Raw genomic sequence first — 115,343 nt, forward strand, 5'->3', positions numbered from 1 at the left:
CGTTGCCGCTTCATGCATGACTTCGAATGCCTGCTGGCGTATTGCTGGGTCTGGGTTGGTGAAGGCACCGCGAGAAAAGCGGCGCAGATAGATTTCAGGCGTCACGCCAATGGCTTTAAGTCCTGCCTGGTCTAAGGCTTCTTTTACCTGAGCAACGGTGACACCTTCAGTAAAGGGATAGGGCACATCAACATACGATAAGTCTTCAACACTGCCAGCAAGCTTGATCTGGTCTAGCGTGCTAAGCGCCGGACCATAACCATCGACGGCATAACGATCAATATAGTTAGCAAAATGCCACAAACCGGCACCAAATTTCGGGTAAGTGTAACCACTCATAAGACATTCTCCTTTGGGATTAGGGTAATTCGATGCGTCACGATGATGATTTGAATATATATTCAATGATGGTTATATATTCCATTCTGCGCCTTGAACTTCTTGCTTAACCAGCATTGATTGAAGGAATTGCAGGTGGCCTCACACAAAATTTGCGAGTTCAACAGTGAGCAATAAACCGGGCATGACATTATCCGCGCACAATTAAAATCAACAGGTGCTACCTTGCTTGAACATGTGGCAGCCTGAGCAAATGAAAGGCACATTTTTCACGCATCCAATACGTTAACCTGAGGTAATTCATCATGATGTCTCCGTCAATTCAGCTTGGCCCGACTACACCACCGATAAAATTTACCCAGGTTGAACCCGTTTTTCTTACAGACGAAACCCTACGGGAACGAAAAAACAAGGTTCTGCAGGGGATGGTCAAAGACGGTTTTGATGCTCTGGTGATTTACGCAGACAAAGAACACGGCGGGAATTTTGAGTATTTAACCGGTTTCATCCCGCGCTTTGAAGAAGGGCTGCTGGTTATTGATGCCAGCGGAGACTGCACCGTCATTCTGGGTAATGAGAACCTCAAACTTGCTCGCTTTTCACGCGTGCCCGTCACGTTGCTTCATTGCCCCTTGTTTTCGCTCCCCAATCAGCCGATGGACCACGAGACACCACTCGAAAGCTTACTGGCATCTGCCGGCCTGAGTGTTAAGAGTAAAGTTGGCCTGGTGGGATGGAAAATGTTTACCCCAGCAGCGGGCAATGGCTCCTCCTATTTCGATTTACCTTTTTTTATTGTTGATGCGTTGCAGCGCACGCTGAAAACTGAGGCCGAGATGCTCAATGCGGCACACTTGTTCATTGGCGGAGAAACCGGTGCAAGAGTGACCAATAACGCTAATGAAATTGCACATTATGAATATGGAGCCAATCTGGCATCCAATTGTATTCTTGAGGCGATAGACGCGGTGGAAGTGGGTGTGAGAGAAGTTGATTTAGGTGCGTTTCTGGCTGCGGAAGGCCAATACAATACCGTGGTATCGATTGCGGCCACAGGCGCTCGCTTCGAACATGCTCACCTCTATCCAACCTACAAAAGGGTGCAGCAGGGCGATCCTTTGTCGCTCACCACGGGATTCAAAGGCGGCCTGTCCAGTCGAGCGGCTTTCGTTATCGCCCATTCATCCGAGCTGCCTGACGCCCAGAAAGATTGGCTAGATAGAATCGCTAAACCTTACTTCTCTGCGCAGGTGGCCTGGCTTGAAAATATTCATGTTGGCATGACCGGCGGTGAGCTTTATGACTTGATCGAAGATGTGATGCCCAAAGCCCGTTATGGCTGGCATCTGAATCCCGGCCATCTGGTTGCTGATGAAGAGTGGATGTCATCACCGGTTTACCCTCAGTCTGGCGAGACATTGAAAAGCGGCATGATGCTGCAAATCGATATTATTCCCTCTGTACCGGGTTACAACGGTGTGAGTGCAGAAGAGTGTGTAGCGTTGGCCGATGCCTCACTGCAAGCGGCGATCGCTGAAGCATATCCGATGCTTTGGCACCGAATCGAGACTCGACGCCGTTACTTGCGTGATGAAATCGGCATTAAACTCAATGCCGATGTTCTACCGTTGTCCAATGCTGTCGGGTATTTAAGGCCGTTTTTGCTCGCTAAAAACGAGTCTTTCAGCGTTGGGAAATAGCGCGCATCAGGGCTTAATTTGATTACGCCCGCTGCGCTTTGCCAGGTACAACGCTTTATCGGCGTCCTGTTTCAGCTGATCCGCTTCGCCGGTTTTACCGGTTGACGTCAGCGTGCTGTAGCCGGCGCTGATGGTCACCACGCCCGCAGAGACCTCCGAGCTTTCATGCGCAATGCCCGTTTCTGCAACAAATCTCACCGCGCGTTCAGCCACTTTTTGGCATCAAAGGCTGAAGTGTTGGGCAGGATAATCGCGAACTCTTCACCACCGTAGCGTGCCACGATATCGCCCTGATAATGCACGCTATCCTTTAACGCCAGGCCAACATCCTGCAAGCACTCGTCACCCGCAACGTGCCCATAGGTATCGTTGTATCGCTTGAAGTAATCGATATCGATCATCACCAGCGATAACGGCTCGTCATTCTTTTCTGAACGCAGCAGCGCCTGCTCCAGCAGAGCATCAAACTGGCGGCGATTAGCCAGCCCAGTCAGGCCATCAACCAGTGCCAGCGATTGTAGCGTGTGATTGATCGTGGTCAGTTCATCGCGAACATGGGTGAGTTCAACTTGATTACGCACGTTGGTGCCGACCTGACGCAATACAAAGATGCCCATGCCGGTAATGGTTAATAGCAGCACGATGTTAAGCAACACGTTGGTCAGGTTGGCTGCCATCCACTCCATACGAATTCGGTCACGGTCATATCCTGCCGTCACAATCAGTGGGTAGCGCTCCAGTCGTGCGTAACCAAATATACGTTCGACACCATCAAGTGTTGACCGCCAGGTTGCACTGCCGCTCGAAGCCGATTTCAACTCGGTTTTAAACAGCGGACTGGAGGAAAGGGTTCGGCCAATAAAAGTATCAGGGAAAGGGCGAATATAAAGCGCCGTGGCATCCGCCAGAATCAAGCCTAACGCGTCTTTATCTCCAAGCGTGTAGTAGCTGTAGTACTGGCGGAAATAATCCACTTTGACGGTGGCTAACGCCACGCCGGCAAAATTCCCTGCATTGTCGTTGAGACGAACCGAAACAGGGATCACCAGGTCACCGGTAGAACGACTGCGGATAACATGGCTGATATGAATATCAAGGCTGGGATGCGTTCGATGCCAGACAAAATAATCTCGGTCGGCGTTACTGGCATTGGTAGGGGTAAAGTTGCCGGACGAGGCGATCCAATGCCCCTCGGTGTCGTAAACAAAAAGACCGTGCAGTTGAGGAAGTTTACTCTGCTGGTCTTTTATCTGATGAAGGAACTGTGGTGTGGCGGCAAAATTATTGCCGTTTTGTCTCAGTTGCCTTACGGCATCCGCAAGCGTGATATCGACCTGTAAAAAGGCATCTTCGGCCTGTTTTGCCAACGAGAGCGAGAGGTTACGCGCATCTTCTTCTTTCTCAGTGACATGCTGCTGCCAGGAATGCCACAGTGACCACGCATTAATCGCGATAACCAGCAGACTGATTAGCAATAAAAAAACGGCCATGCTTCTGCCAAGGGATGTTTTTAACAGGCGTGGGGCACTATCAGAGAGAACATTTTTGCGCATTGATACTCTTTATGCATGCTGAAAATGTGGGCAAAAGTGGGCCTAATATTACAGGATTCATGCAATTGTCATAAGCGGAGTCGTGGAAAAAAACCTTCGCGGCTTAACAGAACCCCAACTTCTCCCGCTATAAATTGGCCGTAATAAAAAAATCCGCCTCAAAAAGCGGCAAACGTTGTCAAAATGTGACTTGCAACGTTAATCATAATGATTATCATTTTCAATGTTGTAGTCGGATTGTTCCATTACGCTGCCTGTTTAAACCTAATAAGAACTGGCGGTGTGTGGGGCATTTACACTCATCATTATGGCTGGAGTGATTATGCATAAGAATTGGTATCAGGCAGGGGGTCACGCTGCACAGCGGCTTCCTGCACCTGAAGAGATTGCTTCATTAGCCGCTTTCCATGCGGAGAGCGAGTCGCTGGCCCCACTGATGATTTGGCAAGTGCTACATGAACTGGCGATTGTCTCCGCTGAGGGATGGATAATTACAGAGGCGTGCAAACAGGCGGGAATAGATGCCGTCTTTCATCGTCTGCTGGAGCGATGGCATTTGATTCTGGAAGAGGAGGGGATCGTAGAACAGCGTGACCATCGCTGGTTCGCCGGTGACTGCGCGCCTGCGCTGACTTCCGTTGAACAACGTATCGACGATGGCAAAATTCGCCTGCGCCGTTGCCTGGACTGGCACTCCGCAGGGGAAGCCTACCTTAACCAGTTATTTGCCTGTCACCACTCTCTATGCGAGGTGATGCGTGCCCCGCATCGGGCGCATCAACTGCAGTCCCATAATGGCGAACCTATTGCTTCTTTGGCGGTTGAACGTCGCAACATTATAAATGATTACTTCGGCGAAATAGTCACCTCGCTGCTGCAAACGGTAATGCAGGGGCATGATCGGCCGCAGGTTTTGGAAATTGGCTCAGTCGGCCTTACCGCAGATGGAAGTGAGACAGACCACGTTTCTGTCACACCCCAATGCTCCCAACACGCTGAACCCTGTTTCGCGCACACTTCCACATTACCAACCGGCCACTGTGACGCTCATCAGCCTCTGGACCAGAAAAATCCCGAACAATTCCATGTCGTATTGGCGATCAATTCGCGGCGTATTGCCTCTAACCTCGATGTCTATCTCACCTGCATCTGGCGTTTGCTGAAACCGGGCGGTGCATTGATTGTGCTGGAAGTCACTCAGGATAGGGCGCTGGATTGGATAAGCGCGCCTGCGATTCAGCAGGCGGCGTTGGGGCGACATCATCAGCAAGATTCCTCGATACTTTCGCGTGAATGCTGGCAGCAGGCATTTTTGCGCACGGGTTTCCGCATGGTGGGTGAATGGCCAGAGCCAGACATGCCACTTGCTTTTGTCGGTCAGCAAATTTATATCGTGCAGCGGCCAGCTTAGTCGATGAACATCATGGAAATATTTTCCTGGTGCTAAAACACATTCATACCACTGAATAATACGATGTAGTTATGAATACGCCGCAGCTTAATCAACCAATCATTTTAATAACGGGCCTGGTACGGGGAAGGGAATTGAATATGCAGCGAATGAAGAAGGGGGATGAAGTCAGTCAGAGAGCAAGTGACATTTTGGTGGGCATTCACCCACCAAACATGTTCGATAACTCAAATTAACTGGACCAGGCCCAATTAAATCAGGAAGTCGTCGAGAGATTTGCCAGCGTCGACGGCGGCTTTAATCACTGCCGGGGTACGACCCTGTCCGGTCCAGTGTTTCTCAACGCCATCTTCTGTGTACTTATATTTAGCCGGACGCGGTGCACGTTTAGCGCGCGCCTTACCGGTCGGCGTTAATGCGCCCAGCAGTTCATTCGGGTCGATACCATCCTGCAGCAGCAGGTCACGGTATTTAGCCAGCTTCTCTTCTTTCTCGCGCACAGCGGCTGCGCTGGCATTGTTTTCTTCACGACGCTCGGACACCACGACAGTAAATTTTTCCAGCATCTCTTCCAAATCGGACAGCTGGACTTCACGTGCCTGTGCGCGAAGCGTACGGATATTGTTTAACGCCTTAATTGACTCACTCATGAACTTCTCCTGAATATTTTGTCGCTGAACGAAATAAATTAAATGGTGCAGTAGGTAACTAATTTAAGGGCGAGTATATAGATGCCGTCCTCTTAAAAGAAGTACAACACATCAGATATCAATAATAAAGCCTGCAAGGTGTCAATTTTTAGATATTTCTCAACGCGTCCAAAGGTGCCTCAGCTTTCTCTAACTTCCATCTTCAAACGCCGACCTTACCGCTGCAACAATCCTATCCGCTTTTACAGCATCCTCCAGCTGCGGATATTCTTTCCTCAGCTTGCCCGATATCTGCCATCCATTCTCTTTTAATGCCCGTATAATGCGGTTCGCATCCTGGTCTGGCATTTCCAGTACTTCTTTTAACCGCTCTTGCGCCCGCTGGAATATTGTTAACACTCTGGCTTCATCGGCCATTTCGACTCGCACGGTATGTTCAATGACCTTCGCGGTATAAAGCACGTGGGACGTGAGATCCGGATAGCGCCATGCGAAGCGGGCGTCCTGGTAGTCAGAGAAATAGAAGTTGCTCGGTGTGCCGTCCTCATAGGTTACGATTTCGCCAAAGTGGCAGGAGGAAGCGTATCGGCGCATCAGACGTTTAGAAAAGACTTCAAGCGTGCGGTCATAGCCAACACGGAAATCCAGAGAGCTGGTGATACTGGCAGAAACGGGCAAAATGACACCTTCAGGGATCGCGCCATCGCGTATTAATGTGTCATTGATCAAGAAGCGGTGAATACGACCATTCCCATCGCGCATCGGATGAATATAGACAAAGCCAAAGGCGATAACGCCCGCTCGAGCCAAAGATTCAGCGCCACGTGTGGCAGATTCAAATTCCTGTAATCCGTGCATAAATAGCGGGAGGTCTTCAAATTGCGGTGCCACATAATGAACAATGTCTTCACGCAGCGTGGCCTGCCCGACAAACACCGGGGATCGACGAAGTCCTAAACCTAATGCATCGTGACCGAGAATCCCTTTTTGCAGAATATGCAGGCTTTCGTCACTAAGAGGGAACTCAATCTGGCCGCAATATTGTGCGATCACATGGGCGAATCGCTGTATCCGATCGGCCTGTTCAGCTTCTTTCTCAATCAAAAAGCTGGCTCGAGATTCTTTGAAAGTCAGCCAACTGGCGGTACGCAATAATATATCTGCGCCGAAGGTATCATCCAGGTCGTGCAAGGCTGCGGTGACATCAAATGAAATCGCCTGCTCAATTTCAGCTGTGCGGCGAACAACAGGGCAGAAGTCAGGCGAGCCGGGTAAATTATCATTGATACGCCAGCGTTTATTTTTATGGCTGACGTCCGCGCCAGATAATCCTTCGCGGAGATCGCCGCAATATAGCCGCCATTAGTGACATCGGGCACATTATGAAGCGTGTTGCCCGTCAGCCATTCATAGAGAAATCCCGTCCGGCGAGCGTATTGGCCAAAGGGTTCACGCAGGCACCAGTTTTCGATCGGTTCAGGGCCGATGGCGGCAAAGAGTCGGGCAAAGAACTCCAGATGGATCTCTTCATATTTAAGCCCAAAGGCAAAGTGCCCTGAGAAGCTATCGTCAGGTTGATAGCTTGGTGGGTAACGTTTTTCAATCTGTCCCTGATTCTCGTGGGTGGTGCGAACCGTGCCAATTGAAGACTCCACCCGTAATGGCTGAACCAGTTCAATGTGATGAAGCTTGCAGAGCGCCTTAAATCCCACCAGCATCGGCTGAATCCTTTAACATCTGAGTGAAAACGATAATTTCTCAGAACTATAGCGCGAAAATAGTAACAAGGCGATGTGGCCTTGATAATTCGCGCGCTAAAATGCTAATAGATTCTTATTATCGACCGAAAATGATAACGCGCTACGTCATTAGCCCACGTCTTTTCAATACGGGTATCACGCCATCACCAAACCACAGGGCTTCTTCAACATGCGGGTAGCCAGACAAGATAAACTCGTCCACTCCCGCCTGATGATACTCCTCGATTCTCTCAGCGACCTGCTCATAGCTACCGACCAGCGTGGTGCCCGCACCTCCGCGTAATAAACCGACACCCGCCCAGACATTGGGATAAATCTCCAGATTATTATCCCGCTTCTCCAAAAGCGCTGTCATACGCTGCTGCCCAACACCGGTTGCTGTTTTGAAGGTCTTTTGCACGGCAGCGATAGCGTCTGGCGTAGCATCGGCCAATAAGGCTTCTGCGGCTTGCCACGCTTCTTCCGCTGTAGGGCGGGCAATCACATGCATCCTAACCCCGAAGCGTAAAATCCGGTTTTGCTCAGCCGCCAGTGACTGCACGCGATCGAAATGCGCTTTCAGCTCCGGCGGCGTTTCCCCCCAGCTGAGATAGACGTCAGCATGACGAGCGGCAACCTTTAAAGCGGCATCAGAGGATCCACCGAAATAGATTTCAGGCGGCTGATTGACACCCGGCGCATAAGCCCCTTCGCTCCACAAATGCTTCCCCTCAAAGTGATAGGGCGCTTGCCAGGCATTACGCAGGATGGTGAGGAACTCATCTGTACGCTCATAACGTTGTTCTTTATCCAGCGGATCGCCAAAGCGCCGCTGCTCGGCACTTTCTGAACCGGTCACAATATTCAACAGCAGTCTGTTGCCTGACAACCGCTGGAAGGTCGCCGCTTGCTGTGCCGCAAGCGCTGGAGAAAGGGTGCCCGGCCTGACGGCAACCAGAAATCGCAAAGTCGTGGTTTGCGATAACAGGCTGGCGCAGGTTATCCAGGCGTCCTCACACCAGGTGCCGGTAGGCGTTAATACCGCATCAAACCCTGCATACTCGGCGGTTTGGGCCACCTGTCGAATATACGACTGCGTGGCGGCGCGCACCCCAGCGGGGGCAACATCGGTTTCTGAATCCGCCTGTGCTGGCTGTGAATTATCACCCATGTAGAGTGACTGCACTGCCGCGCCAGCCTGCGTCAACGTGCGGCCATCACCGTGGGTGGGTAGATACCAGTGCAAAGCAATTTTGGCCATTTATCACCTCAGAAGTAGGACGTACGCGGCGGTTGAATATGATTAACTTCCCAGTTCGCGACAGCCCAACGTTTATAGTCCAGCGGGTTATGTGCCACTACCGTCTGCGCATTGCGCCAATGACGGTGTAAATTCAGCTCGTCACGCACCGCAGAAGCCCCGCCTGCATTGAAAATACGCGTGGTCGCGGGTAAAACCAGATCGGCCACCGCGACTTGTGCGCGGGCGACATCAATAGCCGCAGAGAGTGCGGCCGCTTCATTTTCTGGCTGACGCGCTGCGACATCCAGGCTGTCTGCTGCGGCCAGAACCACCGCACGTGACGCCCAGGCCGCGCTGCTCACGTCGCCCGCGGTGCGCAAGAAGAACGGATCATCACTGGCTTTTGCCGTCAATCCATGTGCACTGGGCCGCGCTTTTCCACTGAGATATTGATTGATATCCGATGATGCGTTGAGCGCAATTCCGGCCAGTACCGCAGATAAAAATAACTGCCGTTGACCACCGATATGTGTAAAGCGATCATCCAGAGCATGGAAGGAAAGTAACTCAGACGCCTCAACCCGAACGTCATTGAAATAAGACGTTCCGCTGGCGGTAAGCCGCTGACCCATACCGTCCCAATCATCATTGAGAGTGACACCGTCACGATTTGCCGGAATCAGGGCCGTGCGACGAACACCGTCTGCATCCTGACCCGCAACATAAAGCAACGTGGCAAACAGGCTGCCGGTGGAATAGGCTTTTACTCCGTTGAGTTGCCAGCTGCCATCAGCCTGATGGATAAGTGTTGAGGTAATGTCACCGACGCGCGAAGTTGATGCTTCGCTTAAGGCATTACCGATTAAAGCGCCTTCAACAATAGTCGGCCACCAGGCTGTAGCCGTGGAGCCCAAGCCATGCACGCGCAGTTCCTCAATAAAAAAGAAGTGTGGCCGTATGGCCTGCGCCAGATTGGAGTCCACTGAAGCGATAGCCGTAATGGCAGCCATCTGTTGATGCAAAGTCCCGCCTGCGCCACCCTGTTCCTCCGGTACGCGCAGCGTGAAAATCCCCGTTGGGCGGAGTAAACCGATGCCGTCATAAGGCAGCTTTCGCTGGCGCTCATAAGTGGCAGCTTTGTCACCCAGTTGTGGAAGGATTGCCGTTAACGCGGCGAGGACATTTTCAGCCTGCTGGCTCATTGATTTTTCTCCAAATGACGAACGCGAGGCAGAACTTCCTGCGCAAAGATTTCCATCCCTTGCTCAAAAGGCTGGAAGGCAAGCATAAAGGTTTCAATTCCCAGTAGGTTCCAGTTAAGAATACGCTGTGCCACCGTGTCATAACTGCCGACCAATCCCGCGGCGGTTCCGCCGTTAGGCCCAATATGCGGGCGGTCACGCAGGTTTTTCCACATCACCGATTGCTGATCGGTTTGCTCCAGAAAACGATCGATCATATTTCCCGCGCGGGCTTTATCTTGCGCATCAAGGTGCCACTGCCACTGCAGAATCTCCTCTGCCGCTGCATCACTTTCTGCGGCAATAACAAACGCCGCCATGCCAAAGCGAATCGGCGCTAATGCAGCTGGGCGCGGACGACTTCTCACATCCGCAATCAATGCTTTAGCACTCGCCTCAGGTTGGGCATTCAGAAAAAGCACATCTGCCTCTTGTGCCGCCAGTGCACGAGCCGGCTCAGATTCCCCGCCCATATAAATCTGGGGACGCTGACGCCAGTTGTTCGCCGGGCGCAGAACAAAATCATCAATGTTGAAGAAATCACCACGAAACGTGGTTCTTTGTCCCTGCATCAATTGGCTCACCACTTTTAGCCATTCGGTACCAAAGGCATAACGCTGTTCATGCGGCAACATGCCGATACCAGAACGTTCAAGATCAGGTTTCCACCACGCATTCACCACATTAATGGCGAATCTGCCCCGGCTAATCTCCTCAATGCCCAATGCCTGCTTCGCCAGAATCGTGGGGTGGATGATTGAAGGCTTAATCGCCGCGATAATTTCAATGTTATCCGTCAACGCGGCTGCTGCAGCCGCAGCCGTCCAGGCATCAAGCTGATCCAGATCTTCACCAAGCGGGTTCATGGTGTGCTGCGCAATTAAGGTGCTGTCGAAACCCAGCTTTTCGGCTAATAAAATCTGTGCACGCACGCGCTGCCAACTGGCATCGACTTTCTCTTCCGGATGGCTAAGCGAGGCAAACGTGCCGTGGACATTAGCCCATATGCCGAAACGGGGTGAATTTGTCATCGGGTCTGTCCTCACTTGATGATGTTTTGCAGGCTTTGGCGATCGATAGTGGTTAATACCGCCAGCACAATGATGAAACCTTTAACGATTTCCTGCGTGAAGGGGGAAACACCGGAAACGTTCAGGCCATTGCTCAAAATGGTAATCATGGCAACGCCGGAGAAGGTGCGTGCTGCGCCGCCGACCCCTCCGCTCAGCGCAGTGCCGCCGACCACAATGGCCGCGACGCTATCGAGCACATAACCTTCGCCAATGGAAGGTGTGGCGGAACCCAAGCGAGAGAGTAAAAAGAACCCTCCCACGGCGGCCAGCGAGCCAGACAACACAAAGGCGTAAGTTTTGAACCGTTTAACAGGAATACCGCTGAGTTGGGCAATGCGCTCACCGGCACCAATCGCCACGATGTAGCGACCAAAGCGGGTATAGGACGTACTGAAACTGAGCACCAGCCATAACGCCAGTCCAAGCAACAACACGTTGGGCACATTGGGGATCAGCTGCCCATTGGCCAATGAGGAGAAGTCGTCGTTATCGACAAACAGCGCGGACCCGTTCAATACATGCAACATGACGCCGGTAAAGATTGAGCCGGAGGCTAGCGTGGCAATAAAGGAGGGAATGCGCATCAGGGTAGAGAAACTGGCATTGATTAATCCAGCAATGATTCCCGTCGCCAATGCCGCCACAAACGTGAGCCCAAAGCTCAAGCCAAAATGCTGAAGTAAAACGGCGCTGAGAGCTGAGGAGAGCCCTGCAACGGCCCCCACGGAGAGATCAATGCCGCCCATTAACACCACAAAGGTTGCGCCGAGTGAGAGCAACAGCAGCGGGCCTGCTTGCGCGCCCATCACTACAAGATTCAAGGGTGAGAGAAACGCGGGCTGATTCACGCCAAACCACACAACCAAAATAAACAGAGCGGCGACAGGAAGGATAATGGCACGCTGTTCGCGGCGCAGCAGCTGCTGAATATGCCAGCGCGGTAGCGTTTCTACGGGTTTAAGCGAGTCGATACTCATCAGTATCTCCTGAATGAAAAGAAGAGGGGGACTCAGCAGATCCAATCATGTCAGCAACCAGATCGTGTTCAGTCGCTTGCTCACTCTGGGCTGAGATATCCGTTACCAGTTGCCCATCGCGCATGATCAAAATGCGATGGCTTAAACTGAGCAACTCCGGAAGGTCATCGCTGACATACAAAATGGTGGTGCCGGCCGCCGCCAGTTGGCGGAGCAGGGCGTAGATATCGGCTTTGGCGCCGACATCCACGCCTGCCGTTGGATTTTCAATCAACAACAACGCGGGTTGTCGATGGATCCAACGCGCCAGTGAAACCTTTTGCTGGTTCCCTCCACTCAAGGAACCCACGGTTTGCCCGGCACGGGTTTTAATGTTGAGCGCATCGATCATCTCGCGGGTAACCTGCCGTTCATACCGCGTGCGCCATAAACCCAACCAATTAGTAAAACCTCGAGGTGAATTCTGCCCGCCAGGTAACGAGATATTGCTGGTGACGCTTTGGCTTAAAATCAGGGCTTCGTGGGGGCGATCACCAGAAATAAACGCGACGCCTTGCTGCAGACGCTGACGAAAACTGCCGCGTAATGCGCGCTGATTCAGGGCAACATCGCCGCTCTCAGCCGGTTCAATGCCCGCCAGGATGCGTAACAGTTGCCCCTTTCCCGAGCCGAGCAGTCCACCAATTCCCACGATTTCGCCTTTCTGGAGCGAAAACGACACCATGTGCAGGGCACCGCGACGGGTTCCTGCTCGCAGGCGGCTGCTCGCAGAAAGGGCCGTTACCGAAAGTGCGATGTGGTCAGAAGAGGGTGCCGCCGGCGGTTGCGTCTCACGAGTGACGGCTCGACCGACCATTAACTTGTGGATACGCGTTTCGCTATATTCGCTGACCTTGCCTTCACTGACCTGTTCACCGTCTTTGAGAATCACCAACCGATCGCAAACCTCAAACACTTCCTGCAATCGATGGGAAACGAACACCACACCGACACCTTGCTGACGCAGTGAAGACATCAGATTCAGCAGGCGTGAAACTTCAGCGCGACTCAAACCGGTGGTGGGTTCATCGAACAGTACAAAACCAGCGGGCAAATTAAGGACTTTAGGCAGCATCACAGCACGAGCGACTTCCAATGCCTGACGCGTGGCAAAGTCATAGCTGAGCATCGCGGCTTTGACATCCACGTCCAATCCCATGTGCGAAACGATATGCCGGGCTTCCGTCATCATGGCGCGTTTCTGCAACACGCCATAACGACTGAATTTCTGCTCATGCCCGAGAAACAAGCTTTCATAAACCGGTAAATTACCAATCAGCGCGGGATCCTGAAAAATACGCCAGATCCCTTGCAGATTCGCTTGCCGATAGTTATCCAGCGTGAGGGTTCGGTCGTTCAGCTGGACGGTTCCGGTGGTGGGTCGCAGCGTGCCGGAAAGGATATTAAGCAGCGTTGATTTTCCCGCACCGTTTTCGCCCAGAATACCGACCACCTCACCGGAGGCGATTTGCACATTGATGTTCGCCAGCACGCGGTTCCGTCCGTAACTGTGGCCGATGCGATCAAGGCTGAGCTGCGCCATCAGACACTGATGCCTTTGTAATCGAAGTTATTTAACTTCAGGCGGTAAGCTTGCTGGTAACGTTGCGTGACCTTCTCAAACTCACCGGATGCCACCGCTTCAGCATAAGCGGCAGGGGGCTGCCAACCTGCAGGTTTGGGGGTGCCCGATGCCGCGTAATACTCTTTGATATTGATCGGCACCAGTGGCGTCTGCGGATCCCATTTGTCACCACTGATAACATGTGACAGCAAGCGAGGGTCAAAGGGCAGGTTAGGGTTATCAACAAAGCGAGCCAGCACGCCATCTACGTTATCTTTGGTCACCAGCAAGCCAGCAAAACCGACGAAACGTTCCGGCACTGAGGGTTTATAACCATTTAAAGCATCAAACAGACGCACCACGGCCTGGATTCCGTGATAAGCCGGAGACTGGAATACTGTTGCCGCCACACGCCCACTTTTTACCGCGCGCAGAATATCCGTGGCACCATCAGTACCGACAGTCAGGACATCTTTACCCGGTTTAATATTCAGCCCGCGCAGTGCGGCCAGCACACCCGTCAGTGAGCCGTCGTTTTGCGCGATAATCACATCCGGCGCGCCATAACGGGATATCAAATCTTCTGCAGCTTTTTGTCCATCTTCTGCGCTCCAGTTGCCCGGCAGGCTGCCCAAAATTTTGACCTGCGGGAATTCAGAGAGTGCATGGTAAACGGAAGCGCTGCGCAGATTATCGACAAACGCCCCTTTTGGTCCCGTCACATGCAGGACTTTTAATGCCGGCCCCGATTTCTTGACGGCTTCTCCGAGGGTGAATTTTACAGCCTGGTAAAAACCGACATCTTCCCGTGTGACAAAGGCCTGCACATAGCCATCACCGGCATCAAGAGGATGGCTCCACGGCAAATTGCTGCCGAAGTTGACCAGAAAGCCTCCGTTCTGGGCGACAGCACGCGCAATGCTTTTATTAGCACTGCCATCGACGCTGTTGGTGAGGATCAATTTTTTCCCGGCAGCGATGGCAGACTGTGCCTGAGTGAGCGCAGTGGCGTCATTCAAATTGAAGTTGGTCGAGGAATAAGGCAGTCCCAGCACTTTTGCGGCTCGCTGTGCAGCATCATTCACAATAGTGTTCCATTCGTTATTAAGCAGCAGCAGTTGTTGTATCGGTGCTGTAAGCAGGTTCTGCGCCAGAACATTGCGCGCAGTGAGTAACTGGCCACCGACGAGCGCAGCCCCTGCGCTAAACTGTAAAAAACGACGACGTGAAAAAGACAATGATTCCATTATGCTCTCCGGCAATTGCCTGCAAATTAACTGGTGAAGTTGAATGAGGAATTATTTTTTACTGCCAGACAGTAATATCTAAATTTCCCTGCAAAGAGAAATACCGAAAAAAACATTCCATTGACCTTAAAGGAATAAGCTTGGTTATTTTTATTAAGATATGAGTGAGCCTCACTCTCGATACAGAGCGAAGTTAAGTAGCACCAGCTTTAAAATGTGATTTTCAGTAAATTATTTATGCGATAATTAATCCTGATTTTCTATCAAGTATTTCGGGTATTAACAATAAGCTCACCAATACGTATTAGGTGCGCACGTGTGACATTGCGCGTCAACCCTAACAGGTTAGCGGTATGAACCTGATTTTGATGGCAATATTGATACGCCATCCTGACCACTATATCCTCGATACGTTGGTGGACGCTGCCTGAACACTCTTCAAACAGACGCTCCAGTGCCTGGAGCAACAACGTTTCCCCGGTGACTTCAGATTGTTCATGCGTTTGATCTTGAACCAGTCGCGTATTGTTTAAGGCAATGTTCCTGGCCTGAATTTCATTGCTGTGGCTAATCAGTAATGCGTGATGAATAACATTCTCAAGCTCGCGAATATTCCCTGGCCAGCTGTAATGGGTTAGTTTATGAATGGCTTCATCACTTAGTGTGGCATACGAATAGCCAAGGCGACTGCTGTACTCCTCGATAAAGTGTCGAGCCAGTGGGATAATATCGCCAACTCTCTCACGGAGTGGTAACAGTCTTAAACTCACGACATTCAGTCGATAGAAAAGATCTTCACGAAACTGCCCTTGGAGAATAGCCTGTTCAAGATGAATATTGGTCGCGGCTAATACGCGCACATCAATTGGAATAGATTTTCGTGAGCCTAAACGCACGACTTCACGCTCCTGTAACACACGAAGAATTTTCACCTGGATCGCCAGCGGTAAATCACCGATCTCATCAAGAAAAAGTGTGCCGCCATTCGCTTCTTCAAACCAACCCGCTCGTGCAGACAGTGCCCCGGTAAAAGCGCCTTTCTCATGGCCAAACAGTTCTGCTTCGACCAGCGATTCCGCAAAAGCGCCACAGTTCACCGCAATAAAGGGACCGTCACGCCGATGGCTAAGGTTGTGCACGTGTCGCGCAACCAACTCTTTGCCCGTTCCGGTTGCACCTATTATCAAAATGCTGGCTTCACTTGGCGCAATTTGTTGTATGTGCGCCAACAGCTCCAGCGATCGCGGATCTTCAAATACCTGCGCGCTGGCCTTTTTCTGGCAGGCGTTGGGATAGGAAGCGTCAGTAGATTCATGGCTGCACCTTATGAGTAATACGAGGGTTCGGGGGCTTGGTGGTTAAGCGCCCATTTCCCCAGCTCTTGAATACGATAATCCACCGGATCGTGCAGCGTTTGAGTGCGCATATTGCGCCAGTGTCGGTCAAAGCGAAGCGATGCATGCGTGGCGCGGGCACCCGTCACATCAAACAGGCGATTGCAAATATCCAGTCCATGCTGTGTGGCAGCAACTTTAGCGGTGCCGACAGATAAGGCTAGCTGCGCGCGTTCCGCATAGTCTAACGTCAGCGCTTTAGACCATGCCGCATCAAGCTGTTGTGCCGCCCGGTCAACCAGCAGTCGCACACTTTCAAGACCGACCCAAAATTCGCCGTAATGGTGCAGTACATAATGATCTTCCGTTGCGACCCGCGCGACGGATTGCAGCCAGGGGCGTTTTTCCCGCCGCGTGTAGTCACGTGCTTCATTAAAAGCACCTTCAGCGATACCCAGAAACATACTGGCGAAATGCAGTTGCGAAATCAGAGGGCGCAAGCTGGCAAACGCTGAACTACTGGGGCCCGGTTCCAACAACATCTCATCAGGCTCAACGCGGACACGTTCGAAAGTAACATTGCCGCTATCAGTCTGGCGCTGACCAATATTGTCCCAATCATCATGGATAGTGATTCCCGTGCGGCCGCTAGGCACCATTGCCATGACAAATCGATTGTCATTACTGGTCTCAAAGCCAGATGCCAGCAGGATCTCTGAGTCGGCGGCACCGGAGCTGAAACTCTTCTGACCGGAAAACTCATACCATCCTATCTGTTGCTGTACGGTCATCCGCTCATCAAGCACATTAAGCGCATTACCCCAAAACCAGTTGCGCGAAGCGGTTTGGTCAAACCAAGGCTGCCATTGGTCAGCACGTGCAAACATGCGCACGGTCGCCAACTGCAACTGGTGAAAACCGAAAATATGCGCGATAGAGCTGTCTACGCGAGCAAAGAGCTGCGTGGTGGCCATGATCTCGCGCCAGCTGGAGCCCAATCCGCCAAACTGTTGCGGAATCAACATGGCTAACAGCCCACTTTGACGAATCGCATCGCGCTGTGCTTTCGGTGTTCCTCCTTGTTGGTCGCGTTCCACTGCATCAATCGCAAAAAATTCAGCGAGTTGTTCCGCGCGTTGCCATGACGTAGCCATTATCCCTCTCACATACAATGTTGGTGAGCAAACAGTGTCTCGCTGAGTGAACGACTTCCTTTCAGTGAGGTGTACTGCAGACAACAGTTTTATAACTAAACCACTGAGCTAGCCCAACCAAAAAAAATCGCTAGTGATATGCGATGAACGGGATAGGTCGCCGCGTCAGGCGTCTGTTGAACACGAATATTAATTAAAAGCCTGATGCCACTGCCGTGCGGGATGTCGTGCAGGTAAAGTAGGGGCTTCACCGAACATTTTCTGCCGCAAGGTGCCCGCGCCATACTCTCGCTGCGCCAGACCGCGCTGTTGCAATACCGGCAGAATATGATCGATAAACTCAATGAACGAACCCGGCGTGGTTTCATACATCAGATTGATGCCATCCACGCCGGCTGCTTGCCAGCGCTCCAGCTCATCAGCAATCTGTTCGGGTGTTCCTACAATGCGTGTATTGAGTGCATATGCACTGGCCAGGTCGGCAACCGTCGGCGATCGTCCAAAAGACTCGCTGAAAACCTCAATGATGCCCTGAACGCCTTCGATTTTAACGTCGGACAGCAACTGGTCGGGTGCCAGCACCCCAAGGTCAACGCCCAAATCACGACTGATATGCGCAAGTAATCCATCAACACTCAAAAATTCGTCCAGCGCTGCAGCTTTCCTTCTGGCCTCTTCTTCAGTGCTGCCCACAACAAACGACAAGCCCTGCAGGAATTTAAGATCCTGCGGATCACGACCTGCCTGGCGCAATTGCTCACGCATGGTGCTGGTGAGGACGTGCGCACCTTCAGGATTGCGGCAAACAATGAAAGTACACTCAGCATGACGCGTAGCAAAAGCCCGTCCCGCTTGCGATGATCCCGCCTGATACAGCACCGGGGTGCGTTGAGGTGAAGGTAATGCCAGATGCGGTCCGGCAACCCGATAGCGTTGGCCCTGATGATGAATACGGTGAACGTGAGCAGGATCGGCGTATCGGTTGTTGCGCGCGTCATTGAGCAGCGCTTGGTCATCCCATGACCCTTCCCACAATTTATAGACCACCTCCATATATTCTTCCGCCCAGCGATAGCGTTCATCGTGCGCCGTAATGCCCGGTAAACCAAAGTTGTGTGACGCGTTCTCACTGACGCTGGTGACGATATTCCAACCGACGCGCCCTTTACTCAGATGATCGAGTGTCGAAACCCGGCGCGCAAAATTGAACGGATGATCCTGAAGAATAGAGCTGGTGAATACCAACCCAAGTTGCTGTGTGACCGCCACCAGTGCTGTGGCAATGGTGGATGCATCATGGATGGGTATCTGCACCGCCTGCTCAATATAGGTATCAGCCGAGCCTTTGTAGATGGCATCAACGCCGAGCACATCGGCCAGGAAAAGCGCATCAAAATGCGCTGATTCTAAACGTTTCGCCAGTTCCACCCACACTTCAAGTTCATGAAAACGCGTGGCTTGAGTGGCGGGGTTACGCCAGAATCCGTGATAGATATGTGATACTGCCGCCATTGAAAAGGCATTAAGAATAAGTCGTTTAGTCATCTTCTTCTTCTCCTGTTTATTTCACGACAAACTGCGCGGACTGGCGCCCCGTGAGCACCGCAGCAATCACCACCGCCCCTTTAATCACCATCTGCATAAACTCGGATACGCCCAGCAGATTGAGCCCGTTATCCATCAACGCGATGATCAACACACCGACTAAGGTGCGCTGCGGCCCGCCACGGCCGCCGGCTAATGAGGTCCCTCCAACGACAATGGCGGCGAGACTGTTCAGCAGCAGATCGCTGCCAAGCGACGGACCTGCCGCGCCCAGCCGCGCTACCGACAGGATCCCCGCCAGGCCTGCAAATAAGCCCGAGGCACAAAAGGCGTAAATTTTATAACGGCTCACGGGGATTCCAGCGGTGTGAGCAACCCGTTCCCCGCCGCCAATCAAGTAGCTATAGCGACCAAAACGCGTTCGTAGCGCGACAAAAACGCTGATTAGCCAGGCAAGTAACGCCCACAGCGCGATATTGGGTACATGTGGAATGAGTTGGCCAATGGCGACGGTTTCAAACTGAAGTGCCTGGTAAGCCACCGCGCGCCCCTGAAGAAGGGTTAAGGCCAAACCACTAAAAATCGACAGTGAACCCAGCGTCACCACAAATGACGGCACACGTCCCAGGGTATAAATTGTGCCATTCAGCGCGCCCAGGGCGGTGCCCAGTAGCAAGGCCAACGGCAGGGCTGAAAAGACCAGGCCGAAGCTATTCATAAATGTCACGGTGGCAGCGGACACTAACAGCACCGTGGCCCCAACTGACAAATCGATACAGCCCATCAGAATGACGAAGGTTAGCCCGATACAGGCAATCAGCAGTGCACTGGCCTGACCGGCGATAGCGCTAAAATTGCGCACGGTGGCGAAGGAATCGGTGGTCAGGCTGAAGAAAATCATTAACGCCACCACCACTAACAGCGGAAGCGCTTGTTTCCAGGCGAAAGGAAAGGCGCGTTCGCTCACCCGTGTGGATAAGGTTTCCTGAGTCATTGTGGGCTCCGGACTGAAGGTGAAGAGGGAGTGTTGAGCATCATCGCAACCAGCGTTTGCTCGTCGGGTTTACCGTCGGCAGGCGCCGGGATTTCGCCAATTTGTTCACCGTGTTGCAGGATCACAATGCGGTGTGACAAACCGATCAATTCCAGCAACTCATCGCTGAGCAGCAGAATGGCGACACCTTGCGCGCTGAGCTGGCGCAGCTCGCGGTAAATCTCCTCTTTGGCACCCGCATCAACACCGCGTGTTGGATTATCCAGCACCAGTACCCGCGGCTGACGATACAGCCAGCGCGCCAGCACGACTTTCTGCTGGTTGCCGCCCGAAAGCTGATCGCAGCGCTTTAGCGCGCTGCCATTGCGGATGCGCAGACGTGTGACAAAATCAGAGGCCACCTGGCGTTCACGCCGTGAATACCAGTACCCGGAAATATGACTGAAACGATCGGCACCGCTGGCCAAAGAGAGGTTCCAGCTAATGCTAAAGGGGGGAATAATGCCCTCCTCCAGACGTTCAGCAGGGATATAACCCAGACCTTGTTGCACCAGTTTACGGATTCGCGGTTTCTGACCAGGCGCGTTCGCCAGGGACACTTCACCACGGGTCGGCGGCACCACACCCGCAATGCCTTTTGCCAGCGCCTCCTTGCCACTGTTGAGCAACCCTCCTAATCCGAGAATTTCGCCCTGACGAATCTCCAGGTTCACGTTGTGGTAACGACCAGTATGCGACAGACCCGCTACCGTAAAGGCCACGGGCTGCTCATCAATCGGGTGTTGCAGCTGTTGATAGTAGTGATCCGCTGCCCGTTCGCGACCCACCATCCACTGCTGCAATTGCGCCTCAGTGGTTTCATCTGGCCTGGCGTGTGCAACCTGCAAACCATCTTTAAGGACGTAAATCGCATCGGAGAGCTTTAGCACTTCCTGTAATCGATGTGACACCAACAAGAAACTGGCCTGCTGGCGGAGTTTTGCTACCAGAGACAAGAACCACTGTTCATCAGCCAGATCGAGCGTGGCTGTCGGTTCATCCAGTAAGATAAGTGGATGGGCAATATCTTCCACCAGGCTCGGTGCCAGGCAAGCGCGGGTGATTTCGAGCGTCTGACGCTGTGAAAATGAGAGTCGATTGACAGGCTGGCGCACATCAAAGGCTAACCCCGCAACATCAGCGAGTTGCTGCGCTTGCTGGATCATGGCGCGACGCTGTAAAAAACCCGCGCGATAGAAGTAGCGGTCTCGCCCCAGCAGCAGATTTTCATATACCGCCAAATCGCTGACCAGCGCTTGCTCCTGAAATACCCGCGAGATGCCCGCAGCCTGAGCCTGTTGCAGAGAGGTGGGCGCATATGGTGTGCCACGTAATAGCAGCTCACCGCTGTCACAACGGGTGAGCCCAGAGAGAACGTCGAACAGGGTGGTTTTCCCTGCACCGTTTTCACCCACCAGGCTCACAACACTGCGCTCAGCCACCTCCAGCGACAAGCCGTGCAATACCGTGTTTTCGCCATAGCGCTTCTTCACGCCATGGATACCGAGCAAGGTGCTCATGCTTTGGCCTTAAACGGGGAGGGGCCAAAGAAAGGAATTTTGTAATGGTCGCGATATTCCTCTGTTACGCGCTGCCATTCACCGTTGTTTTTGGCATCAAGATAAGCCGGTGGATACTGCCATCCAGCGGGTTTGGGCAATCCGGCCCACTCAACATCAATATCTAACGGCGTGATTTGCCCTTGAGGATCCCAGTCATTGGGATGGGCGACTTTAGACATTAACTTGTAGTCAAACGGCGGCACGTCTCCGTTATCAACATAGCGCTGTAGATAGATATCAACGTTCTCACGTGTCATGGTTACGGAGTGCCAGTTAAGCATGCGTTCTGCCGCGCGCGGCTGCCATCCGTTCAACACGTCATACAATCGTGCGGTGAAAAAGCCGGCCTGGAACGCAGGGCAGTTAGCGCTGGTTGCCAGTTGTTGCCCACTTTTGATCGCCCGTGCGCCTTTGGTCGTGCCATCGGCACCCACCACCAGCACATCTTCGCCGGGCTTCAAGCCATTGGCACGCAGAGCGGCGATGACGCCTTGCGCAACGTCATCATTCTGCGCCACGACACCGACTACATTTTTATGGCGCGACAGCAGATCCTGAGTGGCTTTCAATGAGTCCTCCCGATTGAATAGACCGGGAAGCTGGTCAACAAGTTTGGTTTTGGGGAACGACGCAAAGGCTGCATCACGACCGCGGCTGCGCACGGAGTCCGTCGAAAATCCCGGAACACCTGTGACGCCAATAATATCTCCACCGCCAAACTTTTCGGTAACGGCTTTCAGCAACACTTCCGTTACGCCGCGGTGTGCACTGAACTCTTCTGGCACTGCATAAAGCGTGTAGTAGTCACTGGCGTCAAACGGGGTATACCAGGGGAGCGTGGCCCAGACGTTCGCGAAGTAGGCTTTATTTTGTTGCGCCAACTGCGCGATACGGCGCACGGCACTGCCATCCGGAGCATGCAGGATCAGTGCATTGGCACCATCCGCAAACTGTTGTTCAGCCTGGTTCAATTGCCGTTGGCTATCGATTTGCCCATCAAGATAGCTGTATCCGAGACCGAACAGTTGGGAAGCGGCCTGGGTTGCATGGCTCGCTTGCGCCATAAACTCTACGCGGCTGGTCCACGCCAGATAGGCAAGCTTGCCCAAAGGCGCAACCACTGCCACCGCAGGGCTGCTCCATAAGCTGGCGGTGGCCGCTGCGGCAGCTCCGGCAGTGGCAAGGGCGATAAACTCCCGACGACTGACGCCATGGGCATCAAGACGGTCAAGATGCGCATCAATAGCGCGAGAATTATTCAGATGAAACAGCGTCGAACGGACATTTTTAAACATGAGATTTCCCTGATGAAGACGACAAAATTAGCGCAGATATTCGTGCAAAGAGACTTCGGGTAAACCGAGGTGATCGCGTAGTCGCGTGCTCTCATAGCGCTGACGCACTCGACCACGGCGTTGCAGCTCAGGCACGACAAAATCACTGAATTCATCGAATGTGCCGGGCAGGTATGCAGCCGAAACGATGAAACCATCGGCTTCCCCATTGTCAAAGCTGGCTTCCAGTTGATCGGCGATTTGCTGCGGCGTACCGACCAGTTGTGGCAACAAAACGCCTTGTGCGTAGAGTTTGCCTAAGTCGCGTAGCGTCAGATTGTCCTGCGCGGTAATACGACGGGCCACATCGAACAGACCGGTATTGCCACCGACATCGACGTTTTGCAGTTGTTCATCCAACGCATAGCCTGAGAAGTCATGATCAACATGGGCCGAGAGGGTAATCAGCCCGGCAATGGGGTCGGCTAATTCGTTGTGATAGCGCTGCTTCTCTCGCGCAATGCTTTCGGTCTCTCCAACGAAAGGAATAAAGGAAGGGAAGATCTTGAGACTATTCGGATCGCGCCCGACAGCCGCCGTGCGTGCTTTAACATCCTGATAATAGGCTTTGCGGCCTTCAGGGGTGGGATCGATTTCAAAAATAATTTCAGCCCAGCGAGCAGCGAAATCCTTGCCTCGCGCGGAAGATCCGGCCTGCATAATCGCTGGACGGCGCTGTGGTGACGCGGGCACCGTCAATGGACCACGCGTGTTAAACCACTCTCCCTGATGATTCACCACATGCACTTTATCAGGGTCGGCAAAACGTCCCTGTTTATCCAGAATCAGCGCATCGGGTTCCCAACTCCCCCAAAGTTTACAGGTCGCTTCCAGAAACTCATCTGCGCGGTTGTAACGTTGAGCATGCTCAAGGTGATGAGCAAAACCAAAATTCTGTGCTTCCGCATCGGCATTAGACGTCACCACATTCCAGGCAATACGGCCCTCAGTAAGATGGTCCAGCGTGGCAAAAGCGCGGGCAATGTCATAAGGATTGTAATAGGTGGTAGAGCGGGTAATGCCGAACCCTAAATGGCGTGTTACCGCTGCCATCGCCATGACGACGTAGGACGGATCGAGCGTGGCGACAGATTGCACTCCCTGCTCAACGGCCTGGCGAATCTCGCTGTTATAGCGGCCGGGAACGGCCAACACATCGGCAAAAAGACGAAGTCAAAGAAGCCGCGTTCCGCTGCGCGCGCGACGTCCTGATAGTAGCGCGCGCTGAGAAAGTCGGTGTTGCTGCGCGGATGACGCCACATTGCGTGGCTATGGGTCACGGCGGATGCCATCATGAAACCGGCTAAATGAAATTGTTGGCTCATGCTTGCTCTCCCTGGCGTTCATCAGCCACACCAATGCGCCACTGGAAGGGCGGCAAGGCACCGTTAACCGCAAATCGCCGACGATGCGGTCTTTATAGATTCGTGGATTATGTGAGGAGAGCGTGCGAACGTTTCGCCAGAAGCGATCCAGCGCCAGTGGTTTTAACGTGGCGGATGCGCCTAATGCATCAAACAAAATACTCGAACTGTTCAATAGCAGATCGGTGACGACATTCAATGATTGCGACACTTCCAATTCCGCAATGCTATTAACCTGTGCTTTTACCGCTTCATCACTGTATCGGGCATCAAAAGCGCGTTGCAGGGCATCCGCACTCTTAAGCACAATAGCGCCGCTGCAGTAGGCCGCACTGCGTAACTTGCCAACCACCTGCAATACTTGCGCATCCTGAGAGGCACGAGGCGCATTACCGTTGCTGTAGGTGCGAGTCCGTTGAGCAACCTGCTGCGCCACCTCGTGACTTTGTGCGCGGCCAATGCCTGCCAGTGTGGCCAGATGCACCAACTGATAAAAGCCGGTGGCGTAGCGGAAATTATTTTCCTGGTAGACATCACTTGCAGCAACGGCGACGTTTTCAAAAATAGCCGTGCCGCTGGCGGTGAGGGTTTGGCCAAAACCGTTCCAGTCATCCACCACCGTGACGCCAGTCGCATGGCGGGAGAGGGTGATGGCCTGTAAGTTGCCTTGCTCATCCTGCAGGCCGATATCAATCCAGTCAGCATAAAGCGAACCAGTGGTGTAGAACTTTTTACCGTTAAGTGACCAGACGCCATTATGTTCAGAGAGTTGCGTGCTGAAGGCTTGCTGACGTGCCTCTCCGGTTTCGCTCCATGCCGGTCCAACAAGGTCACCTTTACCAAGCAGGGGTAACCAATGCGCGCGTCTCTGCTGATTTTCGCTGTTGAGAATACTTTCAACAAAGCCGAAATGTCCGCGCAGCGCTTGCACCAGGTTAGAGTCCGCTTCACCTAACTCAATTAGCAGGTTAAATAACGCAGGCAGCGTAATGCCGCTGCCGCCATATTCCGTTGGAACGCGCAGCGCAGTGAAACCAGCATCTTTGAGCCATGCTAACTGTTCTGTTGGTAATTGCCGGTTGAGTTCACGTTCAATAGCCCCATCACGGATGCGTGAAAACAAAGGTCTGAAGCGCTCTGCCAGGTTTTCATAGTCAACGGATGGACCGTCTCCCCAGGCTTTATCTATTTGGCTCATGCTTTCTCCTAATTAATCATCAGGAGGATGAGGCAAATAACGTGCCATAATATAACTCTATAATAATCATCACATTTTATTTTGATGACATTTTTAAACTGCGCTGAAAACAACACTGGCACCATCAAGTGTTGTGCCAGATTCAGCTGAATTATGAGAAAGTAAATATCATATTTGAAGTAAGCGTTAGAAATTAAAGCGGTGATCAGGAATTCACGAATCCTTTGATAACATTAAGCCGTCATACCAATCAGCTAATTAAAGCTTGGTATCACTGTTTTAAATTTCTTTCAAAGCTAAAAAGACTGCTGTCCGAATGCCATCTTTAATGCATCAATCGTCACCCTTAATCGCTGTGGCATGGCTGCAGTTTTTAGCCACACAGCGTAAATCGGCAGGCTATGACTGCGCGTGGCGGGCAAAATCTCAACCAGTCTATTATTTTCAATGTCCTGACTGATTAACCAGCGCGGCAACTGCGCAATGCCGTACCCCGCCAGAGCAGCAGCGTACACTGCACTCATAGTACTCAACTTCAACCGCTGGTGCGGTGGATAAAACACCGTTTCGCCCTGTGGATTTTTAAGTGACCACGACTGTGACTTGCCTTGTTCCAACAATGTGAGGTGAGGGTAAAGCGCGAGATCGGTTTCATTGTTCAATACGGTATTCGGTGACAATAGCGCAGGAGCGGCACATAACAACAAGGGCTGCTGGCCAATCAGGCACGCCGTGAGGTCACTATGGTGTCCCGGATCGCCAATGCGTATCGCCAAATCCACGCCATCCGCCGCCAAATCAACACGCTGCGCTGAAAGCCTCAAATCAAGAGAAAGGCCGGTCCATTGCTGAGTGAGATCAAGCAATACCGGCATCACCCATTTTTCACCTAATAACGGCGGTGCCGAAACGCGCAGCTGGCCGGTGGGTGCGTTGGCATGATGGGTTAATCGGTTTTCAGCCTCGTCGAGGCTTGCCAAAATGAGCAGACAATCCTGATAAAACTGCCGCCCTTCGCTGGTCAGGGAGAGCGAGCGGGTAGTGCGCTGAAACAGTTTCACATTGAGGCGAGATTCCAGCCGGGCGATAGCTTTACCCACGGTGGAGCGAGACAGGCCCAATTGCTCAGCGGCCTGGCTAAAACCCCCTGACTGAGCGGCCTGCACAAACGCCTTGATGCTGTTTAATCTGTCGATGTTGATCATAAAGGCACCTGCAAATGGCGAATCATTTTCGCCAGTGTAACGATCAAATGGCGCAACTGGCGAATATAAATCGTGTCAGTCTGACGTTTTAATTGAACGAGCTATCTGATGATCTCCTCTAAAACACAATACCCGGTGAAGCTAATCCGATTACAAATTGGAATATGCCTCGCCAGCTTTTTAGGCTGCCTGGATTTCACCATCGTGAATACCGCGCTTCCTGCCATTCAACGTGACTTTTCCAGCAATATTGAATCTTCGCAGTGGGCCATGACGTTGTTTGTCATGGCCCTTTGCTGCTGCATGGTGATGTCGGCGAGGCTGGCAGAACGCTTTGGTGCTCGGAGAGTGCTTTACAGCGGGATGCTGTTGTTTGGTATCGCCTCTTTGGGGTCGGGATTAGCGACCCAACTCATCGTGTTGAACCTGTTCAGGCTACTACAGGGCGCGGGATGTGCGGTGCTCTATACCGTGAGTGCCACTATTTTGGTTCAGGCGATACCGGCCTCAAATCATGGCCGCGCTCTGGGATTACTGTTTGCGGCCAATGGATTGGGTCTGGCGCTCGGCCCGGTTTTAGGCGGGATTCTGGTGAGTGACCCGGGATGGCGCGCGGTGTTCCTGCTCAATGTCCCCCTTATTCTGCTCAGCTTCTATTTCTGCAGTCGCAGTGTACCGGCCTCTGTTAAACGCGCAGATACCTCCCTTGATATACCCGGCTGGCTGCTGATGTGTGGTGGATTAATTCTGCTGCTGATCTGGACCCGTTATGTCACGCCATGGGGTGCGTTGTCTTCCTGGTCTTTACTCACGCTGCTACTGTCTTTCATCGTGCTATCGGCATTCTTCATGAGAGAAAGACGAACCGCGCAACCGGTGATTGATTTTGACATGCTGCGCAGCAAAACTTTTGCGGCAGCCTGCCTGCTTTCAGTATTACTCGCGGTGTTTTACTGCAGTGCTTTTATGTTGCTCCCGTTCCGGCTGAGTGCGCTTTACCATCTTAACGATGCCAGCCTGGGCTTAATGCTGTTGCCTGTGACGTTGGTCATGGCGCTAACATCCCCTTTGGCCGGCGTCTTTCTGACAGATTCAGTCCCTGGCCGGTAATGGCGACAGGCTTTGGTCTGTTAATGATGTCAGCTTTACTCTTCAGTCTTGTTGATTCAAAGATAATGGCGTTACTCATCGCACTGGTGCTGATGGGCGCGGGTTGGGCCGCCATTCTGGGACCTTCGGTTGCTGCGGCGTTGGCAGCGATAAACATATCCAGACATGCACAGGGCATTGGTATCTCTTGGACACTGCATAATCTGGGCGGGGCCATGGGGTTGGCCGTGGCGACGCAAATCTATCAGGCCGGAGGATCATCCACGGGTTTTCAACACGTGATGTTTGGTCTGGCAGGCAGCGCAGGCATCGGCATGGTAGTGGCATGGTTGACTGTGAGCAGATTAAGAGAGCTTCAAATCGGGAATCGTGATCAAAAAGGATGATGCAGCTATGAGTGGAACAATCATTTAATTCCAGCATAGTTAGACAGTGTTTTTCATCAGCAACAAAACGGTAAACGTTGGGAGATAGAAATATAATTTTTCATCACCCAACGGCTTTTCTGTTTTGTTGCTAAGTTCTCCCGGTATCCGTATTTCTCCAACAGCAAACCGTTTGCCTATCCTATGGGGTTTTTTCACCTAACAGGATGACAGCATGGAAATTTACTGGTATCTCACCGCGCCTGATGGGCCACAACCCTGGACCGCCTCCGGCAGTCGTCAGGTCAACTATGCCTATTTTCAGCAGGTGGCCAAGGCGGTCGATCACCTTGGTTTTACCGGCGCGCTGCTGGCAACGGGCGCGCACGATCCCTGGATATTGGGCGCCTCATTGATTCCTCATACAGAGCGAATGAAATTCCTTATTGCCATTCAGCCCGGACTGATTTCGCCCACGTTGCTGGCAAAGATGGCGGTGACTTTTAACCAGTTCTCGAAAGGCCGCGTACTGTTAAACGTGGTGAGTGGCGACAAAAACACCCTTGGCGCATATGGATTACATCTCGATCATGACGCCCGCTATGATCTGAGCGATGAGTTCCTGCAGGTGCTGCGACCATTATTAGCAGAGCAGCCGGTGAACTTTGAAGGCGAACATATCCACATTGATAACGCCCGGCTGGCGTTAGGCAATGGCGGGTATCCGCCACCACAGCTTTGGTTTGGTGGTTCTTCAGATGCCGCGCAAGAAGTGGCCGCCAAACATATCGATACCTATCTCTCATGGGGTGAGACGCCACCGCAGGCCGCGGAAAAAATCGCGCAGGTAAAAGCGCGTGCGGAAAAGCATGGGCGGCAACTGCGTTTTGGCATTCGTTTATACGTGATTGTGCGCGAAACCGATGAGCTGGCGTGGCAGGCCGTCGATGCGCTTTACCAAACCATGGATGAGAAAGCGATTGGCGCACGCCAGACGCTGGAAAAGGGATCTGATTCCGTTGGTCAGTCTCGTATGAGCGCGTTACACCACAACCAAAAGCCGGCGGATCCCCGTGATTTAGAAATTTATCCTGGCCTGTGGGCGGGAATTGGCCTGGTGCGCCCGGGGCCTGGCACTGCCATTGTTGGCAGCCCGGAAACCGTTGAGCGCACCCTGCGAGCCTATCAGGATGCGGGAGTTGAGGTGTTTATCCTCTCGGGCTTCCCGTTGCTTGAAGAAGCCTATCGCTTCAGTGAACTGGTGATGCCGCGCCTGAAGCTTAACGTTGAAACCGAACAACCGGACAACAGTTTCACCTGGGGTAATTTGTGGGATCGTCCGTTCGGAGAGAAAGCGTAATGCAGATTCGTATTGGCAGTCATCCCAGTAATCTTTCGCTGTTTATTTTACGGCATCGCGGTGTGCTGGAACGCGCTGCCGCTCAGCAAAACTGGTCGGTGAATTGGATTGATTATACCCAGGGCGCCCGCAGTGGAGACTGGCTGGCGAGCAACGCGTTAGATGTGGTGGGTACCGGTTCAACACCGCCGATTAATGCTCAGGCAGAAGGTCTGGGCGTGGGCTATCTCGCCAGCTCACCCTCTCGTGATGCGAGCTGCGCGTTACTCGCTCACCAGAGCCGCGAACTTCGCACACTAAAAGGGGCCCGGTTGTCGGCGATGATCGGTTCATTTACCGATCACTTCCTGGCGAAATTGCTGCGGAAACAGCAATTGCGACGCCGGGATGTGCAGTTGGTAGATATTCAGGGTGAGGCGGCGCTGCATGCCTTGATCTCGGGTGAGATCGACGGTTGGCTGGCGATTGATCCCTGGCTGACGCGTGCCAAGCAGAATCCGGAGATTGTCACTGTCGCCCGTGTTGGTGATGAAATTATCAACCGTTCACTGTTCTGGACCCGTGCCGCCTGGTCCGAAGGCCATCCGCAGGCAGCCGCGTGGGTGGTGGAGCAATTGCAGCTCAATGATGCGTGGATTGCCTCGCATATTACACAAGCAGCGCAACTGCTTTCAGCGCATCTGACGTCATCGATCACCCACCAGGAGTGGGAGAAAACGTTACGTGCCCGTCCATGGGGGATTACGCCCGCGAATCCGGGTCTGATTGCTGAACAACAACAACAGGCCGACGACCTTTTTGCGGTGGGGTTTATTCCCGCCGCGGTTAATCTTTCACACCGGAGAACCGCATGAAGACCACCTTGATTCGCGGCGTGGTTGCCGCACTGCTGATTTGTGCCGGCACTGCACAGGCGGCAGAAGACATCACATTACGTATTGGATTTTTACGCGGCCCCACGGATTTAGCGCTGGCAAAAGAGAAGGGCACGCTGGAAAAAGCGCTGGCCGCACATCATGTGAAAGTCGAGTGGGCCGGGCCTTTTTCCGCGGCTGCGCCAGCCTATGAAGCGCTGAATGCTGGCGCCATCGATCTCACCACAGGTAGCTCTACCGCGTTTGTTACCGCCATTGCTGCCGGTTTGCCCCTGCAGTTTTTTGCCTATCAAGCCATGCCGGCGAACGGCGAGGGGATTGTGGTTCGAAACGAGAGCCATATCGCGTCATTGAACGATTTGCGCGGTAAAAAAGTGGCGGTGAATAAAGGGGGAACCGGTGAATACCTGCTGTCACGGGCGCTCAGCAGCGCAGGTATTCCGGAGGATGCCGTACAAAAATCTATCTCAGCCCGTCAGATACCGGAACGGCCTTTGTCGGCGGTCATGTTGATGCCTGGGCCATCTGGGATCCTTTCCTGTCACTGGCTAAACAAAGCTACGATGCGCGTCTGCTTGCCAGCGGTAAGCAGGTCGGCTCAGAAAATGCGGCAGGTTACTTTGTCAGTGATGCCTTCGCGCATGCCCATCCGGAGGTGCTGACCTGGTTCTATGGCGTATTACAGCAGGAGAATGCCTGGGCTAAAGCCATCAACTTGAGGCTGGGAAGATTTGGGCCAAACAGATGGGGCAAACCGGGGATGGACTGGCAGAACAGCTGGGAACGGTGAACACGGTTCCGGTCACTCCGGTTGATGCCAGCGCTATCGCACATATTCAGCACATCGCTGACTGGTATTTGCAGCAAGGGATTATCAAAAGTAAACCCGATATTGCGGCTCACGTGATCACACTGGCTCCGTAATCAGAATGCGTCTCCGAATCGGAGACGCATTTTCATGCGTCGTCCGGGTCAAGTAAGGATAATTCATCCAGGAACTTCACGGCAAAACTGCCTGTGCCACGGGCGTCGGAGGCTCTTTCGCTGGCCTCGGCATAGAATACGTGCGCAGCGGCGACCGCAGTGAGTTTATCGACAGACGTTGTCAGTAATGCGGCCGTCAGCGCGCCCAGACTACAACCCGCGCCAGTCACCTGCGTCAAGCGAATATCACCGCCTTCGACGGCCAGCGTCCTTTGACCGTCAGTAATAAAATCAATCGGACCACTTACCGCTGTGATGGTATTTTGGCTGCGTGAAAACGCTTCAATGAAAGGGATCGCGTCCTGTGACGTCAGCGTGGTCTCGACACCTTTTCCACCGCCATTTCCCCCCGCAAGGGCGATAAGTTCAGAGGCATTCCCGCGTATCGCGGTTGGTTTAAAATCCAGCAGGCCCTGTACTACACGATCGTACTCTGCGGCACCGGCTCCGACGGCCACTGGGTCGAGCACCCACGGCACACCCGCTTCATGGGCTGCCCGCGCGGCCTGCCGCACCTCGTGGGGAGAATTACTCATTAAACAGGCCGCATTGATCCACAAGGCATTTGCATGGCGGCCAAAGGCGGTTTGCCAGTCAAGGGCGGCGCCAATCGCCGGACCCGCACCGACTGCCAGCAAGACATTGGCTGAAAGATTGGCCGCAATGTAGTTGGTCAGACCGTAGCAAAAAGGTTTGTTCAGTTTGATATGGCGAAGTGCGTCACGAACAGTGCGATCCTGCCAGTTTAGGGTTTGCATTTTATTTTCCTCTCATCACGGGTGAGTCACCTGGCCGCTGGAGACTGGGCGATGCTTATCGCTCAACCAGCCGTTAAGTGAATCGTCATAAAGTAAAAGGGCATCAATGGGGTAACCTGCCGAAACCAACGCCAGCGCAAGACCTGCCGCGTTAATACCGCCACCGCAATAGAGCAGCAGTTCTTCAGGTGGTGTGATTTTGGCGTTGCGCAAAGCTTCAGCCACCCGCAGGGTATCGATCAGGCCGTCAGGATTAAGCAGTTCGGGGTAGGGAAGATTAATGCTGCCGGGAATATGGGCCTGTTGAAAAGGCTCGCGACGCAGTGCGCATACCAATGGGCGCTGCTTTTCCTGTTCAACCTGTTCGGTAGAACGCAATAATGGACGTGCCGCACTAAGCTGGATATCACCACAGGCAACAGAATGAGCAGGGCCCGTTTCAATCGTGCCCTGTGTTCCCACCCAACGGGCATAGCCGCCATCCAGCACCCGCACGTTGCGCCAGCCAAATACCCCCGCCAGTAAGTACCAGACGCGAGCAGCATAAGCGCCATTCAGCTGATCGTAAGTGACAACCAAGCTGTGCTGATTAACACCCAGTGACCTGAGTGCATCGGACAACTGGCTGCCGTCCGGCGCGGTAAAAGGAAATCTGCTCTGCGGTGCGGAGAAAGCACCAAACAGATCTGCGAACTGCGCATTAGGGAGGTGCTGCTGTAAGAAGGAGTGGTATCCGGAGGAAAATGCCGTTTTGCCACTTGATTCGACTGACCGCGCAACCGAACAATCGAGCACCACCACGTGTTGTGCGTGTTCTGCCAGCCATTGGGCAGAAACGACCGGTGAAGAAGGCAATGACACGCTCATCTTCGCCCCGTAACGCACGATGTTGCCACGCATCCCGCGCCGGACGCGGCAGGCCAAAGTGTTCACGGGCCGTTGCGCCCTGATATTCCGTTTTGTGCAAACCGCGTCGCTGTAGCTCGGGTACGACATAGCGGGCGAACTCTTCAAAAGCACCGGGAAGATGGGTGGCCTGAATCATAAAACCGTCTGCGGCTCCGCGATCCAGCCACTGTTCCATGGTATCCACCACGCTATCCACTGAACCCACCATGTTGCCTTCGGTACGCGCCCCATACCAGCGGCCAATCTCGCGGATGCTCAGCTTCTCGCGCTGCGCAAACTCACGCACTTCATCGTAATGGCCCTGTACACCCACTTCGCCGAGATCCGGTAGCGGGCCATCCAGATCGTATTGGGTGAGGTCGACATTCACGTGGTAGGCGAGACGCGACAGACCCGCTAACGGATGCACCCGATCGGCGAAGTCTTGATGCTTGCGCTGCGCATCGCCATCACTTTCTCCCACCACGACAGTCGCTGCAGGGAGAATGCGCACCTGGTGCGGGTCACGTCCGTGGTCCGCTACACGCTTTTTCATCTCCTGATAAAACGTGATGGCAGAATCCAGTGATTCATGGCTGCAAAAATGACGTCTGCCCAGCGTGCGGCAAAATCACGTCCGCTGGGTGAGGCTCCCGCCTGAATTAACAAGGGGTAACCCTGCGGCGATCGCGGCACATTCAGCGGGCCCTGCGTACTGACATATTCACCGCGATAATCTACAGAGCGCACCTTTTCTGGCGAACCAAACTCGCCCGTTTCTTTATTTTGTAGCAGTACCCCATCATCCCAACTGTCCCACAGCTGGGTCGCAGCACTGAGCACTTCTTCGGCTCTGGCATAGCGGGCATCGCGAGGAGGTAATGACGGCTGGCCAAAATTCTGCGCTTCCGCATTCTGGAAAGAGGTCACAATATTCCAGCCCGCACGGCCATCCGAAATATGATCAAATGTCGCCAGCGCACGTGCCAGATGAAAAGGTTCGTGGTAACCCGTTGAGAGCGTCGCAGCCAGTCCGATATGTTCAGTGACACCCGCCATGACGCCGAGAATGACCAGCGGATCCAGACGCGGTGTGCCTGAACCCCATTGCACTGCGGGTGCAAAAGAGCCCCCCAGTGAACGGGGTACCGAAAGTGCATCAGGAATAAAGGCCAGATCAAAACGCGCGGCTTCAAGCAGTTTTGCTACATGACGATAATAACCTGCGGTTAGAAACCCGGGATTCGCATCAGGGTGTCGCCATCCTGAAGTCCCCATCGGACCAGCATTAAGAAATGCGGCAAGATGCATAGTGATTCATTCTCCTGAAAAACGAACGAGGAGAACAACATAGACGAGATGTACCCGCATTAATTAGATGGATTTTCGCAAAGCTTAGCTTGCTAATGAATATAGATAAGGAAACCGCCGCAGCGGCTTCCCTAACCGTTACTTTTTATCCAGCCATACCTGTGACAGGTTGCCCTCGATGCCGTCGGCAGTCACTGAATGGTCGTGCACTTTGTGATTATAAATGGTGATAAATTGCGGGGAGATGAGATTAATATCGGGCAAATCTTGCTCGACAATTTTCTGAAACTCCTTGAATTCTTCCACGCGCTTTTGCGGATCATTTTCGGTCTGCGCGGCTTCCAGCAGGCGATCGACTTCAGGATTGTGATAATCCGACGCGTTGGAGAACGGCACCCCTTTACGGAAGTTTTTCGACCAATAAATACGCTGTACGCCAACAGTAGGATCATAGAGGTTACTGTGGCCATTTACGGTGAATGAGAAATCGCGATCGGTATAAATACGGCGTACAAAGCTGGAAAGATCCTGAGCACGCAGCGTCACTTTGATACCGATTTTTGCCAGCGCCGAGCGGGTATACTCGGCCGTTTTACGCAGATCTTCTGAGATGGGATTGTAATCCAGCGTCACCTCAAATCGGGTGCCGTCACTGCCTTTTGGGTAGCCTGCCTGATCCAGCAGTTGGTTAGCCACTTTTACATCGAAGGCATAGGGTGACGGAGAGGGGTCATTATAGGCTTTGATGCCCGGTGCGATAGGTGACGCTGTCACCTGGCCAAGGCCAAAGTAAGCCACCTGTAAAATGACATTCCGGTTAATGGCATGGGCCACTGCCTGCCGGACCCGCAAGTCTTTAAAGTGCGGATCGTCAAGATTGAACTGTAGCGAGCTGACGTTATAAGAATAGCTGTTGCCCTTGGTCTCAAAACCCAGCTGGGGCAGAGACTTAAGGCGCGCCACATCATTCAACGCGACCGGTGTACGGTAGCCAAGATCGGCATCACCGGTTTCAAAAGCGACTGATCGTGCCGCTGCATCCGGAATAAACTTCACCACTAACTGATCGAGATACGGGCGATTTTGGTCCCAATAGTGGGGATTGCGCTTATACAGGATGTAGCTGCCGCGTACCCACTTATCAAAAATATAGGGCCCAGTACCGATTGGCGCATTGTTATGCGGGTTGGTCAGTGGATCTGTGCCTTCATAGATATGCTTGGGCACAATCGGCGATTCTGCCGCCGCGAAGGCTTTGATCAAGTAAGGGGCCGGTTTGGACAACACCAGGATTGCTGTTAGTGCATCAGGCGTTTCAACCTTGGTCACGTTAGCAAAGGTGCTCGAAGCACGCGGATGCACCTTTTTCAGCAGTTCAATGGAAAACGCCACATCTGCCGAGGTGAAATCTTGCCCATCATGCCACTTCACACCTGGCCTAAGGTGGAATGTGTAACGCAAGCCATCCGGGCTAATTTCCCACTGAGTCGCCAGCTGCGGCTGGGGTTTGAGATCAAAATCATAGCTCAGCAGGCCTTCCGTAACCTTAGCGCTGACGCTCAGCGCGGGCGTGGCGACGGTAGTCAGCGCAATCAGGGCAGGCGGCTCATAGTTGAGCACCAGATTAAGCGTGCCGCCGTGTTGAGGATCCGCTGCCTGCGCAGCCCCTCCCAACAGAGAAGCCCCTAAGGCCACCGCTAACAGGGTGCGGCGAAAAACTGTAATCATGCGTTACTCCGTTTTATCTGTTAAGTGGGCGTCGTGCCCATAAAGCCCTTTTGCCGCTTCAGCACCGATCAGCTGATTAGCGACATCACGGGCAATTTGCGTGGCAACTCTTTGCTGTGGGTCGCCCAGTCCGCCGCCACCTGGCGTCTCTACGATCAAATGACTTCCCGGTGGGATGACTTGTCTGCCTTTTCCTGACAACGTCTCGCCCGTTGAGAGCGTGACGCGGCCCGGCGCACCCGCTAATCCCCCTTCGGCACCCTGCGCAGGGAAATGAATGCGATCCCAGGCCGCGCCCAGTTCCATCGGCAGATCCTGACCGTGGGAAAGTTCAATCACCTGACCCAAACCGCCACGCTGAGTGCCCGCGCCGCCTGAATCCTGGCGATACTCCTTACGCCAGAACACCACTGGACTGATCGACTCCAAAATTTCAAGCGAGACATTGCGCACCCCGCTGGGGAAGGAGGTGGTAGACAGGCCATCCAAATGCGGACGTGCCCCCGTGCCGCCGGTTGAAAAACTGGTAATGGAGAAACGAGGCTGCGTCAGGGTATTTTTAGCATCGTACTCTGGCAGAATGTGACCGCCAGACAGTTGGATATTCCACAAGCAAGAAGCCCCTTCAGCAGGAACTTCACCTGGCCGCGCCTGACGCAGGCAGTTGAACACCACATCTGGCAACATCTGCCCAATGATGTGGCGCGAGGTCACGGCGGCAGGATAGGGTGCGTTGAGAATGGAACCTTCCGGAGCATCAATGGTTATCACGCCAAGCGAACCGGCATTATTGGGAATATCAGCACCTATCAGGCAGCGAATACCAAACGAGGTATAGGCATCGGTGTAGGCCTTCACCACATTGATCCCTTTGGCGACAAATCCTGCGCTGCCAGCGAAATCAACGTGAATGCCGTTATGGCCCAGCGTCAGTCTGGCCTGAAGGCGTAAGGGTTGGTCATATCCATCCACCCACAACTCGCTCTCCCAACTGCCTGCTGGCCAGCGGCGCACCGCCTCCAGCATTGCCTGCTCTGAACGCTGTAAAATAAATTCGCCAACCTCAAGCAGATCGGGTAAGGCAAACTCATCCAACAGTGATAACAATCGGCGTGCGCGACGTCGTTACAGGCCACCAGCGCCAAAAATCACCCTCAACCTGAGCCGGTTCGCGCACGTTGGCTTTCACGATATTCAGTACGGTTTGGTCGAGTTCACCCGCGTGGATGAATTTAATGATCGGCAGGAACAATCCTTCATGCCAGATTTGCTGGCCATCCGGGCCGGGGCCAAGACCGCCTATATCAATCACATGCAGGGTTGAGGCGAATAGGGCGACCGGGCGACCTTGATGAAATACTGGTGTCACCATCGTAATGTCATACAGGTGGCCGGTGCCTTTCCAGGGATCGTTGGTGAGCAGCACATCACCGGGCGCTAACGTGTCGAGCGGGAAGGCGCGGAGAAAATGTTTAACCGATTCCGCCATAGAGTTGACGTGGCCTGGAGTGCCAGTAACAGCCTGTGCCACCATGCGCCCGTCCGGTAAGAACACACCCGCGGAAAGATCGCCGGCTTCGCGCGTCGCCGTGCCAAATGCGGTCCGAATCAGCGCCTGGGCCTGCTCTTCAACCACAGAGATAAGACGATTCCAGATGACCTGATAATGAATAGTGGCCTGACTCATTGCGTACCTCCAGCAAGAGAGTGACGTTCCAGCACCAAATGCCTTCGGGGGTGCTGCTGACAGCAAACAGTTCATCAACCAGCGTGGTCGTCTCTTCATCGACGACTAACAGTGGGCCAGCTTGTTTGCCCGCGAGGTTAATCGCCGCGCGCGAGTAAACCGGTACCTCAATACGACGCTGTTGTTGAAGTGAATAAAGTTCGCGTGGAGTTGTACTCGGCGAGGTCTGGGCCTCATGGGCAGGCGCAGGGAAAGCGATCGCTGGAGCCGGCGTGGAGGCGGTCACCGTCCAGCTGATCGCTTCCACTGCCACATGGTCGAGACTACGTCCATACAGCTGGCGGTAGGTCTCGGTGAAACGCTGGTGCAGCGTGGACACTCCGTGCTGATCAAAGATGTCATGCTCAATTGCAATCGGCACTTCATGGCCCTGACCGGCATAGCGCAGATAGACATGGCGCTCAAGTAACACTTCAGCGGATGTGTCTGCCTGGTGAACGATGCGCTGTGCCTGCTCGCTCAATGCAGCCAGCAGCGCGTTGATGACGGTAAAATTGGGATTATCCAGCCGTTGATAGAAACTGCGTACTGCTTGATAGGAGACCGGCGCCCATAAGAAGCCGAGTGCGGAGCCAACGCCAGCGGCATGCGGGATGACCACGCGATCGATACCCAGTTTGCTGGCAAGACGGGCAGCGTGCAGTGGCGCAGCACCGCCAAAAGCAACCAGAGTATAGCTGTCGACCTGTTTTCCCAGTTCACTGGCGTGCACTCGCGCCGCATTCGCCATGTTTTCGGCAATAATTTCGGTCACCGCCAGCGCAGCCTCATCCGTGCCCAGCCCAAGAGGCTGGCCCACCTGCTGGGCAAGTGCCAACGCGGCTTTGTCCACATTCAACTCGACTTTACCGCCAGCAAAACTGGCCGGGTCCAGTAATCCCAGTTGCGCATTGGCATCAGTGATAGTGACGAGTTCACCACCGAGGTTATAGCTCACCGGGCCTGGCGCAGAACCGGCGCTGTCCGGCCCGACCTGCAAACGTTGCAAATTATCGATACGCGCAATCGAACCGCCGCCGGCACCAATCTCTACCAGATCAATAACCGGAATACGGATCGGTAAACCCGATCCTTTTTGGTGGCGATGCACGCGGCCAAACTCGAAGCTGCGGGAAATTTGCGGCTGGAAGTGGTCGATAAAGCAGATTTTGGCGGTGGTGCCGCCCATATCAAAGGATAAAACTTTCGGCAACTTCAGCTGACTGGCGATATTACTGGCGAGAATCGCGCCACCTGCCGGGCCTGACTCCACCAATCGTACCGGTTCGTCAATGCCCTGTTGCAGCGTGGTTATCCCGCCGCCGGATGTCATCAGGTAAGGCTGCACACGTAAGCCGCGGGCACTGAGCTGCTGTTGCAAACGTTGAAGATAGCCCGCCACCAGCGGTTGAACGTAGGCATTCGCGCAGACCGTTGACAGGCGCTCATACTCACGGATTTCCGGGCAAACATCGCTGGAGAGCGAAATCGTTACGCCGGGCAATAAATCACGCAGGATTTCTGCCGTACGCTGCTCGTGCTGGGGATTGATAAAACTTTGCAGGTAGCCAATCGCCAAACTCTCAATCTTCAGCGTTTTTAACTCACTGGCTAATGCCACCACTTGCGCTTCGTTGAGGGGGATGCGGATCGTGCCCTGAGCATCAATCCGTTCCTCCACGATAAAGCGCCATTGCCGTTCCACCAGGGGGCGCGGCTTCTGCAGAAACACGTCGTATTGCGCGAAACGATCTTCCTGCCCGATTTCAACCAGGTCCCGAAAACCAGCGGTGGTAATCAGCGCGGTGCGTGCTCCTTTGCGCTCGATTAAGGCATTCGTCGCCAGCGTGGTGCCGAGGATCAACAGATCAATGGCGGAAAAGTCTAATGCTGCCTGGCTGAGCACTTCATCGATGCCCGCAATGACGGCGCGTTCAGGCGCTTCAGCGCTGGTCAGCACTTTTGCCGAATATTGCTGGTTGCCTTGTAACAACACAATATCGGTAAACGTGCCGCCCACATCCACGGCGACCCGATTAACGGGGGGATATTACGTCTTTCTGACATGCCTTTGCCTGTTAAATAATTGAAAATGGTGGGCATCATTAACAGACATCGAATAGATGATGACTACTGAGTATTTCGGGTTAACTCATGCGCAATGTGCATAAGCTGGCTTAATTCCTGGATATCATTTTAACAGCAATACTTTTGCGGAATTATTATTAAGCCAAAAAACATCGCCTGTTAGTTTCCCTGTTTCTTAAAACCTTGATGCAAGGACGTTGGTTATGCAGCAAGCGCGCCATTGGCTGCCCTCACTATTGGTGAAAACCCTGTTTCAGGTCGTACCAACATTTGTGGGTATTTTGCTGATCATGTTTGTGATCCTGAAAGCCATTCCCGGCGATGCGGTGGACGTGCTGGCGGGAGAATCTGGCGGTGCCAGTGCGGCGAGCATGGCATTGATGCGCGAACAGTATGGCCTTAACTTACCGGCCTGGCAGCAGTTTCTTCATTGGGGAGGCCATATTCTGCAGGGTAACCTGGGCTATTCTCCCCGATTTAACACGCCGGTCAACACATTAATATTATCCCGCTTGCCCGCCACGCTAATGTTGATGCTGGCGGCTCAATTTTTCGCATTAATCATTGGTGTTCTGTTTGGCGTGATAATGGCGCTGTTTGTTGGTCGCTGGCCTGACCGATTATTATCTCTCACCAGCTTACTGCTTTATTCATTACCTGGGTTTTGGATCGGATTAATGTTGCTGGTGCTGTTCTCCGTTCATTTAGGTTGGCTGCCTAGCAGTGGGAATATGACTATCGGATCCGATCTCCATGGCTGGGCATATATCAGCGATCGTATTTCTCACGCGATATTACCGGTGTTCTCCCTGGCGAGTTTTTTCCTCGCAATATATGCGCGTTTAACCCGTGCCGCGATGCTGGAGATCACCCATCAGGATTTTGTTCGCACTGCGCACGCCAAGGGATTGTCGCCACTAAGGGTGACCCTTGTTCATGTGCTGCGCTGTGCATTAATTCCCCTGGTCACGGTAAGCGGTATGCATATCGCCACGCTGTTGAGCGGGGCAGCGGTGGTGGAGACGGTATTCTCATGGCCGGGCCTTGGCAGGCTGGCACTTGATGCGGTGATGGCACGCGATGTCAATATCCTGCTCGGTATCCTGCTCTTCTCATCGCTGCTCGTGTTGATCGCCAATTTTGTGGTGGATCTTATTCACGCCTGGCTCGATCCCCGTGTTGCGAGACATTAAATGAGCACATTATCGTCAGTCACCGTAACGCATGACGTTCATCATCGCGCGTTACGTCAATTTTTCCGTAATCCTGCCGGTCTGCTTGGGCTGGTGATTCTTCTGATCGTCGTTGCCATGGCGTTGATCGCTCCCTGGCTCTATCCCGGAGACCCGCTGGATATGGTCGCCACGCCGCTGCTGCAACCCGCTAACGACTGGGACTGGCCGTTAGGAACGGACGCGATGGGACGCGACCTGGCTGCCGGCATTTTTCACGGTGCACGTATTTCGCTGATGATTGGTTTAGGTGCCACGCTGATTGGTCTTTGCGCCGGTACACTGATTGGCAGCCTGAGCGGCTATTACGGCGGTGTTATCGATAATCTGTTAATGCGAGTGACGACACTGTTTCAGACCATGCCCGCCTTTTTATTAGTGATCATTATCTTAGCGGTCTCCACTCCTTCAGTGAACCTGATCATCTTCAGCATCGGCATTACCAGTTGGCCAACTATTGCGCGACTGGTGCGGGCAGAATTTCGTACTCTGCGCGAGTCCGATTTTGTGCTGGCTGCCCGTTGCCAGGGTTACTCGTCGGGGCACATCATTTTTCGTGAAATGCTGCCCAATGCGCTGCCTGCCATTATCGTCACCGCCTCGGTGATGGTCGCCTCCGCCATTCTCATGGAAGCGGCGCTCTCCTTCCTCGGATTAGGCGATCCTAACGTGGTTAGCTGGGGATTTTTGATTGGCAGCGGGCGTGAAATGCTGCGTACCGCCTGGTATCTGACTGCCGTTCCAGGTCTTGCCCTGGTGATAACGTTACTTGGCCTGAACCTGTTGGGTGATGCGTTAAACGATGCCTTTAATCCCAGACTGAGTGAGCAATGATGTCAGCACTATTGTCGGTAGAGAATCTGCAGGTCCGTTTTGGTCAACATGCCGCCGTTGAACGGGTGAGTTTTAATCTGGCGCAAGGTGAAATGCTCGCTCTGGTTGGGGAGTCCGGTAGCGGAAAATCTGCCACAGCGCTATCGATAATGGGCCTGCTAGCCCGACAGGCTGAGGTGAAAGGGCGTATCCTGTTTGAAGGTCAAGATTTGCTCAGTTTGCCGAAACCAGTATTACGCGGAATACGTGGCGATAAAATCTCCATGATATTTCAGGAGCCGATGACCTCATTAAACCCTGTCTATAGCGTGGGGGCGCAGATTGCAGAGAGTCTGCGCTTGCATCAACATCTCAATCGCAAACAAGCTCGTGCCCGCGCTATCGAACTGTTGAACCTGGTCAACATTCCCGATCCTACCCGGCGGGTCGATGATTTCCCGCACCAACTTTCAGGCGGGCAGCGCCAGCGGGTGATGATCGCCATGGCGGTCGCGTGCGAACCTAAACTCCTTATTGCCGATGAGCCCACCACCGCGCTAGATGTTACGGTACAGGCGAACATCATGCTGCTGCTCGATAGACTGCGCCGCGAGCTTTCATTGAGCATTCTGATGATCTCCCATGATCTCGGCGTTGTGTCACAGTGGGCAGATAACGTGGCAGTAATGCACCACGGCACGGTTGTCGAGCAGGGTAGCGCAGAGGCGCTCTTCCGCCATCCAAAACACGATTACACGCGTGGGCTGATGGAAGCTTCATTGAGCGGCGACAACGACCTGCACTACCGCCAGCGTCTTCTTACCGAGATTCGCTATGATGGTCAGGAGCAGTTCCACCTGCATCAACCCGCTATGCTGCCTTTCGAGGATCTCAAGAGTGATGCCCCGTTGCTGTCAGTGAATGATTTGACGGTGAGTTATAAGCAGGGGCGCAAGCGTATTCCGGCACTGCAGAACGTTAGCTTCGATCTGCATGCCGGTGAAACACTGGGTCTGGTAGGGGAGTCTGGCTGTGGCAAATCCACTTTATCCCGCACGCTTTTACGGTTGATCAACGCCGATAGCGGCAACATATTCCTCGATGGTGCAGAGATTACACATCAGCCTGAATCGGCATTAAAAAAGCTGCGCCAGAGTGTGCAGATGATTTTCCAAGATCCTTACGCTTCACTGAATCCACGTCAGTCCATTTTCACGATTCTTGACTCAGTCCTTCATCTGCACGACCCTGCGCCTGCCGCACAACGCTTGCAGCGTATTCATCGCATGCTGGATCGTGTAGGACTGCCTAAACAGGCACTGCATCGTTATGCCCATGAGTTTTCCGGCGGTCAGCGCCAGCGTATTGGCATTGCGCGTGCGCTCATCGTAAAACCGAGGCTGGTCATTTGCGATGAGGCCGTTTCCGCGCTCGATGTGTCGGTTCAGGCACAAATCCTGAACCTGCTGCTGGAAATGAAGCAGGAGTTCGGGCTGAGCTATCTGTTTATTTCGCACAACCTTGCTGTGGTGCGTTATATGTCAGACAACGTGCTGGTAATGAATCAAGGCGAGATCGTGGAATCGGGAGACGTCGGGCAGATTTGGCGCCATCCGCAGCATCCTTATACACAGCAGTTGCTATCGGCGGTGAAAGCCGACGCACCTATGGCTCACGAGCGAAGATCTGCCTGACGGTATGACTCGCCAATCAAATGTGCTTTCCCAGCAGGAGAATAGTGATGTCAGACATAACGAATGAAGCAGTGATCAAAACCTTTTTCAATGTGGCGGCCACCGCACAGGACACGTCGGAAATCGGAAAGCTAGTGAGCCCTGATATTGATTGGTTTATTGCTGGTGACACTGAAAACGTCCCGTGGATTGGTAGAAAAAGTGGACAGACAGGTGCCGCGGAATTTTACTCACAGATTCGTGAGCAGATTAAATCCGAAGATTTTTCCGTTGATGGCTTTTTCAGCCATGGCGATCGCGTGTTAGTGCCCGGCAGGCTCAGTTCACGGGTCATCAAGACCGGCAAGTTGATTGAGACTGATTTCATTTTTGATTTTATCGTCAAGGATGGATTGATTACCCGTTTCAGACTGTTCGAAGACAGCTTCGCCGTTTCTCAGGCTAGCATCGTATAATCACGCTCGAATATGAGGCCAACGGCGGGAGATGTTGCTTTAAAGGCTAAAGTGCGTTGGGCATTACGATAGGGAGAGAGTGATGGAAATTCGAAGGTTTAAGGACGGTGATGCGAGCGCTTTATTTGATGTTTTTTCATCATCGATCCGTGATCTCGCATCGCGCGACTACACTCCGCAACAGATTGAGGTGTGGGCATCGAAAGATATTGACCCGCAACAGTGGGCAAGCCATATGAAGGCGCTGAACCCCTTTGTAGTAGAAGTGAAAGGAAGGATTGCTGGATATGCCGATGTTCAATCTAATGGGTATATTGACCATTTTTACGTATCCGGGGCCTATGCTAAGCAAGGTGTCGGCTCACTGCTGATGAAAGGTCTTCATGAAGAAGCCGAACGTTTGGGACTTAACGAACTGACGTCAAATGTAAGCAAGACCGCAGAATCATTCTTTGAACGGCAGGGCTTCACTGTGGTGAAAAGAAATTTACCTGTTCGACAGGGTGTGACACTGCAAAATGCATTGATGCGGAAGGGGTTAGTCAATTAAGAACCTGGGCGAGGCTGAGGTGTGCGTTGAACATCTGGCTGAGGCTGCCATCGAGTTGTGTATAGCGTCGTGATAGGAAATTTCCACGGCGATGACTTTCCTTCACTCTGGAGCAATACTTAAATCTTTCTGCAATGAAAGAGCGGGGAGCGTTGCCCTTCCTGGATTTAAGATTTTGATAATGGAATATAGCAGCCGAAACTATTTCCGGCTGCTATCAGCTACGTCGAAAGAGAATTGCGCTCGTCGATGCTACAAAGCGCATTCAGCCGCTGGCAACTTAATCGCGTACGAGGTTGCCAAAGTTTTGAAACGACTCTTCTACGATAATATTGACGTGACAAAAGACTTCATGCTCCGACTGTCGATCGTAGCGGAAGTAGCGCGAAACCACGACGCCCCGAAATGAGGAGAGCCTGTTGTCCTCATCTGGATTCCCGCCGATTTCGACAAAATCACCCACTGAAGGAATGAACATGACTGGGGTTTCTTCACCGGAGGTGCTGATAACACTTCCTTCGGGAATTGGTGTTTCTTCACCGCGTCGTTTGTACTGAAAGTCAATGCTGTACGTTATTTCCAATGTTACCTCTGGATGTCATCCGTTCGAATCGTCCATACAGACTTTATAGTCCTGGGTAGACAATAATATCAGAGATAATACCCAGGAATAAACAGGGAGCTGCGCAGAAAATTCTTATATAAGCACTTCTGAAGGTTGCCATTAAAGTATGTGCATCTCCTTCGAGAAGTTTGGAAGCCACAGAAGGTAGCCACTGGCGATTGCTGTTATCGCTTATTAGGCAGGTTCGAAAACTTAAGTAACCATTACCGCTTCGCTTATTTTTCTCATGACTTAAACACCGTATCATGCGGCCTTAACGACCGAGAAGTTGTACCGTTAAATTATTATTTCATTAGAGGTACGATGTTTACCGTTAGCTATATGAGCTGTGTAACGGCTTGCAGGGAACAACGAAGATGAGATTGATGCTATGATGCATTGCTTAATTTTCGCACTGAATCAGTGCTTGTAAACAGGGAAGAAAGGAATGTTTCATCTGATTTTTAGCATACCGAGCTGGTATGTCATTGCGCGATTTGTTATTCCATTAGCCATGCCATTGGTGCTTAAAATCCTCTTATCCCTGGTGGTTTTACTGGCTTCACAGTACCTGTTAATCAGCCGTTTTACGCCGGGCGGTATCTTCTCACCTGAAATGCCGCGTGTGGTTATTATCCTGTTTAACTGGGCATTCGGAACGGTGTTATTCCTGGCGATGACCCAATTACTGATAGATATCGTGGCGGTGATTGCCCTGGCGTTACGCCATCCGTTTGAGATCGCACCCGGCGCACGTTATCTGGCAGCGATCCTGGCGATGGTGCTGGCAACGGTGGGCGTCCATCAGGCAATACGGGTACCGCCTGTGAAAGATGTGACCATTAAAATTAAGGACCTTCCTCGTGAGTTCGAGGGATATCAACTGCTTCAACTGACGGACTTACACATCACAAAACTCTTTAACGCCGCCTGGACGACGAAGATGGTGGAAAGGGCGATGACGCTTGATGTTGACCTCATCCTGGTCACGGGCGATGTCATCGACGGCACGCTGGAAAATCGCCGAAATGATGTTGAACCGCTTAAAGGTTTGCATGCGCCCGACGGCGTTTTTGCCATTACCGGTAATCACGAGTATTTCTTTGAACAGCAACGCTGGACAGAACACCTTGCGACACTGGGCCTGCAACCTCTGCTGAATAGCCACACGATTATCAAACGCGGTGAAGCAGAGTTGGTTATTGCGGGCCTGCCCGATGCATCAGCATCACGGAGAGATGCGATTGGCCCAGATATAGAGAAAGCGTTGGAGGGGATACCTGATGACGCACCTGTGGTGCTCATGGATCACCAACCGCGTAATGCGCGGAACAATGCGCAACATAATGTAGATTTACAGCTTTCTGGCCATACTCATGGCGGGCTGATTCTTGGATTCGATCGTCTATTTGTTAAACCTAATGCGGGCTTTGTTTCAGGACATTATGACGTGGAAAACATGCAACTCTACGTGAATAACGGAACAGCGCTGTGGCCGGGAATGGCAGTCAGATTGGGTCGTCCTTCGGAATTAACACGAATTACCCTACAGCGGAAAGACTGACTGACCAATCGCCGCAGGAAGCAAACATGCCTCCTGCGGCGATTGGATTACGCTTTTGCTGGCTTATCAGGATACATGATTACACCAGTTCCGATATTTATTGATACCGCCGTCTGGCGATGTAAATCCTGAACAACCTAAAATACTATCAAAAAGTTTTTCATGGAAAACCGGCGTCTTTTTGTCCTGCAGCTCACGCAGGCGGTCAAACGATAACTGGTTATCTTTATTACTTAAAAATTTATCCGATGCCCAGACCATAATGGGGATTGTACGCTGTGCCATTGGGGCGTGATCGCGAGGCGTTCCATGAAAATGCAGATTATCTGAAATGGACTCACCATGATCCGACGCATAAAAGACAATCGCATTCTTGTCTTTTAAACTGTCGAACGTTTTCTTCAAAAAATAATCCGTGTAGAGCAGGCTATTATCATAGGAGTTAACCATCTCTTCTGTACTACAGGCATCGTCAATACCCTGACATTCAGGTTTATACCTGGCAAATGCACGTGGATAACGTTCCGTGTACATGTAATGAGAACCTTTGGTATGCAGGATGACGATATGCTTTCCTTGAGGATGACGATCTATAGAATCTTTGAGTTCATCAATAAGTGCCATATCGTCAACGGGTTGACCGGCATGACGTTTTTCCGCCTGAATAGACTCTCGCACAGAATAACTGTCAGCAAGTACCTTATTGTAGAACCATGCCTCACTCTGCATAGAGAACAGTTCAGACGAAAAACCTTGTTTCTTCATTACCGTGAACACGTTCATTTCTTTAAGCGTTCGTTCTGGGGCCTCTGAAGCACCGCCTTCTCTGACAAACATGCAACGAAGGGAAAGCTTTGTCGATGTATCGCACGAGTAACCTTGCAGGTGAATAAGGTTTTTCTCTTGATCAAGATAAGGGGTGTTATCACGCGCATAGCCATATAAACCCATATGATCTCTTCGCGCACTTTCTCCAATCACAAATACAATGTAGAGGTCATCTGCACTTTTCGGCGCAACGTATTTAAAATGCTCTGCAGGATCATAAAGATTGCGGTCATCTTCTGCCTGACTGAAGGTGCTGTAAGCTAACAATCCAACCCCGGAAAGCCAATTAGAGGGGGAGTATGTCCCGGCCACAACACCGCCGTAGCTTGCCATCATGCGGTTATTTACTTTGTCCTGTTCCGCTTGAACCTTACCCATTAAGTTCAGGGGAAGCCAGCAGCCCAGACCGGCAATAATCATGACGAGCGTCTTGTAAGACCATGCAAATTTAGGTTGCATTGAAGAATGTTTTTGGCGGTCGTGATATTTCCAGATCACAAAGAGTGGAACACTATTGATGGCTATCAACCACACGAAGAAGTGCCATCCAACAGACTCTTTTGAAAGGTCGAATGAGTCAGCGGCCATTACTGCTGCAACGATACCGTAGCCAATATCGATGTTATAAAAAATCATATAGTAGCTTGCTGCACTTGACACCAAAACTAGCGCTGACATGCCTATGCGGGAAACGTACTTACCTAACAGACTTAATAGCATGCAAAGAAATAATACGAGGCAAAAGGCGGCAAATACTTCAACTATCAGAGATAGTGTCCTGTCAAAACTTATTTTTTCAAAGCGCCGAAAGAATATGGGTAAATTGAGCAGTATCCCTACAAACAGTGCAATAAAAATCGGCACATATAATTGCCTTAAAAAACTTCGTTTGAACATCCCTAGCCTCGCAAGTGAAAAAATTATAACTAATTTTTATTAAGAAACAGTGAACGTTATGACGCTGTCAGCTTGAAAGGGTTCAGCAAGCAGGAGGTTACCGCTACGTTATAATGTAACGGCATGTATTTGAAGGCGAGTAAGATTTTTTAAGTAATTGATTATGTGGGCTTTTATTTTCACTGCATAGTTGTCGGGGCTCTGGCTTCGTAAAGGGAATAATGCTTTCAACCGTTGATGAGCATCTGTGCTCTCTGGTGTGGGACACACTTTGGGGACGTGTGCTTCGCTCACAATTGATGCTGAGCGAAACAACGGATACAAATTGCCGCTAACTACACGCCATTCGCCACATAATTGATACGGTAGTTATCAAATCCCGCTTTAGGCCCACTGCCAAAATCCACCTGTAACAACTGCCAGCGGCTGACATCCCATGCACAAAGTTGACCTTCCAGCGCCAGAGCCGACAGTGCGCTGTGCGCGGCAATGGGTCGCTTTCTCATCGACAACCATGTGGCATCATTAATCACTTCAATATTGGGCAAACGCAGTGCCAGCCAGTTATCAATCAGCGGCCAGCCAAAATCCTGCGTCAGCTTTTCAAAGGCTGGACTCTGTAAAAAATTTGCCATCGCGTCAGCATTTTTCCAGAGATAGAGGGGCGCATAACGGTTCTCATCGCAATGTGCATCACCGATCCGGGAAACGAGATATGCCTTAAAAAGTAGGCCTGGGAAGCCATCCAATTTCGCACCATTTTGCTTGATACGCGTATCAATGATCGACATGTCGTAGTCAGCGGGTAGGGTAAATCGATATTGCATGACAATCATAATGTGTCCTCCGACAGCATCTGATCGCGGTTGGAGCATAATTCATGACACCGATCGGACAGCGTTGGCGTAAAGCCGATCAGAGTTTCACAATCAAAGTTTTTCAGCATGGCGTTTCTTCTCCGCATTGACAGTGAAATGATTCTGGTACGATCGTTTCATCCCGAATATCAAATTCTTCACTCACAACCATCCTGATTTACAGGATAATATTAGTTTTTTTTAGAGGCTGTTAAGATATGAGCAAGTCACAGCATCATGAAGTGTTCTGTGCGTTTCAGATATGTCATTTAACATAATATACATTATGCGCATTAAATTGGGGTTTCAATTATGTTAAATTGCCAGCCACCTAAAGTATCTTAAAGCGCTTTAGATGGCGGTTGAAATATTTATCTGGGGAAGTTTTCCAGCACTGAGATCAACGCGTGACGTTCGCTAATCCGTTATCGGCCTTGGGCGTGACTGTCATAAGGACTCAACTTGGTGTTGAGACTCTAGCGTGTTCGTTGAACTCCCTAAACGATGAGACATCCTGTGAAGTCACATTCCCCTCTAAAAGAGTGTTTGGAACGTTTTTGTCATGATGCCAACTCACGTCGGATATATTTACCGGAAAAGGTTTTAGGTAGCGTATCGTAAAAACGAATGTACCGTGGAATTGCATGTCGACCGCAACGCTCCACCAGTTTCTCTCGAATTTGTCGCTTCAGTACCCTCTGCTGTAATGAGGTCAGCGCCTCAGTAACCACATATAAAGCAACCATTTCTCCAAGCAAAGCGTGTGGCGTTCTGGTGGCCACCACTTCCAGGATCTCATTAAGGCCGCCCAACGCATTTTCCACCTCAGTGGTTGCCAGCCTCTTACCACCGATATTGATCACATCATCCATGCGTCCCTGAATGACAATTTTATCACCCTTTCTTACCGCACAGTCGTGGGTGGCATAACACCACTGACCGTTGCGTTTTAACCAGTAGCGTTGGTCATGCTGAGTGTCGTCCTGCCACACGGTCAGCATTGCGCCGGGTCCCAGCGTAGAGTTGAATATCAGCATACCGGTTTCACCTTCGGCGCAGGCTTCACCGTTTAACGGATTGACCACTTCCGGCGCGCGTGGAAATACAGGACTGAGCGCCGTACCCTGGCCTGCCAGCAACGGCCAGCCAGACTCCGTTTGCCAGTAATGATTTTCACAGTTCACCGCCATCACTTGTCTAACCCACGCTTCCGTTGCGTCATCCAGTGGTTCTCCCGCCAGATACATCGCGCGCAGTGAGGCCAGAGTGGCACGAGGCGGGCCCTGCCTGCGCGCCAACCGAATAGCACCGGCGATTGTCAGCATACGGGTTATACCCAGTTCTTCAATCATCTGCCACCAGTTCTGGCCAGGCGCATTACGCGGGCTGCTTTCGCACATTACCGTGGTTAATCCGGCCAGCAGTGGTGCATAAATCCCGTAACTGTGCCCGGTCACCCAGCCAATATCAGCCGAGGTAAAGAAGACCTCGTCATCATCCAGTTTAAACAGGTGATGCAGGCTGGCTAACAACGCCACGGCATACCCACCAGTATCGCGCACTATCCCTTTTGGCGTGCCGCTGGTGCCTGAGGTGAACAACAAATGTGAAGGCTCACTGGAGGCTAACCACACACAGGGGATCTGCATCGCTGCGTGAGTCGACAGTTGCCCCATGAAGTCAGCTGACGCAGTATCAACAACGCGCATGCTTATTGATGTCATCGGGATATTGGGAAGTAATTCCCTGCCACGGCTTTCACTATGGTGCAGGATCAATGCGGGCGTACAGGCCTGAGTCCGCTGTAAAAGCGCTTCGCTGGTGATGGAGGAGTAAACCACCACATGAACCGCACCTAGACGTGCGCAGGCCAGCATCGCCACCGCAGCCAGCGGCGACACCGGCAGCGCAATGAGCACACGATCGCCCGGCCGGATCCCCCATTCCATCATTAAACTGCTAAGCACGTTGACCTGCTGCCATAACTCACGATAGCTCCCGCGATGCGTCTGGCCGCGATAGTCACGATGAATAATGGCGCAGCGATCGGCGCGCTGTGCAAGATGACGGTCCAGTGCGTTGAAGCAGAGGTTGGTCTTTCCTTCCGGGAACCAGCGGCTGCGGGGCCCCGGCTCAATCCGTTCAACCACCTGCTCAAAGGGATGCTGCCAGTGAATTCGCCGGGCCTCCTGCCGCCAGAATTCACTGTTAAACCCTGTATTATCCACGTCGGATCCCAACATTCATCGCCTCCGGCTGAGCCATGTCCCGGGTGTACTGCTCAATGACATTCGCGATCCATGTCGCATCCTCTCCTACCCCCTCAAACCGCCCCGAGCCCCAGGTCCACAACCATGGCAACCCCCAGAAAATAAAGCCCGGGCTGCACAGACACGCCCCGCGTATGGCGGGGATACCCTTTTTCATCGAAAACTGGCGCTTCAATCCAGCTAAAATCAGTATGAAATCCAACCGCCCAGACGATGGCGCTGATGCTGGCGAGATCGATAGCAGCTGGATGCTGTTCCGGCTCCCAGAGCGGCTGGTAAGTCGGTTCCTCCGGTGCCTCAATGCCCTTTTGATCAATCCAGGCATCAATGCTGTCCTTTATTTTTTTGAGGTCGCATCCGCGCCGTCAAGGTTAGCGCGCAGATCCCCAGCAGTGAGTAACTGGCCATCCTGATACTTCAATAAACGTCCATAAAGCTGCATGCCCTGCAGCGCAAACGCGCGTAAATCAATATCCCGACCGCCGTCGCGCCCGGTGACATAGTGGTTGGTTTTACGGCGCGCATCCTCGCCCAGCGGATGATTATCCACGGTTAATCGGTAGTGCCCCATATCATCAAGCCAATCAACCACATCGCGTCCACGGTAGAAACGCGCCACGCGCGGTGCGCTGCCCACACACAGATGCACACGGCGCCCCGCAAGGTGCAGATCCTCGGCGATCTGCGCGCCGGATTGTGCCGAACCCACCACCAACACATCACCCTGTGGCAGTTGATCTGAAGATTTGTACTCTGCGGAGTGCAACTGCACGATACGTGGCGGCAACTGTGTGGCGATGTCAGGGAAACGCGGCCTGTGGTAGTTGCCCACGGCGATCACCACCTGTTCAGCCTGAATCGTTCCCATCGAGGTGCGTAACACAAACCCGTCAGCGTGGCGCGTAACGCGCTCCACGTTCACCCCTTCATAGAGCGGCGCATCAAAACTCCGTGCATAGCGCTCAATGTAAGCCACGATTTCATCGCGCAGCATAAATCCGTGCGGATCCTCACCGTCATAAGGAAATCCCGGCAGCTTACATTGCCAGTTTGGTGTTACCAGGCAGAAATTGTCCCAGCGCTGATGGCGCCACGCCCAGGCAAGTTGATGGCGCTCAAGGACAATGTGCCGGATTTTTTTTGCGTCAGACTCCAGCTCATGGCGAGTCCTGCCTGCCCGCCGCCAATAATGACCACAGGATAGTGATGATTCATGGTTTTCTCGCTTGTTGTCAGACCGGGATAGGTGTAATGGTTTCGACAATGACCCGCTGCCCGGCACTGAACTGCTGTGCTTTGAGCGAGATAGCGGCCGACTGATCCATGGCGCTGGAGCAGAAATAGCCAAACTTTGCTTTTACCCGCTCGCTGGCTTCATCAAGTGCGCGTACGGTGAGTGTGACAAACTCTTCAAGCATGTAGGGGTGATTGACCTGCAGGTGTTTCTCAATCGCCGTGGAAGGCGAATAGCAGGTATCTTTGCTGCCATCGGGCCAGCAAACAACAAAGTGCATCGCAGGCATTGCTCGCTCCTTTAGTGATTCGTCATACCGGTTAACGGCTGTTGGTTAAGATCCCAGTAGCAGGCATGCTGCTGCCGGAGTTGCATCATCAGTTGCTGACTGGCGGTAAAGTGCCCCACCACCGCACAGGCAATACCGCACTCGCTGAAGCGGTGCTGCACGGCAGCACAGTGCTCAGCGTCCAGCGCCAGCAGAAATCCAAAACTTGGAAATGCACACAACCATTGCTCCAGATCCACGCTATCCGGTCGCGGAACCTGCTCAAGATCGATTTCGGCTCCCAGCCCCGCGCTTTCCAACAGCATCACCAGCGTGCCTGCCAGTCCAGCCTGACTGATATCTTTTGCCGCATGAACCTGGCCCGTTGCGGCCAGCTCGGGCAACAATGCCAGTGCCTGCCTTAAGGCTGTGGGATCAGCGTCGGTGGCGGCATCCCAGTTCAGACCGGGAGGATGCCAGCGCCCGAGCAGGTTGATGGCCACCATCAGCGTCTGACCGGGACGCACGGCAAAGCTGCTCAATGGGTGAGTGGTTTCCCCCAATACCGCCACTGCCAGTTGCGGGTGATCGCTGCGCAGATTGGTGTGCCCTCCGACAATCGGTACCTGGTAAGCGCGTGAAGCTGCCGCCAGACCCTCCAGGATGCGTTCTGCATGGGGTAAATCGTCATCCCAGAGTGCATTGACGATGGCCAGCGGACGCCCCCCCATAGCAGCAATATCACTGAGATTCACCATGACGCCGCACCAGCCCGCAAACCAGGGGTCGGCCGCAACAAAACGATTGATAAACCCTTCTATAGCGAGCAACTTGAAGCTCGCACCATCCGGGATCAGCGCACAGTCATCCCCGTTAGCACAGGGTGCAGGCCATGCTTCGTGTAACTGCCGCGCCACCGTCTGAATATCTTGTTTATGCGCGAGGCCGCTAAAACTGTGCAGCTGCGTAATTAGCGCGGTTAAGTCTTCATTCATTACGCTGCTCCTGTCAGAAAGGTAGGGATTTCCGCGATGCGCTGCCGGGTCGCGGTCTGAATGACCATGCCGCTTAGCGGATCGTGACAGGGTGGGTAAAACGCCAGATCGGCCTGCATCCGCGCATGGCGTACCCCACGCAGATCGAGCCAGTCAAGCGTTTGCCAGTGCATGCGCCGGAACAGCGGTTCGTTCTGATGCTGCACCTGGGCATAAAAGGCCTGACACCCCAGCGCATGCGCGCTGCATACCGCCAGACGGATAAGGGTCGGCCCGAGCTGTCCTTGCCGCCGATAGGCGCTGTCCACCGCCAGCCGCGATCCCACCCATATACCCGGTTCAGGTTCATGGATGCGTACCGTGCCGACCACTTCATCGTGCCAGCCAGCCACGCTACCGAGTGCGACCAGCAGCCGCGCATCGTTATCAATCTCGTCACGATCGTTATCCACGAAAAGCCCCTGCTCCTGACAGAACACGCGCTGGCGCAGTGCATACGCCTGCTGCCGCTCCCAGGGCAGAGTGACCCATTTGATGGTGTATCCCGCGTAATGATTCATCGGCGCTCCTCAGGCAGTCGCCTGCTCAAAGCTGGAAAGCGAGGAACAGGCGCCACAGCGGCCGCAACCTGCTTTGATATCGCTGGAACGCAGATTCGCCGCATTAAGCATCTGCCCCAGCGGTTGCAGAATCGATGTCATAAAGGTGCTGTCTGGCGCGGCATGATGCTCCAGCGGCGTGCCGCTGATGGGAACGAACGGCACGACGAACGGGTAAACACCCAGATCAATCAGCGTTTCGGACAGCGACAATATGGCTCCGGGGGTATCACCGAGTCCGGCCAGGATGTAGGTGCTGACCTGGCCACGGCCAAACACAGCAACCGCGTCTGCAAAGGCAATCAGATACTGCTCAACGCTCACCTGTGCCTTCCCCGGCATGATGCGTGCGCGAACCGCCGGTGTAACCGCTTCCAGATGCATACCCAGTGCATCAATGCCCGCATCTTTCATACGCTGAAACCAGACAGCATCCCCCGGCGGTTCACACTGGCCCTGTAATGGCAGATCCACCGCTGCTTTAATCGCCGCTGCACTTTCCACCAGAATACGCGCCCCACGATCGCTGCCAGAGGGTGTGCCGGTGGTCATCACCATGTGTTTCACACTATCCAACTCCACGGCGGCTTTGGCCACTTCCGCGAGTTGCTGCGGCGTTTTCCGCGCAATGGTGCTGCCTGCTGCCAGCGACTGACCGATGGCGCAGAACTGACAGGCTTTGGCCCGGTTTTCGTAACGGATACAGGTTTGCAGCACCGTTGTGGCCAGCACATCAGTGCCATGCAGCGTGGCGGGAATGCCATCTGCCGTCTGTCTGTCATAAAAGCGCGGCTTATGGGCAATACTGATCTCTTTCACCGGAATGCTCAGGTTGTAAAGGCGGGTTGTTCCCGAAGCTTCATGCTTTACCTGCCAGGGAGAACGATGCGCAGAATGGGTGTAAATCGGCACCATCACCGTAACACCGTCGATATTCATCGCCTGATGATCTGAGGGACCCGCGCCGCCGTGGCGACTGACGTGCTCCTGCTGCGGATTAATGACCTGTACGCCCTGAGTCAGCAGCTCAGTGATCAGTTGCTGGCGGGTAGCTGGTACGTTCTGCATCGTGATCTCCTACGGTTTGAGCCTCAGCACTGCGAGGGATGACATAACGAGCTTGCGTATCATCCAGTCGAAGACTCAGCAGCTCCGGGCGCGCGTAATGGCCCACAGAATCCATCATGCGTTTACGTTTGGTAATGAGCGACATATCCAGATCGGCCACCAGAATGCCTTCTCCTTCCGTCAGCGGTGTTGCCAGGTGGCGCCCTTCCGGCGAGATAATCGCGGTGTGACATCCCCCTCTCAGCCCCTTCTGCAGGGTCGGATCGGAAGTCAGTTCATTTATCTGCGCTTCGGTCAGCCAGCCTGTGGCGTTGATGACGAAGCAGCCTGATTCGAGTGCGTGATGCCGAATAGTGACGTCCATCTGTTCGGCGAAGATGGGCCCCACCAACGATCCCGGGAACTGGCTGCAGTGGATTTCTTCGTGTTGCGTCATCAGACTGTAGCGGGCCAGAGGGTTGTAATGCTCCCAGCAGGCCAGCGCACCGACGCGACCGACACGGGTTTCTGCCACTTTCAGCCCTGAACCATCGCCCTGGCCCCAGATCATGCGTTCATGGTAGGTCGGGGTAATCTTGCGCCGCTTCAGCACCAGCTCCCCGCTGGCATCAAACACCAGTTGTGTGTTGTAGAGCGTGCCGTGATCGCGCTCATTTACCCCCAGTACCACCACCATATTTCTCAGCCGTGCGCGCTCACCCACGGCATGTGTAATCGGGCCGGGCACGACAACGGCCTGCTCATAGAGCTTCAGATGCGCCGCCCCGGCAGTCATCGCCGGTGTAATGAATGAGAAATAGGGGTAATAAGGCACAAAGGTTTCGGGAAACACGATGATTTCGGCCCCTTTCACCGCGGCTTCATCGATGGCCTCCAGAACACGGGCCAGCGTTTTGCTGGCCTCATGAAGATCCGGGGCGATCTGGGCTGCAGCGGCGCGAATAATGCGAGATCCAGCCATGATGGTCCTCCGCTTACATCGTCCAGGTATCAATAATTACCGCATTGTCTCGAACATGCAGCAGCTTGAGATCGAGCACATCGAGCGGGTTGATAGGGCGTACGCCTTCCAGCAGTGAAGGCTCGCCATGGCCATATAACGCCTGCAGGGCAAAACGACAGGCGTAAACTTTCCCCCCCTCAGCCATAAACTTGTTGAGCTGATTGGCATAGTTCTGATGACCAGGAAACGCTTCTGCACCGATAGTCGGGAAGCCGCGCTGAACGCCCAGCAGCACACCCGGCCCGTAAAGCAGGATTGAGGTTTCAAACCCTTTACGTTGCAGGCGCGTGGCCTGCAGCATGTTGACGAAGCCAATTGACCCTTCAAACGCCACCGTATGGAAGGTCACCAGTGCTTTTTGACCAGGTTCTGCTTTAACGTCCTCAAAAACCTTTTCTTCGTAATCGACAAAAAATCACCCGTCTTATGGGCAGGCATTGTGACTTTTGGCATAGCACTTCTCTCCTCAGGGTTGTCTGGAGGAGCCTGGCTCCCCCGTTATTTGACATGTGCAGGTCATGCCTTTTAACAGGAGCAAGGGGCGTGCCAGCCGGGATTTAAGCCCATGCAATCAATGGCCCATCAACTGCTCACTTAATGAACTAAATTTTTTTTCCTGAAGGAATTAACCATTAAAAAAATGGGGTGATGATAGGAGTGATATGGCGTCAAATGCACTAAATTGATGCCTATTTGCACCAAATAAGCACACATCTGGAATCATCATGCAATCAATGATGCAATCAATAAGATTGGTGATTGCAGAGAGAAATGCAGCCCGGCATAGTGAGTGAAAACGGCTCATTCGATAAGGCGTTGCGACTATGCTAACTAAGCTTTCCAGCCGCTGGCACGGCCATCAGACTCAAAACACGCCGCGTCCGGCCTATCTGTTAATTGCAGATATCATTGCTGATGGTATTAACAGCGGTGAATTCCAGCCCCGTGACCGCCTTCCCCCGTTACGCGATCTCGCGGTATCGCTTTCGCTCAATTACACCACCGTTACGCGGGGCTATGCTGAAGCGAAACGGCGGGGACTGATTGATTCACGCCCGGGGTTAGGCAGCTATATTCGCGGCAAAGTCCCGTCGGTGCCGCTTAGCGGCGGTAGTAGCTATGAGATGACCATGAACTCGCCTATCGAGCCGGGAGAAGAGCTGGCGCAGGCTATTAGCGATGGCGCGATGAACCTGTTTGCGCAAAAAATATACTCAGTCTTCTGCGCTATCAGGACTTTGGCGGGCATGCCGATGATAAGGCCATGGCAAAGGTGTGGCTTGAGAAACAACTGCCCCAGGTCAGCGAAGAGGAGATCTTAGTCACGCCGGGCATTCACAGTGCGCTGGTCGGGTTGCTAACGTTGTTATGCCGCAAGGGAGGCAGCATATGCGTGAGCGATTTGATTTACCCGGGGCTGAAAGCGATTGCGAGCCAGTTAAACATCACGCTGCAGTCCTTGCCCTGTGATGAAGATGGCCCACTTCCGCGCGCTTTTGAGCATCAGTGTCAGACGGGGCATATCAGCGCACTCTATATCAATCCGACGTTGCAAAATCCCACCACCTTAACCCTGCCCCTGCGTCGTCGTGAGGCGCTGGCGGATGTTGCTTCCCGCTACAGTATTCCGGTGATTGAAGATGAAGCCTATGCGGCGCTGATGACAGAACACATTGCCTCATTTAGTGAGCTGGTACCGGAGTTGACGTGGTATATCACCGGCCTGTCGAAATGTTTTGGCCCGGGATTGCGGACGGCCTTTGTAAAAGGACCAGGCAAACGCAATACGCAACTCCTGGCAGGCGCTCTGCGCGCACTCAACGTGATTATCAATCCGACGTTGCAAAATCCCACCACCTTAACCCTGCCCCTGCGTCGTCGTGAGGCGCTGGCGGATGTTGCTTCCCGCTACAGTATTCCGGTGATTGAAGATGAAGCCTATGCGGCGCTGATGACAGAACACATTGCCTCATTTAGTGAGCTGGTACCGGAGTTGACGTGGTATATCACCGGCCTGTCGAAATGTTTTGGCCCGGGATTGCGGACGGCCTTTGTAAAAGGACCAGGCAAACGCAATACGCAACTCCTGGCAGGCGCTCTGCGCGCACTCAACGTGATGGCTAGCCCCATTACCAATGCGCTGGCATCGCAATGGATACAGGATGGCACCGCCGATCGCGTGCTGGAATCTATTCGTACCGAGGCGGGAATTAGGCAGAAGCTAGCGGCCGACATCCTACGGCCTTTCACTCTGAAAGCTTCACCCGAGGGATTTCATTTGTGGTTGAGGCTACCGCGTCATCTGAACTGGAATCCCGCAGAAGTGGCGGTAAAATTGCGGGAACTTGGGGTGAGTGCCGTATCCAGTGCCGCGTTTTGCACCGACAACAACCCGCCTGATGCGTTACGTATCTGTCTGGGAGGAGCATGGTCACGAGCGATATGTGCGGAGAACCTACAGACTATCTCGCATGTATTGGCGCATCCAGAGCACTATCACAGCATTGTGTTATGAGGTACACAAGCCGAGGATGAATGCCACTGTAAATCTTATTATTACGCTGTGCAGCGCCATTCCCCGATGGCGCTGCACAATCAAACTACGTAGCCGATGCGGTACTCTCTTCACCCTCACCAAAACGGTCGCGCATATAGGTTTCAATCTCCTCCAGCGATTTTCCGCGTGTTTCAGGCAGAACCACAGCAACGAATATCAGTGAAACGACATTCAGGCCGGCAAAAATGAAAAAGGCATTGTTGCCCACTGCCGATAGTAATGGCGGGAACGCAAAGGCGACAATTGCGTTACATATCCATTGGAATGACACTGCTGAACCGGTCAATACCCCGCGCACCTGCATCGGGAAAAGCTCCGACATCAACAGCCAGTAAATGGGCGAGATGCACATCTGCATGAAGCAGAGAAAAACCAAAATACAGGCTAACGCGAGGATACTTTGCATCATGCCATTTGGCAGCAATACCAGAACTGCGCCCAGCGCTAATTGCGTAGCAATGACTACCGATAAACCGGTCATTAACATCGGACGGCGGCCGAAATGACGAATTGCCCTGATGCCCGCCAGTGTAGCCAGAACCGATACCACGCCGTTGCCAATCGTCGCGGCGATTGAGGCGCTGGTGCCAAGACCGGTGCTCTTAAGGATGATCGGCGTGTAATACATGAACGCGTTGACGCCGGTGAACTGAATCACCATCCCCAAACCGCAGCCCATTAACAGCAAACGCACAATCCATTTTTCCTTCAACAGCTCACGAGCAGAAGGACCCTGGCGCGCTTCACGGGCATTAAGCCGCATTTCCGCCATTTCCTTCTTTATTTCTCGCGGGTGCTCACGAAGTTTCTGCAAGATACGCAGCGCCTCGTTGATGCGCCCTTCTGCTACCATCCAGTGTGGTGAAGCCGGTACGAAAAAAGTCCCTACAAACAGCAATACGCCGGGCACCATTGCTAAGGCCAGCATGTAGCGCCACATAATCGGATCATGCAACAGCAGACTCATGCCCGCGCTGACGACATAGGCCAACAGCTGTCCAGAGACGATCATCAGTTCGTTGCGGCTGACCATCGGTGCGCGGTGTTTGGGACCGGCAATTTCAGCGATAAAAACGGGTACGGTCGATGAACCGCCGCCTACAGCGAAGCCCAACACAAACCGCATCACCACCATAATTTCAATATTCGGCGCCAGGCTGGTGCCCAAAGAGCCCGCCACAAAGAGCAATGCCAGACTGCGTAATGTGATGCGGCGGCCAAAACGGTCAGACACATAGCCGCTGACAAAAGCACCTACGGCAGAACCAAATGTGAGCGATGAAGTGACCAATCCCTCGGTGAACGGTGACAGATCGAGTCCACCCTGAGAACCCGGTAGCGTCATATAAGGTAACGCGCCGGAAATGATGCCGGTGTCGTAGCCGAACGCCAATGCGCCCATCGTGGCGACCAGCACCACGAAGAACAGGCGTTGTTTTACGGTTAAATTTATCGACCCACTTTCATCTGAATCTGGCGGGGTCTGCGTTGTGTTTTGCATTATTGCATCCCTGATTTACCAATATACACAGCGAGTTGCTGTGTAAAGAAAGGTATAAGTATAGACGCAAATAGTAAATTGGGATCTTAGTCACATCAATATCTAAAACGATATCAGTAATGTCGGCTACAAGCCTAAATGTCCGCGCAGCGTGTCGCTTTCATATTCCTCCCTGAATATTCCCCTTTCCTGCAACAACGGAACCACTTTGTTGAAAAATACCTCTGCGGCACCGGGCCACGGGGGCATGATCACAAACCCATCCACCGCCCGTTGCCGATACCACAATGCTATGCGTTCCGCGATGCTTTCAGCGGTGCCTGCCACAATAAAGCCGCTGCGCGCTATCCACTTAGTGAACTCACGCAGCGTCATGCCCTGCTCTCGCGCATGTTCCAGCATCGGGGCAAAACGTTCACGTCGGCTCAGATGGGCAAGGATATCGGGCATCGGTTCATCCAGCGCGTGCTGCGACCAATCATAATCCATGGTGTTGGAAAGATGCGTCAGCGTGGCCAGTGGATGATGCAATCGCGTTAGCTCAGCCAATAACTCATCGGCTTCTTTTTGCGTTGTGCCAATCACCGGTTGCAGTCCGGGCAACACCTTAAGGCTGTCTGCGGCACGGCCGTAATTTACGACCTTAGTTTTGATATTGGCATAGTATGCTTGTGCCGCCGCCAGGCTGGGTTTTTCGGAAGCAAAGATGGCATCCGCCCGCTGCGCCGCCAACTCGGTAAAGGCACCAGAACCACCAGCCTGAATCGTCACTGGTCGCCCTTGAGGTGCACGGGAAAGATTCAGCGGGCCCTGCACGGTAAACCACGCATTGCTGATGTCAGCGTAATGAATCTTGCTGGCATCAGCGTAAATGCCTTTTAACCGATCGCCTACAATCGCGTCAGCTTCCCAGCTGTCCCATAGACGGAATACGGCTTCTATAAATGCATCCGCCTTAAGATATCGCTGATCATGGCTTAGCAGCGGCACGCCAAAATTCTTCGCCTCACTGCCGCTGGTCGAGGTCACCACGTTCCATCCGGCTCGTCCCCGGGAGAGATGATCGAGTGTCGCCAGCGTCCGTGCCGCCGCAAACGGACTGGCAAAGGAACTGGAAATCGTACCCGCCAGACCTATTTTTCCGTTACCGAGCTTAATGCAGACAGGACCGAAAACGGATCTGGCCGCTCGGTGACACGATGCGTGACGGCTTCAGAAAAATGGTCTCCGTAAATGTCATCAACCGACAGTTTATCCGCCATAAATACCAGGTCGAATTTCGCTTGCTCAGCTTGCAGCGCTAACGCTTTGAGCTGCCTGAAATCCGCTGGATGCGGCACGGGCTCTGATGAGGGCATGCGCCAGCCCGCATAATGGCAGCCGGTCGTTTCAAGAAATAATGCGAGATGGAGTGACGGCATAATCAGTTTTGTCCGCCTGCAGGCGCGTGGCTCAGGTCTTGATCAAACCACTTTTCCGAGATCGATTTGAGCGTCCCATCGCTACGCAGCTGATCCAGCGCGCTATCGACTTTCTGGCGCAGTTTATCGCCCTGTGCATCTTTGCGGAACGGTAACGCCACCTGACGGACGCCGAATGGCTCGCCGACAACTTTCAGCGGCAACCCTTTTTGTTTGATTTGCCCCAGTAAAATGACCTGCCCGGAAATAAAGGCATCTGCTTTACCTTGCGCCACGGCATTAACCACTACATCCCGGCCTTCATAGGTTACCAGGTTAATCTTGTGTTCCGGATCGGATTCTTTCAACACGTTGGCGTAATTGGAACCCAGTTCAGCCGCCACGGTTTTGCCGCTTAAATCGCTAAGCCCGTGAATGCTATTATTATTCTTGCTCACTGCGATTTGCGCGGCGGAATAGTAATAAGGCGTGGAGAAGTTATAGGCTTTACGGCGCTCAGGCGTATCGGCAAAATTACCCACGGTATCCACTTTTCCGGTTTGCAGTGAGCCCAATACCCCGACCCAATCTGACGTGACCCACTCCACTTTTAATCCCGCTTTTTTAGCCACTGCATTTAGCACGTCAACGCTAAAGCCTTTGAGTTCGTTACCTTCTTTGAAGTAATGCGGGTAGCCATCTGGCGTTGCCCCCACACGTAATACATCCTGAGTGTCAGCCTGTTGGCTTTGATCGCATGCGCTCAGTAACGCTGCAGCACACAGGCACATCACCATTCCGCGAAATTTCATACTGATTCCTGATTATTGTTGATAGGGTTTGCCCAGATGGGTTTCCAGCTGTCGTTGTAGTAATGAGAGCAGGAAAGTCAGCCCCCAATAAACTAATGCCACGGCAGTGTAGGCTTCGAAAAACTTCAACGAGGCAGTGGCTTCCAACTTGCCTGCTGATAACAACTCGGTCACACCCAGCGTGAATGCCAGCGATGAGTTTTTGATGAGGCCGATGTACATGTTTCCCGTAGCTGGAATGGCATTACGACAAATCTGCGGTAATAAAATACGCCAGCAGGCAATCGGTAAACTCAGGCCACTGGCCAATGCGGCTTCGATTTGTCCGCGGTCCACGGAGTCAATGCCGGCGCGGAATATCTCGGCTAAATAAGCCGCCGTGTTAAAACTTAATCCTGCGATTACCGCATAAACCGGCCCAACCGAATTGAGTACTGGAAAAAGCTGCGGTAAGCCGAAATAGATAATCAGCAGTTGTACCAGTACCGGCGTACCTCTAAAAAACGAAATATACAATTTTGCTATTGCGCGTAACGGTTTTACACCGCGCAACATCAGCGCCAGCAATAAGCCTAAAAGGGTGGCCACGATAATCGATGCGCCAGATATCAATAACGTAATCGGCAGATAGTGAAGAATGGCAGGTATCAGTTTGAACATATAAATCAGGTCAAAGTTCATGTTAGCGGTTCCTGAGTTATATTTCGTAGTCGTTTACAAATGCATTGATGCGGCTGCCTGCCTTGCCGAGACTGATTTCATCGGGAGCACCCTGGGCGATGATTTTGCCCTGCTCCATAAAAAACAGGCGATTCGATATTTCCCGGGCAAAGTTCATTTCATGAGTCACGATGGCCATAGTGATATTTTGCGTCGCAATCTCGGCGATTAATTTCAACACGCCGCGGCGCATTTCAGGATCAAGTGAAGATGTCGGCTCATCCATCAGTATCACCTCAGGTTCAAGGCTCAGTGCTCGCGCGATCCCTACCCGCTGCTGCTGGCCACCCGATAGCATCGCCGGATATGATGATGCCTTATCATGAAGTCCTACCCGATGAAGGTACTCAAGCGCTTTTTCATCCGCTTCTTTTCGCCCTAGCTTTCTGGCAAATCGTAAAACCTCAGTAATATTCTCCAGAGCCGTTTTATTGCGGAAAAGATTATAGTGCTGAAATACCATCGAACTCTTTCGCCGTAGCGTGTTGACCTGTTTACGGTCCAAATGCTGTGCATCGATGGATGCGTTACCAATCGATATTTTTCCCGCATCGGGCACGACCAGAAGATTTAAAGTCCGCAGAAGCGTGGATTTTCCGGAACCTGACGGGCCGATGATGGAGACCACTTCGCGTGGTTGAATGTCGAAGCTGATATTATCCAGAGCCTGGAAGCCCCGAAATGATTTACTTAAATCTGTGACTGTTATCATTGAGTTATCGGCATGCATAAAGAGTCAGCAGCCGATTATCAACAGGTCATTAATCCAGACAAAATGCTTAATACCACCAAGGATATGCCACAAAGTCATAACGCCGCTGTTGTTGCTGTACCCTTATTTCAAACGTGAGCGGCTTTGTTCGCCTTACACGTTGTAAGGTGTCACTACATTCACCTTCGAAAAAAGATGGTTTTGTTCAATGACCGGTAGGAAGCCGTGAAACGTCAAAAGCGTTTGGAAAACCGTGCGTGCATCCACTCGTAGATCATGTTGAATCACCGCATTCAACTTATGGTCAGTTAAAAGGAAGCGATTTTCTTCATCAACATCATGTCCGATATAACTGACTATTTCTCGGCCAGCCTGGCGAAATGCCCTGAGTATGGCCGCATTGCCTCCGCCGACGCAGTAAACGGCCTTCAAATTAGGATAATTATTTAAGGTATTGAGCATCACATCAAAGGTCATGCCATCAACGCCATATCCTTCACTGACCCAAACAGGATTGAGTGAGGGTGCCATAAGCCTTAAACCCTGACAGAACCCCTTCACTCGCTCTTCCTCTCCCAGAAAATTCTGGCTACTTAACACCACAGCAACATCCAGTACGGCATCTTTCAGCCACTGCGACATAAGATAAGCCGCAGTCATACCCGCCACGACGTTATCCATGCCGACATAACGGAGACGTTTGCTGGCAGGTATATCGGTCACCAATGTGACGACAGGAACGCGATGTCGTTGTAGCTCTTCGATGGTATTGCTGATCAGGGGATTGTTTTCTGCTTTAAGGATGATGCCGTAACTGTCATTGGCACATTTCAGCATCAGTTTCCTCATTTCTTCCGTGCTAATGGTTTCAACACAGTGAAAACGCAAACGGAGCTGAAACGATACAAAATGGCTCATTTCGTCGATAAGTGCATCACGGACCAATCGGCTGAATCTTTCAGGTGTATGTAAAATAATATCTAAAGGTATGGTTCTGCCGGAAGCCAGGCTGGTGCGTTCCTGTAGTTCTAAATCCCTAATAGCTTGTTTTATCCGGGTTTCAGTTCTTGCATGTACCGCCCCTCTGCTATGCAGCGCGCGGTCAACTGTCGCCTTACTCACGCCAGCCTGAGCGGCGATTTGTTTCAGGGTAAACTTCATTTTGAGGTCTTTTTGAGGTCTTTAAGCTCTTTTGTTATTTAAATGTACATGATAATGTTTCGCCGCGTAACCGAAACCGCAAAAAATGACAATTGGATACTAAAAATTAATATTTCGCGCAACTGAATTGTCAATACAGACAATTGAACCAGGTTGAAAGTCATTTATTAGCCTTGGTTTTTACGCGTGTATTTTAGAGTCCAATGGCCACTTTATTCAAAACCTTAACTCCTTAATTCATTTTAAAGGAGCGAGCCCCTATGGGCCTTATTTAATCAATAATTTTAGGCAGGAAGCAACAAGAGCAATAATCGCTTTAAATACTCTCTTCAATAAAAGCTGGATTTTTAACGCAAGGGTTAACTGAAAATGAAAAGTAGTACGTCAATTTTCACAAAAATAGTGGGGATATTTCTACTGATCCTCGGGCTGGCTTTAGCGGGTGGTGGCGCTTATTTAATCAGTCTTGGCGGTTCATGGTTTTATTTACCTGCTGGACTGGCTATGGCCGTATGTGGCGTTGGATTTTTCCGCGCTAAAGCCTGGACATTCTATCTGTCCTTAGCCTTGCTGGTCTGCAGCCTCATTTGGGCATTTGCAGAGGTCGGTACCGATTTCTGGCAACTGGTTCCGCGCACCGTTGCGTTCCTTGTTGTATTCATATTGGCTGCAATATGTTCGCCCGTTCTCACTAATAAAGTTGGCCGCCCTGCTCTGCCTAAAATGGCTTCGGTCATCGTGTCACTGGTCGCCATTGTTTCACTCGTTGCCATCTTCGCTAGCATGTTCCGCGTACATCCGGAAGTCGAAGCGGATGCCAGCGCGGGTCCGGCAAAAGTTATCGACCAGGCAGCAGAAGACAATAGTGGCGATGACTGGACCGCGTGGGGCCGCAATACCCTGGGACAGCGCTTCGCACAGTTCAAACAAATCAATACCACCAACGTTAAGGATCTAAAAGTCGCCTGGACTTATCGCACCGGTGACCTTGCGATTGATGGCGCTGAATATCAAACGACACCATTGAAAGTGGGTGACACGATGTATATGTGTACGCCGCTTAGCAAGGTGATTGCGATTGACGCCACAACGGGCAAAGAGAAGTGGCGCTTTGATCCACAAGCCAAAGTCTTTGAAAGCGACAAAGGCTGGAAGCGATGCCGTGGGGTGGGCTATGCCGATCTCGACCAGTTGCCGGCTAATAATCAAACCCCTGGCGGGATTGCCGCAACGCCGGTTTCCCCTGCTGCGACCTGTCGCAAACGCATCATTGAAACCACCATTGATGCCCGCATCGTGGCGCTGGATGCCGAAACCGGAAAACTCTGTGAAGACTTTGGCAACGGCGGTTACGTCGATCTGACGCTGAACATGCCGGCTGATGCCAAAGGCGGCCAGCAGGGTAGCTATAACGTGACCTCCGCGCCACTGGTGGCCGATGGCGTGATCATGGTGGGAGGCCGTCTGAACGATAACCTCACCATTGGCGAGCCTGGCGGCGTGGTACGTGGATATGATGTGGTCAGTGGCAAAATTCTTTGGGCCTGGGATGCGAAACGCGGTGCCAGCGACAGTACTCCGCTGCCAGCCGGCGAGACCTACCCACTTGAAACGCCTAACTTCTGGGGCACGGCCGCTTACGATCCAAAACTGGGTCTGGCTTATTTCCCGACGGGCAACCAGACGCCTGACTTCTGGACCGGCAACCGCCATCCGTACTCTAATGAGTATAACGATGCCGTCGTAGCCGTCGATCTGAAAACCGGCAAGGAGCGTTGGCACTTCCGCACCGCCAACATTGACCAGTATGACTACGACGTTTCGTCTCAACCCATTTTGTTTGACCTGCCAGGCAAAGATGGTCAGAAAACACCCGTACTCATTCAGCTGACCAAGCGCGGTGAAATCTTCGTGCTGGATCGCCGTACGGGTCAACCTGTTATCCCGGTTGAAAATCGTAAAGTTCCAACCGATGTCATGCCGGGTATGCAAGTGGCCGATACCCAACCGTTCTCTGCGATTTCTGTGGGTACCACGCCGCTTAAAGAGAGCGATATGTGGGGCGCATCAATCTTTGATCAGCTCTACTGCCGTATTCAGTTCAAGCAAATGCGTAGCGAAGGGCCGTTCACTCCAATTACGGATAAACAACGTACGCTGATTTATCCAGGCTATTACGGTGGCTTTAACTGGGGTGGTGGCGCACTGGATATGTCTACCGGCACGTTGATCGTCAACGATATTCGTATGGCGCAGTGGGGACAGTTCATTAAGCGTGAAGAAGCCGATCGCCGTGGCCTGAAAGCCACAACTGAAGGTGAATACTCTGAACAGTTAGGTACCCCTTGGGGTGTAGAACGCGGGATGTTTATGTCACCACTGGGCGTACCGTGCTTTAAACCACCGTTTGGTTCTATGACGGCAATCGATCTGACCACCGGTAAAACCCGTTGGCAGGTACCGGTTGGCACCATTAAAGATGCACCGATTCATGGTGTTGCTCCAGGCTTGTCAATCCCTCTGGGCATGCCAACCATGGGTGGTCCATTGGTGACCAAAGGTGGCTTGACCTTCTTCCACGGTTCACTGGATTACTTTGTGCGTGCTTTCGATAACAACACCGGTAAAGAGTTGTGGCGTGGTCAACTGCCGGTTGGCGGTCAGGGCGCTCCAATGACTTACATGGGTAAAGACGGTAAGCAATACATGGTCGTGGTGGCAGGGGGTGCAACTCGCACCGGCACTAATGACAACCGTGGCGATTACGTTATCGCCTACGCGCTTCCTTGATCTATATAACGAATCGCGGATAAAACTAAGCCGGGCATGCTGATTAAGCTGCCCGGCTTTTTTATTGATCAATCATCGCGGTCAGTTGTATTTCGGAGTCTTCCAGACAGTACCCTGTTCATGGCTGTCGACCACGGCTTCAACAAACGCCACGCCTTTTAGCCCGTCATAAATCTGCGGCACGGCCGCACCGATGCCGTGAATCTCACGTTGCTGGTCACGCGCGCGCAACGCTGAAGCAAAACCGCTGTACAGGTTAGTGAAAGCTTCGATGTAACCTTCAGGGTGTCCCGGCGGGGTGCGAGTGCGCGCTTTCGTCAGTGCAGACAGGTCATCCCGACCGCGTTTAATGATCTGGGTATAGCCTTCCAGCGCGGTAAATATCAGCTCATTGGGCTGTTCCTGTGACCACATCAGGCTGCCCGTTTCGCCAAATACCCGCAGACGCAGTGCGTTCGAACAGCCAATCGCGACTTGCGATGACCAGAGTAGTCCACGCGCGCCGCCTTCATAGCGAATCATGACGTGTGCATTGTCATCCAGGGCCCGGCCTTCAACGAAGGTGGCAAGATCGGCCATCACGCTTTCTGCTTTCAGACCGGTCACGTAGCCCGCCAGATGATAGGCATGCGTTCCAATATCGCCGATAGAACCGCCACGACCATTCTTCTTCGGATCGACGCGCCAGGCTGCCTGCTGATTGTTCTTCAGCTCCACACCGGTTGCCATCCACTCCAGCGGATATTCCACCTGTACGGTACGCACTTTGCCAATCAACCCCTCAGCCACGCGATGACGCGCTTCCATGATCAGGGGATAACCGGAATAGGTATACGTGACGCCAAGAAAACCACCGGTGGATTTCACGACTTCTGCCAGGGCTTCTGCGTCATCCAGCGTGGAAGTCAGCGGCTTTTCGCAGATCACATCAATGCCTGCCTCAAGAAAAGCGCGCGCAATCGGGAAATGCGTGAAGTTCGGGGTGCAAATGGCCACCACATCCACGCCATCTTCCCGCGCACTTTCAGCGGCTACCATTGCGGTGTAGTCATTATAAGAACGATCGGCGGCAATATGATTTTGCGCGGCAAAAGCGTGCCCCCGTTCAGCATTCACGTCAAATGCACCGGCGACCAGTTCGTATTCATTATCCAGGCGTGAAGCAAAACGGTGGATACCGCCAATGTAAGCGCCCTCACCGCCACCAATCATTCCCAGACGGATGCGGCGCCCTTGCAGAGATGACTTACTCATGACTTTCTCCTTAAATTCCCAGAATTTTTTTGTTCAGTGACTGATCGGCATACGACTTACAGAAGTCATCAAACGATTTGCCGGTGACGCGGATAATATGCTCGTCAATGAACTGCGCCCCTTCGCGCGCGCCGTCTTCAGAGTTTTTGAAGCAGCATTCCCATTCAAGCACCGCCCAGCCATCAAAATCGTAACCGGTAAGTTTCGAGAAAATGGCGCCGAAGTCGGTTTGCCCGTCGCCAGGGGAACGGAAACGACCAGCGCGGCTGGTCCACGGCTGATAACCGCCGTAGGCTCCGGTTTTACCGTTAGGGCGAAACTCGGCGTCTTTGACGTGGAAGGCTTTAATGCGCTCATGGTAGTGATCGATATAGGTGAGATAATCGATACCCTGCAGGACCAGGTGGCTCGGGTCGTACATGATGTTACAACGCGAATGATTGCCGGTTTTTTCCAGGAAGCGTTCGAAGGTCAAGCCATCGTGTAAATCTTCTGTCGGATGGATTTCGTAGCATAGATCGATGCCCTGCTCGTCATAGGCATTGAGAATCGGCGTCCAGCGCCGCGCCAGCTCGTTGAACCCCTCATCGATCAATCCTTCAGGCCACTGCGGGTACGGGTAAAGATAAGGCCACAACAACGTACCGGAAAACGTCACATGTTTATTCAGACCAAAACGACGAGAAGCTCTGGCAGCCAGATACAGCTGCTCGGTTGCCCATGCCTGACGCCCTTCAGGATTATTGCGTACTTCGGCGGGAGCAAAGCTATCTGCCGGCAAGTCGAACGCCGGATGGAGCGCCACTAACTGGCCCTGCAAATGGCTGGCGAGATCGGTTAACGTCAGATCATGCTCACTCAGCACGCCCAGAATTTCATCTACGTAGGTCTGGCTTTCCGCCGCTTTACGCAGGTCAATTAATCGTGTGTCCCAACTCGGGATCTCTACCCCTTTAAACCCCTTTTTCTGCCGCCCAGCCCGCCATCCCTGCCAGCGTGTTAAAAGGCGCACTGTCTCCCGCAAACTGCGCAAGAAAAACGCCAGGACCTTTAATCGTCTTCATAACCACTCCCGATTGAAAAAAATGCACCTGCGACTGCACAGGTGCGAATGACACAGAAAGAAAAGTGCTTAATTGGTCAGAAATTTCTGGTAGTTCTGCGGCGTAACCAGCTGGAATGGAATGAAGTTAATGTCCTGCAGTTTTTCGCCCTTGGCGGCTTTCTCCGCCATGTCCACGGCGCCATAGGCTTGCGTTTTCGCGTCCTGGAAAACGGTGACCGTTAACATGCCGGTTTTGATCGCTTGCAGACCGTTCGGACCGCCATCGGTACCACCAACCAAAATATCTTTACCAATATTCAGGCCGTTGCTCTTGATGGCCATCGCAGCACCTATCGCCATTTCGTCCGCATTCGCGGAGAGGATGTCAATTTTCTGACCGGTCAGGATCCAGTTGTTCATCAGATTCATGCCATCTTCGCGCATCCATTTCGCGGTATCTTCTAAGACCACATGCATATTGGGATGCTTAGCAATCACCTCTTTGGCGCCCTGAGTTCTGAAACGGGTGGCATCGTTACTCAGCAGCCCTTTCATAATCGCCACATTGACGTCTTTGCGGTCTTTGACCATTTCGGCGAGATAGCCCATTTGCAGACGCCCTGCTTCCACTTCATCGCTGCCGATATAACTCACACCGTTACCCATTTTTGAATCTGCTGGCATACGGTTGAGATATATAATCGGAATATTGGCCTTGCGTGCCGCTTCGGACATATTTTTTGTGCCCTGCGTATCTACCGGGTTAACAATAATGACATCCACTTTGGCACTAATAAAACTTTGAACCTGGCTTAATTGTTTATCAACCGCGCCCTGTCCATCTTCAAACTGGACTTTCATATCGGGGTATTGCTTAGCGTGTTCAATAATATATCCCCTCAGGCGTGAGAGAAATACATCATCCATTTGGGCAATACTGACACCCACTTGTACGGCGAATACCGACGGACTGATCGAGAGTAGTGTTAAACAGAGTAAGATGATTTTTTCATGTTGGCCTTCCACAATAGTCGTTAATGTCAGCTCGAAGCTGATGCGATGATTTTATTATTTACTGCTATTACGTAGGGTTTATTGCTACTGCTACGACTGATAATGCTGCCGGGCTATATTACGCGTTAGGAATTAGACTTAATTAAAGCGACTTATTTTATCGACATGCTAAATAGTTGAGGCATCCAGCCTCGCGAGGGCGTCCTGCCATCTCACCTCTACGTGATTACAGTGAGACCCAGCTGCGCTCTTTAGAGGACACCAATGAGGCATCCACCAGCTTCTGGATCTCGTAAGCTTCTTTAAAATCGGGCCCAGTTGCCTGACCGCGTTCGATTGACTGGATAAACTCCAGCATTTCGATGGTTTTCAGATCGTTAAAACCAATCTGATGGCCGGGTGCGGGGCAGAACAGCCCATAAGGCGCATGTTCAGGGCCTGCAACAATAGTGCGGAACCCATTGCTGCCTTCACGTTCACTGAACTGGAAGAACTGCAGTTCGTTAAAGCGCTCCTGATTAAATATCAATGAACCGCGCGTACCGGTGATTTCGAAACCCAGCTGCATCTTATGACCAGAGGCAACCCAGTTCGCTTCAATATGACCGGCACAGCCACGCGCAAATTTCACTGTCAGACGGGCGATATCATCCACTTCTACCGGCTTTAACACGCTTGAACCCGCCTGTTCCGGACGGGCTTTGACCACCGTATCGAGATCGGCAAACAGCTCAGTAATCGGGCCTAATAAGAAACGCGCCATGCCCAGAATATGACTGCCTAAATCAGCCACCGCACCTGCGCCACCCGTGGGGTCAAGTCGCCACGACCATGGCACCTGAGGCTGGTCATGAAATCTTCTGCGTGTATGCCCCGGAAGCCGGTAATGTCGCCCAATTCACCCGCCGCAATCAGTTCTTTGGCGTGTTTGAGTAACGGGTTTTTGACATAGTTGAACCCCACCTGCGTGACCACACCTGCTTTTTCTGCGGCACGATACATCTCTTCGGCGATGGCACTGTTCGGCGCTAAAGGCTTCTCACAGTGCACGTGCTTCCCTGCCGCAATCGCCGCAAGAGATTGTTCAGCGTGGAATCGATTGGGCGAGGTGATGGAGATAACATCGATCTCAGGATCATCAATCAAGTCCTGCCATTGCGTGGTCCAGCGCTGGAAACCGTATTGCGCTGCTGCCTTTTCAGCCGCGGCGCCATCAATATCCGCCACGCTGATCAACACCGGCTGCACTTCTCCCGAAAATGACGCGGCAGCTCGCCACGCCATCGCGTGTGATTTGCCCATAAAACCTGTTCCGATTAATCCCACTCCAAGCTTGCGCATGGCATTCTCCTTAGTTGAGCTTCACTACCGCATGCGTATCCGCCGACAACTGCGCCGCATCCGCCAGTCGTAACGCCTGGCAACCATCAAACACGGTGGATGGCAAGTCAGTGCCATCTTTAATCGCACTGATAAACGCCTCCATTTCGAGACGATAAGCATCGGTGTAACGTTGCATAAAGAAATTCAGCAGCGGTCCGCGCGTTTCGGTTTGTTCGGCACTGTAATGACGCACGGTGGTTTCCCGTATGTTGTCATTCAACAACATGCCCGCTGAACCAAACACTTCCATACGCTGGTCATAACCGTATACCGCCTGACGGCTGCAGTTGATTTGACACTGCTTACCCGAAGCGGTACGCATCTGCACCATCACCGTGTCATAGTCACCGAGCGCCTCCAGCGAGGGTTCAAACAGGCGGCTGCCGACAGCAAAAATCTCAGTCGGTTCTTCTCCCAGAATCCAGCGTGCGAGGTCAAAATCATGGATCACCATGTCACGGAAAATACCGCCGGAGGTTTGCAGATAGCCTAACGGGGCCAGACCCGGATCGCGGCTACAGATCATCACCTGATGAAGATCGCCGATGTCCCCCCTTTGAATGCGCTGTTTGATTTCAGTAAAACCCGGATCAAAGCGTCGATTAAAGCCCAGCATGACTTTTTTACGCTGCTCTCCTAAGGCTTCTTCCGCCGCAACCGCTTTACGGATATCCAAATCCACGGGCTTTTCACACAGCACCGCTTTACCCGCTTTGGCGGCGGCGAGCATCAGTTCAACGTGGGTGTTCGTCGGCGTGCCAATGATTACAGCATCAATATCCGGGTTGTTAATGGCCTCAAGCGGATCGGCGATGGCAATGCCACCCCAGGTGGCAGCCAGTGACTGCGCATTGCTGATAAAAGGATCGGCGATGGCAACCAGCGTGGCGTCTTTGTGGCGCGCGACGTTCGCTGCATGCACTTGTCCGATACGGCCGGCACCGAGAATGGCGATTCTGACCATGGAATACTCCCGTAGAGAGGTAATTTATTGTTGTTAAGGTAATTGGTTCATCAGGTCATGCAGGGCGAGTACCTGCTGATTAACCACCAGTTTTGCATCCAGACTTCCGTTAAAGAAGTTCACGATGTTTTCGGCTGCGGACACTGACATACGCATCGCCGCCTCCTCTGTGAGACCGGCAGTGTGCGGCGTAAGGATCAGGCGATCGCTGTGTTGCAGCAGTGCAGCATTCAGGTCCGCCGGTTCCGCTTTGAGCACATCGAGTCCGGCGCCACCGAGATGATTCTGTGATAGCGATTCGGCCAACGCATCCTCATCGACGATCCCCCCCCGCGCGGTATTGATCAGCATGGCGCCGGGCTTCATCAATGCCAGCTCCTCGCGACCAATCAACGGCTTCTCTCCGCTGAGCGGCAAATGCACGGTCACTGCATCGGCGGTTTGCAAACCGGTTTGAATGTCCGAGACGCGCTGAACATTCTGCTGCTGAAAAACCTCATCCGGGAGATACGGATCGTATGCCACCACCTTCATGCGGAAGCTTTGCGCCAGCCGGGCAACTTCCCGGCCAATACGGCCAAATCCCAGGATAAACAGCGTGCGGTGCGCGATCTCAACGGCTGAGAAGCTGTTGCGACGGTTCCACTCTCCCGCGCGAATACCACTGTCGAAATAGGTAATACGCTTGGCCAGAGCCAGCAGCACAGACAACGTATGCTCAGCAACCGACAGCGAATTCACGTCACCCACAATCGTCAGAGGGATATTGCGTTCGGTCAGAGCCTCGACATCCACAGAGTCATAACCGACGCCGTGACGTGAAACGACTTTGAGATTGGGTGCAGCCGCAATTTCCTTTGCCGTCAGCGGCTGAGTGCGGATCAGCAGCGCGTCGGCATTTGTCAGATAAGGGGCATAACTCTCCACGCTGACTTCTTGTACCTGAGTCAGGGTGATGCCCTCGGCTTGACGCAAAATTGCCAGCCCGGCTTCATGAATTTTTCCAGCAACCAGTACATGTGGCATATCAGTATCCCCCTGTCTGCGTGGAACGCTTGTCTACTGATTGCCCTTCATTCAACTCTCTGAACTGCTGAATGCTGGCGGTCGCCGCTGAGCGTAATAGCTGGACATCGTTGGACACCGTCACCAAATCAAAGCCCCACTCCGCTGCCTTAGCGGCATACGCAGCTGAACCGTTGTGCAGTCCCGCTTTTTTGCCGGCTCGATGCGCAACGTCAACAATGTGTTTTATCGCATCGACGATTTCCGGTTCGTCACGGTCAAATCCGGTACGGTATTTTCGCCCGGTCAAACCCAGGGTCAGATCCGCCGGACCAATGTAAACGCCGTCCAGACCGGGCGTCGCCACGATGGCTTCAAGATTATTGAAGGCTTCTGCCGTTTCGATCATGGCAAAGCACACTACGTGATCATCAGCATATTGACCGTAATCCGCGCCCTCCGCGATGGAGACGCGCGTCGGGCCAAAACTGCGGCTGCCGGACGGGGGATAGCGCACAAAGGAGACCAGCTGCTGTGCCTGTTCGGCAGTATTCACCATCGGACAGATCACGCCCCAGGCGCCCGCATCCAGTGCTTTCATGATGATGCCCGGCTCAAGCCATGGCACGCGAACCATCGGAGCAACACCGCTGGCACGCATGGCCTGCAACATGGTTTTGGCCTCGTCATAACCGACAAAACCGTGTTGCAAATCGATAGTCAGAGAATCATAGCCCTGCTGGGCCATAATCTCGGCGCTGAACGCATTACCGATGCTCAACCAGCCGTTCAACACGGTTTTGTTTTCGTTCCAGCGCGTTTTGATGTTATTGAGTTTCATCCCTGCTCCTTACACTACGATCTGGGCTAATTTGACGTTCATATAGTCGTGAATGCCTTCGCTACCGCCTTCACGCCCCATTCCGCTGGCTTTGATGCCGCCGAACGGCACTTCTGCCGCAGCCAGCGCATAGCTGTTGATGCCCACCATGCCGGATTCGAGTTTGGCTACGGCTTCGCGAATACGTGCCGGATCTCGGGTAAAGGCGTAAGCGGATAATGCGAAAGAGGAGTTATTGACGCGTGCCCACAAATCTTCATGGTCAGTAAACGAAGTGATGGCGGCAATCGGGCCAAAGTTCTCTTCGGCAATCGCCAGTGCATCGTCGGGTACGTTGGCCAGCACGGTGGGGGCATAGAAGTAACCGCCATTGATATCAAGGCGATGACCGCCCGTGACCACTTTTGCACCTTTATCACGTGCATCTGCGACTATGGCCTCAATAGCCTGCAGGCGACGGGGGTTGATCAGCGGGCCCATTCCCGTGCCTTCTTCCTGGCCATAACCTACTTTGATCTTGTTGGTGCGATTGGCAAACCCTTCAACAAAGGCCTCATACAGACTTTCGTGAACGTAGAAGCGGTCAGCGGTGACACAAACCTGTCCGCAGTTGGCAAATTTCGTCGCCACTGACAGGTCCAGAGCCTTTTCAAGATCGGCATCGTCAAACACGATCACCGGGGCATTACCGCCCAACTCCATGCTCAATCGTTTAATCGTGGCCGCCGAGTCGCGGATCATCTGCTGGCCGAGTTGGGTTGAGCCCGTGAGTGATACTTTCTTCACCACCGGAGAGGAGATTAAAGGCTCGTAGGTATCGGCTGTTGGCCCTACGACCAGGTTGGCAACACCAGCAGGAAGACCGGCTTTACGCAGGCACTCAAAGATCAGCATGGCGGAGCCCGGCACTTCGTTAGAAGGACGCAGTACCACGGTACAGCCCGCCGCCAGCGCGGGAGCCAGTTTTCGTGCCACCAGCACCACCGGAAAATTCCATGCAGTAAAGGCTGCCACCACGCCCACAGCCTCATGCGTCACTTCGCACCGGCCACCCGGTACGCGACTTTCAACGACACGACCATAAATACGACGCGCCTCTTCGGCATACCAGACGAACTGATCGATGGACAATTCCCACTCACGCCTGGCCTGGGCAACCGGCTTACCGCTCTCTTTGGAGATGGTGAGAGCCGCGTTGGCGGTGGCAGCGACCATTTCACGTGCAACGGCCTGTAATAAGTCCGCGCGCAGCCACGCTTGGGTGTTTTTCCAGCCTTCAAGGGAACGCTCAGCACTGGCCAATGCGGCCAGGGTATCTTCAGCCGAAGCCGCGGGAATGGTTCCCAACAGTTGCCCATTACCCGGATCGGTCACCCGGACCGGTTCTTTGCCGTTACCTCGACTCCACTTGCCATCAATAAACTGTCCAAAATTGTCGTACATGGTTAACTACTCCTTTGGCATCTAAATCGGGCCCGGCTAAAACGCCTTGCTGGCCTGAATGAGCTGGCGATTGCTTATCGCTTAAGCGGGATAAGAACCCTGGATAAGCACTGATGATTGCAATAGTAGGATCACAGCAACAAAAATTGCAATATGAGCCATTTCATCCTAAAAACTTTTAGGAATGAAATTTATATTGCATAGAATCAATGAGTTATGATGTGTTTCGATAACTTGCGTCAGTGCAGAGAGAGAAATTTAAAATGAATTCTTAGAGTGCTATCACAAAAATCGTGAAGATATTTTCCATCGTCGCAACGAATGCGTTAGAACTAGTTGCATGGAAGTTCTTATTGCAATTTTTATTGCGAAAGACAGTTTGAAATTCAGAAAGGCAATGCTTTAGAGGTGTGCCGAACATGACGAAAGTAAGCAAAATTAAGTCGGCTGCCCCTCCCTTGCCGCATGAAACGTATGAGCAGGTCGTTAACGATATTTCAGAGCGATATGCAAAGTTATCCGAACGTCACAAACAGGCGGCGCGTTATATCACGCAAAACCCAAATACTGTCGCGCTCGAATCGATCAATGCGGTTGCCGCAAAATGTGGCTTGCACCCTTCTGTGCTGGTGCGCTTTGCCCAGGTTTTTGGTTACAGCGGCTTTAAGCAAATGCAAAGCGTGTTTCAGTCACGTCTGGCCACCGCTGCCCCAGGCTATAACGAGCGGATTAATGCGCTGGAAGCTGATTTACAGAAGAACGAACAAAAAGGCAGTGCGGGTTTCCTGCAAAGCCTGGTGATCCGCGATATCGCAACATTGCAGGAGCTGCTGCAGAACGTGACGGAAGCTGACCTCGATCACGCCGCCAGCCTGCTAAAAGATGCCGACACCATTTATCTGATTGGTCAGCTGCGTTCAGAACCAATTGCGATGCTGTTGCGCTATCTGTTTACCATGTTAAATCGCAGAGTAGTGCTGCTCGATGCCGCTGGCGGGCTGGCGCCGCAGATGGCAAAAAATATGCGTGACAATGACGTGCTGATGGCCATTTCCTTCCGTCATTATGCAAAAGAAGTCATCGCGATAGCGGATGAGGTGCACGCCAGAGGTTTGCCGATTATCGCCATTACCGACAGTACGCTGTCGCCGCTAGCGAAAAATGCGCGGGTTTTATTTACGGTGCCAGAAGAAGAGTACAGCTTCTCACGTTCACTGGCCGCACCGGTTTGCCTTGCGCAGAGTATTGCCATGGCGCTGGCGAGTGCGATGCATCCAGAAAAAACGCAGCCGCGCATTGAAACAATTACAGAACGGGAACAGGCAGATTTAACGCGTAAACGCTCCCGCGCTTAATAGGTAACAAAGTTATCTCTTATCCCTTGCTGGGGAGGGATAACTGCATGCTGAATTTGCAACTTTTATTGCCACTTTATCCATCAGGCAAATAACGTTGTTGATAGAAACCATGATGCTGTTATTAGCGTCCCATAAGAGTGAGTGACATTATGGCTACCATTCGTTGCACAACAGCTCAGGCGATTGTTCGCTACCTGAGCAATCAGTTTACGGAAGTGGACGGGAAACGCGTTCCATTGTTTCCTGGGGTCTATGGAATTTTTGGCCACGGCAACGTGACCTGCCTGGGTGAGGCACTTGAAGCCGTGCAAGATACGTTGCCCACCTGGCGAGGTCAGAATGAACAGTCGATGGCTTTTGCCGCCGTTGGCTTCGCCAAAGCCATGGTACGTCGTCAAATTATGGTGGTTACCGCGTCGATTGGTCCGGGAACCACCAATCTGCTGACGGCCGCAGGCGTGGCGCACACCAGCCGTTTGCCGGTGCTGATGATTTGCGGTGACAGTTTTGCGCGCCGTGTACCCGATCCGGTCATGCAACAGGTCGAGCATTTCAATGACCCAACGCAAACCGTCAACGATGCATTCAAAGCGGTGACGCGCTATTGGGATCGCATCACCTGGCCTGAGCAGATTCTCTCCTCCTTGCCGCAAGCTGTCGCCACCATGCTCGATCCGGGCGACTGCGGTCCTGCATTTATTGGCGTGTGCCAGGACGTGCAGGAAATGGCTTATGACTATCCCGAAGCCTTCTTCCAACCGCGCGTGCACAGCATGCCGCGCCCGCGTCCCGATACACAGCTGCTGGCTCGCGCCAAAGAGACCTTGCTGCGCGCTAAGCGCCCTCTGATCATTTCAGGCGGCGGCGTGCGTTACTCGCAGGCAGAACAGGCGCTGGAGCAGTTCGCGCAGGCCCATGGCATTCCGGTGGTGGAAACCATTGCCGGTAAAGGGGCATTTACCCACGATCATCCGCTGCACATGGGACCGGTTGGCATTCTGGGGTCAACCTCGGCCAATGAACTGGCAGGCAATGCGGATGTCATTATTGCCGTTGGCACACGCCTGATGGACTTTGTCACCGGATCCTGGACGGTATTCGATGACAACGCGCAGTTTATTGCGCTAAACGCCGCACGTTTTGATGCGCACAAACACCGGGCGATTCCGCTGGTGTGTGACGCGCGTGAAGGTCTGATTGAACTGGATGCGGCACTGAAGGGATGGAAGGTTGACAGCAGCTGGCTCGAACGCGGCCGCAAAGCCTTTGCCGGATGGAATGATCTGATTGCATCGCGTCAGGAACGCACGCAAACCGCAGGCGATCCCACTTACGCGCAGGTTATCGGCGTAGTCAACGCGCAGGCAGCCCCCGAAGATTACATCATCAGCGCTGCGGGTGGCTTACCTGGCGAGCTGGTCAAAGGCTGGAAGGTCAAAAATCCAGGCACCTTTGACTGTGAGTTTGGTTTCTCCTGTATGGGGTATGAACTGTCCGCGGGCTGGGGCGTGGCGATGGCCGAACAGGACCGTGATGTGTTCGTCATGATTGGCGACGGCACCTACATGATGATGAATTCTGACATCTACTCCAGCGTGCTTTCTGGTCATAAATTCATTTTGATCGTATGTGACAACGGCGGTTATGCGGTGATCAATCGCCTGCAAAATGCCAAAGGCGGCGCATCCTTTAATAACCTATTAAAAGACTGCCGCGTTCAGGAACCCTTCCCTGTTGATTTCGTTGCCAATGCGCAATCAATGGGTGCGCTGGCACGCAAAGTGAACTCGCTGGATGAATTGCAGGAGGCGATCGTTTGGGCGAAAGCGAACGATCGCACTACGGTGCTTACGCTGACCACCAATGCCTTTGACTGGACACCGGGTGATGCCTGGTGGGATGTCGGTGTGCCAGAAGTGAGCGCACGTGAAAGTGTCAATCAGGCCCGCGAAGAGCACGTTGCGGGTCGTAAAATCAACGCGTAGGCATTTAACAGGAGTCATCAAATGCTTAAGGCCAAATTAGGTATTGCCCCGATTGCATGGTCCAACGACGACCTTCCTCAGCTTGGTGGGGACACACCGCTCTCTACCTGTTTGCGTGAGAGCCACCTTGCTGAATTTCAGGGCGTAGAAACCGGCGGGAAATTCCCTAAAACCAGCGAGCTATTGAAGCCTCTGCTGCGGGAATATCAGCTGGATCTGGTTTCAGGTTGGTATTCCGGCACTTTGCTGGATAACACCGTAGAAGACGAAATTAAGAAATCGCTGCCACAGATGCAGCTCTTCCGCGACTGCGGTGCGGTATGTCTGGTTTACGGTGAAACCGCCGGAACGATTCAAAATAAACAGGATGTACCGTTATCCAAACGCCGTCGTCTGTCCGATGCGCAACTCATCGAATACGGAAATAAACTTTCTCGTTTCGCTGAGTTCTGCACCGACTTCGGTGTTCCTCTTGCCTTCCACCATCACATGGGAACGGCGATTGAGGATGAGAATGATATCGATCGTCTGATGGCGGCAACCAGTAAAGACGTTGGGCTATTGTTTGATTCGGGACATCTGACGTTTGCGGGTGTGGATCCGCTCAGTATTCTGAAAAAACACGGCAGTCGCATCAATCATGTTCACACCAAGGATGTCAGGAAAGAGGTGTTAACTTCACTTGACTGGAATAAAGACAGTTTCCTTGATGCCGTGCTGAAAGGCGTTTACACCGTGCCTGGCGATGGGATGATTGATTTCGAGGCAATCACTCGCACCCTGGCAGAGATTGGCTATCAAGGCTGGTTTGTGGTGGAGGCCGAGCAGGATCCTGCCAAAGCCCCGCCACTGGAATATGCACGTATTGGAAATGGCACGCTGCGCAAATGTCTGAGCGCAGCGGGATACACTATTGTTGAAGGAATTATCTGATGACACAGTTTTCAGGAAAAGTTGCCGTCGTTACCGGTGGAACCCAGGGTTTAGGCGCCGCAATCGCTCGTCACTTTGCACAAAATGGCGCGGCTGGCGTGGTTATTTGTGGCCGTAATGAAGCCAAAGGCAAAGAGATTGCCGCCCGGCTGAATGCGGAAGGCGCAACCCGTGTTGAATTTGTCCGCGCCGATCTTTCCTCGGTAGAAGACTGCCGCAAAGTGGTGGCGACGACCGATGAAATTTTCAATCGCGTGGATATTTTGGTGAATGCCGGCGGGATGACCGATCGCGGAACCATCCTCGACACGGAACCCGAACTGTTTGATCAAATGTTCGCTACTAACGTGCGTGGTCCCTTCTTTCTGATGCAGGAACTATCAAAGTGATGCGTCGTGAGAAGATTGAAGGCAGCATCGTCAATATCTGCTCAATGTCATCATTGGCGGGCCAACCTTTTATTGCTGCGTACTGCTCTTCAAAAGGCGCACTGGCGACGCTAACGCGCAACACCGCCTATGCGCTGCTGCGTAACCGTATTCGCGTCAATGGTCTCAATATCGGTTGGATGGCATCCGAAGGCGAAGATCGCATCATGCGCACCTATCACGGCGCAGAAGAAAACTGGCTTGAAAAAGCAGCGGCAGAACAGCCATTTGGCCGTTTGATTTCGCCAGAAGAAGTGGCGCGTGCCGTGGCATTTCTTGCCAGCGAAGAGTCAGGGCTGATGAGCGGTTCGATGATCAATTACGATCAAACTATCTGGGGCGCCTATGACCAGGCGGATACGCCAGACAATCCTCTTTAATTAAATCTACCCGCGGTCAGCTTGTAAACAATGGCTGACCGCAAAACTGTCACTCATCAGTTGATTGAGGCTTTTATGAATATTCAACAACTCAGTGAGATACACTGTTTTTATACCCATTTCTTAGTAAAAATAAGACAACTCGAAACAAGCCAGGTTTACCGAAAACAAACCACCGCCTTTAAGAAGGCTGAATTATCTGAATGGCTTATTCATCACAAATCCGCCAAAACATTTGGTGAGCATGTCCGACATGAGATTTTCCATATGTTGGATCTGGTTGCATCGGAAGTCACCGTCAGCGACCTTGAGAAGAAAATAGGCAATTTAGAAAGTAATTGTGAAGGCATACGTCTGGAGCTTGAAGACAAATTATATTTAAACACCATCAAGCTCACGCCACAACGGCCACGTCGATTTTCAGCAAGCGCGTAAAATGCCTCACACGCCCTCACTTATTAGGGCGGCGTTGAAATGAATAACGCCATCCTTAACGGAACAAGATATTTGAGCATCAGCTGAATATTCAGCATAAAAAATTATGCTGAATATTTTTTCTATAGAGCGTCTGAATACGCTTCTCAGCTACACATCACCTCGCAGGGTGCTTTAGGCCTTTTTCTGCTGGAACAGCCATTCGCGAGCTTTTTGAATATAAAAAACTTTCGCGCAGAAGCCATGTGGTCAATGCCCTTAAACGTCAGGAAGGTGATATTGCCCTTCTCATCAAGATAGTTGTTTACCTGCTGAGTCAGTTTCTGCTGCTGATTGAGTGGAAAGATCAAGGCAGGATCCATTAACTCATCGGGCCGCGTGACCTGCGCGCCCGCCTTTTGCCATACCGGTACGCATTTTTCATTCCACGGCGTGGCTTTATTGTCATCCGAACCGGTTATGATCAGCAGCTTCTGGTCCGCTAGTGTCACGACATCTTTAGGGCGCTGCTGACCAGCAATGATCAATCCTGCGGCAAAGGTTTCTGGATGCCTTGCCATTAACCACAGTGACGTCATCGCCCCCATAGACCATCCCGTGCAGTAGACGCGTGAAGCATCAATTTTCAGGACTTTATCGCGACGGTCTTCCAGATTTGGATTGCCGTAATCCCAGGTATTGGTTAACAGGGATTGCACCAACCGCCAGGTATTTTCCACATCACTGGTGTGCTCCCAGTAATCGTTCATGGTGGTGCGCTCATAGCGTGGCGTGATCACGACGCATTCACGCTGCTCCTGCTCTTCCGGCAGACTCCAGATGGAGGCAATACATTGTTCGGTCAACGTCTGCGCACAGGTGCCATCGTAGCTGGTGCCCGAGTGAGTAATCGCCAGAACTAATGGATACGATTTATCTTCCCCGCCAGGCTGCAGAAATGATTTTGGTAAATAAATACTGTATTCAAGCCAGGCGGAACGCGTATCGTCCCACCACCAATGGTTTTGTTCCCAATCATCAACCCCGCGGATGACAACGTTATTTCCTCGAGAACCGCTGTTGTGCCACACAGTTTTGCTACCTGGGTATTCATGGCCTTTCAGTGTCTTCACCCCTTTGGCCTGCACAATTGAAACGATGTCACTGTCTGTGGTCGGCAGGCTCAAATCTGCATCATGGCTGAACTCAACGATGACATACTTGCCGGTCACGCTCGCCTGACTGGCTGATAGCGCGGGCTGAGAATGGGTGTAGATCGCCGCCACGGATCGATTGACGGGCGCGGCCTGAGTCGCGTTTTTGTCTGGCTCATTCGGCATGCCGGCAAAGAAACCCTCAGCAGCGGGAACCACGCTGGCTTTGAACGTGGTGTGGCTCAGGCTGGTGGGTTCAATCTCTACGTCATATTCAACGGCAATACCGTAGACCTTTTCCCCGCCGCCGGTGACTTCACACAACGCGAAAATGCGTTGTATCCCTGGTCCTTTTTTCTCGTTATCACTGACGCCGTTAACCGAGGCAGCCATAAATCCATTTTTATTTGCTGCCTGAGCAGCGCGTGGAATAGTGGCTGAAGATATAGCCCCAGCTAGCGCGGTGCCGGCAACCATAAATGTTCTTCGAGACATATTAGACATGTTATTTCCTTAATATCGTATGAGCATCATGCAGGCAATTTCCGCAAATCTTGCAACAGGCGCACAATCGCCTGCACCACGCTTTCACCTTCTCCCTGTGAAACGGATCAACTGATTTTTACAGCCAGCTCTGTGCCACGCTTAATCGGCAGCGTCAGTGAAATAAACCCATTAAGCGGATCGCGGATATATTCCAGAAAATCAGGCTCTGCATTGTCGTTGAGAATATAGCCTCCTACACGTAACTGCGGTGCGATGATTTCAATCATCTGTCGGGCCAGAGTGGGACCATCTGCTAATGGCCAGCCGTCGATCAGCGCGAAATCGATCGGGCCGCCGACATCTTTCAATGTCTCACGCGCGTCACCAATACGAATATCTACATAGCCGTCCAGATTAGCCGCCGCCAGATTGCTGCGTGCCGTCGCGGCTTTTGCCGCAACCAGTTCTGCACCAATCACTTCACCCCCGCCATTGTCACGCATCGCTGCGGCAAAATAGAGTGCCGACATACCCACGGACGTGGCGAAATCCACCACGCGGCTGGCTTTCATGGCACGACATAGCAAATAAATAAGATCGCCCTGTTCAGGATGGATAGAAAATCCGTAATCTGCGAACAGTTCAGGGTCTGGCGCACCCGGGCGCGAAAATGCCGCTGCATCAGGGCGTTTGCGACGCGCATTCATTTCACTGATCACACTTAAAACCAGTGGGTCACGAATGGCTGAGCCTTTGTAATCCATCGTTGGGTGATTCATAGGACATTCTCCAGGGCCACGTTACAATCCACAATAAGATGCAAATAGTTTGCTAAACTTAATGGTACCTATCAAGTACCATAATCAATACAAAGTGACTGGAATGTGTAATCAATGATGAAAAAGAGTGACTCACAGCCCTCTGCGCTGCGCGGACGCCCCAAAACTCAGGATGAAGCTAGCCGCCGACAAAGCATCATCTCGCATGCCTTTCAGGCCTTTATTGAGTTGGGTTTTGCTCAGACCAGCACTGCGGAAATTGCCCGGCGCGCCAAAATATCTAAACGCACGCTCTATGAGGCTTTCAGTGATAAAAAGGCGTTGTTTGCAGCGGTCATCAAACAACATCGCCATCTGTTGCTGGACTTGCCCAGACCCAAAGATGAGCAACATCCGCTAGATGAGACCCTGTTTGAAATTTTTCGCCTTAACATAAGCGAAGATGAATTTCTCGAACGAGACGCGATTCTGCGTTTGATGACTCGCGAATCGATACTTTTCCCGGAGCTTTCAGACTATCTGTATGAGTCCAGGGCAGTCCGATCGCGCGAACTTCTAATGGAATGGTTGCAGACAACCGCCAATGAAAAGCATCTGCCGTTAGATGATGTTGAGATGGTTGCCGGTCTGCTGATGGATGTGGTTTTCGGTGCGCTTGTGCCTCACCGCCGCGTCAGTCAAACCGAAGAAAGACAAAAAATAACCGCGCATATTAAACGCCGTATTCAGATAATTTTGCTGGGCACAGGATGGCTGAATGAGGCTGCATCTCAGCAAGCGTAACGAATGGGGAAACAATAAGATAAGACCGGGAAAGGCTTCCCGGTCTGAATGCTGAACTGGATATTACTCGGTCAGTTCTTTACGCACGATGCTGCGCCTGCGCTTAACGCTTCCAGCTTGCCTCTGGCAACACTGCGCGACAGCGGCGTCATGCCACAGTTGGTCGAAGGATAAAGCTTATCAGCATCGACAAACTGCAGTGCTTTACGCAGAGTATTCGCCACTTCTTCGGCCGTTTCGACGGTGTTAGTCGCCACATCAATGGCGCCGACCATCACTTTTTACCGCGAATCAGTTCAATCAGATCCATCGGAACGCGCGAGTTTTGGCATTCCAGTGAAATGATATCGATATTCGATTTCTGCAGTTTAGGGAACACTTCTTCGTATTGACGCCATTCCGTGCCCAGCGTTTTCTTCCAGTCTGTATTGGCCTTAATACCGTAACCGTAGCAAATGTGCACTGCGGTTTCACACTTCAGGCCTTCGACTGCACGCTCTAATGCGGCAATACCCCAGTCATTCACCTCATCAAAGAACACATTAAATGCCGGCTCATCGAACTGGATAATATCGACGCCAGCCGCTTCTAATTCTTTGGCTTCCTGATTCAGGATTTTGGCAAATTCCCAGGCCAGTTTCTCGCGGCTCTTGTAATGGGCATCATAGAGCGTATCGATCATTGTCATAGGGCCTGGTAACGCCCATTTGATCGGTTGCTTAGTTTGCTGACGTAAGAATTTAGCATCTTCAACAAACACCGGTTTTTGACGGGTAACTTCGCCCACCACGGTTGGTACACTCGCATCGTAACGATTACGAATTTTAACAATCTCACGCTTCTCAAAATCGACACCGCTGAGGTGCTCAATGAAGGTGGTAACAAAGTGTTGGCGCGTCTGCTCGCCATCACTCACAATATCGATACCCGCCAGCTGTTGATCCTGCAGGGACAAAAGCAGCGCATCCCTTTTGCCGTCAACTAATTCATCGCCCTGCAATTTCCATGGAGACCACAATGTCTCTGGCTGTGCCAGCCATGAAGGCTTCGGTAAGCTGCCAGCCGTTGAAGTGGGTAACAAAATTTTCATGCTAAAAAACCTTTTGTATTGGGTTAATCAAAGAACGTAATGAGCAGACCATTGCTCAAGAACAGACTGGTAAGGTTTGATGAAGTGCTCTTCGGTAAACTTACCCTGCTCAATAGCCAATTGGCTACGTTCTTCACGATCGTAAACAATGCGCGTTAAGGAATGATCCTGGTTATTCAGACTTGGCTGATAACACTGCCCTGCCGCAGAATTCGCGTTATAAATCTCAGGACGATAAATCTTCTGGAAAGTCTCCATCGTGCTGATGGTGCTGATCAGTTCGAGATCCGTGTAGTCATTCAGCAAATCGCCGGTGAAATAAAATGCTAAAGGCGCGACGCTGTTTGCTGGCATGAAATAGCGAGCCTGCAATCCCATTTTATTGAAGTAATGATCGGTCAGAGACAGCTCATTTTGCTGATATTCGTACCCTAAAACAGGATGCTGATATTCTGTACGCTGATAAATGTTCTTACTCGATACGCTCAGACAGATAACCGGCTTTTTATTGAAGTTCTCCTGATAGACAGGCGAATTGACGAAGCTTTTAAACAGATTCCCGTGCAGCTCACCAAAGTTTTCCGGCAGGCTAAATCCAGATTTTCCGTTATTCGCTTCTAATAAACGCACACTGAAATCGTAATCGCGCACATAGGAGGAAAAGTTATTTCCCACGATCCCGGCGATACGTTGATGCGTTTTTTTATCAACAATGTGGGTTTTCAGAATTTCAATCACCGGGAACGTTTTACCGTTGCCTTCAACATCAATTTCAGCGGAAACGATCTCAAGTTCTACAGAGTAACGGTCCCCTTTCGGGTTGTCCCAATGTGCGAGCGAATTGAAACGATTATCGATCATCATTAAGGCATTGCGCAGATTCCCCTGGCGGCTGCTGCCACGGGCCAGGTTAGCAAAGTTAGTGGTGATGCGCGTGTTTCCTGAGGGATTGTAATTCTCATCGAAACGGGTGCTCTTAATGGTAAATTTAAAATCGTTCATCGCAATCTGGTTTCCTGAATGCTGATATAAAACCTGAAGGGTTATGTCGCGTTCCCATTCATTACTGCCGTTGTTACCCGGCAAGTTTTATATTGTCTTAAGTCAATATCGATGCACAATTTATGCCAGACTCCGCTTGCAAGGAAAAGTGATTATATTTCACTGGAACATGAGCTAAGTTCATGTTCCTGATAGCGGCAAAATTGGGTAGGGGAAAAGGAGCAGCAAAAGCGGACCAAAACCGGGGATCATGGCCTCTGCACGGTAGCCAAGTGGTTGTTTACGGGTTGTTCAACTTAGCCCAGTACACTCCGCGATAAGGCCAATGATAAAAATCGTCAAAAATCTGTTTCATCGTCAGTTCAGGATCGATATCATCAAAGGAGTGTGGATATTCCGTTATGCATGCCAACCATGGACGGTCCGCTGGTGACCAAAGGCGAATTAACCTTCTTCCACGGCTTACTGGACTATTAATTGCGTGCTGGATAACAACACTGCAACAAGCTGTGGCGTGTCCCTTAACCAGTGGATGGACAAGGCGCTCCGAAGACTTATTTCGGTGAAGACGGTAAGCAGTATGTGGTGGTGGTCGAAGGCAGCGCACCGGCACCAATGACAATCGTGGCGATGATGTGATCGCTTACGTACTACCATCATCCATCGTTTTCCGGATCAAATCCTTTTTAATCTGGCTATTCTCACCTGCGTACTGTTAGCCACCCCCCCTTCTCATCTTCCTCAGACAGGGCGATATTGCCCTTTGTCGCCTGGATTAGCGCCTCCACAATTTGTCCTTAATTACGCGAATGTCACGCTCAATTGCAATGCCCAGGGCAAGACATGTAAACAACCACCATCAGACATGTCCAAATATTACAAATCTAACAATAATGCGAATGATTATGATAATTATTCTCTTCCTCGCTTTATATGTAACTAATAATAACCCGGTGTAACTTTATGTCTTTAAAATCTGGTGTAAGGAAAACGACCCTTTCTATTCTGATTGGGATGATCGTTCATAGTGGTGCCCTGCTGGCTGCTGAAACGAATAGCACTTTATCTCTCGAAAATAACCAGAGTGATAACGAGAACGTTATTTCAGCAAAGAAAAAGGAAAAAGCCGCGACCAATGAAAATGACATGGTCGTCAGTGCAAAAGCGGAAAATGTATTAAAACAGCAGGCCGGTGCTTCGTTGATAACCAAGGAAGATCTTGAACGCAATCCGCCAGTGAACGATCTCTCCGATATTATCCGCAGAATGCCGGGGGTTAATTTAACCGGCAATAGTGCCACGGGCAGCCGAGGGAATAACCGCCAAATCGATATTCGCGGTATGGGACCGGAAAACACCTTAATACTGATTGATGGCGTGCCTGTATCCTCACGCAGTTCCGTTCGCTACAGCCGAACCGGCGAGCGCGACACGCGCGGCGACAGCAACTGGGTGCCTGCTGAAATGGTCGATCACATTGATGTGCTGCGTGGCCCTGCTGCAGCGCATTATGGCTCGGGCGCCATGGGCGGCGTGGTGAATATCGTCACTAAGCGACCGACCAATGACTGGCACGGCTCGCTATCGTTGTTTACTAATCAGCCTGAAGACAAAGATGAAGGCTCGACTAAACGCATGAACTTTAGTTTGAGTGGCCCGCTTATTGATGACGTATTGACCATGCGCGTTTACGGCAATATCAATAAAACCGATGCTGATGCTTATGATATCAATACCAACGAAAATGGTTCCTATGCTGCTGGTCGCGAAGGAGTAAGAAATCGCGATATCAGCACCTCTCTGCAGTGGAAGATTAACGAGCAGCAATATCTCGATTTCAATTATGCCTACAGCCGTCAGGGTAATATCTACGCGGGTGATACCCAATACAGTCTGAGTAATCTCAGTACGCTGGTTCCGACCTTATACGGCGCGGAAACCAACCGCATGTATCGTCAGGCCTATAGCCTTATTCATAATGGCATTTGGGATTGGGGCCAATCAAAACTCACACTGAGTTATGAAGATACGCACAACACACGTCTGGCCGAAGGCTCTACGGGCAAGGTCGAAGGTATGATCAACAGTGATACCTATAACACCAGCCGCTATAAAACCTGGCGCATCAACAATGAATACACCGTTCCGTTCACCTTATGGGTGGATAACACCCTAACCGTGGGCGCCGAGTGGAACAAAGAACAGCTCAACGATCCTTCAGCGATGCAGGAAACGGATGCCACGGGTATTGATATTAATGGCGTCTCGGGCGATCCCTCACAGCGCAGTAGCAAAAATAGTCAGGAACTGAGTGCAGTCTATCTCGAAGATACTATTGATGCCTTTGATGGCACCACCCTGATACCTGGTTTGCGCCTTGATTACAGCGATCGCTTTGGTGCCAACTGGAGTCCAAGTCTTAACCTGCAGCAAGCGCTGAGTGACACCGTGACCTTGAAAGCGGGTATCGCACGCGTATTCAAAGCACCGAACCTCTATCAATCCTCAGAAGACTACCTGCTGGCAAGCAGCGGTAATGGTTGCAGCGTCAGCGGCAGCAATGGTTGTTACCTGATGGGTAATGGCGATTTGAAGCCAGAAGTCAGTATCAATAAAGAGATTGGCTTACAGTGGAATGATGCTGGCTACGCAGCCGGACTGACCTACTTCCGCAATGATTATCAGAACAAGATTGTGGCAGGCTCAGACTCGCTGGGCTCAGTGGCGGTTGCGGGTTCCTGGTACTCTTCAACTTACGATATCTACCAGTGGCAGAACGGCGGTAAAGCGCTGACGCAGGGCCTGGAAGGCAATTTGACCCTCCCATTAGTTGAAGACACCCTGAACTGGCGTACCAATGCCACCTACATGTTCACCTCGAAATATAAATCGACCGGCAATCCGCTGTCACTGATCCCGAAATATACCGTGAACAGCTGGCTGGAGTGGCAGGTGACAGATGCATTGTCTGCGACCCTGAGCTGGACGATGTATGGTCGCCAACATCCGCGTACCACCGCCGAGATTCGTAAAGAAGCGAGCGGCTTATCGGATAAAGAAGTGGGGGCCTATGCAATTTACGGTGTCGGTGTGAATTATGAGCTGAATAAAAACCTTCGCTTCAGCGCGGGCGTGAGTAATCTGCTGAATAAACAAATCTACCGTGAAAATGAAGGCGCATCGACTTATAACGAGTCCGGCCGCGCCTATTATGCCGGTGTGACGACCTCATTCTGACCCACTGTTGAGCCTCTGCGGGGGCTCATGTAGCAACGGTGACGTGATTCATCATCACCCTTCGTTTCCAGGCGGTTTTTTAAAATGTAATTGGTGTCTTATTGCACCCGCCATCGCCAGGGTTGGCAATGGCGGGTATTACAGAGATGTGGGCCAGATTGCTTTCCGTTATCCTGCAAGGCTTATAACGCCTTGCGGATTGTGTACCTACGATGAATAGAAAAGTAAAAATACGTGAAGAGCCTCTTCAATGCGCACGATTCCGCTAGTCTTTCATGATGCTCAGTTGCTCAACGCATCCATAGGGGAGAAATCAGATCATGCCATTCATAACCCGCCCAATTCATACCGTAATTTTGCTTCTCAGCGTGTTCGCCGGAGCGGCCAGCGCAGCGGACTCAACGTTGTTTCGCCCGCTATCGCCAGAGACCGCCGATCTCAATACCTATCGCTGGCACAATCGTCCCGTGGTTATTTTTGCGCCTTCAAAACAAGATTCGCGATATCAACAGCAAATCACGCTGCTGGAAAGCCAGAAAACGGCCCTGACTGAACGCGATATCATCGTGCTCAGTGATACCTCACCAGGTGATAAAGGACAATTGCGATCTCAACTCAAGCCAAAGGGTTTTGAAGTGGTGCTGGTGGGGAAAGATGGCGGAATGAAACTGCGCGAAACCACGCCTTTGAGTGCTGAAGTTCTGCTATCAACTATCGATAATATGCCGATGCGCAAAACAGAACGTCATCAATAAACTTGCATCGGGTAGATCCACGGATTTCACTGAGTCATAAGTTAAAAACATTTAGGCATTTGTCTCCTGGTCACCCATTGATTACTTTGGAGTTTTGCAGGAGAAAAGAGATGACAGCATCCTCATTACCGGTCGCCGTCGTGACCGGGGGGTAACAGTGGCATTGGGCTTGAAACAGTGAAGTTGTTGGCAAGCGACCATCAGGTGTATGCCATAGGACGCAAACCGGCGACATTACAGGCGTTGGAAGCCCTGACCAATGTGGTGCCGGTGGCACTGGATATTACGGACTTCAGTGCACTTGCGACGTTCACTGCCTCCTTGCGTCAGGTGGATATTTTGGTGCATTCGGCCGCAATATCAGTTCCCAGCACCACCCTCGACGCCACGCCTGATCTGTGGCAACAACATTTGAACATCAACGTTGTGGCGCCTGCCGAACTGACGCGACAGTTGCTTCCCGCACTGCGGCAATCCCACGGCAAAGTGGTGTTTATTAATTCGGGTTCTGGCACGCTGGCATTGGCAGGTCATGTGGTGTATTCCGCATCGAAATTTGCCCTCACCGCGCTGGCGCATGCTCTTCGAACCGAAGAGAGTGAACACGGCGTGCGAGTTGCCACTGTCGCGCCGGGACCGACGGATACGCCCATGAACCAACGTTCACGTGAACAGCAAGGTAACCTTGCCGCAATCGATCCACGGGACTATCTGGCGGCCGCATCGGTGGCTCGTGCTGTACGCTTTATCGTTGATAGCCCGGAAGATACCCAGATTGCCGATATTGTGGTGCGGCCACGGCGTGATAAGGCTCAGCGCTAGATTTCAATTTTTTTAAATTTCTTAGCAATATTCTCATCGCTCATTCGTCTACTTCATCACAGGCCAACTTCGGCTACTGTAATGAGGAAGAATGACAATGAGAGATTTTGATATGCACAGACATCACCGTGGTTCCCATTTTGGCGGTCATCGCATGATAAAACCGCTGCTAATCGGCGTGGTGATTATCGCGGCGCTTGGACTGCTGGTGATGTCGTTGTGGAATGCCGTACTGCCCGCCATTATCGGCGTAAAGGCCATTGGCTTTTGGCAAGCGCTTGGGCTGTTGGTGTTGTGCCGCATCCTGTTTGGTGGTTTAGGTTTCCGTCCGGGTATGTTTGGCATGGCGCGACGTCGCATGCATGAACGCTGGATGCAAATGACGCCAGAACAGCGTGAAGAGTTTATGCAGCATCGCCGTGAACGTTCACATCGTGGGCGCCGCGACCGCTGTGACTGGCACGGCCGCCGCGATGAGGCTCGTTCACCCAACGGTGAAAACACGTCTAAACCCGCAGACGCAGAGTAACCCTGATGGCGCAGGATTCACTGCTGATCTCCGCGTTAAACGCCTGTCGGTCAACATTACGTGCATTTATTCGCGGCCGCACTTCGGTGCGTGAAGACGCCGACGATATCCTGCAGGAAGTGACTTACAAGCTGATGCAGGTGGAGCAACCGGTGGAAAATGTTGCGGCCTGGTTGTTCCGCGCCGCACGCAATGAAATGACCGACCGGGCACGTAAAAAGCGTGAGTTGCCGTTTGCCGATGTTTTTAGCGCTGATGATGAAACCGATTTTCCGGAAGACGAGCTGGCAGAAACGCTGTTTGGCGTACCGCAAACACCTGAAGATGAATATCTCAAAGCCATGTTGTGGGATGAACTGGAAGAAGCCCTGGCCGAGTTACCGGAAGTACAGCGCGATGTGTTCGAGAAGACTGAGTTGCTGGGTTACAGCTACAACGAGTTGGCCGAAGCGAGCGGGACCAGCGTACAGGCCCTGCTATCACGCAAACATAAGGCGGTGCTGGCCCTGCGTACGCGATTACGCAGTCTGTATGACGCGCTCACCGTCGAATAAGTGATTAACCTGTCGAGGCGGCCCTTAGGCCGCCTGCAAAATAACTGCTCACAACAATGTATTCACCACCAGGCTGCTTCTTCCTGAGGCTGCAGAATATTCACGCCCTGCCCGATTTTAGGCAGAGACAATTTGATCTGCTGTTCACGCGCCAGCGCCACGATCTGCTTGAAAGGGTCGTTCCAATGATGGAAAGCCAAATCAAAGGCCGCGTTGTGAATGGGCAATAACCATTTCCCCTGCAAATCCTGAAAGGCGCGAAGAGTATCGCTGGGCAACATATGGATATCGGCCCAGCGGCTGTCGTACGCCCCGTTCTCCAGGCAGGCAACGTCAAAGGGGCCATATTTTTGACCAATCTCTTTGAAGCCGGGGAAATAACCGGAATCACCGCCAAAGAACAGACGAAATTCGTCGCTGATAATACTCCACGAGCACCATAACCGTTTATTACTATCAAACAGTCCACGGCCAGAAAAATGTTGCGCGGGCGTAGAGACAAAATGCAGTGCCCCAATATCGACGGACTGCCACCAATCCAGCTGCGTGATTTTCTCTTGCGCCACGCCCCATTTCACCAGTAAATCTCCCACGCCCAACGGCGTCAGGAAATAACGTACGCGATCTTTTAGCTGCATTATCGTTTGGTAATCGAGGTGATCGTAATGATCGTGCGACAAAATGATCCCTTCAATTGGCGGCAGCGCGTCCAACTCAATCGGTGCAGGCTGAAAACGTTTGGGACCTAACCACTGGAATGGGGAAGCGCGCAGAGTAAAGACCGGATCGGTCAGCCAATATTTGCCTTGCAGTTTTAACAATAACGATGAGTGTCCCAAACGAAATACGCTGTTATCCGCTGCATCGGCAAGCGTCTGAGCAGTGATATTCAGCACGGGTAAGGTCTGCGCAGGCACGCTCTCTTTGGGTTTATTAAACGCCAGATCCCAAAACATCTTCACATAATCGCTGACTTTCAACGACTGGCGCGGAGCGACATTAGCAAAGCGTTTCCCATCAAACTGCGGGGACTGTGGGTAGCCTTTGAGGGTGCAACGGGAAATGCTGGAGCAATTCAACATTGATCTTTTACCTGTCGACATAGATGCTTCAGAATAACGACTTTTGATGAATGCCATAGGACATTAAGGGCGGTCTTGCCAAAAATCGCCCTTACAGATGAGAATTAGGCTCGCCAGGACTAAAGTGCCTGTTTACATTGATTTCACGGGGAAAAATGAAACCATTATTTGTTTACGGCACCCTACAACCGGGCCAATCAAATGCACACATACTGGAAAGCATCGGCGGCGAGTGGTTAGCCGGTAGCGTCAACGGCGTGTACTATGCGCGTGGCTGGGGACTCGCAGCAGACTTTCCAGGTATCGTATTGCATAACGACGCCCCGCCGGTGAACGGCTACCTGTTCTTCTCGGCACGTCTTCCCGACTATTGGCCGATGCTAGACGAGTTTGAAGGCGGTTACGACCGTGTCGAAGTTGACGTCACTTCCCTCGAGGGTGAAAAAATTACCGCGTGGATTTACCAGCTTCAGCCACCGCAGGCGTGAGCACGGCTTTAGGCTTCCATCCCAGCGCGGGCGCCACGCCAACGATGAAATCTCTGATTATCTGACTGTACTCCTCGTTGGAGAACTCATACGGCAGTTCCACGCGAAACTCATCGACCTCGCGCAAAATCGGATCGTTGATTAACTGCGCGACGATTTCCTCGCTGCTTCCCACAATATCCTGAGAAAAAAGAATGCGTCTGGGACCTTGCGGTTCCAGCGTGCGCTGATGGCGGCTGGCGGCGAAATCCTGATAACGCTTGATGGTTGCAGGGCTCGCGCTATCCGTAGGAATGATCACCCGCCCGGCAGCAATGCGCGGCTGACGTTCTGCCTGATCGGGCCAGTGCTGGCGAAAGGTGTTTATCAACGCCAGCTGGGCCTGGTGGTAATCAAGGCTCACTTCTGCCGAGGTTAAATTACCGATCAATAAATTGAATTGATTCTCTGCCGCCCACTGAATTGACCGATGGGAATGACCACCGTACCACAGCCGATCTTTCAGGCCCGGCGATGGCGGCTGCACACGAGGTCGTTGACGATTGCCAGGCGAAATAACGTAGGTCTCATCATCGCCAAAATAGCGGCCACTGAGATTTTGCTGCAATCGTTTCAGGCGTGCATAACTGAAGTCCTGCTGCCGCCAGTCACCATGGAAAACATCATCACCAATGAGCTCAACGTGATTAGGTGTGCCCGCGCTTAATCCAACATTGAGCCGCCCAGCGGCTAACACATCAACGGTTAGCAGATCCTCCGCCAGGCGAAACGGGCTTTCAAAGCCCATCTGAATCACCGCGCTGCCCAGTTCAATTTGCTGGGTACGCTGTGTGGCGGCCGCCAGGAACACGCTGGCGGAAGAAACGCCGTGTTCCAGATGCCGCTGCCGAACCCACGCGCCGTTGTAACCCAGCGCCTCACCCAGGGAAATTAATTGCAGCGTTTCTTCCAGCCCCTGATGTGGGGCGTCATCCGCATAATTACCCGGAGTGAGAAATGAAAGATGAGAAATATTAACTGTCGACATCGGCTTATCCTGTTCATCCTGATGACGCAAAGTATGGCGGCTACGGATGGCCGGAAGAAATAAGCGATTCGGCACTGGTTATCTGATTAATACCTATACCTGTTAATCAACCATTCCGGTATTGACCCGTTTGCCTATCTCTTTCAGTTGTGAATACTTCTCCAGTAATGACGGGCCATCATCCAGGCTCATGGCAAACATCCATAAATAGGTCATCACCGAGTAAATATGGCCCGCGCTCATACCGCCTTTCAACGCCATCACACTGATGGTGACACCAAATAGCAGTGCGGAGGCAACACCAATCGATAAATAGCCTATCGCTTCGCGGTCCGACAAACGGATCCTCACCTGCGCCAGGAAGTGATAATGGCGATGCAGTTTCTGTTCCCCAGCGGTGCTGACGAATCCGACTTCTCGCTCTAAGCGGTCGTTCATTCGCCCAATAAGCGATTCATTTTTACGTGTATAGCTGGGTAAAAACCCCGCAAACAGCAGCAACACGGCAAGACATGCCAATCCAGCCCAAGGTTCTATGGTGAGTAACATCACCACTGCGCCACACATTGAAGCCACCGACGTGATCAACATCGGGAGATGAGTTTCAAAGAAGTCGACAAACTGACGTGACAACGTCACTCTAGCGGCAATGGCCGAGTGGCTATGTGCCTCTTCACGCTGAGCAAGAATGACTGGCACGGCTAAGCCCGCGTAGATACGCGCAAAGGTGCGGGTGTCCATGGTGCGACGTGCGGCACCGATGACCCACATAACCAGCACCAAACAGGCATAAAATAGCCCGTGCAGTGCATTTCCCTGGGTGATGGCGTTGATGGCGAAACCCGCCAGTAAAGGATAAAGCAGGTAGACAACGTTTTCGGCAATCACCAACATCAGTGTTAGCAGCAATTTTCGCTTGTGACGTTTCGCCAGCACTTTCAAGGTATTAAGAGCGCTGCGTGAGGCCACGCTTGGTATATTTTCAGGTATGATTTGCATAAGATTAAGTTTGAAAGAATAATTTTGAGCGGTTGCTCAAAAGTGGCGAAAGTGTATTTGAGCACTTGCTCAAAGTCAACGGTAGGTGGTTATGAAAGAAACAGCGGCGGAGTTGCGCGACAAGATCCTCGATACTGCGGTGGCGCTTTTTATTGAGCGAGGTTTGGAAAATGTGAAGACTCGCGAGCTGACCACGCAGTTAGGCTTGTCGCGCAGTCATATCTATCATTACTTTTCGGATTGGGCGTCGTTGAGCCTGGAAGCCTGCGCGCGCTTTGCGCAAAAGGACCTGCAGGAATTTACGCAGCAAATTGGCCAACTGCTTTTTGCCGAGCGGTTGGAAGCATTCATTACCAATTATCTGCCCCTTGAACCGGACGCCGTGTGGCAGCTGTACAGCTCGCTCTGGCGTAAAGCCACGACGGAAGCCGCCTATGCCGAACTGGCCACCCAGGTTACGCAACAGTGGCAGTCATTAATGACCGGTATCATTCGTGAAGGGATAAGTGCTGGGGTTTTTCGTGCCACCGATGCAGAACAGGTGGCGCGTCAGTTGAGCGCGATGCTGAACGGCTATGCGGATTTATTGATTGTGGTTCAGGAAGCTGAAGCGCGGGAACAGGCGATTAGCGATCTGCATGCCTTTATTAAACTCGCGCTTTAATTTAGGTCGTTATTTTGTTTTAGGACGCTGTGACTGACGTGTCCGATTTGGCGACAAAATACTGCTCGTGTTTATCAATAGTGACACCGCGTTCGCGCCAGTAAGCGGCCATATTGAAGAACGCATCGCTGGTTAAATTGAAGCCAATGATAACCGAAGGGTGCTTACCACTACTGAGAAACGCGTTTAACTGTTCCATATTTAACGCTTTAACAGACTCCATCATCTTCTCCCGATCTATAACAAGATAATCTGCATCAACAGATTATCTTGTTAGTCGCCTGGTGCACAATGCAGTTATATTAATATTACAGTTTGCGATAAATCCCATGACGGATGCGTGCAACTCGCAACTAAACCCGCAGTTTACCTGCTTAATGAGATCGATCTCAGCACATAAAAGTGTGATCTATCTGCTAAGCGAAGCGAAAAGGTGTGATTTTACTGAATGGTTTCTTGATGGATATATCAGCAACCCACAATGTAAATAACCGGTATTAATTACAATTTGCTATGAGTTAGCGAATTTTTGTACTGGGCAAATTTCAAGCGAACGCACCGACGGTGGATGTACAGACGTCCAGACGTATATTATAGTCGGTCCCCTACGTTACTTAGGGGCCTGTTGCCATGAACAAATTACTCGTTACCACCCTGCTTGCTGCTGCAGTTTCACTGCTCAGCGCCTGCGATAACAACAAAGATAACGCGATCAAAGTCGCGATTAATACCGGTCCTGACGAAGCGCTCTGGCAAACCGTTAAACAGGTCGCTCATGACAAATATGATCTGGATGTGGATGTGGTTGCGTTCAACGATTACGTGCAGCCAAACGAAGCGCTGTTCAACAAAGATGTCGATGCCAACGCTTTCCAAAGCCTGCCTTATCTGGCAATGCAGACTAAAGAGCGTGGCTATAAGTTCGCGGTCGTCACTAACACGTTTGTATTTCCGATTGCCGGCTATTCCCGCAAAATAAAAGCCCTGAATGCACTGCCGGATGGCGCGACCATCACCATTTCTAACGAAGCCACCACCCTTGGCCGTAGCCTGCTGCTGTTGCAAGCTCAGGGACTAATAAAAGTGAAACCGGAAGCTGGCCTGCTGCCAACCTCACTGGATATCATCGATAACCCTAAGAAGCTGAAAATTGTTGAAGTGGATACACCGCAACTGGCGCGTACGCTTGACGATCCACAGGTTTATATTTCCATCATTAACAACAACTTTGCCGCGCTGGTTAACCTTTCCGCGTCTAAAGATGGCATGTTTATGGAAGGTAAAGCGTCGCCATACGTTAATGCGATCGTGGCGCGTGAAGACAACAAAGACAGTGCCAATGTGCAGAAGTTGAAAGAAGCGTTCCAGTCACAGGCCGTGCTGGATAAAGCGAACGAAATCTACAAAGGCGATATCATTAAAGGCTGGTAATAACATCTCAACGAGCCGCGCATTAACCTTTGGCGCGGCTTTCTTTAACTCTTGATACACCCCTTCCTCTCTCTTCTTGTCTCTATAATATCTTTAGCCATGTTGTGATGACTGCTTATCATTTTTGCGCACAGTACTGTCTATTCTGAGTTTAAAAAACAAACCGCCGTATAAAAATGTCGTAAAAATATTGCTGTCAGGCGTAAAAATGCAGTGCATAAAACCACCATCCGCTATTAACCGATGGGGTAAACAGGTATGTTCGCCGTCACAGACACAGCCATCGCCGTTCCACGCTGATAAGAAACAGGAAATTTATGAGTCAGACTGCAAAACAGTCTCTGCCTGCAGGCATGTTGGCCGCCGCAGGGATCGTGTTTGGTGACATAGGTACCAGCCCGCTCTATACCCTAAAAGAGTGCCTGTCGATTCTTCCCGACGGCTCGGTATCAACCACCGCCGTGATGGGTTTCCTGTCACTGATTTTCTGGGCTTTAACGCTGATTGTGACGTTGAAATACGTGTGCTTTGTTATGCGTGCCGATCATGATGGCGAGGGCGGCATTCTCACATTAATGTCACTGGCTCGTCGCAACGTTAGCCCAAAGATTGGCCACATCATCGTACTCGCGGGGCTGACGGGTGGCGCGTTCTTCTATGGCGATGGCATTATCACCCCAGCAATTTCGGTGCTTTCAGCCATCGAAGGCATGGAGGTGGTTTCACCCCATCTCGGTAAATATGTTGTCCCGCTAGCGGTGGTGATCCTCACCCTGCTGTTCATCATCCAGAAACACGGTACTGAAAAAGTCAGTAAGGTGTTTGGTCCGGTGATGTTTATCTGGTTTGCGTCGATCGGCTTATTGGGTATTCGCGGTATCGCGCTGAATCCCACCGTATTACACGCACTTAACCCCAGCTACGCGTTAACGTTCTTACTTACGCACGAGACGCTGGCCTTCGCGGCGTTGGGCATGGTGGTTCTGGCCGTGACCGGTGCTGAAGCGCTGTACGCTGATATGGGCCATCTTGGCAAAGCGCCAATACGCATGGCGTGGCTGGTCATCGCCATGCCTGCATTGGTGCTTAACTACTTTGGTCAGGGCGCGCTGGTGATTGCGGATGCGCAGGCGGTCAACAACCCCTTCTTTAACCTGGCACCGGGCTGGGGCCAGATCCCCCTGATAGTTCTATCAACACTGGCCACCGTGATTGCCGCGCAGTCGGTTATCACCGGCGTGTACACGTTGACGCATCAGGCGATACGCCAGGGTTTCCTGCCGCCAATGCGCATTGTGTTCACCTCACACACCGAATCCGGCCAGATTTACATTCCGGTGGTCAACTGGCTGCTTTTTGTGACAGTGACGGTAATTGTGTTGGCGTTCCGTCAGTCGTCGGCCCTCTCCTCCGCTTACGGTATTGTGGTCACCGGCACCATGGTCATCACCGCCTGCCTGGCCGGAGTCGTGGCACTGCGCAATTGGAAGTGGCCATTGCCATTGGCAGTGATTTTTCTGCTGTGCATGCTCACCATTGATGTGCCGTTGTTTGCGGCTAACCTGATGAAACTGCTATCAGGCGGTTGGGTACCGGTATTAATGGCGCTGACCATGATGGGTTTGATGCTGATCTGGAGCACTGAACGTAACCGGTTGATCAGAAAATTGAACAACGATCCGGACAGCCTGCAGGCACTGGTTAAATCACTGGAAACCAACCCGCCAAGCCGTGTGCCAGGTACTGCAATCTTCCTTGCCCGTAAAGAGTTTGAGATTCCGCAGGCGCTGTTGCACAACCTCAAACACAACCGCGTGTTACATCAACGCGTGGTATTGCTGAACATCCGCACCACCGATACCCCACGCGTGCACAACCAACAGCGCATTACGATCACCCAACTGTCACCGTCCTTCTGGCAGGTCACAGCGGCCTATGGTTGGCGTGAAGTGCCTTCGATGGCGGAAGTATTGCACCTGTGCGGACTGGAAGGATTTGGTTGTACCGTGAATGAGGCTTCTTTCTTTACCTCGCACGATACGCTGGTGATGAAGAAACGTCGGGGGCTGGCGCGGGTTAAAGGCGTCATATTCCATTTCTGTCAGCGCAATGCTCTGCGTGCGCATGAACAATTCAATATTCCCCCGAATCGGGTGATTGAGTTAGGCGGACAACGCGAGTTTTAACAAATTGGGGCGTAATTTACGCCCCTACGCTTTTATTTGCCCCGCCTAAATGTAACCAGATGAAAGAATATTCCCGAAAGTTTAACGGAGTTGTGGCTGAACTTTTCTTAACAACTAATTAGCAATTAAAGCTAAAACGCATAACCTCAAAAGGTGTTTATTAAGCCTACCGGCGCGGATTACCTGCCGTGCGCAACTGCCGGGTGTTAATAAACCAACCATCAACAATAAAACGCGTAGCTTAGCAATCGGCTCTGTTGTTATTTCGAGGAGTAAGACCATGAAAGAACTTATTAACGATGTTATTTCTATCTTCACACCGCAAAATGTTAAACCGGTGATTGTTCGCGCAGATTTAACCCATCGCGAATTATCATCCATTCATCCTGTGGGCTTCACTTCCGTAAGCTGGGCTACCTCGATGGAAGATTTAACTGACGCGATAGTGAAAAAAACGCTCGCCGCCGGTGCCGTGGGTTATCACATCACCGATGTTGAATCCCATGAGCCGGGCCAGGATGGTCAGCATGTGATGGCAGCCACCGCCACCCTGTACCACATCAATAGCAAAGTGGCGTACGGCTAATGTTCATCAATTTGGTGCTATGGAATTTAAGCCTGCCACTCTCGTGACAGGCTTTTTTTTGCAAAGTACTCGACCAGGAAATCTATAAACACCTTAATGCGCGGCGATTCAGATGTCCGTTGCGTATACACCGCCCAAATATTCGCTTCCTGATACCACTGCGGTAAAACATGCACCAACTCACCTTTCGCCAGATGAGGTGCGACATCCCACGCCGAACGCAGCGCGATACCGTGTGACTTCAACGCCCAGTTTAAAATGACCTTGCCGCTATTTGATGAGTAATGACTATTAAGACGGCACAAAATCGGTTGTTTACCGTCAGTCAGCGTCCAATTACCAAAGCTGGTGTTCTTTTCATTGATAATAAGGCAACTGTGATGAATTAAATCATCCAGCGAGTTCAGTGAACCTGACCGCGCTAAATAATCAGACGATGCGCAAAGAATGCGGCGATTTGCGGCCAGTTTTCGCGCGATGTAGGCGTGATTAACATCATCGCCCACCTGAATATCCACATCAGTACCCGATTGCATCAAATCGATTTCACGATCGCTAAGCACCAGTTTGATATTTAGTGACGGGTGCAGCGTGATAAAAGCGGAGATGGCATCGGAAAGATAATCCTGTCCGAACCCCATTGAACAGCCGACACTCATCTCTCCGGTCAATTCACCGCGCCACTGCTGGAAATCATTAAGAAACGCCCCCATTTCCTGCACCACGTGCAGCGCCCCTTCCAGCGCTTTCTCACCTTCCGGGGTGAGGCGCATTACGCGATTGGTACGGAAAAATAGCCGCGTATCGAGTTGCTTTTCCAGAATGGCAATACGCTTGCTGATATAAGAGGGCGACTGGCCCAGTTCCACGGCAGCGCGACCGAAGCCATCATGGCGCGCCACGCTGATAAATACGTACAAATCTTCGATAGAAGGCCAGCCCTGAAGCGGCTTCTGAACGTTTTTTCCGGCGTGCATGAGCTTCATAGTGTCACAGGGTTTGCTAGCATCCAGCGGTTATAGCACAGAATCCAGAAAGCCCTGAAGCTGGGTTAAAAAGATGGCCGGAACCTCTTCCTGCGGAGAATGCCCGCAGGGTAGCGCGTTGCCTCGCACATTCAGCGCTTTATCCTGCCAGGTCGCGGTGACGTCATACAACTGGCCCACCGTGCCCTTTTCACCCCACACTAACTGCAGCGGGCAAGCGATGCGTTTGTCGCTGTCTTGTGCATCATGCGCTAAATCTATCGTCGCAGCGGCTCGATAATCTTCACACACCGCATGGATCATCTCGGGCTGTTGATAACAGCGCAGATAATCCTCAAAGACGGCTTCCGAGGTTGCGCCCGGCGTCTTTAACTGTCCTTCAATATGCTTTCTGAGGAAAAACGCCGGGTCGTGACCAATCATCGTTTCAGGAAGTGGAAAAGGTTGGATCAGGAAAAACCACCAGAAATAGCGCGTGGCAAAGGCTTTATCCGTCTGCGCGTACATGGTCGCGGTCGGTGCGATATCGATGAACGTGCAGCTGGTGACTTTTTCCGGATGATCGAGCGCCAGACGATGTCCGACTCTGCCACCGCGATCGTGCCCGACAAAAGCCACGCGCGTCAGTCCTAACGCATCGATCAGCAGGCTGATGTCATTGGCCATGGTGCGCTTCGAATATGTCTCATGCCGGTCGTCGCTGGCCGGTTTGTCGCTGTCGCCGTAGCCGCGCAGATCGGGCAAAATCACCTGATATTTCTGCGCCAGCTGTGGGGCGACCTTGCGCCACGCCAGATGATTCTGCGGATGCCCGTGCAACATCAGCAGCGGCGTACCCTCTCCGCCGATGGCCACTCGCAGCGTCACGCCATTGGCCAGTTTCACATCTTTCAAGGCAAAGCCTTCGATAAACGGCGATGCGCCGCGTTCCGTGATGTCACTCATGCTGTTTATCCTGTTACCCGTTGCAGCCACGGACGCTGAGCAAAGTGCCGATGTTCAAACTGCGCAATGTCGGACTCATATTGTAGCGTCCACTCCACCGCGTTGCCGCCGCCGAGCAACATTTCCCGTTTTAACGCGCTAACCTCAAAATGCAGGACGTGCTGATGACAGCTAATAGTCTGCTGTTCCAGCGAAACGGTAATCTGATTATGTTGCGCATCGGCGGTCGCCAGACTTAGCTGCTGATAGGCTTCTTCACTGAGCGTGAGTGTCAGCACACCGTTACGCTGGCAGTTATCGTCGAAAATCCCGGCAAAGCTGGTACCGATAATGACGCGGATCCCCAGCTGATTCAGTCCCCACACCGCATGTTCACGGCTGGAGCCACAGCCAAAATTGGGGCCGACTAACAAGAACGTGGCATCTTGACCCGCCGGTTGATTGAGGATGAACGCGGGATTGGCGCTGCCATCCGGCAGAAATCGCAGGTCGAAGAACACGCCGCGATCCAATCCGAGGCGGTCAATGCCTTTCAAAAACTGCTTTGGCATGATCACATCGGTATCAATATTAGCGGCAGGCAAATGCGCGATGCGTCCAGTGATGTTATTCAATGCATCCATGTTAAACCTCTGCTGTATGAAAATAACGGACATCCACCAGATGGCCGGCCACCGCAGCGGCGGCGACCATCGCCGGGCTCATCAGATGCGTGCGTGCGCCCGCGCCCTGACGGCCAGCAAAATTACGATTGGTCCCGGAAGCGCAGCGATCGCCAGGCTCCAGCACATCCTCATTCATCGCCAGACACATCGAGCATCCTGACTGGCGCCACTCAAACCCGGCATCGATAAAGATGCGGGCTAAGCCCTCGGCTTCAGCCTGCTGACGAACCTGCGTTGACCCCGGCACGATGATTCCGCGCACGTGACCAGCGATTTTATTGTTGCCAATGACGGCGGCAGCCGCGCGCAAATCTTCAATCCTGCCGTTGGTGCAGGAACCAATAAAAGCATGGGTAATGGCGATATCGGCTAAACGCATGCCGGGTTCCAGCCCCATGTATTTCAACGCTGCCCGCATGGCCTGCTGTTTAATCAGATCATTTTCCAGCTGCGGATCCGGGACACAGCCTCCGATCGCGCTGGTTTGGTCGGGGCTGATCCCCCAGGTGACGCGAGGTTCAAGATCGCTACAGTCCAGCGCAATCGTGCGGTCAAACTTCGCATCGTCATCGCTGCGCAGTGTCATCCAATCGGACCTGGCCTGTTCCCACAGCGCACCCGTTGGCATCTGGGGTTTACCCTGGATATAGGCAAAAACTTTGTCATCCGGTGCAATGATCGCGCCACGCGCACCAGCTTCCACCGCCATGTTGCACAGCGTCATGCGTCCTTCCATGCTCAGTGCATCAATTGCCGGCCCGCTAAATTCGATGGCATAGCCGGTCGCGCCTGCCGCACCGATGTTTTCAATCAGCGCCAGAATGATGTCTTTCGCCGAGCAGCCATAAGGCAGTTCACCGGTGACCGTCACCAGCAGGGTTTTCAGCGTGCGATAAATCAGGGTTTGCGTAGCGAGCAGGTGTTCAATTTCAGAAGTGCCAATGCCAAAACCTAATGCACCGAAGGCACCGTACGTCGTGGTGTGACTGTCACCGGCGGCAATCACCATGCCCGGCATCACCAGCCCTTGCTCATGAGCGACGACATGTTCGATCCCCTGACGAGGATCCATCACGTCAAACAGTTCAATACCAAAATGCGCCGCGTTTTGACGGAAATAATCAACCTGAAGCTGGCCACCGGCATCCGTCATCGCGTTGTCGCGCTCAGGGCGCGTGGGATTAACGTGATCAACATTGAGCAGAATGGTCGCAGGATGGCGCACCGGGCGTTGATGTTCACGCAGCCCACTGAACGCCTGCGGGCTGGTGTATTCGTTGAGAATTGAGCGATCAATGTAGAGCAGTACATGCCCTTCATCGTCTAACCGACGGACGACATGCTGATCGATGAGTTTTTCATACAGAGTTTTGTTAGCCATGCTATTGCCCACGAAAGTGTTCACAATTCATCAGTAACGTTAGGGTAATACAGCCGTGGGCAAAACCATGAACACGCAACGTGAACTGATAGGTTATGAAGTGTGTTCTATGGGCGACCGTGAGACCGCCCATCGCTGAGTGGGATTAAATCAGACGCTCGAAGCGGTACGGTGTCGGATCGATTATCGGTGCATGCCCGGTCACCAAATCTGCCGCTAGCTGACCTGCGGCGGGTGATGTCCCGAAACCGTGCCCCGAAAAACCGGTTGCCAGGGTTAATCCCGGTAACGACGCCACCGGACCAATCACCGGGTTAGAATCTGGAGTGATATCAATCACACCCGCCCACGACGCCGCCATTTCGGCCTGCTGAAACACTGGCCATGCCGCTCGAAGATTCCTCATCGCTTCACTGTTAAGAGCAGGATTGGCTGGAGGATCCAGCGTGCGGACCTGCTCAAAAGGCGAGCGCCGATCGCTACGCCAGCGGCGCGCCAGGGCCAGGTCCTTGACGAAATATTGGCCAAGTGAGATGCGCAAATTATCGCGTGCCTGGCGTAATTGCGGCAAATAACGTGTTCCAAGCAACACATGATCCAGCGTTAGCGGCGCATCCAGCGCGCCCCGTTGCGTGATGATGAACCCGCCGTCCTGGTGTTTGCGAAACGAAAAATCGGGCGCACCGACGGCGATTTCCGCCGGTCCCTGCAGCGGCCTGGTGCGCATCACCGAGCAAATCAGCGGCAGCGTGGGCAAATTAATTCCGTGATTTCCCAGAAAGCGGCGTGACCAGGCGCCTGCAGCCAATAGCACCTGATCACAGCGGATTTCCCCGCGTTCGGTTACTACGCCACTGACGCGACCGTTGCTGGTGGACAAAGCACGCACCGCACACTGCTCAACAATAATCGCGCCTTTGGCGATGGCCGCCCTAGCGATGGCACTGGCTGCCAGCGTAGGTTCCGCTCGCCCGTCCGAAGCGGTAAAAATTCCCCCGCCCATTTTGCTGCGCCACCCGGCACCTGCGCAGCGATTTGCGCATCACTGAGCAGACGCGAATCCAATCCGGCCGCGCTGACCCCGCTTAACCATTTTTCATGCATCGCCATCTGCGCTTCATTGCGAGCCACAAACATAATGCCTGCCTGGCGGTAACCCACATCGCTGCCGACACGCGTTGCCATACTCGCCCACAGCCGATCGGCCACCTGGGCCAGCGGAATATCCTCCAGCGCACGACTGGTTTTACGAATCCAGCCGAGATTGCGGGAAGACTGTTCGCCAGCAATGTGCCCTTTTTCCAGCACCACCACGGGAATATTACGCTCTGCCAGCGTCAGCGCGGCGGTGAGGCCAACAATACCGCCGCCAATAATCACCACCGTGGTCGTATCCGGCAACGTTTGCGAAGCGATAACCGGAGAAATAACAGGTGCCATAACGCGCCTCCCGCCCTTACAGGGCTACGGTGATTTCCTGAACCTGAGCGTTACCGGCACCGCGATAGGCAGTCACTTCCAGTTCCACTTTATAAACGGTTGAGCCCAGCGGTGGGCAGGTCACTGTCGATGCAGGATTCACCCCACGAAACTTCTCACCAATGATAGCCATCACCGTAGGCACATCCGCAGGATCCTGAATAAACACGCGTGAGCACACCACATCCTGTAATGAAGCATCGATAGCGGCTAACGCGGCCTCTATATTGGCAAACACCTGCAAAGTTTGTTCACTGACATCTGCGGGAATGTCTTTGGTGACTGGATTGCGTCCGGCGGTGTTGGAGACATAAATCCAGTTATCTACCGCCACGATGCGCGAATAACTCGCCTGCTCTTCAAATATCGAACCGGTTTTCACTTTGATGATCTGAGTCATGATCGTTCCTCTATTAATAAATTGGATTAGCTTAAAACCGGTGATTCCCACAGGTTGAGTTTGACGCCAATGCCTTTCTCTAAGGCATTGCGATATAACACCGTGCCCCAGGCGACATCCTCTACCGGCATGCCTCCCACCGACATGATGATGATCTCGCTGTCGTTTTGACGGCCGGGCGCCTCTCCGGCAACGATTTTGCCGATATCCTCCAGCTGCTCTGCTTGCAGTTGCCCTTCGGCGACCATATCCATAAAGCGCACGCCAATAATCGGCACACAACGATGTGCAGGCTTGGGCACTTCATCGAACCAGGCGTGATACAGCCCGGTGTTATCCAGCACTTTGCGTACATCGGACTGTTCCATGCCTTGATCGATATTGCATAGCGCAGGCATGGCCAGAAAGGCTCCAGGTTTCACCCATTCCCGTTTTACCAGCGGATAGGTGGCGGGATCCCCTACCTCTCCCGAGCTGCAATAGGTGACAATGTCACTCCCGCGCACCACCGCTTCCAGCGTATCGACAATCTCCACCTGCTTTATCTGCGGATAGGTTTCCTGCACCCAGGTGAGAAAGTTATCGAGGCTGCGCTGTCCGCGGCCTTTGACTTTGATGGTGTCGATGTGAGGACACACGGCGATAAAGGCCGCCACGGCGGTTTTGCCCATGACGCCTGGGCCAAGCAAACCAATGACGCGCGAGTCTTTCCGGGCCAGATGACGTGCGCCCACGCCGGGCACCGCGCCGGTGCGATAGGCCGACAACAGGTTGGCCGACATATGCGCCAGCGGTGCGCCGGTATCGGCATCGTTGAGGGTGAACATCAGAATGGAGCGTGGCAGCCCTTTTTCGCGGTTCGCGATATTGGATCCATACCATTTCACCCCAGCCGTGCCGAAGTTGCCGCCCAGATAAGCGGGCATCGCCATCATGCGACGATCGGCGGTGGGTTTTGGCATCGTGGGGAATGGCGAGTTTTCCGGGAAAGTCACCATCGCACCGTGTGAATCATTGTTCGATCCCGCCATGCGATAGTCACCGTGATACAACAGGCCAAACATCTCTTCCATGGTATCAACGCAGGCGGCCATATCGGTCACGCCGGCACGAATCATGTCTTGCTCTGACAGGTAAATAAAATCAATCCGGGTTGAATCACTCATGGTTTCGCCTCTCAAGTCAGTTCAGGTCGGTTTCCTGCTGCGTGAGGTAGAAATAGCGCGCCAGCAAGGAGGCTGTATTGAAGATTTGCGACATGGCACATCGATGTCGTGGCACAGCACTTGCATCACTCAGGCTGTAAATAGCCCGCAGCGGAGCATGTCATGACCCAATTGCCCATCTATCGCCACAGTGGATTTCAGCCCGAGCAGCCGTGGTTTGTGCTGAACGCCGCGCAGCATTACTCGCTGATTGCCTCCGACAATCCGGCTATTTCCCACTTCTATAGTTTTGATGTCGCGGAGAATGCCAGCATGACGCTGGCCATTCCCGATGGCTGTGTCGATATCGTTTTTGATTGTGATGCGCAGCGGCCTGCGGCGCGGGTGTGTGGAACCACGCTGGAAGCGCGCGGTGCCGATATGCAGCATAACCATCACTATTTTGGTGTGCGCTTTGCACCTGGCATCATTCCTGATTTCCTTGACGTAATGGCAGAGGAAATTCCCGATCGTGAATTCAACTTTCTGGATGTGGTGCCGGATGCACGTTTAGCCTTCGAGCAGATCGTGCAAACGCGCGATTTCTCTCGTCAGATATCGTTGTTCAATGCCTGTTTCACACCGCGCCTGGTGCGCAAAGCCTCTGCCGTCACCTCATTGATTATCCAGACGATGCGCCAGGTGAAAGGCAATATTCGCATCGACCAACTGGAAGCCCTGACCGGCTACACCTGCCGCACGATCCAGCGACAGTTTCGCCAGGATACCGGGATGTCACCTAAGGCTTTCAGCCGTATTCTGCGCTGTCAGTCGGCGCTCGGCAGTATTCATCTGCAGCAGGATTTATCGTTTAGCGATCTGGCATTCGACCTTGGATTCAGCGATCAATCGCACTTCCTGCGCGAGTTTAAAAAGTTCGTCAGCACCACGCCGTGCGACTATCAACGGCGTATTGCGCACCAGGCCTATTCCCATCGTTTACGTTTTCACTGAGCACTAAAACAGTGCAGCGTTGCACTGTGACGCTGTCCGATTTTTTCTATCCGCCAGACGCCTTGCTGAGAAATGATGCCGCTACGTTACCTGCCTCAGGCGGCACAGACTGCCTGAGAACTTTCTCTTAGCTGTTGAGGGCATTGGCGATGAATACGGATTCCGGCTTACGCAAAAATTCGTTGGGTTTGTTTTCTCTGGTGTTTTTTGTCGTCGCGGCAGCATCGCCGCTAACCGGCGTGGTGGGTGGTTTGCCGGTGGCGATTATTTCCGGCAACGGCGGCGGCATTCCGGTGTTTTATATTCTTTCGTGCATTATTTTGATGTTATTCGCCGTCGGCTTTATCGCCATGAGCCGTCACGTCAACAATGCCGGGGCTTTTTACACCTATATCTCCAAAGGGATGGGTGAAAATTGGGGTGCCTCGGCCTCGGTATTAGCGCTGATGGCATATATCTCCATCCAAATTGCCATCGTTGCCATGCTGGGCTTCTTTACCCAGTTATTTATTGAAGAACACTTCGCCGCGCATATTCCCTGGTGGGCGCTGAGTATGTTATTTGTGCTGGTTTGTTGGGTGTTAAACATTAAGCGCGTCGAGGTCGGCGGAAAGTTACTCGGCATATTGATGCTGGCGGAAGTGGCTATTGTGCTCCTGACTGACGTGATGCTGCTGATTAAAAAAGTGGGGCCATATAGTTTTCAATCTTTTGAGCCGTCGGTGTTTATGCAAGGCAATCTCGGCATTGCATTTATCTTCACCATCGCCGCGTTTATCGGTTTTGAATCCACCGCGATTTATGCCGAGGAGTGTCGCGACCCGCATAAAACCGTGCCGCGAGCCACTGTGTGTGCGCTGTTACTCATCACCGCGTTTTTCTGCTTTACCAGCTGGTCATTGGTGCAGGCGTATGGCTTTGATCAGATCGTCGTGATTGCCAGTAAAGATCCCGGTAACTTCGTGTTTAACATCACCCGACAATATGTGGGTCAGTGGGCAGTAGAGACGATGTCAGTATTGTTAATTACCAGCTTATTTGCCGCTGCGCTGGCGTTTCATAATAATATTTCGCGCTATCTGTTTAGCATCAGCCGTGATGGATTGATCTGGAAAGAACTGTGTAAAACCCATCCCACCAACGGCACGCCACACAATGCCAGCCACGTACACAGTGTGATTATGCTGATGCTGCTGGCCGGGATGGGCAGTGCGGGACTGGACCCTATGGTGCACATATTCGCCATTGGTTCCGCCGTCGCCACGCTGTGTATATTAATATTACAACTGGGCGTCTCCGCCGCTGTGGTGCTGTTTTTCCGTCGTATTGACAGCAAGGAGAATCGGTTCACCGTCTTCTGGGCACCGTTGCTGTCGATGGCGTGTATGAGCGTGACCATTATTTTGGTGGTTAACAACCTCCAATCGTTAAGTGGTAGCGATTCCAGTGTAGTGAAACTGATTCCATGGTTCATTGCCGGTTGCGCGCTGTTGGGATACGGCATGTCGATCAAGCGCAGTATTAAAATCCGCGCGTCCTAAGCTTGAGTCAGAACGGTGTGCAAGGACGCGCACCGGCTTCATGATGTCAATCTTCGTACATCACATCACGCGTTTTATTTGACCTAAGTTGCATTGCCCGCTATAAAGAATAACCGCGCTGTACTCACGGATATATCTCCCCACCCTTCGCACGCATTGCTTAATTTCCCATCAACTTCGCTTTATGTAAGTTAAATAATTAACACCAATACTTTATTAACTAAAAACAAGTTAATCTTTTCGTAACAATCTTTTAATTTGCAAACCGAAAATTTAACGTTCACCTGCAAAGTATAAAGATCAGGATCAGAATGACTCATTCAAAAAAAATCGTGTCTGCCCTTTCGCTGGCAGCGCTGCTTGTTGCTTCAGCGGTCCACGCTGAAGACGCACCAGAAAAAACCGATGTTCTGTTGATTGGCGGCGGCGTCATGAGTGCCTCGCTGGGCACATGGCTGCAGGAACTGCAACCGGGCTGGAAACAGCTGATGGTCGAGCGTCTGGATGGCGTCGCACTGGAATCGTCTAACGGCTGGAACAACGCCGGTACCGGTCACTCTGCGAACATGGAACTGAACTACACGCCAGAGCGTGCAGACGGTTCAATCGACGTGAGCAAAGCCCTGGAAATCAACGAAGCCTTCATGATTTCCCGTCAGTTCTGGACCTCTCAGGTTCAGCGCGGCGTGATGCACGATCCGCGTTCATTCATCAACTCCACCCCGCACATGAGCTTTGTTTGGGGCGACAAAAACGTTGAGTACCTGAACAAGCGTTACGATGCACTGCAGAAAACGACTCTGTTCCAGGGCATGAAGTTCTCTACCGATCACAAGCAGATCGAGCAGTGGGCTCCGCTGGTAATGGAAGGTCGCGACCCGAATCAGAAAGTGGCAGCCACCTGGACGCCAGTCGGCACCGACGTCAACTACGGTGAAATTACCCGTCAGCTGATTGGTAGCCTGAAAAAAGATCAGAACTTCAAATTAGAAACCTCTTCTGAAGTCACCGATTTCAAACGCAACAGCGACAACTCCTGGCACGTCACCATTAAAGACGTGAAGAGCGGCGAAAACCGTGCGGTTGATGCGAAATACGTGTTTATCGGTGCAGGCGGCGCAGCCATCAAGCTGTTGCAGAAAACCGGCATTCCAGAAGCAGATAACTACGGCGGATTCCCGGTTGGCGGCTCGTTCCTGATGACTGAGAACCCAGAGATCGCGAACCGTCATCTGGAAAAAGTGTACGGTCAGGCTTCTGTTGGTGCACCACCGATGTCCGTTCCACACATCGATGCGCGTAACCTTGATGGCAAAAAAGTGGTGCTGTTTGGACCCTTCGCCACCTTCTCTACCAAGTATCTGAAAAACGGCTCACTGTTCGATCTGTTAAGCGCTACCACCACCAGTAACATCATGCCAATGACTCACGTTGGTATTGATAACTTTGACCTGGTGAAATACCTGATTGGTCAGGTAATGCTGAACGACGACGACCGTTTTGCCGCGCTGAAAGAATACTACCCGAACGCACGTAAAGAAGATTGGAAACTGATTCAGGCGGGTCAACGTGTGCAGATCATCAAGAAAGATGCCGAAAAAGGTGGCGTGCTGAAACTGGGTACTGAAATCGTAACCGATCAGCAGAAAACCATTGCCGCGCTGTTGGGTGCATCACCAGGTGCTTCTACTGCTGCGCCAATCACCCTCGACGTGATGAAAAAGCTGTTCCCAGAGCAGTTCGCTTCTCCTGAATGGCAAGAGAAGATCCGTGGCATCATTCCAAGCTTCGGTCAGAAACTGAACGGCAACACCGCCCTGACCCAGCAGGTATGGGACAACACCGCAGCCACGCTGCAGTTGACCAAACCACCGGTGATCAACATGGGTGACCAGTCAGTGGCACCAACCCAAGCTAAACCGCGTGCGGAATCCGCTAAGCAAGATATGGCGCTGTAATTTTCCCTCGCGCTAATTGAGAAAGCCGGACTCTGTCCGGCTTTTTTGTGCTTTGAAGAAGGCAATGCCACAGAGCAGACACTCATCCTCCCACGTGCTAAAATTAGCCATCATTGAATGAGGCAAAGATATGACTAAAGCTGCATCATTAAGTGTTGCAAATCAGGTACGCGAACTGGCTAAAGCGCACCAGGTAACTGCTGAGCGTGACGGCATGAGCCGCATGGCTGTTGCTATCACTCGCCTGGCCGATGACATCGTTGAACTTGATGTCATCGAACAACTTCTGGTCAATTTGAAGAAAAAAGGCATTTTGACCAAAGCAGAAACGCTTGAGATACAAGGCAACTATCTGCGTGAAAAAAGACAAATTAAACAGAATTTTTCTGCATGATTTTTGATCCCTTTGGTGACTTCGAAACTGCAGGTTATTTGCAGAATGTGTTAAGTTTGAAAGATCCCGATGAAGTAAAAGCCTCTGAGCATCTCTCTTTCGAACTTAGCCTTGAAGAAGCGCTGCAGTTTCTTTCAAAAGAAAAACAATTAAATTATTCTTCCGTGCTTAAAGTGCATGAGATTTTATTCACAGGTTTTTATCATTGGGCCGGAAAGGACCGTAATAAATTAGTTCCACACCTGTCGATATTTAAAGGTGCCCGTGAAGACAAACATTTTACCGTATTTGAATATCCATATCTTATCCAACCTGCAGTGGAGTATGCGCTAAAACTCGCCAGTAACATGGTTAAGTTTCGCGAAAAACCAGGTGAAGTGATGGGACAATTAGCTTTTGCTCATCCGTTCCTGGATGGCAACGGTCGTACAATATTACTTTTTTTCATGGAGTTAAGTTTTCGCGCCGGCTTTTCAATCGATTGGTCTAAAACGATGAAAGATGATTACCTACGCGCATTAAGCGTTGAAATTCGTGACCCCGGTAAAGGACATCTTGACCGCTATCTCAAACCGTACATCATTGAAATTCATAGTCGGGACGAATGGCCATTAATCATCGGGAGTATTAAAGGTCTGGATGGACTGGATAAGGAACAAATGAATTATAGTGAGATCGATGATCCACAGGTCAGGAAACATTATAAAAGCTATCAATCACTACATTTAGATAATGAATCTTAATTTCTGTTATTCATCCCCCAGACCAGTGCCTGTCTTGCATGGGCAATACGCGGCTGGCGCAGAGCGCTGGGTAACCAGATAAGGTGATAACGAATCTCTGTGTCCCCCACCGGCGCGTCCAGCACCACCAACTCCCCTTGCGCGATTTGCGCCTGGCATAAAAATGCCGGCATCACCGACCAGCCAAATCCACCGCAGAGTAAACTTCGCAAACCACGTAAGTCCTGCCCAACCACCGCAGGTAACAGCGTCTGATATTTAATGCGATTCTTATCCAGCCAGTGATCAATTAATGACAGTTTCAGGTCA

General features: G+C 52.2%; 103 protein-coding genes and 6 pseudogenes (2 of these 109 running past the window's edge). 38 read left to right on the top strand and 71 right to left on the bottom strand.

The genetic code is table 11. The features are described 5' to 3' along the window. Positions 1-339: the 5' portion of a sugar phosphate isomerase/epimerase family protein gene (locus tag HA45_RS05305; protein WP_100703916.1), read on the bottom strand. Its footprint begins 654 nt before the window's first position; the window shows 339 of its 993 coding nt (coding positions 1-339); it begins with the start codon at positions 337-339; its stop codon lies off the left edge, out of view. Between the two features lie 305 nt (positions 340-644). On the opposite strand from HA45_RS05305, the gene HA45_RS05310 reads away from it, so the two are divergent. Beyond that, a complete protein-coding gene (locus HA45_RS05310; protein WP_100703915.1) occupies positions 645-2,039 on the top strand; it encodes a M24 family metallopeptidase in 1,395 nt (464 codons plus the stop codon). Between the two features lie 6 nt (positions 2,040-2,045). On the opposite strand, the pseudogene HA45_RS05315 reads toward HA45_RS05310, so the two are convergent. Continuing rightward, positions 2,046-3,592: pseudogene (locus HA45_RS05315) on the bottom strand (sensor domain-containing diguanylate cyclase). Positions 3,593-3,914: 322 nt separating this feature from the next. On the opposite strand from HA45_RS05315, the gene HA45_RS05320 reads away from it, so the two are divergent. Further along, positions 3,915-5,003: a hypothetical protein gene (locus HA45_RS05320; protein WP_100703913.1), complete on the top strand. Its 1,089-nt coding sequence runs from the start codon at positions 3,915-3,917 to the stop codon at positions 5,001-5,003. Between the two features lie 251 nt (positions 5,004-5,254). Here the strand turns inward: HA45_RS05320 and HA45_RS05325 are convergent, their stop codons facing one another. From HA45_RS05325 to HA45_RS05405, 18 genes are all read right to left on the bottom strand, one after another. Next, positions 5,255-5,653, bottom strand: coding sequence for an H-NS family histone-like protein (locus HA45_RS05325; RefSeq protein WP_100703912.1), 399 nt, complete (start codon positions 5,651-5,653; stop codon positions 5,255-5,257). Between the two features lie 189 nt (positions 5,654-5,842). Then, positions 5,843-6,757, bottom strand: a complete 915-nt coding sequence (locus HA45_RS27940) for a Fic family protein (RefSeq protein ID WP_244563385.1) — start codon at positions 6,755-6,757, stop codon at positions 5,843-5,845. A gap of 26 nt (positions 6,758-6,783) precedes the next feature. Then, positions 6,784-7,371, bottom strand: coding sequence for a hypothetical protein (locus HA45_RS27945; RefSeq protein ID WP_244563386.1), 588 nt, complete (start codon positions 7,369-7,371; stop codon positions 6,784-6,786). Between the two features lie 142 nt (positions 7,372-7,513). Next, positions 7,514-8,653 (bottom strand): LLM class flavin-dependent oxidoreductase, encoded by a 1,140-nt coding sequence (locus HA45_RS05335; RefSeq protein ID WP_100703910.1) that lies wholly within the window; start codon positions 8,651-8,653, stop codon positions 7,514-7,516. 8 nt (positions 8,654-8,661) lie between these two features. Further along, positions 8,662-9,837, bottom strand: coding sequence for an acyl-CoA dehydrogenase family protein (locus HA45_RS05340; protein ID WP_100703909.1), 1,176 nt, complete (start codon positions 9,835-9,837; stop codon positions 8,662-8,664). Beyond that, on the bottom strand, positions 9,834-10,907 hold the full coding sequence (locus HA45_RS05345) for an LLM class flavin-dependent oxidoreductase (RefSeq protein ID WP_100703908.1): 1,074 nt from the start codon (positions 10,905-10,907) through the stop codon (positions 9,834-9,836). The genes HA45_RS05340 and HA45_RS05345 overlap by 4 nt, the downstream gene beginning before the upstream one ends. 11 nt (positions 10,908-10,918) lie before the next feature. After that, positions 10,919-11,926: an ABC transporter permease gene (locus HA45_RS05350; protein WP_100703907.1), complete on the bottom strand. Its 1,008-nt coding sequence runs from the start codon at positions 11,924-11,926 to the stop codon at positions 10,919-10,921. Continuing rightward, positions 11,907-13,508, bottom strand: coding sequence for a sugar ABC transporter ATP-binding protein (locus HA45_RS05355; protein WP_100703906.1), 1,602 nt, complete (start codon positions 13,506-13,508; stop codon positions 11,907-11,909). The genes HA45_RS05350 and HA45_RS05355 overlap by 20 nt, the downstream gene beginning before the upstream one ends. Further along, the gene (locus tag HA45_RS05360; protein WP_100703905.1) at positions 13,508-14,776 is read right to left on the bottom strand and encodes a sugar ABC transporter substrate-binding protein; all 1,269 of its coding nucleotides are present in this window, start codon (positions 14,774-14,776) and stop codon (positions 13,508-13,510) included. The genes HA45_RS05355 and HA45_RS05360 overlap by 1 nt, the downstream gene beginning before the upstream one ends. 263 nt (positions 14,777-15,039) lie before the next feature. Further along, positions 15,040-16,104, bottom strand: coding sequence for a sigma-54 interaction domain-containing protein (locus HA45_RS05365; RefSeq protein WP_366557323.1), 1,065 nt, complete (start codon positions 16,102-16,104; stop codon positions 15,040-15,042). Continuing rightward, complete coding sequence (locus tag HA45_RS05370; protein ID WP_100703903.1) at positions 16,101-17,264, bottom strand: acyl-CoA dehydrogenase family protein; 1,164 nt, start codon at positions 17,262-17,264, stop codon at positions 16,101-16,103. Before HA45_RS05370 ends, HA45_RS05365 begins: the two co-directional genes overlap by 4 nt. A 189-nt stretch (positions 17,265-17,453) precedes the next feature. Beyond that, a complete protein-coding gene (locus tag HA45_RS05375) occupies positions 17,454-18,809 on the bottom strand; it encodes an LLM class flavin-dependent oxidoreductase (protein ID WP_100703902.1) in 1,356 nt (451 codons plus the stop codon). A 16-nt stretch (positions 18,810-18,825) separates the two neighbouring features. Continuing rightward, positions 18,826-19,803, bottom strand: a complete 978-nt coding sequence (locus HA45_RS05380) for an ABC transporter permease (protein WP_100703901.1) — start codon at positions 19,801-19,803, stop codon at positions 18,826-18,828. Continuing rightward, positions 19,800-21,362, bottom strand: coding sequence for a sugar ABC transporter ATP-binding protein (locus tag HA45_RS05385; protein WP_100703900.1), 1,563 nt, complete (start codon positions 21,360-21,362; stop codon positions 19,800-19,802). The genes HA45_RS05380 and HA45_RS05385 overlap by 4 nt, the downstream gene beginning before the upstream one ends. Beyond that, entirely contained in the window at positions 21,359-22,699 is a 1,341-nt protein-coding gene (locus HA45_RS05390; RefSeq protein ID WP_100703899.1) for a sugar ABC transporter substrate-binding protein, read from the bottom strand. The genes HA45_RS05385 and HA45_RS05390 overlap by 4 nt, the downstream gene beginning before the upstream one ends. A gap of 27 nt (positions 22,700-22,726) precedes the next feature. Next, the gene (locus tag HA45_RS05395) at positions 22,727-23,890 is read right to left on the bottom strand and encodes an LLM class flavin-dependent oxidoreductase (protein WP_211280898.1); all 1,164 of its coding nucleotides are present in this window, start codon (positions 23,888-23,890) and stop codon (positions 22,727-22,729) included. A 117-nt stretch (positions 23,891-24,007) separates the two neighbouring features. Next, on the bottom strand, positions 24,008-25,300 hold the full coding sequence (locus HA45_RS05400) for an acyl-CoA dehydrogenase family protein (protein ID WP_211280899.1): 1,293 nt from the start codon (positions 25,298-25,300) through the stop codon (positions 24,008-24,010). 296 nt (positions 25,301-25,596) lie between these two features. Continuing rightward, the gene (locus HA45_RS05405; protein WP_100703896.1) at positions 25,597-26,505 is read right to left on the bottom strand and encodes a LysR family transcriptional regulator; all 909 of its coding nucleotides are present in this window, start codon (positions 26,503-26,505) and stop codon (positions 25,597-25,599) included. 204 nt (positions 26,506-26,709) lie between these two features. Between HA45_RS05405 and HA45_RS05410 the strand changes: the two genes are divergently transcribed. From HA45_RS05410 to HA45_RS27950, 6 genes are all read left to right on the top strand, one after another. Then, the gene (locus HA45_RS05410) at positions 26,710-27,615 is read left to right on the top strand and encodes an MFS transporter (protein WP_244563387.1); all 906 of its coding nucleotides are present in this window, start codon (positions 26,710-26,712) and stop codon (positions 27,613-27,615) included. Beyond that, positions 27,615-28,001: a hypothetical protein gene (locus HA45_RS05415; protein ID WP_366557318.1), complete on the top strand. Its 387-nt coding sequence runs from the start codon at positions 27,615-27,617 to the stop codon at positions 27,999-28,001. The genes HA45_RS05410 and HA45_RS05415 overlap by 1 nt, the downstream gene beginning before the upstream one ends. A 214-nt stretch (positions 28,002-28,215) precedes the next feature. After that, on the top strand, positions 28,216-29,340 hold the full coding sequence (locus tag HA45_RS05420) for an LLM class flavin-dependent oxidoreductase (protein ID WP_100703894.1): 1,125 nt from the start codon (positions 28,216-28,218) through the stop codon (positions 29,338-29,340). Next, complete coding sequence (locus HA45_RS05425) at positions 29,340-30,194, top strand: ABC transporter substrate-binding protein (protein ID WP_100703893.1); 855 nt, start codon at positions 29,340-29,342, stop codon at positions 30,192-30,194. The genes HA45_RS05420 and HA45_RS05425 overlap by 1 nt, the downstream gene beginning before the upstream one ends. Next, positions 30,191-30,877 (top strand): ABC transporter substrate-binding protein, encoded by a 687-nt coding sequence (locus tag HA45_RS05430; RefSeq protein ID WP_244563388.1) that lies wholly within the window; start codon positions 30,191-30,193, stop codon positions 30,875-30,877. Before HA45_RS05425 ends, HA45_RS05430 begins: the two co-directional genes overlap by 4 nt. An 82-nt stretch (positions 30,878-30,959) precedes the next feature. Continuing rightward, positions 30,960-31,139: a hypothetical protein gene (locus tag HA45_RS27950; RefSeq protein ID WP_244563389.1), complete on the top strand. Its 180-nt coding sequence runs from the start codon at positions 30,960-30,962 to the stop codon at positions 31,137-31,139. 32 nt (positions 31,140-31,171) lie between these two features. On the opposite strand, the gene thiM is transcribed toward HA45_RS27950, so the two are convergent. The 8 genes from thiM to HA45_RS05460 all read right to left on the bottom strand — a co-directional run bounded on the left by thiM (position 31,172) and on the right by HA45_RS05460 (position 39,636). After that, positions 31,172-31,957 carry a hydroxyethylthiazole kinase gene (thiM, locus tag HA45_RS05435; protein ID WP_100703891.1) on the bottom strand — a complete coding sequence of 262 codons (786 nt, stop codon included), beginning with the start codon at positions 31,955-31,957 and terminating at the stop codon, positions 31,172-31,174. Between the two features lie 15 nt (positions 31,958-31,972). Beyond that, positions 31,973-32,758: a sulfurtransferase gene (locus tag HA45_RS05440; RefSeq protein WP_158087307.1), complete on the bottom strand. Its 786-nt coding sequence runs from the start codon at positions 32,756-32,758 to the stop codon at positions 31,973-31,975. Then, positions 32,658-33,401: an LLM class oxidoreductase gene (locus HA45_RS29285; protein ID WP_244563390.1), complete on the bottom strand. Its 744-nt coding sequence runs from the start codon at positions 33,399-33,401 to the stop codon at positions 32,658-32,660. Before HA45_RS29285 ends, HA45_RS05440 begins: the two co-directional genes overlap by 101 nt. After that, positions 33,398-34,156, bottom strand: a complete 759-nt coding sequence (locus tag HA45_RS29290; protein ID WP_211280900.1) for an NtaA/DmoA family FMN-dependent monooxygenase — start codon at positions 34,154-34,156, stop codon at positions 33,398-33,400. Before HA45_RS29290 ends, HA45_RS29285 begins: the two co-directional genes overlap by 4 nt. A gap of 138 nt (positions 34,157-34,294) precedes the next feature. Next, positions 34,295-35,884 (bottom strand): ABC transporter substrate-binding protein, encoded by a 1,590-nt coding sequence (locus HA45_RS05450; RefSeq protein WP_100703888.1) that lies wholly within the window; start codon positions 35,882-35,884, stop codon positions 34,295-34,297. Between the two features lie 3 nt (positions 35,885-35,887). After that, positions 35,888-36,991, bottom strand: a complete 1,104-nt coding sequence (locus HA45_RS05455) for a hydantoinase B/oxoprolinase family protein (protein ID WP_280174498.1) — start codon at positions 36,989-36,991, stop codon at positions 35,888-35,890. Next, entirely contained in the window at positions 36,972-37,571 is a 600-nt protein-coding gene (locus tag HA45_RS28620; protein WP_280174499.1) for a hydantoinase B/oxoprolinase family protein, read from the bottom strand. Before HA45_RS28620 ends, HA45_RS05455 begins: the two co-directional genes overlap by 20 nt. Further along, positions 37,513-39,636 carry a hydantoinase/oxoprolinase family protein gene (locus HA45_RS05460; protein WP_128598897.1) on the bottom strand — a complete coding sequence of 708 codons (2,124 nt, stop codon included), beginning with the start codon at positions 39,634-39,636 and terminating at the stop codon, positions 37,513-37,515. Before HA45_RS05460 ends, HA45_RS28620 begins: the two co-directional genes overlap by 59 nt. A gap of 265 nt (positions 39,637-39,901) precedes the next feature. Between HA45_RS05460 and HA45_RS05465 the strand changes: the two genes are divergently transcribed. The 5 genes from HA45_RS05465 (at position 39,902) to HA45_RS05485 (ending at position 44,442) form a co-directional block, all read left to right on the top strand. After that, positions 39,902-40,891 carry an ABC transporter permease gene (locus tag HA45_RS05465; protein WP_100703885.1) on the top strand — a complete coding sequence of 330 codons (990 nt, stop codon included), beginning with the start codon at positions 39,902-39,904 and terminating at the stop codon, positions 40,889-40,891. Then, a complete protein-coding gene (locus HA45_RS05470; RefSeq protein ID WP_100703884.1) occupies positions 40,892-41,764 on the top strand; it encodes an ABC transporter permease in 873 nt (290 codons plus the stop codon). It begins immediately after the preceding gene. Then, complete coding sequence (locus HA45_RS05475) at positions 41,764-43,437, top strand: ABC transporter ATP-binding protein (RefSeq protein ID WP_100704166.1); 1,674 nt, start codon at positions 41,764-41,766, stop codon at positions 43,435-43,437. The genes HA45_RS05470 and HA45_RS05475 overlap by 1 nt, the downstream gene beginning before the upstream one ends. A 47-nt stretch (positions 43,438-43,484) precedes the next feature. Beyond that, the gene (locus HA45_RS05480; protein WP_100703883.1) at positions 43,485-43,892 is read left to right on the top strand and encodes a nuclear transport factor 2 family protein; all 408 of its coding nucleotides are present in this window, start codon (positions 43,485-43,487) and stop codon (positions 43,890-43,892) included. 82 nt (positions 43,893-43,974) lie between these two features. Continuing rightward, the gene (locus HA45_RS05485; protein ID WP_100703882.1) at positions 43,975-44,442 is read left to right on the top strand and encodes a GNAT family N-acetyltransferase; all 468 of its coding nucleotides are present in this window, start codon (positions 43,975-43,977) and stop codon (positions 44,440-44,442) included. Between the two features lie 280 nt (positions 44,443-44,722). Here HA45_RS05485 and HA45_RS05490 read toward each other — a convergent pair whose 3' ends face one another. Next, positions 44,723-45,025 carry a hypothetical protein gene (locus tag HA45_RS05490; protein WP_128598898.1) on the bottom strand — a complete coding sequence of 101 codons (303 nt, stop codon included), beginning with the start codon at positions 45,023-45,025 and terminating at the stop codon, positions 44,723-44,725. 469 nt (positions 45,026-45,494) lie between these two features. On the opposite strand from HA45_RS05490, the gene HA45_RS05495 reads away from it, so the two are divergent. Then, complete coding sequence (locus tag HA45_RS05495; protein ID WP_100703880.1) at positions 45,495-46,610, top strand: metallophosphoesterase; 1,116 nt, start codon at positions 45,495-45,497, stop codon at positions 46,608-46,610. A gap of 66 nt (positions 46,611-46,676) precedes the next feature. On the opposite strand, the gene eptB is transcribed toward HA45_RS05495, so the two are convergent. From eptB to HA45_RS05540, 10 genes and pseudogenes are all read right to left on the bottom strand, one after another. Next, positions 46,677-48,335 carry a kdo(2)-lipid A phosphoethanolamine 7''-transferase gene (eptB, locus tag HA45_RS05500; protein ID WP_100703879.1) on the bottom strand — a complete coding sequence of 553 codons (1,659 nt, stop codon included), beginning with the start codon at positions 48,333-48,335 and terminating at the stop codon, positions 46,677-46,679. A gap of 335 nt (positions 48,336-48,670) precedes the next feature. Next, the gene (locus HA45_RS05505) at positions 48,671-49,171 is read right to left on the bottom strand and encodes a DUF4865 family protein (RefSeq protein WP_100703878.1); all 501 of its coding nucleotides are present in this window, start codon (positions 49,169-49,171) and stop codon (positions 48,671-48,673) included. A 581-nt stretch (positions 49,172-49,752) separates the two neighbouring features. Beyond that, positions 49,753-51,435, bottom strand: a complete 1,683-nt coding sequence (locus tag HA45_RS05510) for an AMP-binding protein (RefSeq protein ID WP_100703877.1) — start codon at positions 51,433-51,435, stop codon at positions 49,753-49,755. A 364-nt stretch (positions 51,436-51,799) separates the two neighbouring features. After that, positions 51,800-52,456, bottom strand: a complete 657-nt coding sequence (locus HA45_RS27960) for an NAD(P)-binding domain-containing protein (RefSeq protein WP_244563391.1) — start codon at positions 52,454-52,456, stop codon at positions 51,800-51,802. Positions 52,457-52,694: 238 nt separating this feature from the next. Then, positions 52,695-52,985 carry an MSMEG_0570 family nitrogen starvation response protein gene (locus tag HA45_RS05520; RefSeq protein WP_100703876.1) on the bottom strand — a complete coding sequence of 97 codons (291 nt, stop codon included), beginning with the start codon at positions 52,983-52,985 and terminating at the stop codon, positions 52,695-52,697. An 11-nt stretch (positions 52,986-52,996) separates the two neighbouring features. Next, positions 52,997-53,959, bottom strand: coding sequence for a sll0787 family AIR synthase-like protein (locus tag HA45_RS05525; RefSeq protein WP_100703875.1), 963 nt, complete (start codon positions 53,957-53,959; stop codon positions 52,997-52,999). Next, positions 53,959-54,519: an MSMEG_0567/Sll0786 family nitrogen starvation N-acetyltransferase gene (locus HA45_RS27605; RefSeq protein WP_100703874.1), complete on the bottom strand. Its 561-nt coding sequence runs from the start codon at positions 54,517-54,519 to the stop codon at positions 53,959-53,961. Before HA45_RS27605 ends, HA45_RS05525 begins: the two co-directional genes overlap by 1 nt. A gap of 9 nt (positions 54,520-54,528) precedes the next feature. Next, entirely contained in the window at positions 54,529-55,626 is a 1,098-nt protein-coding gene (locus HA45_RS05530) for an MSMEG_0568 family radical SAM protein (RefSeq protein WP_100703873.1), read from the bottom strand. Further along, entirely contained in the window at positions 55,586-56,587 is a 1,002-nt protein-coding gene (locus tag HA45_RS05535; protein ID WP_100703872.1) for a Nit6803 family nitrilase, read from the bottom strand. The genes HA45_RS05530 and HA45_RS05535 overlap by 41 nt, the downstream gene beginning before the upstream one ends. A gap of 13 nt (positions 56,588-56,600) precedes the next feature. Then, positions 56,601-57,082 (bottom strand): annotated as a pseudogene (locus HA45_RS05540) (MSMEG_0572/Sll0783 family nitrogen starvation response protein). Between the two features lie 371 nt (positions 57,083-57,453). Here HA45_RS05540 and HA45_RS27965 point away from each other — a divergent pair. Both HA45_RS27965 and HA45_RS27970 read left to right on the top strand, forming a co-directional pair. Continuing rightward, positions 57,454-57,951, top strand: a complete 498-nt coding sequence (locus HA45_RS27965) for a GntR family transcriptional regulator (protein WP_244563392.1) — start codon at positions 57,454-57,456, stop codon at positions 57,949-57,951. Continuing rightward, a complete protein-coding gene (locus HA45_RS27970) occupies positions 57,894-59,144 on the top strand; it encodes an aminotransferase-like domain-containing protein (RefSeq protein WP_244563393.1) in 1,251 nt (416 codons plus the stop codon). The genes HA45_RS27965 and HA45_RS27970 overlap by 58 nt, the downstream gene beginning before the upstream one ends. Positions 59,145-59,229: 85 nt before the next feature. On the opposite strand, the gene HA45_RS05550 is transcribed toward HA45_RS27970, so the two are convergent. From HA45_RS05550 to HA45_RS05575, 7 genes are all read right to left on the bottom strand, one after another. After that, positions 59,230-60,687, bottom strand: coding sequence for a sugar porter family MFS transporter (locus tag HA45_RS05550; RefSeq protein WP_100703859.1), 1,458 nt, complete (start codon positions 60,685-60,687; stop codon positions 59,230-59,232). A gap of 126 nt (positions 60,688-60,813) precedes the next feature. Continuing rightward, positions 60,814-61,845 (bottom strand): NtaA/DmoA family FMN-dependent monooxygenase, encoded by a 1,032-nt coding sequence (locus HA45_RS05555; protein WP_436405002.1) that lies wholly within the window; start codon positions 61,843-61,845, stop codon positions 60,814-60,816. Then, positions 61,821-62,045 carry an LLM class flavin-dependent oxidoreductase gene (locus tag HA45_RS29295; RefSeq protein WP_244563394.1) on the bottom strand — a complete coding sequence of 75 codons (225 nt, stop codon included), beginning with the start codon at positions 62,043-62,045 and terminating at the stop codon, positions 61,821-61,823. The genes HA45_RS05555 and HA45_RS29295 overlap by 25 nt, the downstream gene beginning before the upstream one ends. Positions 62,046-62,110: 65 nt before the next feature. Then, positions 62,111-62,899: an amino acid ABC transporter substrate-binding protein gene (locus tag HA45_RS05560; protein ID WP_100703857.1), complete on the bottom strand. Its 789-nt coding sequence runs from the start codon at positions 62,897-62,899 to the stop codon at positions 62,111-62,113. A 12-nt stretch (positions 62,900-62,911) separates the two neighbouring features. Further along, positions 62,912-63,580, bottom strand: coding sequence for an amino acid ABC transporter permease (locus HA45_RS05565; protein ID WP_100703856.1), 669 nt, complete (start codon positions 63,578-63,580; stop codon positions 62,912-62,914). 16 nt (positions 63,581-63,596) lie between these two features. Then, positions 63,597-64,349 carry an amino acid ABC transporter ATP-binding protein gene (locus HA45_RS05570; protein WP_240629281.1) on the bottom strand — a complete coding sequence of 251 codons (753 nt, stop codon included), beginning with the start codon at positions 64,347-64,349 and terminating at the stop codon, positions 63,597-63,599. A gap of 135 nt (positions 64,350-64,484) precedes the next feature. Continuing rightward, complete coding sequence (locus HA45_RS05575; RefSeq protein WP_100703855.1) at positions 64,485-65,492, bottom strand: LacI family DNA-binding transcriptional regulator; 1,008 nt, start codon at positions 65,490-65,492, stop codon at positions 64,485-64,487. A 369-nt stretch (positions 65,493-65,861) separates the two neighbouring features. On the opposite strand from HA45_RS05575, the gene HA45_RS05580 reads away from it, so the two are divergent. Next, positions 65,862-68,282, top strand: coding sequence for a membrane-bound PQQ-dependent dehydrogenase, glucose/quinate/shikimate family (locus tag HA45_RS05580; RefSeq protein ID WP_100703854.1), 2,421 nt, complete (start codon positions 65,862-65,864; stop codon positions 68,280-68,282). An 81-nt stretch (positions 68,283-68,363) separates the two neighbouring features. On the opposite strand, the gene HA45_RS05585 is transcribed toward HA45_RS05580, so the two are convergent. The 9 genes and pseudogenes from HA45_RS05585 to HA45_RS05620 form a co-directional block, all read right to left on the bottom strand. Further along, positions 68,364-69,536 carry a Gfo/Idh/MocA family protein gene (locus HA45_RS05585; RefSeq protein ID WP_205960979.1) on the bottom strand — a complete coding sequence of 391 codons (1,173 nt, stop codon included), beginning with the start codon at positions 69,534-69,536 and terminating at the stop codon, positions 68,364-68,366. A gap of 10 nt (positions 69,537-69,546) precedes the next feature. Then, positions 69,547-70,600, bottom strand: a pseudogene (locus HA45_RS05590) (sugar phosphate isomerase/epimerase family protein). Positions 70,601-70,668: 68 nt separating this feature from the next. Beyond that, entirely contained in the window at positions 70,669-71,607 is a 939-nt protein-coding gene (locus HA45_RS05595) for a substrate-binding domain-containing protein (protein WP_162288443.1), read from the bottom strand. Positions 71,608-71,821: 214 nt separating this feature from the next. After that, a complete protein-coding gene (locus HA45_RS27615) occupies positions 71,822-72,433 on the bottom strand; it encodes a Gfo/Idh/MocA family protein (protein ID WP_211280901.1) in 612 nt (203 codons plus the stop codon). Beyond that, positions 72,376-72,936 (bottom strand): Gfo/Idh/MocA family protein, encoded by a 561-nt coding sequence (locus tag HA45_RS27620; RefSeq protein ID WP_211280902.1) that lies wholly within the window; start codon positions 72,934-72,936, stop codon positions 72,376-72,378. The genes HA45_RS27615 and HA45_RS27620 overlap by 58 nt, the downstream gene beginning before the upstream one ends. A 10-nt stretch (positions 72,937-72,946) precedes the next feature. Continuing rightward, the gene (gene iolG / locus HA45_RS05605; protein WP_100703850.1) at positions 72,947-73,942 is read right to left on the bottom strand and encodes an inositol 2-dehydrogenase; all 996 of its coding nucleotides are present in this window, start codon (positions 73,940-73,942) and stop codon (positions 72,947-72,949) included. 33 nt (positions 73,943-73,975) lie between these two features. Continuing rightward, positions 73,976-74,968: a hydroxyacid dehydrogenase gene (locus HA45_RS05610; protein WP_100703849.1), complete on the bottom strand. Its 993-nt coding sequence runs from the start codon at positions 74,966-74,968 to the stop codon at positions 73,976-73,978. A gap of 1 nt (position 74,969) precedes the next feature. After that, complete coding sequence (locus HA45_RS05615) at positions 74,970-75,788, bottom strand: HpcH/HpaI aldolase family protein (protein ID WP_100703848.1); 819 nt, start codon at positions 75,786-75,788, stop codon at positions 74,970-74,972. A gap of 9 nt (positions 75,789-75,797) precedes the next feature. After that, on the bottom strand, positions 75,798-77,231 hold the full coding sequence (locus tag HA45_RS05620; protein WP_100703847.1) for an NAD-dependent succinate-semialdehyde dehydrogenase: 1,434 nt from the start codon (positions 77,229-77,231) through the stop codon (positions 75,798-75,800). Positions 77,232-77,650: 419 nt separating this feature from the next. On the opposite strand from HA45_RS05620, the gene HA45_RS05625 reads away from it, so the two are divergent. The 5 genes and pseudogenes from HA45_RS05625 to HA45_RS05645 all read left to right on the top strand — a co-directional run bounded on the left by HA45_RS05625 (position 77,651) and on the right by HA45_RS05645 (position 82,750). Then, positions 77,651-78,586 carry a MurR/RpiR family transcriptional regulator gene (locus HA45_RS05625; RefSeq protein ID WP_100703846.1) on the top strand — a complete coding sequence of 312 codons (936 nt, stop codon included), beginning with the start codon at positions 77,651-77,653 and terminating at the stop codon, positions 78,584-78,586. A gap of 152 nt (positions 78,587-78,738) precedes the next feature. Continuing rightward, a complete protein-coding gene (iolD, locus tag HA45_RS05630) occupies positions 78,739-80,574 on the top strand; it encodes a 3D-(3,5/4)-trihydroxycyclohexane-1,2-dione acylhydrolase (decyclizing) (protein WP_128598899.1) in 1,836 nt (611 codons plus the stop codon). Positions 80,575-80,595: 21 nt separating this feature from the next. After that, a complete protein-coding gene (gene iolE / locus HA45_RS05635; RefSeq protein ID WP_100703844.1) occupies positions 80,596-81,507 on the top strand; it encodes a myo-inosose-2 dehydratase in 912 nt (303 codons plus the stop codon). After that, positions 81,507-82,315, top strand: a pseudogene (locus tag HA45_RS05640) (SDR family oxidoreductase). Before iolE ends, HA45_RS05640 begins: the two are co-directional and overlap by 1 nt. A 30-nt stretch (positions 82,316-82,345) precedes the next feature. Next, the gene (locus HA45_RS05645; protein WP_128598900.1) at positions 82,346-82,750 is read left to right on the top strand and encodes a hypothetical protein; all 405 of its coding nucleotides are present in this window, start codon (positions 82,346-82,348) and stop codon (positions 82,748-82,750) included. 146 nt (positions 82,751-82,896) lie between these two features. Here HA45_RS05645 and HA45_RS05650 read toward each other — a convergent pair whose 3' ends face one another. Together HA45_RS05650 and HA45_RS05655 are read right to left on the bottom strand one after the other, a co-directional pair. Next, complete coding sequence (locus tag HA45_RS05650; RefSeq protein WP_211280903.1) at positions 82,897-84,387, bottom strand: prolyl oligopeptidase family serine peptidase; 1,491 nt, start codon at positions 84,385-84,387, stop codon at positions 82,897-82,899. A 107-nt stretch (positions 84,388-84,494) separates the two neighbouring features. Continuing rightward, positions 84,495-85,148 carry an O-methyltransferase gene (locus HA45_RS05655; RefSeq protein ID WP_240629280.1) on the bottom strand — a complete coding sequence of 218 codons (654 nt, stop codon included), beginning with the start codon at positions 85,146-85,148 and terminating at the stop codon, positions 84,495-84,497. A 114-nt stretch (positions 85,149-85,262) separates the two neighbouring features. On the opposite strand from HA45_RS05655, the gene HA45_RS05660 reads away from it, so the two are divergent. After that, a complete protein-coding gene (locus HA45_RS05660) occupies positions 85,263-85,931 on the top strand; it encodes a TetR/AcrR family transcriptional regulator (RefSeq protein ID WP_240629279.1) in 669 nt (222 codons plus the stop codon). A gap of 63 nt (positions 85,932-85,994) precedes the next feature. On the opposite strand, the pseudogene HA45_RS05665 reads toward HA45_RS05660, so the two are convergent. Further along, positions 85,995-87,021, bottom strand: a pseudogene (locus tag HA45_RS05665) (methionine synthase). A gap of 27 nt (positions 87,022-87,048) precedes the next feature. Next, a complete protein-coding gene (locus HA45_RS05670; RefSeq protein ID WP_100703839.1) occupies positions 87,049-88,023 on the bottom strand; it encodes a DUF1852 domain-containing protein in 975 nt (324 codons plus the stop codon). Positions 88,024-88,986: 963 nt separating this feature from the next. Here HA45_RS05670 and HA45_RS05680 point away from each other — a divergent pair. The 5 genes from HA45_RS05680 to HA45_RS05700 all read left to right on the top strand — a co-directional run bounded on the left by HA45_RS05680 (position 88,987) and on the right by HA45_RS05700 (position 93,920). Then, entirely contained in the window at positions 88,987-91,260 is a 2,274-nt protein-coding gene (locus HA45_RS05680; protein ID WP_240629278.1) for a FepA family TonB-dependent siderophore receptor, read from the top strand. A gap of 320 nt (positions 91,261-91,580) precedes the next feature. Then, complete coding sequence (locus tag HA45_RS05685; RefSeq protein ID WP_100703837.1) at positions 91,581-92,015, top strand: DUF4174 domain-containing protein; 435 nt, start codon at positions 91,581-91,583, stop codon at positions 92,013-92,015. Between the two features lie 177 nt (positions 92,016-92,192). Beyond that, entirely contained in the window at positions 92,193-92,837 is a 645-nt protein-coding gene (locus HA45_RS05690) for an SDR family oxidoreductase (protein ID WP_244563395.1), read from the top strand. Positions 92,838-92,934: 97 nt separating this feature from the next. Then, positions 92,935-93,366, top strand: a complete 432-nt coding sequence (locus HA45_RS05695; RefSeq protein ID WP_100703835.1) for a hypothetical protein — start codon at positions 92,935-92,937, stop codon at positions 93,364-93,366. Positions 93,367-93,371: 5 nt separating this feature from the next. Beyond that, a complete protein-coding gene (locus tag HA45_RS05700; RefSeq protein WP_100703834.1) occupies positions 93,372-93,920 on the top strand; it encodes an RNA polymerase sigma factor in 549 nt (182 codons plus the stop codon). 62 nt (positions 93,921-93,982) lie between these two features. On the opposite strand, the gene HA45_RS05705 is transcribed toward HA45_RS05700, so the two are convergent. After that, a complete protein-coding gene (locus tag HA45_RS05705; protein WP_100703833.1) occupies positions 93,983-95,002 on the bottom strand; it encodes an MBL fold metallo-hydrolase in 1,020 nt (339 codons plus the stop codon). A gap of 155 nt (positions 95,003-95,157) precedes the next feature. Here HA45_RS05705 and HA45_RS05710 point away from each other — a divergent pair, with 155 nt between their 5' ends. After that, entirely contained in the window at positions 95,158-95,490 is a 333-nt protein-coding gene (locus HA45_RS05710; protein ID WP_100703832.1) for a gamma-glutamylcyclotransferase family protein, read from the top strand. Here the strand turns inward: HA45_RS05710 and HA45_RS05715 are convergent. Both HA45_RS05715 and HA45_RS05720 read right to left on the bottom strand, forming a co-directional pair. Then, positions 95,450-96,517, bottom strand: coding sequence for an LLM class flavin-dependent oxidoreductase (locus HA45_RS05715; RefSeq protein WP_100703831.1), 1,068 nt, complete (start codon positions 96,515-96,517; stop codon positions 95,450-95,452). The two genes, HA45_RS05710 and HA45_RS05715, sit on opposite strands and share 41 nt — an antisense overlap. Positions 96,518-96,619: 102 nt before the next feature. Next, positions 96,620-97,516, bottom strand: a complete 897-nt coding sequence (locus HA45_RS05720) for an ABC transporter six-transmembrane domain-containing protein (RefSeq protein ID WP_100703830.1) — start codon at positions 97,514-97,516, stop codon at positions 96,620-96,622. A gap of 91 nt (positions 97,517-97,607) precedes the next feature. Between HA45_RS05720 and HA45_RS05725 the strand changes: the two genes are divergently transcribed. Further along, positions 97,608-98,180, top strand: coding sequence for a TetR/AcrR family transcriptional regulator (locus HA45_RS05725; protein ID WP_100703829.1), 573 nt, complete (start codon positions 97,608-97,610; stop codon positions 98,178-98,180). Positions 98,181-98,199: 19 nt separating this feature from the next. Here HA45_RS05725 and HA45_RS05730 read toward each other — a convergent pair whose 3' ends face one another. Beyond that, a complete protein-coding gene (locus tag HA45_RS05730; protein ID WP_128598901.1) occupies positions 98,200-98,406 on the bottom strand; it encodes a hypothetical protein in 207 nt (68 codons plus the stop codon). Positions 98,407-98,810: 404 nt separating this feature from the next. On the opposite strand from HA45_RS05730, the gene HA45_RS05735 reads away from it, so the two are divergent. From HA45_RS05735 to HA45_RS05745, 3 genes are all read left to right on the top strand, one after another. Then, positions 98,811-99,611, top strand: coding sequence for a MetQ/NlpA family ABC transporter substrate-binding protein (locus tag HA45_RS05735; RefSeq protein ID WP_100703827.1), 801 nt, complete (start codon positions 98,811-98,813; stop codon positions 99,609-99,611). Positions 99,612-99,928: 317 nt separating this feature from the next. Then, positions 99,929-101,797 carry a low affinity potassium transporter Kup gene (gene kup, locus HA45_RS05740; RefSeq protein ID WP_100703826.1) on the top strand — a complete coding sequence of 623 codons (1,869 nt, stop codon included), beginning with the start codon at positions 99,929-99,931 and terminating at the stop codon, positions 101,795-101,797. 280 nt (positions 101,798-102,077) lie between these two features. Continuing rightward, entirely contained in the window at positions 102,078-102,383 is a 306-nt protein-coding gene (locus tag HA45_RS05745) for a YdgH/BhsA/McbA family protein (protein WP_100703825.1), read from the top strand. Between the two features lie 26 nt (positions 102,384-102,409). Here HA45_RS05745 and HA45_RS05750 read toward each other — a convergent pair whose 3' ends face one another. The 7 genes and pseudogenes from HA45_RS05750 to HA45_RS05780 all read right to left on the bottom strand — a co-directional run bounded on the left by HA45_RS05750 (position 102,410) and on the right by HA45_RS05780 (position 109,405). Continuing rightward, the gene (locus tag HA45_RS05750) at positions 102,410-103,369 is read right to left on the bottom strand and encodes a LysR family transcriptional regulator (RefSeq protein ID WP_100703824.1); all 960 of its coding nucleotides are present in this window, start codon (positions 103,367-103,369) and stop codon (positions 102,410-102,412) included. A 30-nt stretch (positions 103,370-103,399) separates the two neighbouring features. Continuing rightward, positions 103,400-104,314 carry an alpha/beta fold hydrolase gene (locus HA45_RS05755; protein ID WP_100703823.1) on the bottom strand — a complete coding sequence of 305 codons (915 nt, stop codon included), beginning with the start codon at positions 104,312-104,314 and terminating at the stop codon, positions 103,400-103,402. Between the two features lie 5 nt (positions 104,315-104,319). After that, entirely contained in the window at positions 104,320-104,937 is a 618-nt protein-coding gene (leuD, locus tag HA45_RS05760; RefSeq protein ID WP_100703822.1) for a 3-isopropylmalate dehydratase small subunit, read from the bottom strand. Between the two features lies 1 nt (position 104,938). After that, positions 104,939-106,360, bottom strand: a complete 1,422-nt coding sequence (gene leuC, locus HA45_RS05765) for a 3-isopropylmalate dehydratase large subunit (RefSeq protein WP_100703821.1) — start codon at positions 106,358-106,360, stop codon at positions 104,939-104,941. 145 nt (positions 106,361-106,505) lie between these two features. After that, a pseudogene (locus HA45_RS05770) lies at positions 106,506-107,800 on the bottom strand (NAD(P)/FAD-dependent oxidoreductase). Between the two features lie 16 nt (positions 107,801-107,816). Further along, complete coding sequence (locus tag HA45_RS05775) at positions 107,817-108,239, bottom strand: RidA family protein (protein ID WP_100703819.1); 423 nt, start codon at positions 108,237-108,239, stop codon at positions 107,817-107,819. Positions 108,240-108,265: 26 nt separating this feature from the next. After that, entirely contained in the window at positions 108,266-109,405 is a 1,140-nt protein-coding gene (locus HA45_RS05780; protein WP_100703818.1) for an ornithine cyclodeaminase family protein, read from the bottom strand. A 162-nt stretch (positions 109,406-109,567) separates the two neighbouring features. Here HA45_RS05780 and HA45_RS05785 point away from each other — a divergent pair, with 162 nt between their 5' ends. The 5 genes from HA45_RS05785 (at position 109,568) to HA45_RS05805 (ending at position 115,034) form a co-directional block, all read left to right on the top strand. After that, positions 109,568-110,398, top strand: a complete 831-nt coding sequence (locus HA45_RS05785) for a helix-turn-helix domain-containing protein (protein ID WP_100703817.1) — start codon at positions 109,568-109,570, stop codon at positions 110,396-110,398. Positions 110,399-110,547: 149 nt separating this feature from the next. Then, positions 110,548-111,939: an APC family permease gene (locus HA45_RS05790; protein WP_100703816.1), complete on the top strand. Its 1,392-nt coding sequence runs from the start codon at positions 110,548-110,550 to the stop codon at positions 111,937-111,939. A 311-nt stretch (positions 111,940-112,250) separates the two neighbouring features. Then, positions 112,251-113,897 (top strand): malate dehydrogenase (quinone), encoded by a 1,647-nt coding sequence (gene mqo, locus HA45_RS05795; protein ID WP_100703815.1) that lies wholly within the window; start codon positions 112,251-112,253, stop codon positions 113,895-113,897. Positions 113,898-114,027: 130 nt separating this feature from the next. Then, a complete protein-coding gene (locus tag HA45_RS05800) occupies positions 114,028-114,291 on the top strand; it encodes a hypothetical protein (RefSeq protein ID WP_100703814.1) in 264 nt (87 codons plus the stop codon). Next, entirely contained in the window at positions 114,288-115,034 is a 747-nt protein-coding gene (locus HA45_RS05805; protein WP_100703813.1) for a Fic/DOC family protein, read from the top strand. Before HA45_RS05800 ends, HA45_RS05805 begins: the two co-directional genes overlap by 4 nt. Here the strand turns inward: HA45_RS05805 and HA45_RS05810 are convergent. Next, positions 115,031-115,343 carry the final stretch of a LysR family transcriptional regulator gene (locus HA45_RS05810; protein ID WP_100703812.1) on the bottom strand. Its footprint extends 578 nt past the window's final position, so the window shows 313 of its 891 coding nt (coding positions 579-891); its start codon lies off the right edge, out of view; it ends in the stop codon at positions 115,031-115,033. The genes HA45_RS05805 and HA45_RS05810 overlap by 4 nt on opposite strands.

Origin of the sequence: Pantoea rodasii (genome assembly GCF_002095465.1) — a bacterium.
Lineage (GTDB): Bacteria > Pseudomonadota > Gammaproteobacteria > Enterobacterales > Enterobacteriaceae > Pantoea > Pantoea rodasii.

What these genes read in the sequence shown, in the direction of transcription:
- HA45_RS05345 (WP_100703908.1), bottom strand. Translation starts at nt 10,907, where the DNA reads ATGACAAATTCACCCCGTTTCGGCATATGGGCTAATGTCCACGGCACG.
- HA45_RS05420 (WP_100703894.1), top strand. Translation starts at nt 28,216, where the DNA reads ATGGAAATTTACTGGTATCTCACCGCGCCTGATGGGCCACAACCCTGG.
- HA45_RS05450 (WP_100703888.1), bottom strand. Translation starts at nt 35,884, where the DNA reads ATGATTACAGTTTTTCGCCGCACCCTGTTAGCGGTGGCCTTAGGGGCT.
- iolG (WP_100703850.1), bottom strand. Translation starts at nt 73,942, where the DNA reads ATGGTCAGAATCGCCATTCTCGGTGCCGGCCGTATCGGACAAGTGCAT.
- HA45_RS05645 (WP_128598900.1), top strand. Translation starts at nt 82,346, where the DNA reads ATGGCTGACCGCAAAACTGTCACTCATCAGTTGATTGAGGCTTTTATG.
- HA45_RS05700 (WP_100703834.1), top strand. Translation starts at nt 93,372, where the DNA reads ATGGCGCAGGATTCACTGCTGATCTCCGCGTTAAACGCCTGTCGGTCA.
- HA45_RS05620 (WP_100703847.1), bottom strand. Translation starts at nt 77,231, where the DNA reads ATGTACGACAATTTTGGACAGTTTATTGATGGCAAGTGGAGTCGAGGT.
- HA45_RS27605 (WP_100703874.1), bottom strand. Translation starts at nt 54,519, where the DNA reads ATGAATCATTACGCGGGATACACCATCAAATGGGTCACTCTGCCCTGG.
- HA45_RS05480 (WP_100703883.1), top strand. Translation starts at nt 43,485, where the DNA reads ATGTCAGACATAACGAATGAAGCAGTGATCAAAACCTTTTTCAATGTG.
- HA45_RS05710 (WP_100703832.1), top strand. Translation starts at nt 95,158, where the DNA reads ATGAAACCATTATTTGTTTACGGCACCCTACAACCGGGCCAATCAAAT.
- HA45_RS05525 (WP_100703875.1), bottom strand. Translation starts at nt 53,959, where the DNA reads ATGAATGAAGACTTAACCGCGCTAATTACGCAGCTGCACAGTTTTAGC.
- HA45_RS05695 (WP_100703835.1), top strand. Translation starts at nt 92,935, where the DNA reads ATGAGAGATTTTGATATGCACAGACATCACCGTGGTTCCCATTTTGGC.
- HA45_RS05510 (WP_100703877.1), bottom strand. Translation starts at nt 51,435, where the DNA reads ATGTTGGGATCCGACGTGGATAATACAGGGTTTAACAGTGAATTCTGG.
- HA45_RS27970 (WP_244563393.1), top strand. Translation starts at nt 57,894, where the DNA reads ATGGCAAAGGTGTGGCTTGAGAAACAACTGCCCCAGGTCAGCGAAGAG.
- HA45_RS05385 (WP_100703900.1), bottom strand. Translation starts at nt 21,362, where the DNA reads ATGAGCACCTTGCTCGGTATCCATGGCGTGAAGAAGCGCTATGGCGAA.
- HA45_RS05735 (WP_100703827.1), top strand. Translation starts at nt 98,811, where the DNA reads ATGAACAAATTACTCGTTACCACCCTGCTTGCTGCTGCAGTTTCACTG.
- HA45_RS05475 (WP_100704166.1), top strand. Translation starts at nt 41,764, where the DNA reads ATGTCAGCACTATTGTCGGTAGAGAATCTGCAGGTCCGTTTTGGTCAA.
- HA45_RS05405 (WP_100703896.1), bottom strand. Translation starts at nt 26,505, where the DNA reads ATGATCAACATCGACAGATTAAACAGCATCAAGGCGTTTGTGCAGGCC.
- HA45_RS28620 (WP_280174499.1), bottom strand. Translation starts at nt 37,571, where the DNA reads ATGAGTCAGGCCACTATTCATTATCAGGTCATCTGGAATCGTCTTATC.
- HA45_RS05715 (WP_100703831.1), bottom strand. Translation starts at nt 96,517, where the DNA reads ATGTCGACAGTTAATATTTCTCATCTTTCATTTCTCACTCCGGGTAAT.
- HA45_RS27960 (WP_244563391.1), bottom strand. Translation starts at nt 52,456, where the DNA reads ATGCTGCGCGATGAAATCGTGGCTTACATTGAGCGCTATGCACGGAGT.
- HA45_RS05495 (WP_100703880.1), top strand. Translation starts at nt 45,495, where the DNA reads ATGTTTCATCTGATTTTTAGCATACCGAGCTGGTATGTCATTGCGCGA.
- HA45_RS05705 (WP_100703833.1), bottom strand. Translation starts at nt 95,002, where the DNA reads ATGTTGAATTGCTCCAGCATTTCCCGTTGCACCCTCAAAGGCTACCCA.
- HA45_RS05780 (WP_100703818.1), bottom strand. Translation starts at nt 109,405, where the DNA reads ATGAGTGATTCAACCCGGATTGATTTTATTTACCTGTCAGAGCAAGAC.
- HA45_RS05615 (WP_100703848.1), bottom strand. Translation starts at nt 75,788, where the DNA reads ATGAAACTCAATAACATCAAAACGCGCTGGAACGAAAACAAAACCGTG.
- HA45_RS05560 (WP_100703857.1), bottom strand. Translation starts at nt 62,899, where the DNA reads ATGAAATTTCGCGGAATGGTGATGTGCCTGTGTGCTGCAGCGTTACTG.
- HA45_RS05375 (WP_100703902.1), bottom strand. Translation starts at nt 18,809, where the DNA reads ATGACTAAACGACTTATTCTTAATGCCTTTTCAATGGCGGCAGTATCA.
- HA45_RS05565 (WP_100703856.1), bottom strand. Translation starts at nt 63,580, where the DNA reads ATGAACTTTGACCTGATTTATATGTTCAAACTGATACCTGCCATTCTT.
- HA45_RS05660 (WP_240629279.1), top strand. Translation starts at nt 85,263, where the DNA reads ATGATGAAAAAGAGTGACTCACAGCCCTCTGCGCTGCGCGGACGCCCC.
- HA45_RS05380 (WP_100703901.1), bottom strand. Translation starts at nt 19,803, where the DNA reads ATGACTCAGGAAACCTTATCCACACGGGTGAGCGAACGCGCCTTTCCT.
- HA45_RS05775 (WP_100703819.1), bottom strand. Translation starts at nt 108,239, where the DNA reads ATGACTCAGATCATCAAAGTGAAAACCGGTTCGATATTTGAAGAGCAG.
- HA45_RS05575 (WP_100703855.1), bottom strand. Translation starts at nt 65,492, where the DNA reads ATGAAGTTTACCCTGAAACAAATCGCCGCTCAGGCTGGCGTGAGTAAG.
- HA45_RS05570 (WP_240629281.1), bottom strand. Translation starts at nt 64,349, where the DNA reads ATGCATGCCGATAACTCAATGATAACAGTCACAGATTTAAGTAAATCA.
- HA45_RS05355 (WP_100703906.1), bottom strand. Translation starts at nt 13,508, where the DNA reads ATGGCGCAGCTCAGCCTTGATCGCATCGGCCACAGTTACGGACGGAAC.
- HA45_RS27620 (WP_211280902.1), bottom strand. Translation starts at nt 72,936, where the DNA reads ATGCGCAAGCTTGGAGTGGGATTAATCGGAACAGGTTTTATGGGCAAA.
- HA45_RS05310 (WP_100703915.1), top strand. Translation starts at nt 645, where the DNA reads ATGATGTCTCCGTCAATTCAGCTTGGCCCGACTACACCACCGATAAAA.
- eptB (WP_100703879.1), bottom strand. Translation starts at nt 48,335, where the DNA reads ATGTTCAAACGAAGTTTTTTAAGGCAATTATATGTGCCGATTTTTATT.
- HA45_RS29290 (WP_211280900.1), bottom strand. Translation starts at nt 34,156, where the DNA reads ATGCATCTTGCCGCATTTCTTAATGCTGGTCCGATGGGGACTTCAGGA.
- HA45_RS05650 (WP_211280903.1), bottom strand. Translation starts at nt 84,387, where the DNA reads ATGTCTAATATGTCTCGAAGAACATTTATGGTTGCCGGCACCGCGCTA.
- HA45_RS05655 (WP_240629280.1), bottom strand. Translation starts at nt 85,148, where the DNA reads ATGAATCACCCAACGATGGATTACAAAGGCTCAGCCATTCGTGACCCA.
- HA45_RS27950 (WP_244563389.1), top strand. Translation starts at nt 30,960, where the DNA reads ATGGGGCAAACCGGGGATGGACTGGCAGAACAGCTGGGAACGGTGAAC.
- HA45_RS27945 (WP_244563386.1), bottom strand. Translation starts at nt 7,371, where the DNA reads ATGCTGGTGGGATTTAAGGCGCTCTGCAAGCTTCATCACATTGAACTG.
- HA45_RS05485 (WP_100703882.1), top strand. Translation starts at nt 43,975, where the DNA reads ATGGAAATTCGAAGGTTTAAGGACGGTGATGCGAGCGCTTTATTTGAT.
- HA45_RS05425 (WP_100703893.1), top strand. Translation starts at nt 29,340, where the DNA reads ATGCAGATTCGTATTGGCAGTCATCCCAGTAATCTTTCGCTGTTTATT.
- HA45_RS05745 (WP_100703825.1), top strand. Translation starts at nt 102,078, where the DNA reads ATGAAAGAACTTATTAACGATGTTATTTCTATCTTCACACCGCAAAAT.
- thiM (WP_100703891.1), bottom strand. Translation starts at nt 31,957, where the DNA reads ATGCAAACCCTAAACTGGCAGGATCGCACTGTTCGTGACGCACTTCGC.
- HA45_RS05725 (WP_100703829.1), top strand. Translation starts at nt 97,608, where the DNA reads ATGAAAGAAACAGCGGCGGAGTTGCGCGACAAGATCCTCGATACTGCG.
- leuC (WP_100703821.1), bottom strand. Translation starts at nt 106,360, where the DNA reads ATGGCTAACAAAACTCTGTATGAAAAACTCATCGATCAGCATGTCGTC.
- HA45_RS05530 (WP_100703873.1), bottom strand. Translation starts at nt 55,626, where the DNA reads ATGCAGAACGTACCAGCTACCCGCCAGCAACTGATCACTGAGCTGCTG.
- HA45_RS05625 (WP_100703846.1), top strand. Translation starts at nt 77,651, where the DNA reads ATGACGAAAGTAAGCAAAATTAAGTCGGCTGCCCCTCCCTTGCCGCAT.
- HA45_RS05520 (WP_100703876.1), bottom strand. Translation starts at nt 52,985, where the DNA reads ATGCCTGCGATGCACTTTGTTGTTTGCTGGCCCGATGGCAGCAAAGAT.
- HA45_RS05610 (WP_100703849.1), bottom strand. Translation starts at nt 74,968, where the DNA reads ATGCCACATGTACTGGTTGCTGGAAAAATTCATGAAGCCGGGCTGGCA.
- HA45_RS05580 (WP_100703854.1), top strand. Translation starts at nt 65,862, where the DNA reads ATGAAAAGTAGTACGTCAATTTTCACAAAAATAGTGGGGATATTTCTA.
- HA45_RS05800 (WP_100703814.1), top strand. Translation starts at nt 114,028, where the DNA reads ATGACTAAAGCTGCATCATTAAGTGTTGCAAATCAGGTACGCGAACTG.
- HA45_RS05465 (WP_100703885.1), top strand. Translation starts at nt 39,902, where the DNA reads ATGCAGCAAGCGCGCCATTGGCTGCCCTCACTATTGGTGAAAACCCTG.
- HA45_RS27965 (WP_244563392.1), top strand. Translation starts at nt 57,454, where the DNA reads ATGCTAACTAAGCTTTCCAGCCGCTGGCACGGCCATCAGACTCAAAAC.
- HA45_RS05785 (WP_100703817.1), top strand. Translation starts at nt 109,568, where the DNA reads ATGACCCAATTGCCCATCTATCGCCACAGTGGATTTCAGCCCGAGCAG.
- HA45_RS05470 (WP_100703884.1), top strand. Translation starts at nt 40,892, where the DNA reads ATGAGCACATTATCGTCAGTCACCGTAACGCATGACGTTCATCATCGC.
- HA45_RS05790 (WP_100703816.1), top strand. Translation starts at nt 110,548, where the DNA reads ATGAATACGGATTCCGGCTTACGCAAAAATTCGTTGGGTTTGTTTTCT.
- HA45_RS29285 (WP_244563390.1), bottom strand. Translation starts at nt 33,401, where the DNA reads ATGAAAAAGCGTGTAGCGGACCACGGACGTGACCCGCACCAGGTGCGC.
- iolE (WP_100703844.1), top strand. Translation starts at nt 80,596, where the DNA reads ATGCTTAAGGCCAAATTAGGTATTGCCCCGATTGCATGGTCCAACGAC.
- HA45_RS05325 (WP_100703912.1), bottom strand. Translation starts at nt 5,653, where the DNA reads ATGAGTGAGTCAATTAAGGCGTTAAACAATATCCGTACGCTTCGCGCA.
- mqo (WP_100703815.1), top strand. Translation starts at nt 112,251, where the DNA reads ATGACTCATTCAAAAAAAATCGTGTCTGCCCTTTCGCTGGCAGCGCTG.
- HA45_RS05550 (WP_100703859.1), bottom strand. Translation starts at nt 60,687, where the DNA reads ATGCAAAACACAACGCAGACCCCGCCAGATTCAGATGAAAGTGGGTCG.
- HA45_RS05585 (WP_205960979.1), bottom strand. Translation starts at nt 69,536, where the DNA reads ATGAGTAAGTCATCTCTGCAAGGGCGCCGCATCCGTCTGGGAATGATT.
- HA45_RS05335 (WP_100703910.1), bottom strand. Translation starts at nt 8,653, where the DNA reads ATGGCCAAAATTGCTTTGCACTGGTATCTACCCACCCACGGTGATGGC.
- HA45_RS05415 (WP_366557318.1), top strand. Translation starts at nt 27,615, where the DNA reads ATGGCGACAGGCTTTGGTCTGTTAATGATGTCAGCTTTACTCTTCAGT.
- HA45_RS05350 (WP_100703907.1), bottom strand. Translation starts at nt 11,926, where the DNA reads ATGAGTATCGACTCGCTTAAACCCGTAGAAACGCTACCGCGCTGGCAT.
- HA45_RS05720 (WP_100703830.1), bottom strand. Translation starts at nt 97,516, where the DNA reads ATGCAAATCATACCTGAAAATATACCAAGCGTGGCCTCACGCAGCGCT.
- HA45_RS05320 (WP_100703913.1), top strand. Translation starts at nt 3,915, where the DNA reads ATGCATAAGAATTGGTATCAGGCAGGGGGTCACGCTGCACAGCGGCTT.
- HA45_RS05755 (WP_100703823.1), bottom strand. Translation starts at nt 104,314, where the DNA reads ATGAGTGACATCACGGAACGCGGCGCATCGCCGTTTATCGAAGGCTTT.
- HA45_RS05535 (WP_100703872.1), bottom strand. Translation starts at nt 56,587, where the DNA reads ATGGCTGGATCTCGCATTATTCGCGCCGCTGCAGCCCAGATCGCCCCG.
- HA45_RS05400 (WP_211280899.1), bottom strand. Translation starts at nt 25,300, where the DNA reads ATGAGCCAAATAGATAAAGCCTGGGGAGACGGTCCATCCGTTGACTAT.
- HA45_RS05360 (WP_100703905.1), bottom strand. Translation starts at nt 14,776, where the DNA reads ATGGAATCATTGTCTTTTTCACGTCGTCGTTTTTTACAGTTTAGCGCA.
- HA45_RS05685 (WP_100703837.1), top strand. Translation starts at nt 91,581, where the DNA reads ATGCCATTCATAACCCGCCCAATTCATACCGTAATTTTGCTTCTCAGC.
- HA45_RS05750 (WP_100703824.1), bottom strand. Translation starts at nt 103,369, where the DNA reads ATGAAGCTCATGCACGCCGGAAAAAACGTTCAGAAGCCGCTTCAGGGC.
- leuD (WP_100703822.1), bottom strand. Translation starts at nt 104,937, where the DNA reads ATGGATGCATTGAATAACATCACTGGACGCATCGCGCATTTGCCTGCC.
- HA45_RS05730 (WP_128598901.1), bottom strand. Translation starts at nt 98,406, where the DNA reads ATGATGGAGTCTGTTAAAGCGTTAAATATGGAACAGTTAAACGCGTTT.
- HA45_RS05805 (WP_100703813.1), top strand. Translation starts at nt 114,288, where the DNA reads ATGATTTTTGATCCCTTTGGTGACTTCGAAACTGCAGGTTATTTGCAG.
- HA45_RS05340 (WP_100703909.1), bottom strand. Translation starts at nt 9,837, where the DNA reads ATGAGCCAGCAGGCTGAAAATGTCCTCGCCGCGTTAACGGCAATCCTT.
- HA45_RS05505 (WP_100703878.1), bottom strand. Translation starts at nt 49,171, where the DNA reads ATGATTGTCATGCAATATCGATTTACCCTACCCGCTGACTACGACATG.
- HA45_RS05390 (WP_100703899.1), bottom strand. Translation starts at nt 22,699, where the DNA reads ATGTTTAAAAATGTCCGTTCGACGCTGTTTCATCTGAATAATTCTCGC.
- HA45_RS05670 (WP_100703839.1), bottom strand. Translation starts at nt 88,023, where the DNA reads ATGAACGATTTTAAATTTACCATTAAGAGCACCCGTTTCGATGAGAAT.
- HA45_RS05680 (WP_240629278.1), top strand. Translation starts at nt 88,987, where the DNA reads ATGTCTTTAAAATCTGGTGTAAGGAAAACGACCCTTTCTATTCTGATT.
- kup (WP_100703826.1), top strand. Translation starts at nt 99,929, where the DNA reads ATGAGTCAGACTGCAAAACAGTCTCTGCCTGCAGGCATGTTGGCCGCC.
- HA45_RS05370 (WP_100703903.1), bottom strand. Translation starts at nt 17,264, where the DNA reads ATGGCTACGTCATGGCAACGCGCGGAACAACTCGCTGAATTTTTTGCG.
- HA45_RS05430 (WP_244563388.1), top strand. Translation starts at nt 30,191, where the DNA reads ATGAAGACCACCTTGATTCGCGGCGTGGTTGCCGCACTGCTGATTTGT.
- iolD (WP_128598899.1), top strand. Translation starts at nt 78,739, where the DNA reads ATGGCTACCATTCGTTGCACAACAGCTCAGGCGATTGTTCGCTACCTG.
- HA45_RS29295 (WP_244563394.1), bottom strand. Translation starts at nt 62,045, where the DNA reads ATGCCCTCATCAGAGCCCGTGCCGCATCCAGCGGATTTCAGGCAGCTC.